Consider the following 94,288-nt stretch of genomic DNA (forward strand, 5'->3'; position numbering starts at 1 on the left):
CGGTGATTGTCAACAAAGTTGTCGCGTCGAGTTATGCGGCTTGCCGAAAATTCTCAATGCCTGATCGCTCAGGGTTCAGCCATACTTCTTTTACTGCTTCCCAGTTCCGCGTCGCACCTGACCAGCGCTCTGGTCTTCGCGCCTTAGCCTCCGCGTAGACACGTTCGCGTTGGCGCAGAACTGCGTCTTCGGCGCCACTGTGGCGCTGTGCCGGTGTGACGAATCTAAGCCCGCTGTGCTTACCGTCGTCCGCACGTTGTAGCGGGAAGTCCTCGTTACCGGACTTCCACGCCTAAGCCATTGATGCCCAAAAGGTATGGGCTCTCACGTAAAACGATGACCATGGACTTCTTTGGTGGACGCTTTCCGTTGCCAGTTAAACCGCTTTCAGGAAATTCGCGAAGTCGTAGCTAATCACAGAACCATTCTCGGTTTCTTTCCAAGCGCGTTCTTCGTGAGATAACTCAGAGATTTTTGTTGCAGAGAGCTTCTTAAACGTATTCTTAGTTGAAAGCAGCACAGCAAGCTCTTGTTCTGTGAAGACGTTCTTATCCCAGGCAGTAACGGAGGTCGCTCGGTATCCGACGAACTTATCGAAAACCTCCTCTTCGAACGTGATGAGCTCTCGTTTTTCTAGCAACGAGTACAGGAGTCTGTAATTTGAGGGTACTGGACCATAGTGGTGCCTTACATACGACAACCCCGTCATTGTCTTGCCGAAGTCCCTGAAGAATTTAAAGTCTGCGTAGAACAGCAGTTTGTTCAACTTGGTCTCAAATTCACCCATGCCGTCGCAAAACGCCATCACGATGTTAGCGATCTTCTCGATCTGAATCGTCTCATGAGGAGCTGGAACCACATCTTGCAGGAACGCTTTTTCAACGGTCTCAATCCCAGCTTTATGCCTTAAGCGTTCGATGAGATGATTGCGAGTTGAGTCTGCAAGCCCCTCTGCTTTGTTGACCATTTCCAACAAGGCATCAGCACTATTCATGGCGAGTGAGAGCGCCTGGTCATGACTTGGTTCGGCGAGCTTCCCGTTCTCATACCGGCTTACAGTCGCTGTGCCCCACTTCATCACAAGTGCCAACTCCGCTTGTGTCAGGCCAAGCGACTCACGCCACGCTTTAAGCGCTTCAGGAGCGACCATTCGATGCTTGGCACGATAAAGGTCTTTTGCTTTCTCAAATCCTTCGTCGCCGGAAAGAGGTAAGAACTCTTCCTTGCACCTTCCGCAAATCGAAATTGCAACAGTAATAGCGAATTCCTCGCCCTTAACGGTGCGAGTGTCATTTCGCTCTTCGACGGTGAATGAATTTTCAGCGCCGCAGACAGGGCAAATTTCTTCATGCATGCTTGACAACCTCCCATTGCTTGTACGGCTTTGCTAACGGAAACACCATCGACTCTTCTGTTGGATGGAATGACATGTTGGCGAACCAATTTTCCTGCTTCGACTTGGTGAGCGACAACTTAATATAGATACGGTACTTATCCGTCAAATTGACGGTGATTTCGGAGCCGAAAATCCATACCGAACTGTTGCCACCCCAGTCATTCGTTAGCGGTCCGCGATGATAGTCATCTGGCGTCAACCTCATCAGCGTTTCCAGTACTTCAGCCTTTCCCCAGTCGATTGATGATAAGAATTTAATTGTTTTTGATTGGTTGGACATTCTGAACTTGTTCACGTCCATGCCTCGCAAGGTCTTCAGAAAGACTTGCACGGCTGCTTGGCTTGCTGCCATTCCCACCCCTCATAGTCTATATCTTTTGATTCGCAAGCGTCGCGAACATATCAATTGATCTGATTGTAGCACCGGATCGCGACCACTTCTTACAACAGAAGGTGATCAATTCAACAAAAGGATGAAAGTTTCGCCACAAATCGGCCCAATCAAACGCCCAATTTCTCGTAAGCAAGTGATAATGCTGCCTCAATTAAACGTGCCACATGGCAATATCCAAGGGTAAGCAATGAAAATGACGATGGCGCTTCCAGCAGCGCGAATTCTGGTGGCAGCCTTGGCTGCAGTGTTGGCGGGATGTGGCGGAAGCAGTTCTGATTCATCCAAACCTTCTGGCCAAGCGCAGGCTACCCAGGGCACCACGCCGACCACACCCACGACGCCGGGTACGCCAACCACGCCGTCTACAGGCGGAGCGGCAGCGATCAACACTAGCAATAAGGCGGAAGTGCTTGCCTTTTACAAGACCACCATGCTGCCGGCCTTTTCAGTTCCAATGCAGTGGAGCGGCTCGACCCAGGGTTGTGTCGCAGGAACCACTTCGGCTGAATACAAGGCGGCTGTCGTTAATACCGTGAACAGCTTCCGGGTACTGGCCGGCTTGCCTGGTAATGTCACCCTGAATCTCACGCATTCGGCCATGGCGCAGCAAGCAGCCTTGATGATGGAAGCGAATTCCCAGTTAAGCCACTCGCCGCCATCTTCGTGGAATTGCTACACGGCCGATGGCGCGACGGCAGCCGGCAGCTCCAACCTGGCGCTCGGCAACGCAGGACCAAATGCAGTGCACGCGTATATTGCCGACAGCGGTACCGCCAGCCTGGGCCATCGCCGCTGGGTACTTTATTCGCGCCTGGGCGAAGTGGGCACCGGCGACACAACGCGTGCTAATACTTTGTGGGTATTTGGCGGCACTGTCGCCGCACCGGCTGCTGTGGCGGACACGGGCGTCGCCTGGCCTGCACGCGGGTATGTACCGTGGACTCCCAATGTGGCTGACCCAAACCACCCGTGGAGTTTTTCTTTGCCGGGCGCTGACTTCAGCGGCGCGAGCGTGGCGATGAGCAATGACCAGGGTCAAGTGCTCTCGGTCAGCAACGTTGGTCCATTGCCGGATGGTTATGGCGACAACACCATGAGCTGGAAACTGTCCGCCGCCGAAAGCGAATGGAAGCGCTCTCCGGCCGACACCAAGTTCAATGTGCAAATCAGGAATGTGAAAGTCGGTGGGCAGGTCAAGTCCTTCGACTATAGCGTTACTTTCTTTGTCCCTTAATTTGAAGGCACGCTGTTACGGTGCAAGAGGGCGGTGGCTGGGCTACATCCGTGAACCGAAGGGTAAACATCGGACGTAGCGCCATACAGTCAAAGATCGGGTAGGGATGTCGAGCTTGGCAACCGAGGTAGCCAAGGCAGCATGTCATCGATGATCAGCTATGGCGCCGTTTCTCTTGCTTCTCTTGCGCCGCTTTGTTCGCTTATCTGTTTCCTGAGATGAGCGAACGGCTTTTTTACCTCGCCCCAGGCTCGTGGCATTGACAGCCAATGGTAGCCGCCGTCCTGTCCGTTACGCGGGAGCTACTGGTCTCTTTTGCTGGGCAAAGGCAAAGGGTAGACGTTGCCTGATGGCGAAGCACCCGTCTGCATTACGTCTTGCAACAGCATGTCGAGGGCTGTCGAGTTTGCCGGCAGCATTAGAAAGGTCTGCAATTCCCCGCAGTGGCCGCAGGTATTACATGAACACATGGACGAATCACCGTAGGAAAGGTCGGAGATGTCGGTCGTGTGGAGTTCTGGAAGGCAGTCGAGGCCAGCTACGGTCACTTTGACTTCGGCCTGAATGATAAACAGGCCACTGCACCGGCAGTGCGGACACATAAGCTTCATAATTGTCCTCCTCTTGAAGGAAGCACCTATGCATGCAATATACCGCACTTCTCGAAAGGGGCGGAGCGGCACTTGTCGCAGTAACCCTTTTTGCCTTCACCGTCGCGGAGGGAAGACTTTTTGCACGGCATTCAACTGCGCGCTCTAAGGCGGATCACCCTGCGGCGTTTCCCGCTTGGTAAAGTCAACGCCAAAGCGCAGTCGGAATACAGTCTGAGTGCCTTGTGGGAAGCGCGCAGTTTCGCGAATGGCTTTCTCAACGGCCGCGTCGTAGCCTTTGTTGCCGGAGGCCTGGACTTTATTCATTCCCAGCACGGTGCCATCAGCGTCAATGAAAACTTTGTAGACCACGTTGTACACGCCGGAAGCAGTGTGCGCCGGCCACTTATAGTCGATGCGTGAGCGGATTTCTTCGATCCGTTCCTGGCTTGGCGGCATGTCCGCATCCTCTTGCGTAGACCTCATCTCATGCTTATCCGCCGGCGGGTAGAAGCCTTTGGGGCGGCGGGCATCGATGATCAGATTGAGGAAGCCGATCATCAGCACGATCGCCATAAGGGCGATCGTGCTGATGATCGGGCGGCGCCAGATAGATTCGCTGGCCGGATCCAGCCATGCAGTTTCTTCTGGCTCCGGTGCCTGGTGGCGCTTTTGTGCATCCGGGCGCGCTGCTTCAAGCCAGTTGTCAAGGGTCTCACGCTCGAGGATCAATGAGAACCAGGTGTGGAAGCGGCTTGCCAACTGCTGGAACAGCTCCAGGTCATCGCGGCTTACGCCGGCTCCCGGTTGCGGAGTGGCGCGCACAATTCGCAGCAACTGCTTATACGTGCCGATTCCATAGCCGGGCATCGATTGGAACAGCTGTCGTTCATCAACGGCACGGCTGATCATTGCGCCGGCTTGGCCGAATTGCTGGATGCGGCGACGATCCCGTTCCCATTCGAAGACCTCGTTCGCCACCGCAAACAAGGCTTCGTGGCCCGGCTTCGCTCCGGCTGCAAACAAGCCGACAATGCGTCCTTCAAACAATATGCGGGCTGTCAAGTTGAGCAGGAGCTCGCTGTTCAGGGATGACAGCAGGGCGGCCTTGAACACGGCAAGGCGGCGGGCCGCCGAATACTCATTTTTCCGGGCGATGTCTGCGATGAATTTTTCAAAGGCCTGGTCGGCCAGTTGCGCAGGATCTTCAGGGGACGGCGATTCGGCGCCCGGTTGGTGCAGTGGAATCGGCTCCAGGTCCGTCGGCATCGCCTGCTCGCGTAAGTCCAGCGGAGGGATTTCTGCCACTGGCTCAGGCGCGGGATTGGCCGGGACCTCATCCTGCGCCGGCTCGGGCGCCTGATCAGTCGCCGCGACGTCTTGCCCGCCATCCTGTGGGCTCTGGCGGTACGCATGCCACTCCAACGCTGCTTCGTACGCTGCCCGCAGTTCCTGGAATCCGCCTGGATCGGCTGCCTGGTCAATCTGTTTCAACTCGCGCGCGTAGGCGCGGCGGATGTCTTTGGCATCCGCATCAGGCCGCAGCCCAAGCCGGGTCAGGAAAGGAAAACTGTCACGCATCGCTATGAGAATTGAAAAAGTGTATCGGTAATCGAATAGATGGCGAAAATCACCAAAATGATGATGCGGAAAATTTCGTTTGCGGATGCCGGGGCACTTGCCTCGTAAGATGGCACGGTACGTACTGCAGGCATCTTGCTCAGGACAATGGCAGGTGTGCCAAGCGGTGCGGCGAGTTCGCGCCAGCGCTCCAACATCCTGGCGTCGACGATCATTGACGCCAGGTTTGCGTAGTGCGTCGCGAGATGCTCGAGATATCGATGATCGCGCCGCAAGCGGGACAGGTCAGGTTCATATGTCTGGCGTAAGTCGCGGATCACCCTTACCAGCGGTCCGCGCACCGTCTCATTCTGGCGGTGCAGCATGAATCGCTCAAACCATGCTTCCGCCACCTGGTCGTTTGGCCAGGTGCCTTCTTCGGCCCAGCGGAAATATTGGGTGGCGCCAATCAGTAGCGCTTCATGGCCCGGTTTCCAGCCCTGAAGCAGCAACGTCCCGATGGCAGCCTGGAAGCGCCAGTCGTCATCGATGCCGGCCGGCCGTCGTTCGGCAAGCTGCTCGACCAGTTCAACGACCCAGATCGATTCGTCGGCAATTCGCCGGCCGCCTGAGATGACAGCGACTGCCGCCACGATCCAGTCAAGCGCCTCTTGCGCCTCGTCTTCAGCGGCAGGGGATGGCGCTGGCTTGGCCCTTTGTCCGCTCATGGCCAGTTCGTAGGCGGCGCGCAGCGACTGGAAGCTGTCGATATCGGTTTCCTGGTCGATCAGTTTCAGTTCGCGCGCATAGGCGGCCCGGATTGATTTTTCGTCGGCGGCCCCGGCGATGCCGAGACGTGTCAACGCGTTGGAAAGCTGGTCCACGTACGGCTTATGAATCGAGGTTCAGGAAACTTTGGTGCTCGAAATATTCGAGTGCTTCAGTAAAGTTGTTGGCTGCCTGGCGCAGGATGCGCGGCTCTTGCGCCTCCAGCGCTTGTTCGAACTGCATGATCATCCGCCCCATCTGCTCACGGGCTTCGCCACGCAGTTGCTGATAAAGGCGTTCACCGCGCGCCAACTTGGTACGGTTCTCGATGCGGTCACGGGGATGGATCTTCAATTCGGACAGCGCGGCGAAACGTTCCCTGATTTCGTCTTGGGTCAACAGACCTGGATTGCCTTCGATGACCAGCGTATGTTTCTGCTTGGTCAGCAGCACCTCGGCTTCCACCTGCAGCAAACCATTCGCGTCGTAGGTGAACCGGACATTCACGCCGTTGTTCTGTCCCGCGACCTGGGACATTGGTACCTCAATCGTCCCCAGTGCGATATTGTCGCGCGCCATGCGCGCCTCGCCCTGGAAAATATCAATACTGAGTGCGGTCTGGCGTTCCGAGGTCGGGTAGTAGGTTTTGACCTTGCTGACCGGTACGACGGTATTCCGTTCGATCACCGGATCGAAGTGGCCGTGCGAGTATTGCTGGCCACCCAGGTGCATCGATACGGCGATTCCCAGCGAATATGGCGCGACGTCGGTCATCACGACTTCATCGAGCGCAGAATCATTCATTTTGAGGCCAGCCTGGACTGCGGCGCCCAATGCCACTACTTCGTCCGGATTGATATCGCATGAAGGGAAACGGCCGAACATGCGGGCCACCATACGCCGGACGATTGGCATGCGCGTGGCGCCGCCGGCCAGGACGATATTGTCCAGGCTGGCGGTATTCAGGTTCGCGTCGCGCAGGGCGCGCTCGACCGGGGAGCGAAGGCGGGCCAGCAAGGGTGCCGTAATGCGTTCAAGGGCGGCTTCATCCAGGGGCATTGAATAAGTGGTGCCGGCATGGTTGGTCTGCAGTACCACTTCCGGCGCTTCGCTGAGCTTGCGCTTGGCCTGTTCGGCCTGTGCGATCAGGCTTTGCATGAAGCGGCCATCCTGCCGCAGGGAGGCCGGAATGGCGGCCTGTTTGAAGAACTCTTCAATCAGCAGGTTGACGAAGTCTTCGCCGCCGAGGAAGTTATCGCCTGCGGACGCCCGCACTTCCATCACGCCCTCGAACAGGTCCAGGACGGAAACGTCGAAGGTGCCGCCGCCAAGGTCGAAGACCAGAAATTGCGTTTCCTTGCCGCGCTGGTGGATGCCATAGGCGAGGGCGGCGGCCGTCGGTTCATTCAGGAGGCGCTCGACCTTCAAGCCTGCCAGTTGGCCGGCGGCGCGGGTGGCCTTGCGCTGCGCATCGGAGAAGTAGGCTGGAACGGTGATGATCGCCTCGGTGATCGGTTCGCCCAAGGCCGCTTCCGCATCTTCCTTCAGGGCGCGCAGGATCAGCGCCGACAATTCTTCAGCGCGGAAATTGCGCCCGCCAAGGGTGAACTGCTTGTTGCTGCCCATATGGCGCTTGAATACCGCCGCGCTGTGCGTCGGGTGCGTCTGCAGCCGTTCGCGTGCCGCCTTGCCGACCAGGATCGTGCCGTCGTCGTCCACGCTGACACAGGATGGGGTCAGGAAGTCCCCGAGGCTGTTGGGGATGAGCTTGGCCTCGCCGTTGTGCCAAATTGCAATAAGGCTATTGGTGGTGCCGAGGTCGATGCCGACGATCATGTTGCTGCTCCGATGTAATTTTGGCAAAGGATCAGTTTATCATTTATTGCCTATGGAGAAAAGTTATTGGCAGCTTGGAAAACGTACTGATGACCGATAGCTTGAACCTGAAAGTCGCCCGGCGTCCGATTGGCAGTTTCGGTGGCGGGCCGTGCTGAAGGCGCCTAAGATGTTGTCTCACCAAGAGAAAGGAGGAAACCATGGCTAACTTAAGGCGTTACGACCCATTTGCGGACCTTGCCCGTTTCGATCCCTTCCGTAATTTCGACGACCTGTTCCGCGACTTCCGAATGGGCAACATTACGCGCGAGGGAGAAGGTCAGCAGCCGATCCGGATCGACGTGCATGAAAACGAGGCGGCCTACACTGTCCGTGCCGATCTACCTGGTGTCAGCAAGGACGACATCAAGGTGGATATTTCAGGCAACCGCATCACGATTGCGGCCGAGATCAAGCGGGTCGACGAGGAAAAGCAGGGCGGCAACCTGGTGCGGAGCGAACGGTATTTTGGCGAGCAGTATCGCAGCTTCACGCTGGAACACGATATTGACGACAGCAAGGCAACGGCGAAATGCGATGGCGGAGTGCTGGTGCTGACGCTGCCGAAAAAAGCACCGCAAGGCAGCCGCAAGCTGCAGATTCACTAAGCCCTGACCGGTAGGGTCAGGATGAAACTGGTGCCCTCTCCGAGGGCACTTTTTACATCGATACGTCCACCCAGCAGGCCGTAAACGATGTTGTAGACGATGTTCAATCCCAGCCCGGAGCCGCCGCGCCCCAGCTTGGTGGTGAAAAACGGGTCGTAGATCTTGCCCATGTTTTCCGGCGCAATGCCGATGCCGTTGTCGTGCACCGCAATGGCGACCGCCTGATTTTCCAGGATTTGGGCGCTGATCCGGATTTCGCCGTCCTCCCGGCCTTCGAAGGCGTGGATCAGTCCATTGTTCACCAGGTTGATCAGGACCTGGCCGAGCGGGCCGGGGTAACTTTCCATCAGAATACCGGGCGGAATGTCATGCGACACGCGGATTCCCGACTTTTTAAACGTTGGCATCAACACCAGCAGGATTTCGCAGACCAGTTCATCCAACTGGAACTGGCGGCATTGGGAGGTGGCCCGGTCCACCGCCACCTGCTTGAAGCTGGCGACCAGGTCGACCGCGCGGTGCAGGTTGCGCAGCACGATCTGGCTGCCGTTGTGAACGTCCCCGACAAAGGCCTGCAGGGCCGAGCGCTTGACGCCGCTGTCGATCGCTGCGGCGAAAGCCGTGCTTTGCTCCAGCATGGTGCTGATGGCAAGCAGGCTGTTGCCGATCGGCGTATTCAGTTCGTGCGCCACGCCGGCCACGAGCGAGCCCAGCGCCGCCAGTTTTTCGCTGCGCACCAATTCATCCTGGGCCCGCTGCAAAGTGCCGAGAGAGTCGGCCAATTCTCGATTGGTGTCAGCGATCTGGCGCGTCCGGACGTTGACCAGGTTTTCGAGCTCCATTTCGCCGTGTTTGCGGTCTGTGATGTCGGTGGAGACGCCGCCAATGGCCCAGATATGCCCGAATTCGTCCATCAGCGGGAACTTCTCGGAGATATACGTACGTGTAGCGCCGATCGCATCGAGCGCGGTTTCCTCATGGCTGCTGGCGCGGCCGCTGGCCAGGACGGCGCGGTCGGCCTGGCGGATCAGTTGAACCATCTCGGGGCTGAACAAGACATCGTCGGTGCTGCCCAGCGGCTCCGGTGTGCCGGGCGGCAGCAGCATGCGGAAGCTGTGGTTGACCATCAGGTAGCGGCCGTCCAGGTCTTTTACATAGATGACGGCGGATGACTTTTCGACGATGTTATTGAGCAGCGCCTGGCTGCGCCGCAGGGCGGCTTCGCGCGCGGCGATGGTGGCGAGCATGGCGTTGAAGGCGCCCGCCAGGCGGCCGACTTCATCCTGGCTGGTGACTGGCGAGCGCAAGTCGTAGCGCTGTTCACGCGTCACGCGGTCGGCCACTCCGGACAATGCCAATAGCGGTTGCGTTACCAGGCGGCGCGAGCCAAGCGCATACAGGAGCCCACCGAAGAACAGGGCCAGGAACACAACTCCCAGCACAAGTCCATAGTGGCGCAGGCGCTCCAGTACGGACGGGAGCTGGTAGTCGATGGCGAGATGCCCGACCACCTCGCGTTCATAGCGGATTGGGGAGAGCATGGATAGGGCCTCGCCGTCGAAACGGTGGCCGATCCGCTGCAGCTCTTGGGGCCACAAGCATGGAGTCCCCGGCGTTCGGTTGAAGTGGGCGAACAGGCGCTTATCAGCGGTGTAGAGGCAGGCCTGGGAAATCTCCGGGCTGTTGCGCAGGGCGTCGAGCTTACGGGTTGCGCCAAGACTGTCGCCGGAATTCAGGTCGGCGTCCAGGGTCAGTGCCAGCAATTCGCTGCGCACTGCCAGCTCCCTTACCATGCGCGGCCGCGCTACCAGGAAGTCATAGCTGGCCAGGGCGACCAGTGCCGCCAGCAGCGCCGCGAATGTCGTCAGGACGGACACCAGCAAGAGCTTGCGCTGCAGTCCAAGATCGCGGAAGAAGCCCTGGAAGCTTTTCATGCCGGGAAAGTCCCCATTTGCATAACAGTAACTATCTTAGCCCAATTGCTAAGGACGCCACAAGCACGCGACATTCCCATGCAATAGTTGCTATGTTTTGTCTATGACTGAAGAACAAGCGAGCAAGAAGGCGCCTGCATCGGCTCCACCTCCTCAGGCAGGTGCGGAATCGCGCGCCCGTGGGCCGCTGGCCCGATGGGGCGCGCCGGCTTTCTGGATGTCCTGTGGCGCGCTGCTTGCCGGCTTGGTTGCCGGCGCGGTCATCCTGGTGCAGCGCGTTGGCGTGGAGCGCGACATGATGGCGGTTGCCGCAACCATGCCTATGAGCCCGCCGCCAGTTGCCCCGATTCCCGCCGTCGCGGCAGCGGTTCCTGTCCCGCAGGTGCAGCCCGTCCCGCGGGCGCCAGCGGCGCAGGCAGTGAAGGCGCTGGCACAGCAGTCCGCAGCGCGTAAGCACAAGGCAAAGCCGAGGCCCCGCGTTTATCGAGTGCGCATGGCTATCGAGAAGAAATACCCTGAAGTCTTCAGGCGCTGCCGGCCGCTGGGCGAGTCCGGCGCAGTTGAATGCCGCCATCACATCTGCAATGGTGCGGAAAGGGATGGGCCGGCCTGCAAGCCGTACAGGTCTAAGCCGCGTTAGGCGACGGGTAAGTTCGTAAAAACGCGCTGGTGTTCCTGCAGCTGCTGACAGGCCAGACAGGTGGCCGCACTGGGGTTTGCCTGCATGCGTCCTGCGGAGATGGCGGCGCCGCAGCGCAGACATCGGCCAAACGCACCCGATTGCAGGCGTTCCATGGCTGCGTCGATTGCCGCGACTTCAGCCGCGTCGCGCCCGGCGAGCAGCGCTCGACGCTGGTGCAGGACGGCGGTCCAACGGTCGATTTCTTCAGATAGCATGGCCGGTCTCCATTTTTTTGAGCCACTTTAACGGGCATCTTGAGCTGCGTCACCGTGGCCGTTTGACCTGTATCAAGTTTGATTTACTTTTTCTACAGGAGGTCCGGTTGGCTCCTTGCTACGGGGGGCGCTACAATCATGGGATGACAGGATTTGACCATCGATAGGATCAGGCTTTGACACATTCAATGATTGCGGAACGCAGCCTGCAATGGCTGCTGGCATCGGCCACAGACGCGATGCTGATCATCGACAAGGATGGCCAACTGCTTCTGGTCAATCCCGCCCTCGAAGCACTGTTCGGATACGATTCCGGCGAGCTGCGGGGAAAATCGCTGGAGTCCCTGATTCCCGAGCGCTACCGCCACGGCCATGTGGGCCTGCGCGGCGGCTATTTCGAGCGGCCGCACCCGCGTGCAATGGGCGCCGGATTCGAATTGTTCGCCACCCGCAGGGACGGCACTGAATTCCCGGTCGAAGTGAGTCTCTCCCCACTGCATGACAACGATATGCAGCCGATGGTGATGGCCACCATCCACGATATCAGCGCCCGCAAACGGGCCGAACACGCATTGCAGGAAAGCGAAGCGCGCATGCGGGCCATCTTCGAGACCGCGGTGGACGCCATCATCACGATCGACGAGCATGGGATTATCGAACGCGTGAATCCGGCCGCCGAGCGTATGTTCGGCTATCCGGAAGCGGAGGTCTTGGGCCGCAACGTTAAGATCCTGATGCCGGCGCCGCACCGCGAAGCGCACGACGGTTACCTGCACCACTACATGACCACCGGCGAGAAGCGCATCATCGGCAAGGGCCGCGAAGTGCAGGGACTGCGCCGCGACGGCAGCGTGTTCCCGATGGACCTGGCCGTCACGGAAATGCAGCTGGGCGGCCGCCGCATGTTCACCGGCCTGGTGCGCGACATCACGGAGCGCAAGCATGCCGAGGAAAAGGCGCAGCAACTGCTGCAGGAGCTGACCAGCGCCAATGAGGAACTGACCAATTTCGCCTACGTCGTATCGCACGACCTGAAAGCCCCCTTGCGCGGCATCGGTTCGCTGGCCGACTGGCTGGCCCATGACTACGCCGACAAGTTCAACGACGAAGGCAAGGAGCATATGCGCCTGCTGATCAACCGCGTCCATCGTATGGGCGGGCTGATCGACGGCATCCTGCAATATTCGCGCGTTGGGCGCATCAAGGAAGCCGTGGTGCCGGTCAAGCTGGACCAGCTGGTGGCCGAAGTGGTGGATCTGCTGGCGGTGCCGGCCTATATCACGGTCGCGATTCTGCCTGGGATGCCGACCGTGACCGGCGAACCGACCCGCATCCAGCAGCTGTTCCACAACCTGGTGTCGAATGCGGTCAAGTATATGGACAAGCCGCAGGGCGAGATCGAAGTGGGCTGGGCCGACGACGGCGAGCAGTGGCGCTTCCACGTGCGCGACAACGGCCCTGGCATCGCCGAGCGCCATTTTGAGCGCATTTTCCAGCTGTTCCAGACCCTGGCCCCGCGCGACCGCGTTGAGAGCACCGGGGTCGGTCTGGCGCTGGTGAAAAAGATTGTAGAAATGTACCAGGGCAGGGTGTGGCTGGAGTCCGAGCTAGGCAAGGGCACCATCTTCTATTTCACCTTGCCGAAGAAAAGGAAGAACAACGGATGAATAATACGAGCAAGCCGATCTTGCTGGTCGAGGACGACCAGGTCGATGTCATGACCATTTTGCGCGCCCTGAAGGAAGTCCATGTAGGTAACCGCGTAGTGGCGATGGAGAACGGCGAGGCCGCGCTGGAATACCTGCGCGAGCCAGGCAGCGAGCCGCCCTGCATCATCCTGCTGGACCTGAACATGCCGATCATGAACGGCATCGAGTTCCTGCAGAATATCAAACAGGACCCGCTGCTGCGCCGCATCCCGGTCATTGTGCTCACCACGTCGGAAGAGCAGCAGGACAAGATGCGCAGCTTCGACCTGGGTGTGGCTGGTTATATGACCAAGCCGGTGGACTACCGCCAGTTCGTGGAAGTGGTGCGCTCGATTAACCTGTACTGGACCATCAGCGAGCTGCCATGAGCACTGTGCGCGTCCTGATCGTTGAAGACGATATCGTTGACCGCATGGCCTGCCGCCGGGCTTTTGCCCAAGCGCCAGGCTTCAGCTGCGAGCTTCTGGAAGCGGAAAGCGGCCAGGAGGGTCTTGATATCGCCTTGCGCGAAAAACCGGACTGCATCCTGCTGGACTACCACCTGCCGGACCTGACCGGCCTGGAATTCCTGGCGCGGCTGGCGGCCGATCAAAGTGAACCGCAGCCCAACATTCCGGTGATGATGCTGACAGGCGCCGACAGCGCCACCGTTGCGGCGGAAGCCATGCGCCGCGGCGCACGCGATTACCTGGTCAAGGACAGCGACGGGCGCTACCTCGATTTCCTGGCTGGGGCGATCGACCGCCTGCTGCGCGAGCAGCGCCTGATCGAGGAAAAGCACCAGACCGAGCGCATCCTGCGCCAGTCGCAAAAGGAACTGCGCGAGCTGGCCGCCTACCAGGAAAAACTGAAGGAGCACGAACGCACGCGTATCGCGCAGGAGATCCACGACGAACTGGGCGGCCTGCTGACCGGCATCAAGGCCTATATCCAGGTTGCCATCGAGCGCGGCGGCGAGCAATCCGACCCGCTATTGAACGATGCGGCCACGCTGGCACAGGACGCCATCGAAACCGTGCGCCGTGTGATCACCGACCTGCGCCCCAGCGTACTTGACCAGCTGGGCATCTGGCCGGCCCTGGAATGGTATGCCGAACAGGTGGCGCAGCGCAGTGGCCTGCTGTGCAACTGCCATATCACGCCCGACGCCCAGGCGCTGGAACTGGATCCCGAGCGCAGCACCATGCTGTTTCGTGTAGCGCAGGAAGCGCTGACCAATGTGGTGCGCCATGCGGAAGCGAGCGAGGCGCGCGTTGTCGTTGATACCGACGGCGAAAACGTGGTCCTGCGCGTGGAGGATAACGGCAAAGGTATCGAGAGCACCGGCCTGTCCGACCGCGAGTCGTGGGGCTTGTTCGGCATGCGTGAACGGACCCGCCGCTTTGCCGGCGATTTGCATATCAGCGGCAAGGCCGGGCAGGGCACAACCCTGCTGCTGCGCCTGCCTTTGGAGAACGAGAATGGGTGACAAGATCACCGTACTGCTTGTCGACGACCATGCAATCGCACGCAATGGCGTGCGCCTGATGCTGGGCACGGCTGCGGACATCAGCGTGGAAGGCGAAGCCGGCAATGCCGTCGAGGCCATGGCGCGCGTGGCCGAGCGCAGTTTCGACGTGGCGCTGGTCGATATCAAAATGCCGGGCAAGAACGGCTTGGATTTGCTGAAGTCCTTGCGCAGCGACTATCCGCGCATGGCGGTGCTGGTGCTGAGCACCTATTCCGAGGAAATCTATGCCGTCCGGGCGCTCAAATCCGGTGCTGCCGGCTACCTGACCAAGGATGCGCCGACCTCCACCCTGATCGAGGCAGTGCGCAAGGCGGCGTCGGGTGGAAAACATGTCAGTCCGGCATTGCTTGAAAAGCTGGCAACCCTGGTTGGCGGCGGTCCAAGCGGCGACCATGAGGAACTTTCCAACCGCGAGCTGGAAGTTTTCAAGCTGATCGCCCAGGGTGAGTCGCTGGTGCGCATCGGGGAAAAACTGCATCTCAGTCCCAATACCGTGACAACCTATCGCAGCCGTATCCTCGAGAAAATGGGCATGTCGAGCAATGCCGAGCTGACCCGCTACGCTTTGGAGCATGGCTTGATTTGAATCTCTGTAGGGGAACCACTACAGCAACTACACTGGATGCTTGATACCGGGAAATGATCCCGGGCGAGATACTGCTTCCATCGAAAACAAGGAGCAGCAAAATGAGCCCGGTCATCCCAATCACCCCTGCAAACACCACCAAAAACTGCGCACCTGTCGCAGCGAAATGCTCGCTGTGCAGTTTCAACCGACTGTGCCTGCCGCAGGGCCTGGCGGACGACGATGTCGCCCGCCTGGACCAGATCATCGCCCGCCGCCGCCGCGTAAGCCGCGACGAGTCGCTGTACCAGACCGGGGACAGCTTCCACAGCCTGTATGCCGTGCGCTTTGGCCACTTCAAGACCGTGCAGGTGAACCAGCGCGGCGAGCAGACCATCGGCGGTTTCCATATGGCCGGCGACCTGCTGGGCATGGAAGCCATCGGCAACGGCCAGCATTCCTGCAACGCCGTGGCGCTGGAAGACAGCGAAGTCTGTGAAATCCCGTTCAACCGCCTGCAGGAGCTGGTGATGCAGATCCCCGGTCTGCTGCAACAATTCCACCGCACTATGAGCCGCGAAATCCAGCGCGAACAGTCGGTGATGCTGTTCCTGAGCCATATGCGGGCCGAACAGCGCCTGGCCATGTTTCTTCTGAATCTGGCCGGCCGCTATGCCCAGCGCGGCTACTCGTCCACCAGCTTCCAGCTGCGCATGTCGCGCGAAGACATCGGCGGCTACCTGGGGCTGACAGTGGAAAGCGTCAGCCGCCAGCTGGCGCGTCTGCGCCAGGATGGCTCGATTGTCCTGAGCAACCGCGACCTGCGCATCACCGACCGCGCCAGGCTGGAAAACATCTCGTCCGGAGGGATGGCGCAGGAACTCGCGGTCGCCTGACCGGCAAACCAGTTTCTCACCTGTAGGGGGTGTCTGGGGCGGCTCTTGCTGCCCCTTTTTTCATTGCGCGAATACTTCTTTGGCCGCCGTTAAGCCGTTCAGGGCGGCGGGGAAGCCGGCGTAGACCGCCATCTGCATGATGGTCTCCACGATTTCCTCCCGCGTGACGCCGACATTCAGCGCTGCCTGGATGTGCACCTTGAGCTGGGGCGCTGCATTGCCCATGGCCGTCAGCGCCGCCACCACCGCGATTTCGCGGCTTCGCAGGTCGAGGCCAGGGCGGGAATAGATGTCGCCGAACGGGAATTCAACCAGGTAGCGGGCAAAGTCCGGGGCAATATCCGCCAGGCTTTGCACAACGCGATCGCCGACCTCGCCGTCAATCTCACGCAGTTTTGCGAGGCCTCGTTCGTAGCGGTTTTCGGTATTCATCAGCATGTCCTTTATCAGTGATTGAGCCTGACGCCAAGGACAGCTCCAGCGCGCGGTAATACTCGATCTTCGCCTGCAACGATGCGGCGGACTGCTGCATCGTTTCGATTTCCGCAAGAACTTCGGTCAAATGTTCTTCCAGCATCCGGCGACGATCAGGCACCGTCGAGTCCCCAGCGCCACGTAGTTTTGCGAACGCCTGCATCTTCCCGATGGGCATATGCGTGGTTCGCATCCGTAGCAGGAATTCGATCCAGGCCAGATCCGCCGCCGCGTAACGCCGCTGCCCACCGCTGGCCCTGCCAATCGGGGCAATCAGTCCGATGCGCTCGTAATAGCGCAGGGTGTGGGCGGTGAGGCCGGTGCGTTTCGCGACTTCGTCTATGCTCAGAAATGAATCCATGGGGTGATCTTAGAAGTTGGAGCGCGCTCTAAGTCAACCACTTTATTACGCAACACGCGAGACTGCAACCGCCAGCGCCAGGTCCATGGTGTTGATGTGGGCTTCGATCCAGTCGGGCAGGGAGCGCACGATCTGGCGGGCGGCCGCTTCCTTTCCATCGCGTAGCAATGGCAGGATGTGCGCCACGGATGCGAGCAGCTTGCCGTGGGCGCAGCGGTGGGCCTCCGCTGCGGGATAGCCAATGCGCTCCATCAGGTTGTTTTCTTCCCGCAGGTCTTCCATGATTTCCACCGCCAGCGTGCGGCACGCCTGGTCGAAGGCTGGCCGGGGCATGGCCGCCATCGATTCAAGAAGATCGAAGATGACGCGGTGCGACTGGTCCAGGACCGGGATGCCAAGCGCGAGATCGGGACCGAAGACAATGGAATCCATGGGCACTCTCCTGAGGTGGAGTGATTATTGTGCCGCACGGAAACATTCGAGCCCTTGATCCAGGTCAATTTTCTAGCGGTGCCGCGCATGCGGCGCCCGCTGACAATTTAGAGGAAGCGGTCGAGGATCTTCTTGCTGTGCTGATCGAGCGCGAACTGGTCGCGGATCAGGAAATGGATGCCATGACTGTCCGACACCAGCAGCGACACGCTGCCGATGCGGCGGATGTCCTCTTCGCCGCGCAGCACGAAGCTGGTGTCGCCCCGGTCGGTTTTCACGGTCCAGGTGGAAGGGCAGGCATAGCTGCCCACCTCCACGATGCGTTTGATCTCCGGCATGAATTCGCGGCCAGCGAGCTCTTCGCGCACCACATCCGCCGCCTCCTGCGGCAGGTCGGCGATACGATCGAGCCAGGCGACTTCCTTGCCGTCGGTGTTCACCAGCGACAGGCCTTCTTCCGGGGCCTGGATGGGAAAGGCGCGCACCGGGGACACGTTTTCATGCAGCACGCCGTTGGCGTCGACCAGGTTCAGTTTGCCGAAACTGTCGCGGCTCAAATTGAAATTAATTGTCATCTTCACGGCTCTTTGCTTTGTCATCCAGGTCGGTATCGACGTTACGTGCCTGCGCCTGGTAGAGGCGGTAATAGGCGCCTTCCCTGGCCATCAGTTCTTCATGCGGGCCTTCTTCGACCACCTTGCCGCGGTCCATCACCACCAGGCGGTTGGCGCGCTGCAGCGTGGACAGGCGGTGCGCAATCGCAATCGTGGTGCGGCCGGCCACCAGGTTGTCCAGCGCTTTCTGGATTTCTTTTTCGGTTTCCGAATCGACCGAGGCGGTCGCCTCGTCCAGGATCAGGATGCGCGGATCGATCAGCAGGGCGCGTGCAATCGAGATGCGCTGGCGCTCGCCGCCGGACAGGCCCTGGCCGCGTTCGCCCACCATCGAGTCGTAGCCTTGCGGCAGGCGCAGGATGAAGTCGTGGGCGTGCGCGGCGCGGGCTGCCTTCATGATTTCTTCGCGGGTCGCTTCCGGCTTGCCGTAGGCGATGTTCTCGGCGATGGTGCCGAAGAACAGGAAGGGCTCCTGCAGCACCAGGCCGATATTGCGGCGGTAGTCGGAGACGGCGAAATTGCGGATGTCCTGGCCATCGAGCAGGATCGCGCCTTCGGCCACGTCGTAGAAGCGGCAGATCAGGTTTACCAGGGTGGATTTGCCGGAGCCGGAATGGCCCACCAGGCCGATCATTTCACCGGCCTTGATTTCCAGGTTCACGCCCCGGTTGACGGCGCGGTTACCGTAGCGGAAACCGACTTCGCGCAGGGTGATGTCGCCTTTGACCTTGTCCACCTTCACCGGCTGCACCGGATCGGGCACGCTGGAAACGTGGTCCAGGATGTCGAAAATACGCTTGGCCGCGGAGGCCGACTTCTGCGTCACCGACACGATGCGGCTCATGGAGTCCAGCTTGCCGTAGAAGCGGTTGGCGTACAGGACGAAGGAGCTCAAGACGCCGACGGTGATGTTGTGCTTGGAAATCATCCAGATACCGAACACGTAGATCACCAGGATGCCCAGTTCGGTCAGGAAGGAAACGGTCGGCGAGAACAGCGACCAGACCTTGTTCAACTTGTCGTTGACGGCCAGATTGTGCTTGTTGGCGGTGCGGAAGCGGGTCGCTTCGCGGGTTTCCTGGGCGAAGGCCTTCACCACGCGGATGCCTGGAATGGTATCGGCCAGCACGTTGGTCACCTCGCCCCAGACGCGGTCGATTTTTTCAAAGCCGGTGCGCAGGCGGTCGCGCACCAGGTGGATCATCCAGGCGATGAACGGCAGCGGCAGCAGGGTGGCGATGGCCAGCCATGGATCGATCGTGAACAGGATCAGGCCCGTCATGATGATCATCAGCACGTCGGACGCGAAGTCGAGCAGGTGCAGGGACAGGAAGACGCAGATACGGTCCGATTCGGAGCCGATACGGGACATCAGATCGCCGGTGCGCTTGCCGCCGAAGTATTCCAGGGACATGCGCAGCAGGTGTTCATAGGTCGTGGTGCGCAGGTCGGCGCCGATGCGTTCCGATACCAGGGCCAGCACATAGGTCTTGGCCCAGCCAAAGATCCAGGCCAGCACGGCGGCCCCGGTCAGGGCGGCCATATACTGCACCACCAGCATATGCTCCACCGGCTTGCCGTTCTGGTAAGGAATCAGCACATTGTCCGTCAACGGCATGATGATGTAGGGCGGAATCAGGTGCGCGCCGGTCGACAGCAGCATCATGGCAAAGCCGAGCAGCAGCTGCCACTGGTAGGGCCGGGCGAAACGCCACAGGCGGAACAGGGTCCAGGTGGACGGCGGCGTGTGGACCACCTTGGTGCAGACCGGGCATTCTTCCTGGTCCGCCTCCAGCGGCGCTTTGCAGGTAGGGCAGGAATTCTGCTCAACCTGCTGCAGCGGCTTGCCGTGGACCGCGGCTTCCAGCAGGCGCGGGAAGTTCTCGGACAGGCGGATCGCCAGCAGGTTCTGGCCCAAGGTGAAACGCCAGGCGGCCAGGCGCTGCGTCTCGTCCACCAGTTCCAGGTGGCCGACGCCGGCGTGGTCGTGCAGTTTTAGAGACATGCCACGACGATAAGTCCAATCACGCCATACCGTTTCACCGGGTGCGCGTGCCATAATGCGGCGCTCCGTGAGGAGCACCAGGCCTTTGTTGAAGTGAAGCTTGGAATCCAAGTCAACCTCCAGCGCGCTGAGTACGTTTTCTTCGGGTGCAAGCGCCGGTAACTCTGCGCGCCACCTGTCGGGAAGTTCTGTCAGGCTCAGCTCAGAGGAAAGTTGGTTTGTTATCATTGCAGGTCGGACTCCGGGCACTCTTTGCCAAGTGGCAAGAATTGCGAAACAGTGGGAAAATAGAAGGACGGGCGGAGTATACCGCAAGAGGTACAAGAGCTAAAACATGACAAAAAAGAAAGACATTGAGTTTCTCCGTGTAACACATCTGCGCGGACCGAACATCTGGACCTATCGCCCAGTGATCGAAGCGTGGCTGGATATCGGCGAGCTCGAAAACTACCCCTCCAATAAACTCCCCGGTTTTTATGAGCGCCTGATCGCCTTCCTGCCAGGCCTGGTCGAGCATCGCTGCGGCGTCGGTGAGCGCGGTGGCTTCCTGGAGCGCCTGCGCGACGGTACCTACGCCGGGCATATCCTGGAGCACGTGGTCCTGGAGCTGCAGAACCTGGCCGGCATGCGTACCGGTTTTGGCAAGACGCGCCAGACCGCCGAGGGTAGCGGTATTTACAAAATGGCATTCCGCACCCGCCAGGAGCAGGTTGGCCGCGCCGCACTGGCCGCCGGCAAGGACTTGCTGATGGCCGCCATCGACGACCAGCCTTACGACCTGGCCGCCACGGTGCAGGAACTGACCTCGATGGTCGAGTCGCTGTGCCTGGGTCCATCGACCGGTTCCATCGTGGACGCCGCGACCGACCGCAAAATCCCGCATATCCGCCTGACCGACGGCAACCTGGTGCAACTGGGCCACGGCGCGCGCCAGCGCCGCATCTGGACCGCCGAAACCGACAACACGTCCGCCATCGCCGAAGGCATCGCCTCCGACAAGGACATGACCAAGGACATGCTGAAGTCCGTTGGCGTGCCGGTACCGGAGGGCACCCTGGTCAAGAGCGCCGACGCGGCGTGGGAAGAAGCGCAGGACATCGGCCTGCCGGTGGCGATCAAGCCATACGACGGCAACCATGGCCGCGGCGTTTCCCTCAACCTGATGACTGAAGCCGATGTGCGCGCAGCCTACGATATCGCCGTGGCACGCGGCGGCAGCAAGAGCGTCATCGTCGAGAAATTCATCGTCGGCAATGAGCACCGCCTGCTGGTGGTGGGCCGCCGCATGGTGGCCGCCTCCATGGGCGAATCGCTGTGGGTGACCGGCGACGGCAAGTCCTCCGTGCAGGAACTGGTGGATTCGCAGATCAATACCGACCCGCGCCGTGGCACCACCGAAGAATTCCCCCTGAATATCGTGCAGCCGCGCGATTCGGAAGAAGTGCTGCTGGACCTGAAGCGCCAGGGCCTGACCCCGGACTCCGTGGTCGATGCCGGCCGCAAGGTGCTGATCCAGCTGAACGGCAACGTGGCCAACGACGTGACCGATCTGGTGCACCCGGCCGTGGCCGAAATGGCGGCGCTCGCTGCGCGCACCATCGGCCTGGACATCGCCGGCATCGACCTGGTCGCCGCCGACATCTCCAAACCGCTGGAAGAGCAGGGCGGCGCGATCATCGAAGTGAACGCGAGCCCGGGCCTGCTGGCCCACCTGAAGCCCGCCTCCGGCGGCGTTGCGCGGCCGGTCGGGCATGCGATTGCCGACCAGCTGTTCGCGGAAGAAGACGATGGCCGTATCCCGCTGGTCGGCGTGGCCGGCAGCCGCCAGAATGCGCTGATCGCGCGCCTGATTGGCTGGCTGCTGCAAATGAGCGGCCGCTATGTCGGCACCGCAACCGAACAGGGCGTCTACCTGAACGGGCGTATGGTGGCGCGCGGCCCGCTGACCGAATGGGAATCCGGCGAGCGCCTGCTGCTGAACAAGAATGTGGAAGCGGCGGTGTTCGCCAACTCCAGCCGCATGATCCTGAGCGAAGGCCTGTCCTACGACAAGTGCATGGTGGGCGTGGTCACCGACGCCGCCGGGCATGAAGCGCTGGGTGAGTTCTACATCCATTCCCCGGAACAGATGTACGGCGTGCTGCGCACCCAGGTCGACGTGGTGTTGCCGGAAGGCGCCGCCGTGCTGAATGCCTCCGATGCGCAAGTGGTCGAAATGGCCGAGCTGTGCGACGGCGACGTGATTTTCTACGGCTCCGACGAACATGTACCTGCGATCGACTCGCACCGCCAGGACGGCGGCCGCGCCGTCTTCCTGCGCGATGGCGGTTTTGTGATGGCGGCCGGCCGCGACGAACTGGCGGTTCTGCCGCCATCCTGCCTGCCGGCCAGCGGAGAAGACCGCAAGGAAGCGGTGTTGGCCGCGATCGGTGCCGGCTGGGCCATGGGCCTGTCGCCGGACCTGATCGGCGCTGCGCTGCGCACCTTCGAGTGGAACACCAAGAAAAACTAAGGATTACCAGGAATGGAAGTTATTCGCCTCCGCGCACTGCGCGGCCCAAATCTGTGGAGCCACCATACGGCTGTTGAAGCCATCGTCTCCTGCACGCCGGAAGAACGCTCCGTCGACAAGATCCCTGGTTTCGAAGTGCGCCTGCGCACCCGCTTCCCGCGCCTGGCGCAGCTGCAGCCGGACGGCCACGCGGACACCATCCCGATGGCGCACGTGCTGGAACTGGCGGCCCTGGGCCTGCAGGCCGAAGCCGGCTGTCCGGTGACCTTCAGCCGCACCACCCAGACGCTGGAAGACGGTATTTACCAGACCGTGGTCGAGTACACGGAAGAAGCGGTGGGCCGCCTGGCCATGGAGTGGGCCGAGAAACTGTGCAAAGCCGCCATGGAAGATGCGCCATTTGACCTGGCTGCCGCGCTGCATGAACTGCGCGAACTGGACGAGGACGTGCGCCTTGGCCCGTCGACCGGCTCCATCGTGTATGCCGCCGTGGCGCGCAAGATTCCTTTCCGCCGCATGACCGAAGGCTCGATGGTGAGTTTTGGCTGGGGCTCCAAGCAGCGCCGCATCCAGGCCGCTGAGATGGACACCACCAGCGCGATCGCCGAAACCATCGCGCAGGACAAGGAACTGACCAAGAAGCTGCTGGACGCCGCCGGCGTGCCGGTGCCGGTCGGCCGCACCGCCGTCGACGCGGAAGACGCGTGGAAAGCCGCGCTGGAAATCGGCCTGCCGGTCGTGGTCAAGCCGAAGGACGGCAATCAGGGCAAGGGCGTGACGGTCAACATCACCACCCGCGAGCAGACCATCGCCGCCTACAACGCCGCCAAGGAATTCCGCGACGACATCATGGTCGAGCGCTTCCTGGCCGGCCACGACTTCCGCCTGCTGGTGATCGGCAACAAGCTGATCGCCGCGGCGCGCCGCGATCCTCCGCACGTGGTGGGCGACGGCGTGCACTCGGTGCGCGAGCTGGTCGACATCGTCAATGCCGACCCGCGCCGCGGCACCGGCCACGGTACCGCCCTGACCAAGATCCGTTTCGACGATATCGCCCTGGCGCGCCTGGCGCTGCAAGGCCTGGCGGCCGACTCCGTGCCGCCAATCGGCCAGCGCGTGGTGCTGCGAAATAACGCCAACCTGTCGACCGGGGGCTCCGCCACCGACGTGACCGATGACGTGCACCCTGAAGTGGCGGCACGCGCGGTGGAAGCGGCGCAAATGATCGGCCTGGATATCTGCGGCGTCGACGTGGTGTGCGATTCCGTGCTGCGTCCTATCGAAGAACAGAATGGCGGCGTGGTGGAAGTGAATGCCGCGCCTGGCCTGCGCATGCACCTGTCGCCGTCCTACGGCAAGCCGCGCCCGATCGGCGAGGCGATCGTCAACGCCATGTTCCCGGAAGGCGAAGATGGCCGTATCCCGGTGGTGGCCGTGACCGGCACCAACGGCAAGACCACCACCGTGCGCCTGGCTGCCCACCTTATCGCGGCTTCCGGCCTGCGCGTGGGCATGACCAACACCGACGGCGTGTACGTCAACGGCCGCCAGATCGATTCCGGCGACTGTTCCGGCCCGCGCTCGGCGCGCAATGTGCTGCAGCATCCTGACGTCGATGCTGCCGTGTTCGAAACCGCCCGCGGCGGCATCCTGCGCGAAGGCCTGGCCTACGACCGCTGCAAGGTGGCGGTGGTGACCAATATCGGCGCCGGCGACCACCTGGGCCTGAATTACATCACCACCGTGGAAGACCTGGCGGTGCTGAAACGCGTGATCGTCATGAACGTCGACGAGCATGGCTATGCCGTGCTGAATGCGACCGACCCGATCGTGGCTGCCATGGCCGCCAAGTGCAAGGGCAAGGTGATCTTCTTCGGCGCCGACCGCTACCATCCGGTGGTGGCGACCCATCTGGCGCAGGGCAAGCGTACCGTGTACGTGGAAAACAACCAGCTGGTGGCGGTGGAAGGCAAGAACGAGCAGCGTATTTCGCTGTCGGACGTGCCGATCACCTTCAACGGCACCATCGGCTTCCAGGTGGAAAACACCATGGCCGCCGTGGCCGCAGCCTGGGCAGCCGGCATCGATTGGGATTCGATCCGCCGCGGCCTGCTGACCTTCACCACCGACAGCCACAATGCGCCGGGCCGTTTCAATCTCTTCAAATACCGCGGTGCGACCGTGATTGCCGACTACGGCCATAACCCGGATGCGATGCTGGCACTGGTGAAGGCGGTGGATGCCATGCCGGCGAAACGCCGCTCGGTGGTGATCTCCGGCGCCGGCGACCGCCGCGACCAGGATATCCGCGAGCAGACCGAGATTCTCGGCAAGGCGTTTGACGACGTTGTGCTGTACCAGGATGCCTGCCAGCGTGGCCGTGCCGACGGTGAAGTGGTGCGGCTGCTGCGCGAAGGCCTGCAAGGCGCGACCCGTACCACCAAGGTCGATGAAATCACCGGTGAATTCATCGCGATCGATGCCGCCATGGACCGCCTGCAGGATGGCGACCTGTGCCTGATCCTGGTGGACCAAGTGGAAGAGTCGCTGGCGCATATCGCCAAGCGGATTGCTGCCGGCTGAAACCGGCATGAATCCGCTCGGCGCCCCCTGAGCAGACGGGGTCAGACCCTCGGGTCTGACCCTGGTTTACCGGTTTTCAGGCCGCCAGCGTCGCCCGCGGCGCCGTCAGCCGCGCCGTTTCTCCCTCCACAAACTGCGCCGCGAACACGCGTTTCTCCGGCTCCATAAAGCCTTCGGCCTCAATCAGTTTGCAGATCAAATCGGCCGTGGCCACCGCCATCCTGTGCAGCGGCTGGCGCAGCGTGGTCAGTTCATAGCTCAGCCAGTTCGACCCTTCCACCGCGTCGCAGCCGACCACCGACATCTGCGACGGCACATCGATATGCAAATGCTGGCGCGCCGCATCGACGCAGCCCATCGCCATCGGGTCATTTCCGCAGATCACTGCATCTGGCACCGCGCCGATCCTTGCGATCAGCTCATGCAGTCCGGCCACGCCGCTGTTGTAGTCGAAGCGGCCATGGAAGACCGGCGCCGGCGGCAAGCCCAGTTCCTCGATCCGGTCCAGCGCGCCGCGCAGGCGTTCGATCGCCACCGAGTTCTGCTCCGGCCCGCCAATCAGGGCGAACTGGCGATGGCCGGCAGCGGCCAGCCGGGTGACCAGGGCGCGGCTGGCCTCATACTGGTCGCACAGGACCGTATTCACCTCGATGTCGCGCAGATGGCGGTTGAACACCACCAGCGGCACCTTGCGGCGTTTGAATTCCGCCACATGCGCCTCGCTCAGCCTGGATGCGGCAATCACGCCATCGACCTGGAATTGCCAGACGTCGGTCAGGATGCTCTCGATCTCGCCCTCATGCTGCATGGTGAAGAGCAGGGCGCGTTTGCCGCGCCGGTTCAGCTGCTGGCTGAGCTCCGACAGTGCCGCTGGGTCGTACAGCAGGCTGGAATGGGAAACCACGATCGCGATGACGTTGGTGCGGCGCGTGATCAGGCTGCGCGCCGCCGCATTCGGGATGTATTCCAAGCTTTCGGCCGCCTTCATGACGCGCGCGTAGGTGGCCTTGGAAAAGCTGGCGCCCGGCTTGAAACAACGCGACACGGCCGACTGCGAGACGCCCGCCACGAGTGCGACATCATAGGACGTGACGCGGCGTCCTTCCCGGAGGATGATGGCCTTTTGCTCGGCGAGGGGAACGGCGGGTTGTTGCTTGGTCGGGGGCATTGATGCGGTGCGGCGGCTGAATAGCTTGCGTTTTTGAAAATAATCTATCATCTTACCACATGGCAATTGTTTGCCTCGACTTCCCACTCTCGGATGTGGTGCGCCAGCCGCGCCGGGCTCTGGTAAAATACCGCCCCTTTTGGTTTTCGGATGATTAAGATGGCTCAGGCTTGCGGCATCGACTTTGGCACTTCCAACTCCACCGTAGGATGGGTGCGCCCAGGCCAATCGATCATGCTGGAACTTGAAGATGGCAAAATGACATTGCCGTCGGTGGTGTTCTTCAATGCGGAAGACGAACAAACCAGCTATGGCCGCGCCGCGCTGGCCGAATACCTGGCCGGCTGCGAAGGCCGCCTGATGCGTTCCCTGAAAAGCCTGCTGGGCACCAGCCTGATCGACGGCCAGACCGAGGTGGGCGGGCGTGCACTGCCTTTCCGCCTGCTGCTGTCGCAGTTCATCGGCGAAGTGAAACGCCGCGCCGAAAGCGCCGCAGGGCGCCGTTTCGAGCACGTGGTCATGGGGCGTCCGGTGCATTTCATCGACGACGACAAGGCCGCCGACCAGTTGGCGGAGGATACCCTGGCCGAGATCGCACGCAGTGTTGGTTTCCGCGAGGTGGCCTTCCAGTTCGAACCGATTGCGGCGGCATTTGAATACGAGTCCCAGATCGACCGCGAAGAGCTGGTCCTGATCGCCGACATTGGCGGCGGGACGTCCGACTTCACCCTGGTGCGCCTGGGTCCCGACCGCGTCGCCCGCACCGAGCGCGCCGGCGATATTCTCGCCACCGGCGGCGTGCACATCGGCGGTACCGATTTCGATAAATACCTGAGCCTGGCAAGCGTCATGCCGCTGCTGGGGTATGGCAGCCAGTTCCGCAGCGGCGCCGAAGTGCCGTCCAGCTACTTCTTCAATCTGGCGACCTGGCACACCATCAACCAGGCCTACACCCGCAAAATGCAGTCCCAGTTGACGGAAATGATCCGCGACGTGCGCGAACCGGCCAGGCTGGAGCGCTTGCAGCACCTGATCGAGGAGCGCTCCGGCCACTGGCTGGCACTCAAGGTGGAAGAGGCGAAGATCGGCCTGTCCGGCGCGGACAGCGTGCAACTGGACCTGGAGCGTTTTGCGCCGCCGGTAATGCTCGACGTGACGCGCGCGGGCTTCGACGTCGCGGTGGATCACCTGGTCGCCAGCGTCGGCGCCACCGTGACCCAGCTGCTGGCCGATGCCGGCGTGCAGCCGGACCAGGTCGACACCATTTTCTTCACCGGTGGTTCCAGCGGCGTGCGCTTGCTGCGCGAGCGCATCGCGGCGCTGGTGCCGGGTGCGCGCAAGGTCGAGGGCGATCTTTTCGGCAGTATCGGCGCCGGCCTTGCACGTGATGCATTGCGCAAGTTTGCTTAAAATGCTTAAATAGCCGTCGTGAAAAAAGCGAACCGCCAAATCCTGCACTTGCTGCTTGCCGTGCTGCTGGTCATGTCCCAGCAGCTGGGGATTTTGCACGCCCTGTCGCATTGGACCGATGTCCGCCAGACCAGCGAGCAGCAGCTTGTTGCCGAGGCGGACGATGGCCTAAGCGCCGGCCTGAGTGCCGGTCTGGCACTGGACCACAATTGCAGCCAGTGCGCTGCCTTCGCCTCGCTGGCAACGGCGATCCATACGCCGAACTTCAGTTTCCTTCCGCTCGACTACAGCGCGCCGCAAGCCGGCGTCGCCTTGCCGCAGCTGCTTGGCGCGCGTACTGCTCGCGCCTACGACTCCCGCGCTCCGCCCCTGGTCTGACACAACGTAGTGCTCCATGCAGCCGCTGCGGCCGTGCGCCGCGGCCGCTTAACGTTTGTCGTATCCAGAGGTAGTCCTATGAACTTCAAGTATTCCTTGCTGGCAGGCGCAGTCCTGTCCGCCGTATCCGCCATTGCCTGCGCCGAAGAAGGCGAGGTGACCAAGGTCGTTGTCACCGCCAATCCTTTCCACAAGGGCGAAACCGAACAAATCCTGCTGCCGGCCAAAGTGCTTTCCGGCGATGAATTGCGCGACAAGGTCGCGAACTCCCTTGGCGAGACGCTGTCGTCCGAACTGGGCGTGTCCTCGTCGGCCTTTGGCGCCGGCTCGTCGCGCCCGATCATCCGCGGGCTGGAAGGCGCCCGGGTGAAAATGCTGGAAAACGGCATGGCAGTTTCCGACGTTTCCGGCCTGTCGAACGACCACGCGGTGTCGGCCGAAGGCGCCGTGGCGCACCAGATCGAAATCCTGCGCGGCCCGGCCTCGCTGATGTATGGTTCGGGCGCGATCGGTGGCCTGGTCAATGTGGTCAACGAGCGCATTCCGCCTGCGCTGGAGCCGAAGCTGACCGGCCAGGCCGAAGCGCGCTACAGCACGGTCGACAATGGCAACGCCACCTCCGGCACCATCGACGGCGCCATCGGCAAGCTGGCCTTGCACCTCGATGCCAACAGCCGCCGCTCGGGCGACTACAAGATTCCCGGCAACCGCGTTGAGGGCGACCCGGATTCGGCGTCCGGCCGCCTGCCGCATTCGGGCACCAGGGAAAAGGGCGCCGGCTTTGGCGGTTCCTACATCGACAGCTGGGGCTATGTCGGCGCTTCCGTCTCGGGACTGGACAACAAGTACAGCGTGCCGAGCGAGGAAGGTTCGACCATCGACCAGCATCAGACCCGCTACGACTTCGACAGCCTGTTCAAGAATCCTTTGCCAGGCCTGGAATCGGCCAAGTTCAAGGCCGGCTATACCGACTACCACCATGCGGAGCTGGGCGAAGACGGCGAGCCGGAAGTGAAGTTCAAGAACCGCGCGCTGGAAACCCGCGCCGAGGCGGTGCACCAGGCGATCAGCGGCTGGCACGGCACCTTTGGCGTGCAGACCGAGCTGACGCACTTCTCCGCCACCAGCGCCCGGGGCGGGCCGGATACCGTGCCGGCCACGCGGTCCGACTCCACGGCCGGCTTCCTGGTCGAGGAAAAAGAATGGGGACCGGTGCGTGTCAACGCCGGCCTGCGCCTGGAGCGTGTGAAGCGTGAGCCGGTGACCGGCATCGACCGCTCCTTCGGCCTGCAAAGCGGCGCCCTGGGCGGACTGTGGTCGTTCATGCCCGGCTATGCGACCGGCGTGACGCTGTCGCGCGCCCAGCGTGCGCCGTCGACCGAAGAGCTGTATTCCGGCGGCCCGCACGATGCCACCATCACCTTCGACCTCGGCGATGCCAACCTGCGCAAGGAGACCTCGCGCAATATCGAGTTCTCGCTGCAGAAGACTGCCGGCCTGGTACGCTGGAAAGCCAATTTGTTCCACAACAGCATTTCCGACTTCATCTACGGCCATGTCACCGGCCGCATGGTCGATGAGGCGGGCAATGACGGCAGCCAGTTCCGCGAGCGCATCTTCAGCCAGGGCGACGCTACCGTACGCGGCGCCGAAGCGGAGATCGAATACAACCCGCTGGCCATGGGCCTGAACGGGCGCCTGTTCGCCGACACCTCGCATGGCGACTTGAAGCATGCGGGAAGCCTGCCGTTGCAGCCGGCTGCGCGCGTTGGCGCCACCATCGGCTACCGCACGCCGAACTGGCGCGCCGGCGCAACCTGGATCCATGCCCGGGCCCAGGACCGCCTGGCTTCGTTCGAGACCAGCCCGACCGGCTCCTACAATCAGCTGAACGCAAATCTCTCGTACACGCAGAAGCTGCACGACATGGACCTGACATGGTTCATGCTGGCGAAAAACCTGCTGAACGACGAGGTGCGCGTCTCGACCTCGATCCTGAAGGATGTCTCGCCTTTGCCAGGCCGCAGCTTCGTCTTCGGCGTGCGCGCCAAGTTCTGAGTTTGCGCAAAATCAAAGGTGGCCTGGAGTCGCTTCTTATACTTTAGCTAACAAACTAAGGTGTGGGAGGCGGCGATGGGCAAACGCGTTGCAGACCGGGAGCGCATCTTCCGGTGGTTCCTTGGCCCCGCCCAGCGGGGCGATCCCTACGCCCAGTTCAACCTGGCGCTTCTCTACAAAAATGGACAGGGCGTCGATCCCGACCAGCGCCAGGCGTTCAGCTGGATGCGCATGGCGGCCCTACAAGGCCTGGCGTTCGCCCAGAACCAGCTGGGCGCCATGTACTACAGAGGCGACGGTACGGGCGGCAACGATGCCGAAGCGGCTTACTGGTTCCGGCGCGCCGCCCGCCAGGGCGACCCGGCGGCACAGCAAAACATGGGGCAACTGTACCGTCGTGGGCGCGGCGTCCCCGTTGACGAAGAGACGGCGGCGCGCTGGTTCAGCCGTGCCGCGGAGCAGGGCGTCTCCAGCGCCCAGGCCTTGCTCGGCGAAGCCTATCTGAACGGGCGCGGCGTGGCGGCCAATTGCGAGCTGGCGCAAGCCTGGCTGCGCAAGGCAGCCGTGCGCGGCGAAATCCACGCCCAGTGCCTGCTCGGCAGCATGTATGCCCACGGCACGGGCGTCGTGCGCGATACGGCGCAGGCCCTGATGTGGTACAGCCTGGCCGCCGAAGGGGGCTCGGCCCAGGCCCAGTTCAGCGTCGGCGTCCTGTATTCGATCGGCGACGGCGTGCAGCGCGACCTGGTGCGCGCGGTGCGCTGGTATCGCAGCGCGGCTGAAAAAGGCGATGCCGCGGCCCAGAACAATCTGGGCGTGCTGTATGCGACCGGGCAAGGCGTGCAACAGGACGATAACGAGGCGCTGCGCTGGTATCGCCGGGCCGCGGCCCAGGGACACGCGCTGGCCCGGCATAATCTGGCAGGCTTGCGCGACGGCGCAGCCGAGGTGGCATTGCCTGACGAGCAGTTCCACGGCAGCATTGATTTTGATGAAACGGTCCGTCCCTATTTTCGTGTGCCGGATGCTCGCCACAGTCCGCGCTGAAGCCGTGCCGGCGCAAGCTGCGCGAGGCCTTTGTGATCGAAGGCGACACGCTGCAGGCCGTGCATGAATACGGCACGTTCAGCGTTGCGCGGTGAGCGGGCGTTCGATTGCCGGCATCAAGGCCAGGTTGGCGCTCAGGTTTTCAAGCCCTGCCTGCGCCGCGACGTTCTCGATACGGATGCTATAGCTTCCGCGTGTCAGGGCGATATTTCCCAGGTTGCGCGAACGCTGGTTGGCCCATTTGCTGGCCACGCACAAGGTGTTGACCAGGCGTGAATGCACCAGCGCATTGTCAGGTTTGTGCCGGACTTCGACCTTGAAGGCCATTGGCCGGCCATAGCTGGCGCGGTCCTTCTTCGGTACTTTGTCGAGGTCGGACGTGTCGCCGCAATCTTCAAGGCGGCGCTCGCCGAGGATTGCCACTTCCTGCTTGTTCAGCGAATCGCCTGCGGGATTGCTCATTTCCAGCAGCAGGAAATAGCTGAGGTCTACCGGCACCTCCACTTCCGTGGTGACGACCGTGCCGGCTTCGTCCAGCTTGACGTGCACATCCTTGATGAGCGACGGGAAATCGCACAGCGCGGCCGATGCCATCGCCAAGCCGACGATGGGTTTCTGGCACATGCTGAAGATGAAGGGGCCCATGGATTCAATATAGACCAGGGAAGCGAGGAATGCATCCTGCAAGGATGTTGCCTTGTATCTTTTTTGTTTGTTTCTTCGCATCGACGCGCAGGCGATGGCGGGCGCAAAACATGGCAGACTCGGGAGTCAGGACCGTCGTTGCGACAACGTGATGAATGCCGGAAACACTGTTTGGCGTTACAATAAGCTTCCACGTCCTTGACCGAGAACGATGCCGAGCCAGCTCATTAGCCGTTCCGCCGCATTGGCGGCCTTCCTCTGCGCAGGCGCCGCCGCCGCGGCTGCGGGCGGAATTACCGTGCAGGTGACCGATAACGGCGGCAAGCCGGTGGCGGACGCCGTGGTCTACCTGGAGGCCGATGGCGGCCAGCAGTTGCCCAAAGCGCAAAAGGCCGGCGAAATCAGCCAGAAAGGCTTGAAGTTCGTGCCCTTGGTGACCGTGGTCCAGACTGGCAGCAAGATCTACTTCCCGAATAACGACCGGGTGCGCCACCATATCTATTCCTTCTCCGCGCCGCATAAATTCGACCAGAAACTGTATAGCGGCACGACGGCGGAACCGCAGAGCTTCGACAAACCGGGTACCGTGGTCCTGGGCTGCAATATCCACGACAAGATGATCGCCTATGTGCGGGTGGTCGATACCCCGTACTTCGGCAAGACGGACGCCAGCGGTGCGGTGGTGGTGGAAGCGCCGGCCGGCAAATATGTGCTGAAGGCCTGGCACCCCGATATCGTGGGCGGCAATGCCCAGGAGCAGGCGCTGCGCCTGGGCGATGCGGCGGCCAGCGCCAGTTTCAAGATGACGCTGAAGCCGCCCTCAACCGACCCGGACACTCCCGCGTACTGACGCCATGCGATTCCGTAGCCTCGAAAGCCGTATCGTCACCTTGTTCCTGGTGCTGCTGATCGTGGTGCAGCTGGTGGGACTGGTGGTGATCCAGCGCGGCATCAACAGCAATGCCCGTACGGCGATCGCGTCCGAGCTTGTCAATGGCGCCAAGGTCTTTGCCCGCCTGATGGAGCAGAATGCGCAAAACCTGCGCAATGGCGCCAGGCTGCTGTCGCGCGATGCCGGTTTCCTCGCGGCCATCGGCAACACCGATGAGGGCGACCGCGCCACCATCGAATCGGCATTGGCCAACCACGGCCGGCGCATCAATGCATCCATGACCATGCTGGTCAGTCCGGGCCGCAAGGTGGTCGCGTCGACCAGCGATGCGCAGGCGGCGGGCCTCGAACATATGGTCATGAACATGCTGGAGAAGGCTTCGCAGTTGGACGGCGCCAACGGCATCGCCATCGTTGAACGCCTGCCTTACCAGATCGTCGTGGTGCCGGTGAAGGCGCCGGTGACGATAGGCTTTGTTGTGATGGCATTTCCTCTGGACGAGCGCTTGGCGCGCGACATGCAGGAAACCACGGCGCTGCAAACCTTGCTGTTGACGCGCGACCCGCACGGGCATTGGCTGCCGGTCGCATCCAGCCTGGCGCCGGCCGCCGTTAACAGGGTCATGGCGCAGTTGCAAAACATGGGCGCTACGCCGTCCGATGCTTTCGATGTCGATATCGGCGGCGACAGGCTCAGCGTTCGCATGACGGCGATCGGGATCGACGACGGTCATGCAGCCGTCGCCATGCTGGGGCGCTCGATCGACGAGGCGACGGCTGAATATGCGCGCCTGGAGCGCTGGCTGATCGGGTTGACAGTGGCCGGCATGTTTGTCTGCGCCGTGGCCAGCGTGATCACCGCGAAGCGGATCGCGCAGCCTTTGCGGCAGCTGGCCGACACGGCCAAAAAGCTGGAGCAGGGCGACTACAAGGTGAACATCGCCACTTCCCGCGCCGACGAAATCGGCGAACTGGCGCAAGCGTTCGGCAGCATGCGCGACGGTATCGCCAAACGCGAGCAGGAAATCCGCCGCCTGGCGTATTGGGATCCCCTGACGAACCTGCCGAATCGGGCACAGTTCCTGCTCATGCTGAATGATGCGATCGCCGAGGCGCGCAAGCGCGCCGGCTCGGTGTACGTGCTGATGATGGACCTCGACCGGTTTAAACACGTCAATGACGTCATGGGGCACAGCTTCGGCGACGCCTTGCTGAAGCAGGTGGCCGGGCGGCTGTTGCAAAAGCTGGCCAACCGCCGCCATCCGGCTCAGGTGGCGCGGCTGGGGGGCGACGAATTCGCCGTGCTGCTGCCGGGCTCCGACCTGGGGCAGGCGGTGGTGGTGGCGTCGGAAGTACTGCAGGCGCTGGAATCGCCGCTGTCGCTCGACGAGCAGATGGTCGATATCGGCGCCGGCATCGGCATTGCCGGTTTCCCCGACCATGGCTTGGATGGCGAAGAGCTGCTGGGCAAATCCGAGATCGCCATGTACACCGCCAAGCAGCGTAACGAAGGGGCGGTGGTCTACGAGGAATCGATCGACAAGGGAAGCCAGCAAAGCCTGTCGCTCCTGACGGAACTGCGCCGGGCGGTGGAAGACAATGAGTTGCGCCTATTCGTGCAGCCGAAAGTGACGCTGTCGACCGGCCGCGTGGTCGGCATGGAAGCGCTGGTGCGCTGGCAGCACCCGGTGCGCGGCAACGTCTTCCCCGACCAGTTCATCCCCTTCGCGGAGCAGACCGGCTTTATCCGCGTGATGACGCAGTGGGTGCTGGAACGTTCGGCCGAGCTGTGCCATTCGCTGGCGCAGAAGGGCATCCACCTGAAGGTCTCGGTGAACCTCTCGACGCGCGACCTGCTGGACCAGGACTTGCCGTTCAAGGTCGGCGAGATCTTCATGCGCCACCAGGTTTCGCCGGGCGCGTTTTGCCTGGAGATCACCGAAAGCGCCATCATGGACGACCCCGTGCGCGCCCAGCAGACGCTGGAACGCCTGCACGGCATGGGCTGCGACTTGTCGATTGACGATTTCGGCACAGGCTATTCTTCGCTGGCCTACTTGAAACGTTTGCCGGTCGACGAACTGAAAATTGATAAATCGTTTGTACTGAATATGGTGAACGACGTGGGCGACGCCAAAATCGTGCGCTCGACCATCGACCTTGGCCACAATATGGGCTTGCGCGTGGTGGCCGAAGGCATCGAGAGCGAAGCCGCCTGGAATATCCTGGCCGAGATGGGATGCGACCAGGGCCAGGGCTATTTCATGAGCCGACCGATGCCGGCCGGCGAGATGGCGGCGTGGTTCGAAAACTGGAAAGCGCCTGCCCTGGCCGAATAATCAGCGGCACAAAGTCTTTTTGAGAATTACTTATTTGTCAAAGTTCAAGTTATGATCCTTGCCGCATTCATAACTACTCCATGGACGACAAATGCCCTTCAAGCGCGCTACCCTTGCTCTTTCCCTGATCGCCGCATTCTCCGCACAAGCTTTGGCCCAGACCTGCCCGGCGGGCGCGCCGGCAGTCGCTTATCCCGTGACGAAGAAAGTCGAGCAGCAGGATAATTATCACGGCACCATGGTGGCCGATCCTTACCGCTGGCTGGAAGACGCCAATAGCGATGAGACGAAGGCCTGGGTGGTCGAGCAGAATAAAGTCACGCAAGCCTGGCTGGCCCAGATCCCTCAGCGCGAAGCGATCAAGGCACGCCTGACCAAGTTGTGGAACTATGAGCGTTACGGCGTGCCCTACAAGAAGGGCGGCCGCTATTTCTACAGCCGCAATGACGGCTTGCAGAACCAGGCAGTCCTGTACACCGCCAAAAATCTCTCCGAGACCCCGCGTGTGCTGCTGGACCCGAACACGCTGGCAGCTGACGGCACCGTGGCGCTGGCCGGCATGGCGGTAAGCCCGAACGGCAAATTCATGGCGTATAGCACCGCCGCATCCGGCTCCGACTGGAATGAAATCAAGGTGCGCAACATCGAAACCGGCAAGGATATGGCCGACCACATCAAATGGGTCAAGTTCTCCAACACCGCCTGGGCAGCCGACGGTTCCGGCTTCTACTACAGCCGCTACGACGAGCCGACCGAGGAAAGCAAGCTGGCCGGGGTGAACTACTTCCAGAAAGTGTATTTCCACAAACTGGGCACTGCGCAGGGCGCCGACGTCCTCGCCTATGATCGTCCGGACCAGAAGGAGTGGGGCTTCGGCGCGGAAGTGACCGATGACGGCCGCTACCTGCTGATCAATGGCTCGCACGGCACGGAACATAAAAACCGCGTCTTCTTCAAGGACCTGAAGGCGAAGGATGCGCAAGTGGTGGGCCTGCTGGAGGCATTCGACGCGGCGTACGATTTCATCGACAACGACGGCCCGGTGTTCTACTTCCTGACCGACAAGGACGCACCGCGCTCGCGCATCATCGCCATTGACATCCGCAAGCCAGGCCGCGAGAACTGGGAGGAAATCGTGCCCGAAGCCGCGCAAACCCTGACCGCGGCCAGCATCGTCAACAAGCAGCTGGTATTGAACTACCTGAGCGATGCGCACAGCGCCGTCAAGGTATTCGACCTGAAAGGCAAGCCGCTGCGCGAGATCGCGCTGCCGGGCCTGGGCGCGGCCAGCGGCTTTGCGGGCAAGAAGAGCGATACGGAAACCTTCTACTCCTACACCAGCTTCACTACGCCGACCACTATCTACCGCCTGGATATGAAGACCGGCAAGTCGAGTATCTACCGACAGCCTAAGGTCGACTTCGACCCGAATGCCTTCGATACGCGCCAGGTCTTCTACACCAGCAAGGACGGCACCAAAGTGCCGATGTTCATCGTTTCGAAGAAGGGCATGAAGCTGGATGGCAGCAACCCGACCTATCTTTACGGCTACGGCGGCTTCAATATCTCGATGACCCCGAGCTTCTCCGTGGCCAATCTGGCCTGGGTTGAAATGGGCGGCGTGTATGTGGTGGCCAATCTGCGCGGCGGCGGCGAATACGGCGAAGCATGGCATAAGGCCGGCACCAAGCTGCAGAAGCAGAATGTATTCGATGATTTTATCGGCGCCGCCGAATGGCTTGTGGCAAACAAGGTCACGTCTCCGGCCAAACTGTCGATCGGCGGCGGTTCCAATGGCGGCCTGCTGGTCGGCGCCTCGATGACCCAGCGCCCGGACCTGTTTGCCGCTGCGCTGCCTGCTGTCGGCGTGATGGATATGCTGCGCTTCCAGAAATTCACCATCGGCTGGGCATGGACTTCGGACTTCGGCTCGTCCGACAATCCGGATGAATTCAAGGCGCTGGTCAAGTATTCGCCGCTGCACAACCTGAAGCAGGGCGGCTGCTACCCGGCCACCATGATCATGACCGCCGACCATGATGACCGCGTGGTACCGGCCCACAGCTTCAAGTTTGCCGCCGCCGCCCAGGCCGCGCAGGCCGGCGCTGCGCCTATCCTGATCCGCATCGATTCCAAGGCCGGTCATGGTGCGGGCAAGCCGACCACCAAGCTGATCGAGGAAGTGGCCGACCGCTGGGGCTTCCTGACCCGCGTCCTGGACATGTCGCCAGCCGCACCGGCAAGCACCGCCGGCGGACAGTAAGCCGTGCGCGCGCTTCTGCTGCTATGGGCCGTCCTGCTTGCGCCGGCCACGGCGGCGGAAGCTCCCCAGACTTTCGCGGAGCAGACCCGGTCGCTTACGCTGCAGCCCGGCTTCATCGAGTTGTGGCGCGACGCGGACAAGGGTCGGGTGCTGCTCTCCGTGCGGGAGCTGGACCAGCCTTTCCTGCTGGCGACCTCGCTTCCGGACGGACTGGGATCGAACGATGTAGGTCTGGACCGAGCGCAAGCCGGTAGCGCCAGGCTTGTCCGCTTCCAGAAATTCGGCAGCCGCCTGTTCCTGGTGCAGGAAAATACCCGTTTCGTCGCGCGTTCGTCCGATCGCGATGAGCGCAATGCGGTAGCGGAATCGTTTGCAGGCGCCGTACTGTGGTCGGGTGAAATCCTGGCCAGCGACGGCGCGCGCCAACTGGTCGACTTCTCCAGTTTCCTGCTGGCGGACCAGCACGGCGTCGTGCAGCGCTTGGGCGAGACCAAGCAAGGCGGCTACCATGTGGATCCGGGCCGCAGTGCCGTCCTCGCCGCCCAGGCGAAGGCTTTCCCGGACAATATTGAACTGGAGGCCTTGCTGACGTTTGCAGGCCCCGGCACTGGAGAGTATGTGCGCCAGGTGGCGGCCGATCCGAGCAGCCTGACCATGCGCCAGCATATTTCCATGGTGCGGCTGCCGGGCGGCGGCTACCACCCGCGCCGCTACCACCCCTTCTCCGGCGGTATCGATACCGGCTACTACGACTTCGCGACGCCTCTGTCGAGCAGCCTCGATGTACGTTGGCAGCTGCGTCACAGGCTGGAGAAGGGCGGCAAGCCGATCGTCTATTATCTCGATCGCGGCGCGCCGGAGCCAGTTCGCTCGGCGCTGCTGGAGGGCGCGCACTGGTGGGCTTCGGCCTTTGAAAAGGCGGGCTTCAAGGATGCCTTCCGCGTTGAACTGATGCCGGAAGGCGCCGATCCGGCCGATATCCGCTACAACGTGATCACCTGGGTGCACCGCGCCACGCGCGGCTGGTCGTATGGGAATGCCGTCACGGACCCGCGCACGGGGGAGATCATTCGCGGCGCTGTTACCCTCGGCTCCCAGCGCGTGCGGCAGGACATCCTGATCGCTGAAGCCCTGCTGGCGCCATACGGAAAATCCGTCCCGGCGGAGCGTCGCAGGCTCGCCGAGCAGATGGCGCTGGCGCGCCTGCGCCAGCTTGCCGCCCACGAAGTCGGGCATACGCTCGGCTTCTCCCACAACTTTGCCGCAAGCCGGCAGGGTAATGGCTCCGTCATGGACTATCCGCACCCGGTACTGAAGCTGGGCGCCGACGGCGGCATCGACCTGCAGGATGCGTACGGCGTTGGCGTCGGCCCGTGGGACGAGTACATGGTGAAGTACATTTACGGTGATTTTGGCAGCGGAGAAGCCGAAGCGGCAGCGCTGGCACAGCTGCGCAGCGAGGCGCGGGCCGCCGGGCTGCAATATGTTTCGGACGACGACTCGCGCGCTGCGGGCGCTTCCCATCCCAACGGGCTGCTGTGGGATTTCGGCCCCGACACCTTGAAGACATGGGACCAACTGGGCGCAATCCGTAGCCGTGCCTTGAGCAATTTCTCGCTCGATGTGCTGCCGGATGAACGCCAGTCCGGCGAGCTGGAAGCGCGCCTGGTTCCGGTCTATTTGCTGCAGCGCTATCAGGGTGAGGCCCTTGCCCGCCTGCTGGCCGGGGGCGAATATGAATCGTCGACCAGCGCGGACATACGCGCCGGCCGCGCTGCCTCGGGCGTGAAGATCATATCGGCCGCCACGCAGCGCGCAGGGCTCGCGCGTCTGGCAGACACCTTGCGTGCGGAATATCTGGCTTTGCCGGCGGGCGTGCTCGACCAGCTCACGCCGCCTGCGACTGGTTTCGAGCGTAGCAAGGAATACTTCGGGACCAGTATGAACGCTGTTTTCGATGCGCTGTCCGCTGCGGAATCCGGTGCGGCGCAGACAGTCGGCTTCCTATTCGATGCGGGAAGGCTGAATCGCCTGTACTGGCAGCACGCGCGGGACGCGGCCATGCCCGGGGTAGATGAAGTCATTGAGGCAGCCCTGGCGCGCAGCTGGAAGCGCGGCGCCGTCCCTGCCAGCGTCGCTGGCGGCGAAGCGGTGCAACTGGCCGCCAACTGGGTGGTCCTCGACGCTTTGCTGCAGGCGCTGGACTGCGGCAAGCTGCACGCAAATGTGGACGCCGACCTGCGCCAGCAATTGCGTACGTTTGTGTCTTGGCTGAAAGCAAACCCGGGGAAAGGCACTACTGCCGCCAGCCGTGCCCAGGCTGCCGAACATGTGCTGCATTACTTGGCCGATCCGCGTAGCCTCAAGCTGCGGGCCTTGCCGGTGGTCCCACCGGGAGCGCCAATTTAGTAGTGCCTTGTGTTAATATTTGCAAAAATATTAACAGCTGGTCGAATTGAATGAATAAAAAAGAAATTTGCTGGCTTCTGGTTCGGGCTACCGGCGTTGCACTCCTTCTCAACGGCTTGAGGTACGCGCTGTTGGTGATTGAAAATATCCTGGCGGTTCCGACCGGGTCCGCCGGACAAATGCTGATGTCGAACAGCGCGGGGCTCTTCGCGAGCTGGTGCCTGGAGGCTGTGCTGTTTGTCGGGGTAGGCGTCTATCTTATCAAGCGTGGCGGGTTCCTTTTCAATTGGCTGAACTCCGAGTCGAACCAGGTTTAGCCGGCATCGCATTGAATAGCTCATTCCTGATCTTCTTTCGCGACGGTGCCTCATCGCTGCAACGCGCCGGAGAAGATCGCGAGGCTTTTGAGCGAAGCTTGATCGTCTGGATGATTTTCTCGCAGGCTAAGAAAACTTCTTTAGATCGCATGGAGTTTGGACAATGATCCAGTTCTTCGCAAGGCCCAATGAGCTGGCGGATTCTTTTTCCAGGTCCGTTACCATCGGCCTGATCGCGATTATTCTGATGGGCGCAGTTGTCTTGCTCGCCGCCTGGAGCCGGCGCAGGAAATGGTATCTAAAGCCAGCGATGGCGATGGGCTTCATCGGTCTGTTTCTTGTCGCCTGGGGCGCCTATTCCGCAACCTACGCCCGGTTCATCGAGGCCGAGGTAAGGAGTTCCGGACTGCGGCTGAGGTTTGCGGGGCCGTTTGCAAAAGACCTTACGGTTGCGCCGGACGCAGTTGCGGACGTGCTGTTTGGCACGCCAGGAAAATCCCACAGGCAGTGCTATATTCGGATTTCGCTGAAGTCAGGCGCGAGTTATAGCAGCCCACCGCTTGCTATGGAGCTGGAGCAGTGCAAGGCGCTCAGGCGCAAGTTGGCACAGGCATTGGAAGAGGCGGTCGGCCCCAAAAATTGAGGTGCGCTTGCAGGCACATTGAGAGTGGGCCGACAGGGCCGCGCACGGTGCCGCGCGGATCCCTTGGCACTCTATCCAAACCGATAGATAAACAGCGACAGAAGCAAGGCCCAAGGCAGAACGAATAATGTGACTTCAATCTTCCGCCCTATGCTTCTCGGCGATGACTGCTTGAAGAACGCTATCACATTCAGCAGGGCGGAGGCCATAAGGAACGCAATCGCCGTAATCAGCCAGAGTATGGCGTCCCCGATTCCTGAACCAACACATCCCGCATTCTGACAAGAGTGCCCGGTAGTGCGCGAATCGCTCCACGCGAGCCAGCCGATCCCCGTGACTAACACCGCGTAGGACAGGGCGCGTAGCACTTTCGATAAATTCTTCCCCATTTGTCAGCGGTGAATCACAACCAGTAAAGCCTTGGCTTCAGACTTGCCGGGGTTGCGGATCGCGTGGTGCACGTCGGCTGCATAGCGAGCCGTGCCGCCCAGCTTGATCTTCTTCTTGTTCGATCCCACTTCCAGTTCCATTGAGCCGTGCAGGATCGTCAGATGCTCCATGGTGCCAGGATCGTGTGGCTGCGACACCAGTTCGCCGCCTGCCGCAAGGGTCAGTTCGTACCATTCATATTTGCCGGCCAGTTCCATGGGGCCGAGGATGCGCAATATATATCCGGCATGGGCCCCAGGCAGGGTAGGGGTTTCGTGCGCATCCACCAATTTTATCGCTTCGACATCCTTTTCCCCGTCCGCCAGCAGCTCGCCGATCTGCACGCCGAGCGCATTGGCCAGGCGCCACGTGATGGCGATGGTTGGATTGGCTTTTTCGCGCTCAATCTGGGATAGCATGGACTTGGAAACACCGGCGATGCGGGACAGGTCTTCCAGGGTCAGACCGCGCGCCAGGCGCAGTCGCTGCAGGGCGGCGCCGACTTCCGGCGGGGCGTTGGTGGGAACGGTGGACTTCACGCTTGCAATGTTCAATATAGTAAAGTAGGATCCCATATATCGAATTTACGTTCAATATAGTGAATTCCAGTCGGATTAGTGAAATAAGAGTAAACTTTACATCAGAGGACGACCATGAGCCAAGCGACGAATGCGTTTTACACCGGCCTGCAACAGAACCTGGAGAAGCTGCGCGGTGATGGCCTGTATAAGCCAGAACGCGTCATCGCATCGCGCCAGGGCAGCGAGGTGCAATCCGAAGACGGTCGTACCCTGATCAATATGTGCGCCAATAACTACCTGGGCCTGTCCGGCCAGGAATGGGTGGCGCAGGCTTCCATCGAGGCTACCGAAAAGTACGGCTACGGCCTGTCCTCGGTGCGTTTCATCTGCGGCACCCAGACCGTGCACAAGCAGCTGGAAAAGGCCATCTCCGAATTCCTGGGCACGGAAGACACGATCCTGTATGCGGCGGCGTTCGACGCCAACGGCGGTGTATTCGAGCCCCTGTTCGACGAAAACGACGCCATCATCTCCGATGCGCTGAACCACGCTTCCATCATCGACGGCATCCGCCTGTGCAAGGCTGCGCGCTTCCGCTACGCCCACAACGACATGGCCGACCTGGAAAAGCAGCTGCAGGCGGCCGCCGACAAGCGCCACAAGGTCATCGTGACCGACGGCGTGTTCTCGATGGACGGCACCATTGCCCAATTGGACAAGGTGGTCGAACTGGCTGAGAAATACGGCGCCCTGGTCATGATCGACGAATGCCACGCGTCGGGCTTCATGGGCAAGACCGGCCGCGGCACGCACGAACACCACAATGTGCTGGGCAAGATCGACATCATTACCGGCACCCTGGGCAAGGCCCTGGGCGGCGCGATGGGCGGTTTCACTTCCGGCCGCAAGGAAGTGATCGACACCCTGCGCCAGAAATCGCGTCCTTATCTGTTCTCTAATACGCTGGCGCCAGCCATCGCCGGCGCCTCGCTGGAAGTGCTGAAGCGCCTGTCCGCTTCGACCGAACTGCGCGACCGCCTGCACGAAAACACCGCTTACTTCCGCAAGGAGATCGAGCGCATCGGCTTCACCATCAAGCCGGGCACCCATCCCGTCGTCCCTGTGATGCTGTTTGAAGCGCCGGTGGCGCAGAAGTTCGCGGCCCGCATGTATGAGCTGGGCGTGCTGCTGTCGGGCTTCTTCTATCCGGTGGTGCCGATGGGCCAGGCGCGCGTGCGCGTGCAGCTGTCCGCAGCCCACACCCGCGAACAGCTGGACAAGGTCCTCGCGGCATTCGAACAAGCCGGCAAAGAGCTGGGCATCATCAAGAACTAATCAGGAATAGGCAAGAATCATGGAACGAATCCTCGTCATCGGCGCAAACGGCCAAATCGGTAGTGAACTGGTGGAAGCGCTGGCCAATCAGCATGGCGCACAGAACGTCATCGCGACGGACATCAGCCCGGTCAACAAGTACAACGCGGCCCGCTACCAGGTGCTGAACGTGATGGACAAGGCGGCGCTGCAGGCGCTGGTGGCCGCCGAAGGCATCACCCAGGTGTACCAGCTGGCTGCCATGCTGTCCGCCACCGGCGAGGCTGCGCCGCTGAAGGCCTGGGACCTGAACATGGACGGCCTGCTGAATATCCTGGAAGTGGCACGCGAGCGCGGCGAGCAGGGCAAGCCGCTGCGCATCTTCTGGCCGTCGTCGATCGCCGCGTTCGGCCCGAACACACCGGCCGAGAACACGCCGCAATACACGGTCATGGACCCGACCACGATCTACGGCATCTCCAAGCTGGCAGGCGAACGACTGTGCGAATATTACTTCCTGAAGTACGGCGTGGACGTGCGTTCGATCCGCTACCCGGGCATCATCAGCTTCAAATCGCCTCCAGGCGGCGGCACCACCGACTACGCCATTGCGATCTTCCACGCGGCGCTGCGCGGTGAACGCTACGATTGCTTCCTCGGTCCGAAGACCACGCTGCCGATGATCTACATGCCCGACGCGATTCGCGCAACCATTGAATTGATGGACGCGCCGGCTGCACAAATTAAGATTCGTTCGTCGTACAATGTCGCCGGCGTTTCCTTCAATCCGGAAGAACTGGCCGCCGCGATTACCCGCGCAGTGCCTGACTTCAAGATCGCCTACACGCCGGACAGCCGCCAGGCGATCGCCGACAGCTGGCCGCGCAGCCTGGACGACTCCAAGGCAAGCGAGGACTGGAGCTGGAAAGCGCGCATCGGCGTGGAAGAGATGGTGAAGGACATGCTGGCGAATATTGACGTGAGCCTCAGCGAGGCCGCATAACCAGAGAGAGACAAGCAACAATGGACATGAGTGTTTTCGACTTATTCAAGATTGGCATTGGCCCATCGAGCTCGCATACGGTGGGACCAATGGTGGCGGCGCGCCGCTTCCTGGTCGAAAACGGTCCATTGGACGATGTCGTTTCGGTGACGGCTGAGCTGTTCGGCTCGCTGGCCCTGACCGGCATCGGGCACGGTACCGACAAGGCCGTCCTGCTTGGCCTGATGGGTGAGACGCCGCAGGGCGTTGATCCCGACGCGGTCGACGATATGCTGGCCGCTGCCGACGTGGACGGTGAACTGAGCCTGCTGGGCCAGAAGACGATTCCGTTCGCGCGCAAGCAGCACCTGGTGTTCCATATGTCCGAGAACCTGCCGGAACACCCGAACGGCATGCGTTTCACCCTGAAGCGTGCCGATGGCAGCGCGATGACCAAGGTGTATTACTCCATCGGCGGCGGTTTCATTCACGCCGAAGGCGAGGTGGCGAATACGGACGGCAAGCCTGCCGTGCGCCTGCCTTATCCATTCAACACCATGGCGGAGCTGCTGGGCCATGGCGTCAGCAGCGGCAAATCGATCCCGCAGATGCTGCGTGAAAATGAGCTGAAACGCATTTCCGAAGCGGAGCTGGATGCCGGCATGGACCGCATCTGGCACGTCATGCGCGACTGCATCCAGCACGGCCTGGAGACCAAAGGCCAACTGCCGGGCGGACTGAATGTGAAGCGCCGCGCGGCCGATCTGTGGCGCCAGGCGCAGGCCGGCGATGTCGCCAACCAGCTGCCGCATGATGCGCTGAATGGCGTCAGTTTGTACGCGATGGCGGTCAATGAAGAGAACGCCGCAGGCGGACGTGTTGTAACGGCGCCTACAAATGGGGCTGCCGGCATCATTCCCGCTGTGCTGAAATATTATGCGGAAGACTGTAAACCGGTCGACCCGGTTTCCGGCGTGCGCGCTTTCCTGCTGACCGCCGCTGCGATCGGCATGCTGTGCAAGCGCAACGCTTCGATTTCGGGTGCGGAAGTAGGCTGCCAGGGTGAAGTCGGCGTGGCATGCGCGATGGCAGCTGCCGGGTTGGTGGCCGCGTTGGGCGGCTCGAATGCGCAGATCGAGAATGCGGCCGAGATCGGGATCGAGCATCACCTGGGCATGACTTGCGACCCGATCGGCGGCCTGGTGCAGATTCCTTGCATTGAACGCAATGGCATGGGAGCGGTGAAAGCGATTACCGCCGCTTCGCTGGCCTTGAAGGGCGATGGGACGCACTTCGTCACGCTCGACAATGTGATCGAGACGATGCGCCAGACCGGCGCCGACATGCAGGCGAAGTATAAAGAAACTTCGCTGGGCGGCCTGGCCATCCATGTGGTGACCGTGAACCACGCTGCTTGCTGAAGCTGCAAAGCCAGCAAGCTGGGATCCTGCCTTCAGGGGCAGATCCCGCCTCCCCAGCCTGACGGTTTTCAGTAGAAAATTTCTAAAACTGGCTCAATTCACAAAGAAACTCCGGCCGGACTATAATAGGTGTCCGTTTCACCCGCCACCGGACTTTCTATTCTATGCAATACGTGTCTACCCGGGCCGACGCGTCGGCTGCATCACACTCCCTCCAGCAATTTTCCGACATCCTCCTGGGTGGCCTGGCGCCTGACGGCGGCCTGTACCTGCCGGTGGAATACCCGCAAGTCAGCGGCGAAGAGCTGAACAAGTGGCGCCATCTGCCGTATGCAAGCCTGGCGGTGGAAATCCTGAAAAAATTCGCCGGCGACATCCCAGAAGCGGATCTGCGTGCACTGGCCGAAAAGACCTACGCCGCCGACGTGTACCGCAACGTGCGCGAAGGCGAACATGCTGGCGACATCACCCCGCTGCGCGTGCTGGAAGAAACCGATGGCAAGAAGCTGTTGCTGCACTCCCTGTCGAACGGGCCTACCTTGGCCTTCAAGGACATGGCGATGCAATTGCTCGGCAATCTGTTCGAATATGCACTGGCCAAGCAGGATGCCCAGCTGAACATTTTCGGCGCGACCTCCGGCGACACCGGCAGCGCGGCCGAATATGCCATGCGCGGCAAGAAGGGCATCAAGGTGTTCATGCTGTCGCCGCACAAGAAGATGAGCGCCTTCCAGACCGCCCAGATGTTCAGCCTGCAGGATCCGAATATCTTCAACATCGCGGTGGAAGGCGTCTTCGACGATTGCCAGGACATGGTCAAGGCAGTCTCGAACGACCTGGAGTTCAAGGCCCGTCAGAAGATCGGCACCGTGAATTCGATCAATTGGGCGCGCGTGGTGGCCCAGGTGGTGTACTACTTCCGCGGCTATCTTGCCGCCACGAAGAGCAACGAGCAGAAGGTTTCCTTCACCGTCCCATCGGGCAATTTCGGCAATGTCTGCGCCGGTCATATCGCCCGCCAAATGGGCCTGCCCATCGATAAGCTGGTCGTGGCGACCAATGAAAACGATGTGCTGGATGAGTTCTTCCGTACCGGTATCTACCGCGTACGCAAATCGGCGGAAACGTACCACACCTCCAGCCCTTCGATGGACATTTCGAAGGCCTCGAACTTCGAGCGCTTTGTGTTCGACCTGGTGAAGGGCGATGGCAAGCGTGTCCGCGAGCTGTTCAAAAAAGTTGAAACCGAAGGCGGGTTTGACCTGTCCGGTGGTCCTGGCAGCGACGGCGATGAGTTCCAGCAGGTGGCCAAGTACGGCTTCAAGTCCGGCAAATCCACCCACGACGACCGCGTGCAGACCATTCGCGATGTGGCAGACGATTACGGCATCGTCATCGATACCCATACGGCAGACGGCATCAAGGTCGCCAAGGAAAACCTGGAACCGGGCGTGCCGATGATCGTGCTGGAAACCGCGCAGGCTGCCAAATTCAACGAAACCATCCTGGAGGCGCTGGGCGAAGATGCCGAGCGCCCGGCAGGTTTTGAAAACATTGAAGCGCTGCCGCAGCGTTTTGAAGTCATGCCAGCCGATGTAAGCAAGATGAAGGCCTACATCGCCGCCAATACGGGACTGTAAAATATGGCAATGCTTGCCGTGCGCGAAGCGCTTGATTTCCTGCTCTCCGCCGCCCGTCCGGTGGCGGAAGTGGAAGATATTCCCACCCTGGAAGCCAATGGCCGTGTGCTGGCGCGTGCTGTCGTATCGGACATGAATGTGCCCGGCCATGACAACACGCAGATGGACGGCTATGCTGTGCGTGCCGCCGATTGTGCCAGCGGCGAGGCGACCCTGACCGTCACGCAGCGCATTCCGGCAGGGCATGTCGGCCAGCCGCTGCTGCCAGGTTGCGCCGCGCGCATCTTCACAGGCGCAATGATTCCCGAAGGTGCCGACGCGGTGGTCATGCAGGAGCAGTGCGAGGCAGGCGACGGGCTGGTGACGGTCCGCCACGTGCCGAAAGCAGGCGAATGGATACGACGCACAGGCGAAGATATCGGCGTAGGCAGCGTGATCCTGGCCGCCGGCACGCGCCTGCGCAGCCAGGAGCTGGGCCTTGCCGCATCGATCGGGATGGCGCAGCTGACGGTGCGGCGCAAGCTGCGTGTTGCGGTGTTCTTTACCGGCGACGAACTGGCGATGCCGGGCGAGCCGCTGGCGCCAGGCGCCATCTACAATTCCAACCGTTTCACGCTGCGTGCACTGCTGGAAAACCTGGGTTGCGAAGTGCGCGACTTCGGCATCGTGCCGGATTCGCTGGATGCGACCCGCAGTGTGCTGCGCCAGGCTGCCGACGGCAATGACCTGATCATCACTTCCGGCGGCGTATCGGTCGGCGAGGAAGACCATATCAAGCCGGCCGTCGAAGCGGAAGGCAAGCTGAATATGTGGCAGATCGCCGTCAAGCCGGGCAAGCCGCTGGCATTCGGCGAAGTAGCGCAGGCCTTTTTCCTTGGCCTGCCGGGCAATCCGGTGTCGAGCTTCGTCACCTTCCTGTTGTTCGTGCGCCCGTTCCTGCTGCGGCTGCAGGGCGCCGACGTCCCCGCTCAGCCACGCGGCATGCAGTTGCGCGCCGATTTCAACTGGTTGAAAGCCGACCGCCGCAACGAATTCCTGCGCGTGAAGCTGAATGCGCAGGGTGGCCTGGACCTGTTCCCGAACCAGGGTTCGGGGGTCTTGACGTCCACGGTCTGGGGCGACGGTCTGGTGGATAATCCGCCGGGAACTCCGATCGCGCTGGGCGATCTGGTGCGCTTCATTCCCTTCAGTGAATTGATGTACTGATATGTTGATCAACCTTAAATACTTTGCCAGCGTGCGCGAGGCGCTGGGCGGCGGCGAACAGGTCGTCATGCCCGATGGCGTGGAAACGGTGGGCGACGTGCGCGCCTGGCTACGCCATCGGGGCGAACCCTGGGCGAGCGCCCTGGCCGAAGGCCGTGCGCTGCGCATGGCCTGCAACCAGCGCATGTGCGATGCGGCGGCGGCAGTGGCCCCGGGTGATGAAATTGCCTTTTTCCCACCAGTGACAGGCGGTTAAGACTTGTTGCTGTGTGTATGCAACATACAGCTGTTGTAGTTGACCAGGTTCATCGCCAAGCTATACTTGTTCCCAAGCGGCCCCAAACCTGTGCCGCGCCAGCTCCCCCTAATTCCCCGTCGCCTCCTCCCTGCGGCTTATTCCCTTCCACGCAAGGAGAGTCGCAATGGGATTCGTTTTTGCCGCCCTTGGCCTGAACAGCACCTCGCCCGGTGCCATCGCCGTACCGCCACGCGTACGTGCATCGAAGCTGCATATCGCCGGTTCCTGCACGATGGGGCCGCTGCTCAGCAAAATCGCCGCCAAATACCACCTGCTGCATCCGGAAGTGGCCATCGACGCGGAGCTTGGCGGCTCGGCGCGCGGGCTCGATGATGTGCGCGCCGGCTATGCCCACATTGCCATGCTATCAAGGTCGCTGGATCCGTCCGAACGCGATTTGTACGGCATTCCCATTGCACGCGACGGCGTCGGCGTGGCGGTGCACGCGAATAACCCGCTGCGCCAGCTCAGCGTCGAGCAACTGCGGGCCATCTTCACGGGGCACGCGCGGGACTGGGCCTTCGCCGGCGGCGAGCCTGATTCCATCTATGCGCTGGGCGGCGCGCGCGCGGATGCATCGAGTGCGCTGTTCGCGCGCTTCCTTAGGCAGCCGCTGGAAGCCTTCAATCTCAATTCCGTGGTGGAGTCCAATATTGAGAGACTGGCTGTCATTGCCGCCTGCGAGAACGCCATCGGCTATGTATCCGTCGGTTCGGTGGAGCGCGCAATTTCGCAAGGGGTGTCGGTGCGCCTGCTCCCAATTGATGGCGTGGCGGCTAGCAGCGCGAATATCCGCAATGGCAGCTATCCGGTCTGCCGCGCCCTGACATTGGCCAGCCGGGATGCGCCGACCGGCGTAGCCCGCAGCTTCTTTGCCTTCTGTCTTTCGGCGCAAGTGAACGGCATCCTGTCGGCATTCGACTTCGTCCCTTACCTGGATTGAAAGCATGGGCAGCTCTAGTTTCTCTGGGCCGCTCGCCGATGGCGCAGCGGCGGCAATCAGGCCACAAGACTGCGCGGAACTCCTGGCAGCCAATCGCCCGAGATCGAATACAATGCTGCCCCTATGGAAAGCAAACAATTACAAGGGGTAGCGGTGATCGGCGGCGGCCCCGCCGGACTGATGGCGGCCGAAGCGCTGGCCGCCGCCGGGGTGCGCGTCGACCTGTACGATGCCATGCCTTCCGTCGGCCGCAAATTCCTGCTGGCCGGGCGCGGCGGCATGAATATCACCCATTCGGAGCCGTATGCCGCCTTCGTGGCGCGCTATGGCAGCCGTGCCGGCTGTTTGCAGCCCATGCTGGACAAGTTCACGCCGGACGACTTGCGGGCATGGGTGCACGGCCTGGGCATCGACACCTTTGTCGGCACCTCGGGCCGTGTCTTCCCCACCGAAATGAAGGCGGCCCCCATGCTGCGCGCCTGGTTGCACCGCTTGCGCGAAAGCGGGGTGCATTTCCACCAGCGCCACCGCTGGCTGGGCTGGTCGGATGGCGGCGCACTGCGATTCGAGACGCCGGACGGCGAACATGAAGTACGCCGCAGCGCTGTGATACTGGCCCTGGGCGGCGCGAGCTGGGCGCGGCTTGGCTCTGACGGCGCCTGGCAAGCCTTGCTGGCAGGGCGCGGCGTGGACGTGGCGCCCCTGGTGCCCGCCAATTGCGGCTTCAATGCAAGCTGGAGTTCCCACTTCGCCGAAAAATACGCCGGCCAGCCGCTCACCACCGTGGCCATCGGCGGCAGGAAGGGCCAGCTGGTTATCACGGCGACCGGTATCGAGGGCAGCCTGGTTTATGCGCTATCGGCCGGCATCCGCGACCGCATCGCGGCCCACGGCAGCGCCACCATCGAGCTGGATTTGCTGCCCGACTGGCCACTGCAACGCGTGCAGCAGGAGTTGTCGCACCCGCGCGGCTCGCGCTCGATGTCGAGCTTCCTGAAAAGCCGCCTGCAGATCAAAGGCGTCAAGACCGGCTTGCTGCACGAAGCGCTGGACAAGGAGGCCTTCCACGATCCCATGCGCGTGGCAGCGGCCCTAAAGGCCTTGCCGGTCACACTGCACGCAGCGCGCCCGATCGACGAGGCGATCAGCAGCGCGGGCGGGGTACGTTTCGAAGCGCTGGATGGGACGATGCTGAAGGCCGTGCCCGGCGTGTTCGTGGCCGGCGAAATGCTGGACTGGGAAGCGCCCACCGGCGGCTACCTGCTCACCGCCTGTTTCGCCAGCGGGCTGGCCGCCGGACGGGACGTTTTACGCTACCTTAGTGAACCCAGCTGACGCCACCTGAACCGCTGCGGCTTACATTGCGGTCGGAGGGATTGCCCAGGACATGGATATCGCCGTTGCCCTTGACGGTGAGATCGGCTGAATGGCGTGCAAAGACGATGCTGGTGCCGGAACCCTGCAGGGTGACCGCGACTTTATCGGACGCCAGGTGTTCGGCATCCAGTTTGCCTGAGCCGGTCAGTTCGGCCGACAGTTCCTTGCAGCTGCCGCTGGACGAGATCGAACCCGAACCCACCATTTCCAGCATCACCTTCTCGCCCTGGCCGGTATTCAGCTTCAGGTCGCCGCTGCCGTGCAGGCCCGCTTCGACGTTCTTGTAGCGGCCGTCGAAATTCAGGTTGCCCGATCCTTGCAGCTGCAGGCTGAGGGTCTCGCCGCTGAAGCCATCGGCCGTGCTGTCGCCGCTGCCGTTGATCACCAGCTCATGCAGCGACGGTAGCACCAGGTCCACTTCAATCGGGCGGCGCGGGTGCAACAACAAGCCTTTGGAGCCGATGCGCAGGGTGGTGCCGTCCTGTTCGGTGGCGATATTGGCCAGCAAACGCTGTTCGCCGCGTACTTTCAGGGCCGCCACGTCGCCTTGTTTCAGGTGCAGGTTGATCGGCCCCACCAGCTCAACGGTCGTAACCGTGGCGCTGACTTCGCGCAGTTCGGTGCGGGCGGTGCGCCCGGCAACGCTGGTCGGGTTGGCGGCACCCTGGGCGCGCAGCATGCTGTAGGTGACGGCGGTCAGGAGCGCGGCCAGCAAGGCCATCCCGAGGCCGATCTTGAGCAGGGAGCGGAGGTTCATGGCGATTCCTTTTAGCGACTGCGCAGCAGTGCCGCGTTCATCTGGATATAGCGCTTCAGGCCGATCAGCGAGTAGCGCGTCGCGACCAGGCTCAGGAGGCTGAGCGCGATGCCGAGCAACACCAGGCCGATGCCGACCGCGGTCTGGGTGGCGCGCGATTCGTTATCCAGGTCGGACGTGATGTGGACGCCGCTTTCCGCCATGGCTTCCGCACCGTCCAGCCATTTTTCCGAGTGGCTATCGGCTTGCTCGAGTTCCTGGCGCAGTGCGGGCGACGCTTCCTGCAGCACATCGACGCCCTGGTCGCTGATGGAAATCCGAGTGTGCAGGCGGGCTTCGTCGTCCGTTTTATTGTCGATGAAGGCGACGGCGTGGCGCAGCGGACCGCCCAGTCCCGTCAGCACCAGATCGTTGGCGCCCGCCAGTCCGCTTGCCGTAACGGCAATTCCGCTGACGTACAGGGCGAAAGCCGCGGCATAGAGCGAAACCAGGAGAGCGGAGAAGACGGCGGCCGGCACCACCATGAACAGGTTGAAGATGCCCAGGCCGAACAGCGACACCACGGTGCGGGCCAGGTCGGCCGGATGGCGGGTCTGCTCGAACGCGCTGCGGTGGGTATTGGCGCGCAGGGTCATGGCGATCTTGCGCGGCTGCTCCAGTTCGGCGGCGATTTCATCTTCGGTTTTGCCTGCGGTCAGGCCGTCGATGAAACACTGTTCGTAATAAGCCATGGTCTTGGCCGCCGTGTCGGGCGGCAAGCCGGTAAGGGCCTTCTTCAGTGCGTCGAGGTATTCTGTCTTGCTCATTGGAAACTTTTGCCTCCTATTGTTCCATGCTTGCACTGTATCGGCGGCACGGGAGACGCTCCAGTTGTTTACGACAGAATGCAGAAACGGGGGAGCAGGCGACTAAAACGGGGGACAGGCCGACCGTCCTGCTCATGGCCGGGCAAGGTCTCGGGCCGCCTGCAAGCCGCTGCGGACCGCCATTTCGAGCGTGGCCGGGTAGTCGCCGGCAGTGTAGTCGCCGGCCAGGACCAGGCCGGGGAGCGCGGTCTTGTTGGCGGGGCGCAGCAGGCCCGGCGTGCAGGCGTAGGTCGCCCGCTTCTCGGTAATGACCTTGAACCATGACGGATTGGCAAGCTCCGGGCGGCCAAGATCGGCGGCCAGTTGGGCTGCGATGGCCGCTGCCAGCGCGTCCTGCGGCAGGTTGGCGGCCTCGCCCGAGGCGCTGATCACGACGGCAAACAAGCCGTCCTGTTTGGCGTCCAGCTGGCCCCGGTCAAAGACGAATTGGCCCCAGCGCGCGCTTGCCGGCTCATCAAGCAGGGCGTAGAACGGGATCGCAAGCCGCGTCCCCGCCGCGTATTGCAGATAGCAGGTGGTGATCGGTTCCGGCGCAAAGCCCCCCAGCTGCGCCGCCAGCGCGGCGGTGTCAGGCAATGTGGCAAGCAAGGCGGCACTTGCAGACGGCGACGCCGCCAGCACCACGCCGTCAAAGCGGCTTGCGGGAAGACCGCTTGCCTCGACATGCCAGGCGCCTGCCGCGTCGTCTGGACGAAGGGCGTTGACCTTGGCGCCGAGGTGGACGGCGTGGCCTTGTGCCTTGAGCCAGGCGGCGGCGGCATCCGGGAATAGGGCGGACAGGTCGGTGCGCGGTACCAGCATGTCCGATGCGGCCCGGTTCGCGCCCAGGCTGTCGCGCAATACGGCCAGGAACACTTGCGCCGAGGCCCGTTCCGGCGGCGTATTCAGCGCTGCCAGGCACAAGGGACGCCACATCAGCGCCACCATGCGCGGCGTCTGGTCGAAGCGCTCCAGCAATTCGCTTACGCTGCAGTCGTTGTTGAGTGTCCAGCCCATCCAGCGCGCCGTCGTGCTGAAGCGCGCCAGCGCCATCTTGTCCGCGCGGGCCAGGCCGCGCGCACGCAGCAGGGCGATGCCGACATGCAGGGGCGCGGGCAGGCGCGGAGCGACAAAATCCATGCCGCCGCTGGCGGGCGGATAGCGCATTTGCAAGGGCAGGGTGAGCACGGCGGCGCGCAAGTCGACGCCCACGGTGCGCATGAGGCGCAGGGTTGCGGCATAGGCGCCCAGCATGATGTGCTGGCCGTTGTCCAGTTCGCGGCCATCGAAGGACACGCGGCGCGCGCGTCCGCCCAAGGTGCGGGCGGCCTCGAAAACGCTTACCTGGTGACCGGCGCGCGCCAGCTCAACGGCCGCGGCAAAGCCGGCCCAGCCGCCGCCGGCGACGGCAAAATGCTTAGCCACGGACCCAGGTCTTCCAGGCCAGCCACAGTTTGCGGATCGGGGTCAGCGAAATGCGCTGCTTGAGGACGTGGTAGCCGTCTTCTTCGATTTCATTGAGCAGGGTGCGGTAGATCGCGGCCATGATCAGGCCCGGGCGCTGGGCGCGGCGGTCTTCCTTCGGCAGCAGGGCAAACGCCTCGTCGTAGGCTTGCTGGGCGCGCGCCGCCTGGAATTTCATCAGCTTGGAGAAATTCTCGCTTTCGCGCGCGTTCAGCAGGTCGGCGGCGGTCACATTGAACTGCTGCAGTTCGTTGACGGGCAGGTAGATGCGGCCTTTGCGCGCGTCTTCGCCCACATCGCGGATGATATTGGTGAGCTGGAAGGCATGGCCCAGCTTTTCGGCGTATTGCAGCGTTTCCGGGCGGGTGGCGCCGAAAATGGAGGCCGACAGGATGCCGACCACGCTGGCCACGTGCCAGCAGTACTTGGTGAGGCCCGCATAATCGAGATAGCGGGTCTGGTTCAGGTCCATCTCCATGCCGTCGATGATGGCCTGCATATGCTCCTGCTTCAGCTGATAGGGGGCGATATGCGGCTGCAACGCCTGGGTCACGGGGTGGCTCTGCTTGCCCTCGTACATCTGGGCGATCTCGTTGCGCCACCACGCCAGCTTGATACGCGCCAGCGATTCATCGCTGCATTCGTCGACGGTGTCGTCGACTTCGCGGCAAAACGCGTACAGGGCCGTGATCGCCCTGCGGCGCTCAGGCGGCAGGAACAGGAAGCTGTAGTAGAAACTGGAACCGCTGGCGGCGGCCTTCTGCTGGCAGTATTCGTCGGGGGACATGTTCTTATGGCTTGGGTAATGCTGTCAAAGGCGCTATTTTATAGTGAAGAGGGCTTCATCCGAAGCGCGCGCCAGAAAACCTTGTACCAATCGCGCTTTTTAAGCTTCGGGCGGCGCAGGAAAACGTCGTAATCGACTTCCTCGATCGCCTCCAGGATGCGCAGCCCGCCCTGGACCACCATGCGCAGCTCCAGGCCGATGCGGCCCTTCAGGCGGCAGGCCAGCGGCGCGCCTTCCAGCATCAGGGCGCGGGCGCGGTCGACCTGGAATTTCATCATGGCGCGCCATTTTGCCTTGTTATCGGGGCGTGCCAGGTGGGCCGGCGACAGCGCATAGCGCAGCAGGTCCTCCATCGGGAGGTAAATGCGTTCCTTGTGCTCGTCGATGGCGACGTCCTGCAGGAAGTTGATGATCTGCAGGGCGGAGCAGATGGCGTCCGAGTCCCGCACATTGTCCGCGCTGGCGGCGCCGTAGAGGTGCAGCATCAGTCGGCCGACCGGGTTGGCGGAGCGGGCGCAGTAATCGAGCAGGGTTTCGTAATCCTGGTAGCGGGTCACGGTGACATCCTGCTTGAAGGCGGACAGCAGGTCGTAAAAAGGGCGCAGCGGCAGCTTGTGATGCGCGATGGCGGCGGCCAGGCGTTCGAACATCGGTTCGTGGCCGCTTTCGGCGCGTTCGATGCGGCCCAGGGCCTCTTCGTAGGCGGCCAAGCCCGCCAGGCGCTGTGCCGGCGTGGCGTCGCCTTCGTCGGCGATGTCGTCGGCGCTGCGGGCAAATGCGTAAATCGCTTCGACCGCGGGGCGCAGGCGGCGCGGCATGAGGATGGACGCGACAGGGAAATTCTCGTAATGGTCAACGGGCATAGAGGTGCTGTTCTAAATTAATGACGCGAAAGTCATTTGCAAGTGCGGTTGACCCGGCTATAATTTTTTACTAAACGGAAAGTCATTTAATTCCGGACGGGAAATAATAATGGCAAACATGCACTCCCGGCAATTGCCAGAGACACTAAAAAGGAATTCCATCGTGTTCGTAGCGAAAAAACTACCCCTGGTTGCGGCCTGCGCCTTGCTGCTCGCGGCCTGTTCGAAAGAGGCCCCCAAGACGGAAGATATCCGGCCAGTGCGGGTCATGGTGCTGCAAAACTCGGACATCGACGTGAATGCCGAATTCTCCGGCGAAGTGCGTTCGCGCGTCGAATCGCGTCTCGGCTTCCGGGTTGGCGGCAAGATCATATCCCGCAAAGTGGACGTTGGCAGCGTGGTTAAGCGCGGGCAGGCCCTGATGGACCTGGATCCGCAGGATCTCAAGCTGTCGCAGGCGCAGTCCATGGCGGCGCTGCGTGCGGCGGAAACCACGCGCGACCTGGCCAGCGCCGAATTGAAGCGCTACCAGGAGCTGCGCGACAAGAATTTCGTCAGCCAGGCCATCCTCGATGCCAAAGTGTCAGCCTTCAAGTCGGCGCAGGCGCAGGTCGATTCAGCGCAGGCGGCCTACCGCGGCATGTCCAATCAGGCCGGCTACGCCAGTCTGGAGTCGGACATCGACGGCGTGGTCACGGCGGTGGATGCCGAAGTGGGGCAGGTGGTGGCGCCGGGGACTCCCGTGGTGCGCGTCGCCAAGACCGATGAAAAGGAAATCGTCTTCGGCGTGCCGGAAGATAAGGTCGACACCTTGCGTGCGATTTCGGACGTGCATGTGCGACTGTGGGCCAGCCCGGACAAGACCGTGCAGGGCAAGATCCGCGAAATCTCGCCGGTGGCCGATCCCTTCACCCGCACCTATGCGTTCCGCGTGTCGATCCCTGCCAGCCTGCAGGAAGCCAAGCTTGGCATGACCGCCCTGGTGGCATTCGCTTCGCGCACGCCGGAACCGCAGATCAAGGTGCCGCTCACGGCCCTGTTCCATGAAAAGGCCGCGACGTCGGTCTGGGTGGTCGAGAATGGCGCGGTGCGCCTGGTGCCGGTCACCGTGGCCGGCGTCTCCAGCAACGACCTGGTGCTGGGCAGCGGCGTCAAGCCGGGCCAGACTGTCGTGACTGCCGGCGTCAACCTGCTCAAGCCTGGCCAGAAAGTGACCATCCTTGGAGCCGCCAAATGAAGGGTTTCAATCTCTCGCGCTGGGCACTCGAGCACATTCCGCTCACGCGCTACCTGATCGCGGTGCTGCTGCTCGGCGGCATGCTGGCGTACAAGAACCTGGGACAGGACGAAGACCCGCCGTTTACCTTCCGCGCCATGGTGGTCCAGGCTTTCTGGCCGGGCGCCACGTCGCTGCAGATGGCGGAGCAGGTGACCGACAAGCTTGAGAAAAAGCTGCAGGAAACCCCTTACGTCCACGAAATCACCAGCTATTCCAAGCCTGGCCAGACCGTCATCATCGTCAACCTGCGCGAATCGGCGCCGCCGAAAGAAGTGGCGCAGGCCTGGTACCAGGTGCGCAAGAAGATCGGCGATATCCGCTCCACGCTGCCGCCTGGCGTGCAGGGCCCGGTCTTCAACGATGAATTCGGCGACACCTACGGCTCGATTTTCGCGCTGTCCGGTGATGGTTTCACCTATGCGGAGCTGAAGGACTACGCCGACCTGGTGCGCCAGGAGCTATTGGGCGTTAAAAAGGTCTCCAAGGTTGAACTGTTCGGCGTGCAGGACGAGAAGATCAATATCGAGTTCTCGCACAAGAAATTCGCCCAACTGGGCCTGACGATCGAGCAGATCGCCAACCAGATCGCCACCCAGAACGTGGTGGAGGCCACCGGCGTGGTCGTGACGCCGACCGATAACCTGCAGGTACGCGTCTCCGGTGCACTGCGCACCGTGAAGGACCTGGCGGAGCTTGAGCTGCGCGCCAACAACACCACCTTCCGCCTGGGCGACTTCGCGACCATCAAGCGCGAATACCAGGACCCGCCGCGCGACAAGATGCGCTTCAATGGCAAGGAAGTGATCGGCCTGGGCGTGTCGATGGAAAAGGGCGGCAACATCATCCTGATGGGCAAGGAGCTGGAGAAAACCGTCGATGCGATGAAGTCCAAGCTGCCGGTCGGCGTGGAGCTGGAGCGCGTGTCGAACCAGCCTGCCGCCGTTACCGCCTCCGTTGGCGAGTTCGTGCACACGCTGATCGAAGCGGTGCTGATCGTGCTGGCGGTGAGCTTTGTCGCCCTTGGTCTGCATACCAAGCCGAAGCTGCGCCTGGACGCCCGTCCCGGCCTGGTGGTGGCGCTTACCATTCCGCTGGTGCTGGCGGTGACTTTCCTGCTGATGCGCATCCTGGACATCGACCTGCACAAGATTTCGCTTGGCGCCCTGATTATCGCGCTTGGCCTGCTGGTGGACGATGCCATCATCGCGGTCGAAATGATGGTGCGCAAAATGGAAGAGGGCCATTCGCGCCTGGAGGCGGCGACCTTCGCCTATACCTCGACCGCGATGCCGATGCTGACCGGCACCCTGATCACCGTGGCGGGCTTCCTGCCGATCGGCCTGGCCGCTTCGGCTGCCGGCGAATACACCTTCTCGCTGTTCTCGGTGAACGCGATTGCACTGGTGACGTCGTGGATCGTGGCGGTGGTGTTCACGCCGTACATCGGCTACATCCTGTTGCAGGTCAAGCCGCATTCGGAAGGCGGCGGCCACCATGAACTATTCGATACGCCGGGCTACCGCAAATTCCGCGCGGCCGTGAACTGGTGTGTGGAATACCGCAAGACGACCATCGTGGCGACCCTGGTGGTGTTCTTCCTCGGCGTGTACGGCTTCAAATTCATCGAAAAGCAGTTCTTCCCGGATTCAAGCCGCCCTGAACTGATGGTGGAAATGTGGTCGCCGGAAGGCACGGCCTTTGCCCAGACCGAGCGCCAGGCCAAGAAGTTCGAGGAATTCATCCGCAAGGAAGCCGGCGTAGCCAGCGTGACGACCTATGTCGGCACCGGCAGCCCGCGCTACTACCTGCCGCTCAACCAGATCTTCCCGCAGACGAACGTGTCGCAGACCGTGGTGCTGGCCAAGGACCTGAAGTCGCGTGAAGAACTGCGCAAGAAGATCAGCGGCATCTTCAAGACCGATTTCCCGGAAGTGCGCGGCCGCGTGCAGTTGCTGCCGAACGGCCCTCCGGTACCGTATCCGGTGCAGTTCCGCGTGACCGGCACGGAAGTGGAGCGCGTGCGCGCCATCGCCGACCAGGTGAAGGACATCGTGCGCAGCAACCCGAATGCGGTGGGCGTGAACGACAACTGGAACGAATCGATCAAGGTGCTGCGCCTTGACCTGGACCAGGACAAGATGCGTGCACTGGGCGTGACCTCGCAAACCGTGATGCGGGCGGCGAACACCATCCTGTCCGGTACCCCGATCGGCCAGTTCCGCGAAGGGATCCGCCTGATCGATATCCAGGTGCGCCAGCCGCTGGACGAGCGCAACACGATTTCAGTCCTGAACGATACCTATATCCCGACCAATAGCGGCCGTTCGGTGCCGATCTCGCAGCTGGCGCGCGTGCACTTCGTGTGGGAGCCGGGCGTCGTCTGGCGCGAGGGCAGGGAATGGGCCATCACTGTGCAGTCGGACGTGGTGGAAGGCGTGCAGGGGCCGACCGTGTCGGACCAGATTAATCCGAAGCTGGACGAGCTGCGCGCCAAGCTGCCGCCGGGCTATGAAATCCGCGTGAAGGGTGCGGCGTCCGACAGCAGCGCGGCGGAGGAATCGATTTCCGCCAATCTGCCGTTGGCCGTGTTCATCATCTTTACCTTGCTGATGCTGCAGCTGCACAGCTTCTCGCGGGCCTTGCTGGTGTTCCTGACCGGGCCGCTGGGCGTGGCGGGCGCGGCAATGGCACTGCTGATCATGGGGCGTCCGCTGGGATTCGTGGCGAACCTGGGGATTATCGCGCTGTTCGGCATGATCATCCGAAATTCGGTGATCCTGGTCGACCAGATCGAGCAGGATATCAATGCCGGCGTGCCGGCCTGGGATGCGATCGTGGAGTCGGCTGTGCGCCGCTGCCGTCCGATCATCCTGACCGCCGCCGCCGCTGCACTGGCGATGATTCCGCTGTCGCGCTCCGTGTTCTGGGGGCCGATGGCGGTGGCGATCATGGGCGGGCTGATCCTGGCGACTGCACTGACGCTGTTGTTCCTGCCGGCGCTGTACGCGGCGTGGTTCCGTGTCCGAAAACCAAGCCGATAGGCCGGTAAACTGCTGCTTGGCCTACCTGGCCAAGCAGCTTCACGGGGCCGCGCTTGGCGCTGAATTGCCGGTTTTGCCTAAATGTTGCGCATAACGCAAAAAAACCACTTCCGCACTCCAGAAACACCGTATAGAATGCCGGGTTGAAGTTGAAAGCCCCGGGCGACCCGTTTTCACTGTAAGGTCGCCCTTTGCTTTTGTGCAAATATGCCGCGAGGATGGCGAAATTGGTAGACGCACCAGGTTTAGGTCCTGACGCCAGCAATGGTGTGGGGGTTCGAGTCCCCCTCCTCGCACCATAAGTACACTTATTTTTATTGGACGATTTTTACAATGGCCACTGCAGTTGAAACCCTGGGCAAACTCGAACGCCGCATGACGATTTCCTTCCCACTGTCGGACGTGCGTTCCGAAGTGGAAAAGCGCCTGAAAGTTCAGGCTCGCTCCGCACGTGCTCCTGGCTTCCGTCCAGGCAAAGTGCCAATGAAGATGGTTGCAGCACAATACGGCTACCAGATCGAAACTGAAGTGCTGAACGACAAAGTCGGCCGCGCTTTCAACGATGCTGCCAATGAAAACCAGCTGCGCGTCGCCGGCTTCCCACGCATCGAACCAAAGAACGACGCGCCAGAAGGCCAGCTGTCCTTCGACGCGACCTTTGAAGTTTATCCAGAAGTCGCCGTCGGCGACCTGACCAATGTTGAAGTCGAAACCGTCAAGTCCACCGTGACCGACGCTGAAATCGACAAGACCATCGACATCCTGCGCAAGCAGCGCGTGCACTTCCACGTGAAGGGCGAGAAGGGCGAACACGGCGACGGCGGCGAAGCTATCGCTGCCAACGGCGACCGCGTGACCGTGGACTTCGTCGGCTCCATCGATGGCGTTGAATTCCCAGGCGGCAAAGCCGAAGGCTACCCGTTCGTGCTGGGCGAAGGCCGCATGCTGCCGGAATTCGAAGCTGCCACCGTCGGCCTGAAAGTGGGCGAATCCAAGACCTTCCCGCTGTCCTTCCCTGAGGACTACCATGGCAAGGACGTCGCTGGCAAGACCGCTTCGTTCACCATCACCCTGCAGAACCTGGAATGGGCGCACCTGCCGGAAGTCGACGCTGAATTCGCCAAGTCCCTGGGCGTGGCTGACGGCGACCTGGCCAAAATGCGCGAAGACATCAAGGTCAACCTGGAGCGCGAAGTCGCTGGCCGCGTCAAGGCACGCAACAAAGAAGCCGTGATGGACACCCTGGTGAAAACCGCCGAACTGGACGTGCCACAGTCGCTGATCGCACAAGACACCGAGCGTCTGGCCGAAATGACCCGCCAGGACATGGCGCAGCGCGGCATGAACGTAAAAGATGTACCATTCCCTCCAGAGCTGTTCAAGGATAAAGCCGAGCGTCGCGTACGCCTGGGCCTGATCCTGTCCAAGCTGGTGGCTGACCAGAACCTGCAGGCAACCCCTGAGCAGGTGAAGGCGCAGATCGAAGACTTCGCACAAAGCTACGAAGACCCGCGCGAAGTGCTGAAGTACTACTACTCCGACCGCCGCCGCCTGGCCGAAGTGGAAGCACTTGTATTGGAAGAAAACGTCGTTACTTACGTCCTGGGCCTGTGCAAGAACGTCTCGAAAGAAATTCCTTTCGACGAACTCATGGGAAGCGTACAAGCTTAATAGCTTGACATTATTCGACGCCGGCCCCGAGCCGGCGTTGTTTTCACAAGGAATTGGAATGAATCGTAATCCCGCACTCGATACGGAAATGCTCGGCCTGGTGCCGATGGTGATCGAACAAAGCGGCCGCGGCGAGCGCTCGTACGATATCTACTCGCGCCTGCTGAAGGAGCGCGTGATCTTCATGGTCGGCCCGGTCAATGACCAGATGGCCAACCTGATCGTAGCGCAGCTGCTGTTCCTGGAAAGCGAAAATCCGGACAAGGACATCTCGCTGTACATCAATTCCCCTGGTGGTTCCGTTTCCGCCGGCCTGGCCATCTACGACACCATGCAGTTCATCAAGCCGGATGTGTCGACCCTGTGCACCGGCATGGCCGCCTCCATGGGCGCCTTCCTGCTGGCCGCGGGCGCCAAGGGCAAGCGTTTCTCGCTGCCTAACAGCCGCATCATGATCCACCAGCCGTCCGGTGGCTCGCAAGGCATGGCCTCGGACATCGAAATCCAGGCGAAAGAGATCCTCTACCTGCGCCACCGCTTGAACAGCATCATGGCAGAACGCACCGGCCAGTCGATCGAGCAGATCGCCAAGGACACCGACCGCGATCGCTTCATGTCTTCGGATGAAGCCGCGGAATATGGACTGATCGACAAAGTCTTGACCAGCCGCGCATAAGCGTCCTTGCAAGTCGACGCCCGGACGCTACAACGTTCGGGCGTTTTGCATTTATTTCGGGTAGCATGTGGTTGTGCGCAGGATTTCTTGCTTGTGCGCACGGCAAATTTGCACCAAAACTAAAGATTAGTCCCATGTCAGAGAAAAAATCCTCCAGCGGTGAAAAACTTCTTTACTGCTCGTTCTGCGGCAAAAGCCAGCACGAGGTGAAGAAGCTGATTGCCGGTCCGTCCGTGTTTATCTGCGACGAATGCATTGACTTGTGCAATGACATTATCCGCGACGAGACGTCCAGCATCGAGTCTGTCACGGGAGCCAAGTCGGACCTGCCAACGCCGCAGGAAATCACCGACCTGCTGAACCAGTACGTGATCGGCCAGTCGACCGCCAAGCGCATCTTGTCGGTGGCTGTGTACAACCATTACAAGCGCCTGAAGCACCTGGGTAAGAAGGACGACGTCGAACTGGCCAAGTCCAACATCCTGCTGGTGGGGCCGACCGGCTCCGGTAAAACCCTGCTGGCCCAGACCCTGGCGCGCATGCTGAATGTGCCGTTCGTGATCGCCGACGCCACCACCCTGACCGAAGCCGGTTATGTGGGCGAGGACGTGGAAAACATCATCCAGAAGCTGCTGCAGAGCTGCAACTACGATGTGGAAAAGGCGCAGCGCGGCATCGTCTATATTGACGAAATTGATAAGATTTCCCGCAAGTCCGACAACCCGTCGATCACCCGCGACGTATCGGGCGAAGGCGTGCAGCAGGCGCTGTTGAAGCTGATCGAAGGCACCATGGCTTCCGTGCCGCCGCAGGGCGGCCGCAAGCACCCGAACCAGGACTTCGTGCAGATCGACACGACCAACATCATGTTCATCTGCGGCGGCGCCTTCGACGGCCTGGCAAAGATCATTTCCAACCGTTCCGAAAAGTCCGGCATCGGCTTCTCGGCGGAAGTGAAGAGCAAGGAACAGCGCTCGAATAGCGACCTGATGATGGACGCCGAGCCGGAAGACTTGATCAAGTTCGGCCTGATCCCGGAACTGGTGGGTCGCTTGCCGGTGGTGGCGACCCTGGCCGAGCTGACCGAGGAAGCGCTGATCGAAATCCTGGTCGAGCCGAAGAATGCGCTGGTCAAACAGTATTCCAAGCTGCTGGAAATGGAAGGCGCCGAACTGGAAATCCGTCCTGCCGCCTTGCACGCCATCGCCCGCAAGGCGCTGGCCCGCAAGACCGGCGCCCGCGGCCTGCGTTCTATTTTGGAACACGCGTTGCTGGATATTATGTTCGACCTGCCAAACCAGCAGAACGTCACCAAAGTCGTCATCGATGAAAATACCATCACCAGTGGCGCAAAACCCCTCCTGATTTACCAGGAATCCCCAAAGGCAGCAGGGGAAAACTAAATAGGGTTTTGAATCCCTGAGGCAAGGCGTTACAATCGGACTCAATAACGATAACGCCGGCTTCAGTCGAAAAGCCACTCGCGATGCCTTGTCGCGCGTGGCTTTTTTTGTTCCGATTCCGTATTTTAGTTAGAATAAAACTGCATTTTCTCAAAGCAAATATAATTGCAGCATAGGGCTTGTGAATTGGCCGCTGGGGCCTATATCAGAATCAAGCTTTTAAAATAAGGTACGCCATGACAACTACCAAATTAACTGAGCAAACTCAACTGCCTCTGTTGCCACTGCGTGATGTTGTAGTGTTCCCGCACATGGTAATCCCGTTGTTCGTTGGCCGACCAAAGTCCATCAAGGCGCTCGAAGCTGCCATGGAGCAGGGTAAGAGCATCATGCTGGCAGCGCAGAAAGCCGCTGCCAAGGACGAACCTTCGCCTTCGGATATCTATGAAATCGGCTGCGTGGCCAACATCCTGCAGATGTTGAAGCTGCCTGACGGCACCGTGAAGGTGCTGGTCGAAGGCGCCCAGCGTGCGCGTATCAAGAAGATCACCGACAGCCCGACCCATTTCATCGCCGACCTGATGCCGCTCGATTCCGAGCAGGGCGACGAGTCGGAAATCGAGGCGATGCGCCGCGCGATCGTGCAGCAGTTCGACCAGTACGTCAAACTGAACAAAAAGATCCCGCCTGAGATCCTGGCGTCGCTGTCGGGGATTGACGATGCCGGCCGCCTGGCCGACACCGTGGCGGCCCACCTGCCGCTCAAGCTTGAGCAAAAGCAGGTGATCCTGGAAATCATCGAAGTTTCCAAGCGCCTGGAGCATCTGCTCGGCCAGCTGGAAGGCGAACTCGATATCCTGCAGGTGGAAAAGCGTATCCGCGGCCGCGTCAAGCGCCAGATGGAGAAATCGCAGCGCGAGTACTACCTGAACGAACAGGTCAAGGCCATCCAGAAGGAACTGGGCGAGGGCGAAGAGGGCGCCGATATCGACGAACTCGAGAAGAAAGTCGTCGCCGCCAAGATGCCGAAGGAGGCGCTGGAAAAGGCGCAGGCCGAGCTGAAGAAGCTGAAATTGATGTCGCCGATGTCGGCCGAAGCGACCGTGGTGCGCAATTACATCGACACCCTGGTCTCGCTGCCATGGAAGAAGAAATCCAAGGTCAATAACGACCTGGCCAACGCCGAGAAAGTGCTCGACCACGACCACTATGGTCTGGAAAAGATCAAGGAACGCATCGTCGAATACCTGGCGGTCCAGCAGCGCGTGGACAAGCTGAAGGCGCCGATTCTGTGCTTCGTCGGCCCTCCAGGCGTGGGTAAGACCTCGCTGGGCCAGTCGATCGCCAAAGCCACCAACCGTAAATACGTGCGCATGGCGCTGGGCGGCGTGCGCGACGAAGCCGAGATCCGCGGCCACCGCCGCACCTATATCGGTTCCATGCCGGGCAAGGTGCTGCAGTCGCTGTCGAAAGTCGGCGTGCGCAACCCGCTGTTCCTGCTGGACGAAATCGACAAGATGGGCGCGGACTTCCGTGGCGACCCGTCGTCGGCCCTGCTGGAGGTGCTCGATCCCGAACAGAACCACACCTTCTCGGACCATTACATCGAAGTCGATTTCGACCTGTCCGATGTGATGTTCGTCGCCACCTCGAACTCGTACAACATCCCGCCGGCGCTGCTGGACCGGATGGAGGTGATCCGCCTGTCCGGCTATACGGAAGACGAGAAGACCAACATCTCGCTGCGCTACCTGCTGCCGAAACAGGTCAAGAACAATGGCCTGAAGGAAGAGGAAATCTCCATCAGCGAAAGCGCGGTGCGCGACATTATCCGCTACTACACCCGTGAAGCGGGCGTGCGTTCCCTGGAACGTGAAATCTCCAAGATCTGCCGCAAGGTCGTGAAGATGCTGCTGCTGAAGAAGTCGGACAAGAAGGTCGCCGTTACGCCGAAAAACCTCGACAAGTTCCTGGGCGTGCGCCGCTACGACTTCGGTGTGGCCGAGAAGACCAACCAGATCGGTCAGGTGGTCGGCCTGGCATGGACCGAGGTGGGCGGCGACCTACTGACCATCGAATCGGTCAGCATGCCCGGCAAGGGCAATGTCATCCGCACCGGTACGCTGGGCGATGTGATGAAGGAGTCGATCGAAGCCGCCCGCACCGTGGTGCGCAGCCGCGCCGCGCGCTTGGGCATCAAGAACGAAGCCTTTGAAAAGCAGGACATTCACATCCACGTACCGGAAGGCGCGACGCCGAAAGACGGTCCATCGGCAGGTATTGCGATGACCACGGCGATGGTCTCGACCTTCACCGGCATCCCGGTCCGTGCCGATGTGGCGATGACCGGCGAGATCACGCTGCGCGGTGAAGTGCTGCCGATCGGCGGCTTGAAAGAGAAGCTGCTGGCAGCGCATCGCGGCGGCATCAAGACTGTGCTGATTCCTGAGCAGAATGTGAAGGATCTGGCCGAAATTCCGGACAATGTGAAGAACAAGCTGGAAATCGTGCCGGTGCGCTGGATCGACAAGGTGCTGGAAGTCGCACTGGAACGTCAGCCGGAGCCGGTCACGGAGCCCGTCGCTGCAGTGGAAGTGCCGGCCGTAGCGGCAGCGGACGGTAGCACGGAAGTCGTCAAACACTAAACCGGAAAGAAGGTGTCCGACCCTGAGGGTCAGACACCGGCTTACAGGTTTAAGCGGTTGAAAAGTTAAGAAAAGGGCGCCCTAAACGGCGCCCTTTTTACATTTGCCCTTGACACAGTGCAACCCCCACCTGTTTAATACGGCCCTGAGATTTTTGAGCGCAACAAGATGCTGCATCAAAAAACGGTATAAACGATATAAACCTTTGTGACGGGGATTGCTTTGAACAAGACTGAACTGATCGACCACATCGCGACTTCCGCTGACATCTCCAAGGCTGCCGCTGCACGCGCCCTGGACGCGATGATCGACGGTGTTACCACCACCCTGGCCAAGAACGACAGCGTCACCCTGGTCGGCTTTGGCACCTTCTCCGTGAGCGAGCGCGCTGCCCGTACCGGCCGCAATCCGCGCACCAAAGAAGAGATCAAAATTGATGCAGCAAAAGTTCCTAAATTTAAAGCTGGTAAAGCTTTGAAAGACGCTGTACAATAATGGCCTTCGGTAAGCAGTGATGCTTACCGGGTAGTTTAAGCGGGCGTTTAGCTCAGTTGGTAGAGCGGATCCCTTACAAGGATTAGGTCGGGAGTTCGAGCCTCTCAACGCCCACCACTTAAACAAAATGTAGTACCTGTGTTGTGAATGCTGGAGCGGTAGTTCAGTTGGTTAGAATACCGGCCTGTCACGCCGGGGGTCGCGGGTTCGAGCCCCGTCCGCTCCGCCAGCAAACGCACACACACTACCTGGAGCGGTAGTTCAGTTGGTTAGAATACCGGCCTGTCACGCCGGGGGTCGCGGGTTCGAGCCCCGTCCGCTCCGCCAGAATCCCGAGAAAGCCCCACATGTCCCAAAAGACTGTGGGGCTTTTTCATTTGCTATGTGAGCAACTGCCCTGTAAAATCGCGCGAGCAGTTTTAAAGCATCCACTCTAGGAAAACACGCTGACATGTTTGATTTCGTACGTACGCATCAAAAGCTGATGCAGATTATCCTCGCGCTCCTGATTGTGCCGTCCTTTGTGCTGGTCGGCGTCGGCGGCGTCCAGCTGTTCGGCGAAAACGCGAATACGATCGCCAAGGTCGGCGACCATCCGGTTTCCCAGCAAGAATGGGAAGGCGCCATGCGCAACCAGTTGGACAATATGCGCCAACAACTTGGCAAGCAGTTCGACCAGAAGCAGATCGACACGCCGGAGTTCAGGCAGCGTGTTCTGGACCAGCTGATTGCACAGCGCGCGCTGAACGCTGAAGTGCGCAATGCGCACCTGACCGTCGGCGGCGACAAGGTGCAGAAGGCAGTGGCGGAACGATTCCCAACACTGTTCAAGGCTGATGGATCGTTTGACAAAGAGGCGTACGTGCAGATGCTGACTGCGCAAGGCATGAATGCAAACATGCACCAGCAGCAGATCCATGATCAGCTGATCCTGGAGCAGGTGGCGATCGGCGTCGAAGGCAGCGGTTTTGTTCCGCGCACCGTGTCGAAGTCCATTTCCGATTTCGGCGCGCAAGAGCGCGAAGTGCAGGAACTGGCTTTCCCAATTTCGCAATTCCTGCCTAACGTGAAGGTCACCGATGAAATGGTGAAGGCCTTCTATGAAAAGAACGGTAAGTTGTTCGAGATCCCTGAATCGGCCAAGATTGAATATGTCGTCTTGAACGCCGATGCCGCCACGGCACAAGCCAATGCGAGCGACGAGGAAATCGCGGCCTATTACAAGGGCAACGACAAGCGCTTTACCGAACAGGAGGCCCGCCGCTCCTCGCACATCCTGGTCCTGGGGGATAAGGACAAGGCTGCTGCCAAGGTAAAAGCTGAAGCCATCCTGGCTGAAGTGCGCAAGAACCCCGCCGATTTTGCCAAGATTGCCAAGGCCAAGTCGGAAGATCCAGGTTCCGCTGAAAAGGGCGGCGACCTGGGCATCCTCGAAAAGGGTGCGTTCGTCAAACCGGTGGAAAACGCGATCCTGAAACTGAAGCAGGGCGAAATCAGCGACCTGGTCGAATCCGATTACGGCTACCACATCATCACCCTGACCGAACTGAAGCCGGCTCGCCTGAAGCCGCTGGACGAAGTGAAGGACGAGATTGCCGCAGAAATCAAGAAAGCCAAGGCAGGCAAGCTGTATTCGGAAATGTCCGAGCAATTTAGCGACATCGTATATTCGCAATTCGAAAGCCTGAAGCCGGCGGCCGACAAGCTGAAGCTGAAGGTGGAAACCGTGGAAGGCGTTTCCCGCCAACCGAACCCTATTCTGGGCGCTGCACCGTTCAACAACGCCAAGTTCCTGACCGCGCTGTTCTCCGACGAAGCGCTGAAGAACAAGCGCAACACCGAAGCTGTTGAAGTGGCGCCGCAGACCTTGGTGGCGGGCCGCATCGTGGAGTTCAAGCCAGCCTCGAAGAAGCCATTGGCTGAAGTGGAAGCGGCGATCAAGCAGCGCGTGGCGGTTGAAGAGGCAATGAAGGAAGCCAAAAAAGCCGGCGAAGAAAAGCTTGCCGCAGCCAAGAAGTCCGGCGACGCAACTGGTTTTGGCGAAGCGAAGACCGTTTCTCGCGGCAAGCCTGAGGGGATGAGCCGTGATGTCCTGACCGCTGTAATGAAGGCCGATGTTTCGAAGCTGCCGGCCTACGTAGGCGTGGAAGTTCCGGGTGGCGGCTACGGTGTGTACCGGATTGGCAAGGTAGGCCAGCCGGCGGAGCAGGACAAGGACCGCCGCGAACAGGAAGCCCTGCAGATCAACCAGATCGTCGCGCAGCAGGAAATGAACGGTTACATCGACGCCCTGAAGCAAAAGGCGAAGGTCAAGATCATCCGTTCGGTCGACTCGATCAAGAAGCAAGCGGAATAAGGAATAGTTTCCTTGAGAGGGCCGGTGTCCGTGCAAACGGGCACCGGCTTTTTTCTTATGTGCGAAGCGCTGTTCGCGATGGGAGTGGGACGCTTTACGCCTCGTGCAGCTTGCGCGCAGCGGCGAGGAAGGAGGCCGGTGAGATATCGGGCAGTGCGATTTCGATGGCTTTGTCGTACTGGACGAAATTGCGGTGGATGGATTTGAGATAGGCCGGATCGTAGTGATCGACCAGCAGTTCGTCGACAAGGGCGGGCATTTCCCCGGCAGTCGACATGGACTGCCAGCGTTCGATGCGCTCGCGGCCATGCAGCTGCACCAGGAATTCCAGTTGTGCGTTGAGGGCGGGAGCGTTGCAGGCGAAGTGCTGGTAATCCTCGATCAGCAGCTTGACGCGGTCCTCGCGCGACACCTGCATCGCGATGCACGGCGAGGCGCGCATGCGCTCCATCAAGGCGCCGGGTACGCGCAGGCTGCCGACCTTGCGGCTTTCCGCCTCGACAAAGACCGGCAGGCGCGGATCATAGCGGCGCAGGCGGTCCCAGATCGAGGTCTCGAAGGCCTTCTGCGAAGGCTGCGGCTGGCAGGGGATATTGCCAAGCACAGAGCCGCGATGGGCCGCCAGCTGTTCCAGGTCCAGCACCTGGGCTCCGATCGCTTCCAGCGTATCGAGCAGGCGCGTCTTGCCGCTGCCCGTGGTGCCGCAGATGACGCGGAAGTCCAGCTCGGGCGTCTTTTCAAGGTCGGTATTGATGGCGCCGCGGAAGGCCTTGTAGCCGCCATCGAGCTGCACCACTGGCCAGCCGATCTTGGCCAGCACGGTCGCCATGGACCCGCTGCGGTTGCCGCCGCGCCAGCAGTAGACCAGCGGCTTCCATTCGCGCGGCTTGTCTAGCCAAAGCGTTTCGATGTGGTGGCCGATATTCTTCGACACCATCGCCGCGCCGACCTTTTTCGCTTCGAAAGAGCCGACCTGTTTATACATGGTGCCAACGGTGATGCGCTGCTCGTCGTCCAGCACCGGGCAATTGATCGCATTGGGCAGGTGGTCGAGCGCATATTCGGCCGGGCTGCGCGCGTCGATAATGGTGTCGAATTCGTCCAGGCGGGACAGGACGTCTTCGATCGGGAGGATGGCTGGATACTTCATTTCGTTTTCAGGATTGGCTGGAGATGGGGCCAGATATTGCCCAGGATAATAGGGTGGGCCGCGGCGAGCGGATGGATACGGTCTGCCTGGAAAAGTTCCGGTTTCTGTGCGAAGCCTTCGAACATGAAGGGGGCAAGCGGTATCTTTTCATCCTTGCTCACGGCGCTGTACATGGCGAAGAACTTGTCCGCGTAATCGCGGCCGTAGTTGGGCGGCATGCGGATGCCGACCAGCAGCACCCGGGCGCCGGCTTCGCGCGAGGCGCCGACCATGGCGCGCAGGTTCGCTTGCGCTGCGGCGACGGGCAGGCCGCGCAAGCCGTCGTTCGCACCCAGTTCAATGATCACGATATCTGGTTTGTGCTTGCTCAGCAGGGCAGGCAGGCGGGTGCGGCCGCCGCTGGTGGTTTCGCCGCTGACGCTGGCGTTCACGATGCTCGCTGAAATCTTCTGCTCCTTCAGGCGCTGGTCAAGCAGCGCGACCCAGCCGTCACCGCGCGCCAGGCCGTATTCCGCGGACAGGCTGTCGCCCACCACAAGAACGGTTTTTGATGCAGAATAGGCGTTCGTGGCGGCGCTGAACAACAGGATCAGCACCGCGAAGCAGCGGACTATATTCTTGAACATGATCATGCGTGATATTCCTCAAACCACCAGCCAATTGACGCAGGCGGCCATTTCCGTTTCTGGCCTGGGCAAGCGGGTGGCCGACGCCAGCGGCGAACTGACCATCCTGCATGGGGTGGATTTTACCGTGCAAAAGGCTGAAACGCTTGCCATTGTGGGGGCTTCCGGTTCGGGCAAGTCGACGCTGCTTGGCCTGCTGGCGGGCCTCGATACGCCGTCCGACGGCCAGGTAATTCTGGACGGAGTCGATATTTTCGCTCTGGACGAGGATGGCCGCGCCGCCTTGCGCAAGGAAAAGCTGGGTTTTGTGTTCCAGTCCTTCCAGTTGCTGCCGCACCTGACGGCCGTGGAAAACGTGATGCTGCCGCTGGAACTGGCCGGCGACGGCGCGGCGCGCGAAAAGGCCGAGGCGATGCTGGGGCGGGTGGGTTTGTCCAGCCGCCTGAAGCACTATCCGAAGTTTCTTTCCGGCGGCGAGCAGCAGCGCGTGGCTTTGGCGCGGGCATTCGTGACGCAGCCGCCTTTGCTGCTGGCCGATGAACCGACCGGCAGCCTGGATGCCGCCACCGGCGAAGCGGTAATCCAATTGATGTTCGAATTGAACCGGGAGCATGGTTCGACCCTGGTACTGGTGACGCACGATACCCATATCGCCGCCCGCTGCGGGCGTGTCATCACAATCGCGGCAGGGCGAATCGTCTAGGCGCCATGCTGCGCCGCCAGCCGGTTGACCGCAGTGCGGATGGCGGGAATCAGCTCGCTGGCGGTGATCCCGATGGGCCCGGAGCCTTCCGTGACCAGCACATCGGCTGCGATGCCATGCAGCCAGACTGCCGCCAGTGCCGCTTCCCATTCCGGCCAGCCCTGGGCCAGGAGGCTGCCGCATAAGCCGGACAGCACGTCGCCGGTCCCGGCGGTGGCCAGGGCTGGATTGCCGGTCGTGTTGACGACGATTCTGCCGTCCCGTGCTGCGACGACGGTGCCCGATCCTTTGAGTACGACGGTCGCCCCCAGGCGTTCGGCGAGCGCCCGCGCGGCGGCGGGCCGGTCCTGTTGTACCTTGATCGCTGACATCCCCAGCAAGCGCGCCGCTTCCAAAGGGTGGGGGGTGAGGATGCATGGGGCGCCCCGCTGGGCAAGGTGCGCCTGCAGCGTCTCCGAACCCGCGACCAGGTTCAGGGCGTCCGCATCGAGGACGGCGGGGCTATGGCTGTACAAGGCGCTTGCCAGCAGTTCCGCGCTCCCAGCCGAGGTTCCCATGCCGGGGCCGAGCACCATGACGGCGCTGTTGAAGTCATATTGCTGCGCGCTGCGGCACATCAGTTCGGGCTGCGCCGGATCAAATGCGGCCGGCTCGCCGATAAAGCAGGCATAGACCCGGCCCGCGCCGCTTGCCAGCGCAGTGCGCGAGGCGAGGATGGGGGCGCCGGCCATACCGCGCGCACCGCCGACCACGGCGACGCTGCCGTTGCTGCCCTTGTGCGAGCTATGCCGGCGGCGCCGGGCGCAATGGGCGAACAGGGCCACGTCATTCAGTTGCGCCCGGGCGGCCGGAAACAACTCGCGTTCAATTTCCAGGTTGCTGACGATGACGATGCCCGCATGGTCGCGTCCTTCCGCTGTATGCAGACCCGGTTTGTCGCCAATGAAAGTGACGGTATGCGTTGCGCGCAGCACTGTCCCGGTCTCTCCTCCCACCACGGCGCCGGTATCGGCATCCAACCCGCTCGGTACGTCGAGGGCGATGACGGGGCACGCGAGGGCATTGACGGCGCCGATGAGTGCGCCGAGTTCGCCGTCGATAGGGCGCTTCAGGCCAATGCCGAACAGGCCATCGACCACCAGCGTCCATTCCGTGCCAGACGCCACCTTGATGGCCTCGGCGGGGTCGGCAAACGCGGCGGGCGAGCTGCGTGCGCGCTGTAACGCGGACGCGCGTTCGGCGGCAGGCGTGCCGGCCGGGCTGAAATGGAGGATGGTGACTTGCGCCCCCGCATGCCCGAGATGGGCGGCGGCTTCGAGGGCGTCACCGCCATTATTGCCGGGACCAGCGAGGACCAGCACGCGCGCGCGCTGGATGGTAAAAGGAAGAAGATCGAGCGCCTCGTTGGCGCCGGCCTGGCCTGCCCGCTGCATAAGGGCGCCAGCGGGCAGGCGCTGGGCGGCAGCGTGCTCGATCGCTCGGATTTCTGCAATCGTGAAGAGGGGCGTCATGCGGGTCATTCTAGCACTACAATATTGTCTTCACGACTAGTGCGAGGCAGCGCAATGGACTGGCAATTCTGGATCGACCGTGGCGGTACTTTCACCGATATCGTGGCGCGCCGTCCGGACGGCAGCCTGGCCACGCACAAGCTGCTGTCCGAAAGTCCCGGGCAGTATCGCGATGCGGCCATTGCCGGCATCCGGCACCTGCTGGGTGTAGCTGGCGGCGCTCCAATTCCCGTTGCAGATGTCGAAGCTGTCAAAATGGGCACGACAGTCGCCACCAATGCGCTGCTCGAGCGCAAGGGCGAACCGACTGTGCTGGCCATTACGCGCGGCTTCCGCGATGCGCTGCGCATCGCCTACCAGAACCGGCCACGCTTGTTCGACCGCCACATCGTGCTGCCTGAATTACTGTACCGGGACGTGCTGGAAATCGACGAACGCGTTGGCGCCCGCGGCGAAGTCGTGCTGCCGCTGGATACGGTGGCGGCCCGGGCGGCACTGCAAGCCCGATACGAGCAGGGATTGCGCTCGATCGCGATCGTCCTGATGCACGGCTATCGCTACACGGCGCATGAAGCCGCGCTGGCGCAGCTTGCCCGTGAAATCGGCTATACCCAGGTTTCGGTCTCGCACCAGGTCAGTCCCATGATGAAGCTGGTGGCGCGCGGCGACACGACCGTGGTCGATGCCTACCTGTCGCCCATCCTGCGCCGCTATGTCGACCAGGTGGCCGGTGAACTGCCGGGCGTTAGCCTGCAGTTCATGCAGTCCAACGGCGGTCTGACCGACGCGCGCACTTTCCAGGGCAAGGATTCCATCCTGAGCGGTCCGGCCGGCGGCATCGTCGGTATGGTGCGGGCCAGCCGCGCGGCAGGCTTCGAAAAGGTCATCGGCTTCGATATGGGTGGCACATCGACCGACGTGTCGCATTTTTCCGGCGAGTTCGAGCGCGTGTTTGAAACGCAGGTTGCCGGGGTGCGCATGCGGGCGCCGATGATGAGTATCCATACCGTCGCTGCGGGCGGCGGCTCCATCCTGCATTTTGACGGCAGCCGATTCCGTGTGGGGCCCGATAGCGCGGGCGCCGATCCCGGCCCGGCGAGCTACCGGCGCGGCGGCCCGCTGGCCGTCACGGACTGCAATGTCATGCTCGGCAAGATCCAGCCCGACTTCTTCCCGCGCCTGTTCGGCAGCGATGGAGTGCAGGCGCTCGATGCCGCTACGGTGCACGGCAAGTTCAGCGCGCTGGCTGCCGAGATCGAGGCAGCCACCGGTGCGGCGTCTTCGCCCGAGCAGGTGGCCGAAGGCTTTATCCAGATCGCAGTGGGCAATATGGCGAATGCGATCAAGCAGATCTCCGTGCAGCGCGGGCACGACGTAACAGAATATGCCCTGACGAGTTTCGGCGGCGCCGGTGGCCAGCACGCCTGCCTGGTTGCCGATGCACTGGGCATGAAGACCGTCTTCATTCACTCGCTGGCCGGCGTGCTGTCGGCGTACGGCATGGGCCTGGCGGATCAGACCGCGATGCGGGAAAGCGCGGTTGAATTGCGGCTGGCGCCTGCAGCGCTGCCCGTGTTGGAGGGGCGGCTGCAGGAGCTCAGCGACGAAGCTGTGGCAGCCCTGCGCGCCCAGGGCGTCTGCGACGGCCGCATCAGCGTGTTGCGGCGCGCGCATTTGCGCTACGAAGGCACGGATTCGGCGCTGATCGTTTTGTTCGACACGATCGACAGCATGAAAGAGCAGTTCGAGGCCGCCTACCGCAAGCGATTCTCCTTCCTGATGCCGGCCAAGGCCCTGACTGTGGAAGCGGTCTCGGTCGAGGCCATAGGAAAGTCGGATGCCCCGCCCGAAGCGCTGCCGCAACAGGCGCCGCGCCATGCGCCGCTGGCGCCGGGCAGGATCGTCAAAATGTACAGTGCCGGCCAATGGCACGACGCCGGCTTGTTCCAGCGCGACGCGACGCGTATCGGCGACAAGATTCGGGGGCCGGCGATCATTGCCGAAGCCAACGCCACCACCGTTGTGGAACCGGGCTGGCAGGCCGAAGTGACGCCACAGGATCACCTGGTCTTGACGCGCATTGAAGCCTTGCCAGCCCGCCGGGCGATCGGCACCACCGCGGACCCGGTGATGCTGGAGATCTTCAATAACCTGTTCATGTCGATCGCCGAGCAAATGGGCCTGCGTCTGCAGAACACCGCTTACTCGGTGAATATCAAGGAACGCCTGGACTTCAGTTGCGCGATCTTCGATGCGGAAGGCAATCTGATCGCCAACGCGCCGCACATGCCGGTGCATCTGGGTTCGATGGGCGAAAGCATCAAGACCGTGATGCGGGAGAACGCCGGCCACATGCAGCCCGGCGATGTGTACATGCTCAACGATCCGTATAACGGCGGCACCCATCTACCCGACGTCACGGTGATCACCCCGGTGTTCGACGAAGTGGGCCGCGATATCCTGTTTTATGTCGGCTCGCGCGGCCACCACGCCGATATCGGCGGCAGCACGCCCGGCTCCATGCCGCCGGATTCTAGGAACATTGAGGAAGAGGGCGTCCTGATCAACAACTTCAAGCTGGTCGATGGCGCGGCTGGCGGTCAGTTGCGCGACGCCGAAGCCAGGGCCCTGCTGGCTGGCGCACCTTATCCGGCCCGCAATCCCGACCAGAATATGGCCGACCTGCGCGCCCAGGTGGCCGCCAACCAGAAGGGTGTCGAAGAATTGCGCAGGATGGTGGCGCACTTCGGCCTCGACGTGGTGCGGGCCTATATGGACCACGTGCAGGATAACGCGGAGGAGGCGGTACGCCGTGTCATCAGCGCCCTGCGCAACGGCAGCTATGAACTGCCGCTCGATAATGGGGCGGTCATTAATGTCGCGGTACGCGTGAATGCCGCGGAACGCAGTGCGGAGATCGATTTCAGCGGCACGTCGGCGCAACTGGATAACAACTTCAACGCGCCGTCCGCCGTCTGCATGGCTGCCGTGCTGTATGTGTTCCGCACCCTGGTCAATGACGATATTCCGCTGAACGCAGGCTGTTTGAAGCCGCTCCATGTGATCATCCCTCCGGGCTCCATGCTGAACCCGCGCTATCCCGCATCGGTTGTCTCAGGCAATGTGGAGACGTCGACCTGCATCACCAACGCCCTGTACGGCGCCCTGGGCGTACAAGGCGCTTCGCAGGGAACCATGAACAACTTCACTTTCGGGAACGCGCAATACCAGTATTACGAAACCATCAGCGGCGGTTCGGGTGCCGGCGAGGGCTTTGACGGGACCGACGTGGTGCAAACCAATATGACCAATTCGCGCCTGACCGATCCCGAAATCCTGGAATTCCGCTTCCCGGTACGGCTGGAGAGCTATGAAATCCGGCAGGGCTCGGGCGGTTCCGGCCGCTGGCAGGGTGGCAATGGCGGCGTGCGCAAGGTGCGCTTCCTCGAGCCGATGACGGCGGCAATCCTGTCGAACAACCGCATCCATGCGCCGTTCGGCATGGCTGGCGGCGCGCCGGGAGCGCTGGGGCGCAACACGGTGCTGCGCGCTGACGGCAGGACCGAGCAACTGGGGCACATTGGCAAGACCGAAATGCAGCCCGGCGACGTCTTCGTCGTGGAGACCCCGGGCGGCGGCGGTTACGGCGCGGCTTAAGCGGTTGTGGAAATACCGTATTTGCGCTGGGTGCCCGAATACTGCATCAGCAGGGCTTCCAGTGCAGGGCTGCCGGCATCGAGGCGGCGAATGCGGTCGATCAAGGTGCCGGCCTGGTCGCCCAGCGGGGCCTCCCAGCCCAGTTCATCCAGTTGGCGCAGGATCGCCTGCACGGCCGCATACAGCACCTTGAGGTTGCCCGGCGTGCGGCGCAAGGCCTGGTGCAGGGTCGCCACGGCGGCACGGTGATCGCCCTGGCGCGCCATCGATTCGGCTTCGGTGACCAGTTCCTGCATGACGCCGTCGATCTTCTGGCCGACACCGAGCGCCAGGTCATGCCTGCCGGCTTTTTCGAAGACGCCCACCGCCTCTTCCATGGTGATGGGCTTGTCGTTATCGTTCATCATATGCATGACGACATCGGCCGCATCCTTGTCCAGCTTGTGCTTGAGGCAGGAGTTCACCAGGCCAATGCGCAGCTGGTTCGACAGGCCGCGCGCCATGCCGACCGCCGTGACGGCATTGGAGAGTTCCGACGCCGCTTCGGTCGCATGTCCGGTCACGTCAAGCAGCATGGCCGAGGAGATATGTTTGCACACTTCGGTATTGGCGCTCGAGCGCAGCGTGCGCTCCATGTCGCGGATGACGCCGGAGGCCTGGTTGACATCGCCCTTGCGTACCAGGGCGCGCACCAGGTTGACATGGTCTTCCGGGTCGCGGAATTCGGAATAGCGGGCCTTGCTCACAACCTGGCGGAACGCCTTTTCAGCGGCCGAAATATCGCCGGTGCCATAGGCGACTTCGCCGAGGTGGCGCAGGCGGCTCACCATATTCGGCGAAATCGAGACCGCGTCTTCCAGGATTTTTTTCGCCTGCTGCGACTGTCCCATCGCTTCATATGAGCGGGCCAGCATGTCGTAGGCGCCCATCATGTTGGGATTGCCTTCCAGCAGGCGCTCCAGCGTCCCGATCGCATCGTCGTAGCGTTCCAGCCCGAACTGGCAGCGCGCCAGCCCCAGTTGCGCCCAGCCCAGGGGCCGTCCGGCCAGCGTGGTCTGGTAGATCAGCGCCGCCTGGGCCAGGTCGCCGGTTTCATAGTGGAGCTCGGCGCGCAGGCGGGCGAACTCGGTGGCATAACGCGGGTTGCTGTTTTCCGCATCCTGGCAAGCGGCGATGGCCTGGTGCTGCTGGCCCAGTGCGATTTGCTGGTAGATGGGCATGAAGACCGCGCGGCGGTCGACGGCGCGGCCGATACGCTGCATCAGCCCATCGACAGTGAATGGTTTCAGCACATAATCGGTCGGCGTCAATTCGGCCGCGCCGATCACTTTGGTCTGCACGGCCTCCGACGTCAGCATGATGAAGATAGCGGAACGATCGATCAGCTTGTGGTGGCGCAGGTCTTCCAGCAGTTGCTGGCCATCCTGGCCGCTGTCTTCATTGCCGCTGCCAAGGTCGTATTCGCACAGGATCACGTCGAAGCGCTTGTTGGTGAGCTGGCGGATCGCCGTACCCGAGCTGACGGCGTACTCGATGCGCGTGATCGAGGCCTGGTTCAGCATATTGTGCAGGTTGCCCCGCATGGCCGGGTTGGGGTCGATGATCAGCACCGACAGGTCGCTATACGATTGCATTGGCGTCGTCTCTTATTGTTTGCCCCGCAGGGTCACATACTGGGATGATAGCGCAGCCAGCATCGGATGTTGGGGATCGGCCTTGCGCATGCGCACCAGCAGGGCCGCGCATTGTTCGCCCAGCGCGGTTTCCCAGCCACTATCGCCCATCAGGCGCAGCATGGCGGAGGCGAGGGCGGAGATCAGGCCGGCGTTCTCCGGGCGCCGGCGGACGGCCGCCTGCAGCACCTGGATGGCGCCGCGCTGGTCGCCTTGGCCGCTGCGCGCGGCCGCCTGGCGCACCAGGCCGTCGAGGTAGCGCTCCACGCTGTCGCCTTCATTCTGGGCCAGTTCGGCCCGCCCGGCGCGTACATAGACCGCCGCCGTATCGGCCTCGGTGACGCCGCTGGCGGGGTCGCTGGCCAGGGCGTCGAGCAGCTGCATGCCTTGCTCGTCCATGCCAAGCTGCAGGCAGTTTTGTGCCAGCCCCAATTTCATGCCGCTCGACAAAGTGCTGGTTTCGCTGGCGGCGCGCACCGCGTTGGTCAGTTGAGCATGCGCCGCCTCGGTGTTGCCGTTCAGTTCCTGCAAGAGGGCGGCGGAATAGGCCTTGCAGGCATCGGTGGCAGCGCCGCTCCGGGCCGAGCGTTCAAGATCGCGCAGGACGTTGGCGGCGCCGGCGGCATCGCCTTTGCTGACCAGCGTCCGCACCAGGTTCACATGGTCTTCCGGGTCGCGAAATTCCGAATATTTGGACTTGGCGACCACTTGCTTGAAGGTCTTCTCGGCCGCCTCGACGTCGCCGGCCTCCAGCGCGACCTGGCCCAGATGGCGCAGGCGCCGCACCACATGGGGCGAGATGGAAACGGCCGCCTCCAGCGCCGCGCGCGCCTCGCCGGGCAGGCCAAGCGCCTGCTGGGTACGCGCCATCAGGTCATAGGCGGCCATGTATTTCGGGTTGTCGTCGATCAGGCGCTGCAGGGTTTCCAGCGCTTCCGCGAACTGGCCCTGCTGGTACTGGCAGCGCGCCAGGCCGAGCTGGGCCCAGCCCAGCGGGCGGATTTCCAGTATTTCCCGGTAAATCGTTTCCGCCTGGGCCAGTTCGCCCAGCGCCGAATGGGATTCAGCGCGCAGCCGCGCGCATTCCGTCGCATAGCGGGGATTGGCGGCCGCCGAGACTTCACTGGCCAGTATCGCCTCGCGCAAGCGGCCCCCGTCGAGCATCTGGTGCACCTGCAGCAGGGCGCCGCGCCGGTCGACCGCCCGTGCAATACGCTGCGCCAGCACGTCCACGGTGAATGGCTTGAGGATGTAGTCGGTCGGCGTCAATTCGGCGGCACTGACGACTTTGCTGTAGACCCCTTCGGTGGTCAGCATGATGAAGATGGCGGAGGGCGCGATCAGCTTGTGGTGGCGCAGGTCTTCCAGCAATTGCTGGCCATCCTGTCCCTGTTCGGTCCCCAGGTCGTACTCGCACAAGACCAGGTCGAACGTCTTCTTTTCGAGGTGGCGGATGGCAGTTCCTGCGCTGACGCCGTGCTCGATGCGGGTGATCCCGAGCAATCCCAGCATATTGTGCAGCCCGCTGCGCATATGCTGGTTGGGATCGATAATCAAGACTGACAGGTCGCTATATTCTTGCATTTTGGTGGCTATTGACTGTCATAGGAGGGAGAATACCTCCTGGGCGGGACAAAAAACAGGCGCAATGCCACAAATGTTGCTTTCGGACCAATCACGGGAGGGTGGGAAGTGGTGCCTGAAACCAGTATAATGTCGGCAAATCGAAATACAGCAAGACCAGTCAGCTCGTGCACAGTATTCCTTTAATCCGCAGCTCCGCTGCATTCTTCCCGCCCCCACTATGTTGATTCTGCCGGGTTCCAACGCCCTGTCCTCCTTCCGTAGCCAACGCCTCCTCAACCAGCTTCAAGCAGTTTTGCCGGCCATTACGTCGGTCCAAGCCCGCTTCATCCACTTTGTCGACTCCGCGTCGCCCCTGTCGGAAGACGACCTGAACCGCATGAACGGCCTGCTGACCTATGGCGAGCCAGCCCTGCCGGAGCATGCCGAAGGCGTGGTCGAAGAGTTCGTTGTCATTCCGCGATTCGGCACCATCTCGCCGTGGGCCTCCAAAGCCACCGACATCGTGCATAACTGCGGCATGGCGCATATCCACCGTGTGGAGCGCGGCGTGGCCTATCGCGTCAACCTGAAAGGCGGCCTGCTGGGCACCGGCCTGGGCGCGGCTAAAAAGCTCGATGCAGAGCAGGCGCAAGCCGTGGCGGCACTGCTGCACGACCGCATGACCGAATCGGTGCTGCGTCATCCGGAACAGGCTGCCGGCCTGTTCTCGAGCCTGGAAGCCAAGGCGCTGGAATTCATCGATGTGATGGGCGCCGGACGTACCGCGCTGGAAAAGGCGAATACCGACCTGGGCCTGGCGATGTCGGACGATGAGATCGACTACCTGCTGGAAGCGTTCACCAACGCCAAGCGCAACCCGACCGACGTGGAACTGATGATGTTCGCGCAGGCGAACTCCGAGCATTGCCGCCACAAGATCTTCAACGCCGACTGGACCATTGACGGCGTGGCGCAGGAAATGTCGCTGTTCAAGATGATCAAGAACACGCACCAGAAAAACCCGCGCGGCACCATCGTGGCCTATTCGGACAACTCTTCCATCATCGAAGGCGCCGAAGTCAGCCGTTTCTACCCGCGTGAAGGCCAGGAATACGCACCGTCGACCGAGCTGGTGCACACCCTGATGAAGGTGGAAACCCATAACCACCCGACCGCGATTTCCCCGTTCCCGGGCGCCTCCACCGGCGCCGGCGGTGAAATCCGCGACGAAGGCGCGACCGGCCGTGGTTCCAAGCCGAAAGCCGGCCTGACCGGTTTCACCGTGTCCAACCTGATGATCCCGGGCGCCGTGCAAGCCTGGGAAAACGCCGCCAGCGTGACGGCCCCGGTCGGCAAGCGCGATGAAAGCCAGGTGTATGGCAAGCCGGAGCGTATCGCTTCGCCGCTGCAGATCATGATCGACGGCCCGCTGGGCGGTGCCGCGTTCTCGAACGAATTCGGCCGTCCTGTGCTGGGCGGCTACTTCCGTACCTACGAACAGAATATCGGCCAGCAGTTCGCCGGCGGCAAAGACACCGTGTTCGGCTACCACAAGCCGATCATGATCGCCGGCGGTATCGGCAATATTTCCGCCTCGCATACCCACAAGAACGACATCCCGGTCGGCAGCCTGCTGATCCAGCTGGGCGGCCCGGGCATGCGCATCGGCATGGGCGGTTCCGCCGCGTCGTCGATGGCAACCGGCACCAATACCGCCGACCTGGACTTTGATTCCGTCCAGCGCGGCAATCCGGAAATGGAGCGCCGTGCCCAGGAAGTCATCAATGGCTGCTGGCAGCTGGCTGACAAGAACCCGATCATTTCGATCCACGATGTCGGCGCGGGCGGCCTGTCGAATGCTTTCCCGGAGATCACCAACGACGCCAAACGCGGCGCGATCTTTGACCTGCGCAAGGTGCCGCTGGAAGAATCCGGCATGGCGCCGAAGGAAATCTGGTCCAACGAATCGCAGGAACGCTATGTGCTGGCTATCGCTCCAGCGGACTTGGCCCAGTTCCAGGCTCTGTGCGAGCGCGAGCGCTGCCCGTTCGCCGTTGTCGGCGTGGCAACTGAAGAGCGCCAGCTGAAGGTGATCGACCAGGAAATGGGCAATAACCCGGTCGATATGCCGATGGAAGTCCTGCTGGGCAAACCGCCGAAGATGCACCGCGACGTCAAGCATGTACAGACCACGCTGCCGGCGATCGACCTGACCGGCATCCAGCTGGAAGAAGCCGCCAAGCGCGTGCTGCTGCTGCCAACCGTGGCCGACAAGAGCTTCCTGATCACCATTGGCGACCGTACCGTAGGCGGCATGTCCGTGCGCGACCAGATGGTCGGCCCATGGCAGGTGCCGGTGGCCGACTGCGCCGTGACCACCCTGAGCTATGAGGGCTATGTGGGCGAGGCGATGGCGATGGGCGAGCGCACGCCGCTGGCCGTGATCGATGCGCCGGCTTCCGGCCGCATGGCCGTGGGCGAGACCGTCACCAACCTGGCGGCGGCGCCGATCAATGATATTTCCGACATCAAGCTGTCGGCCAACTGGATGGCCGCTTGCGGCCAGCCGGGCCAGGACGCGGCCCTGTTCGATACCGTGAAAGCGGTCGGCATGGACCTGTGCCCGGCACTGGGCCTGTCGATTCCGGTCGGCAAGGATTCCCTGTCGATGCGCACCACCTGGAAGGACGAGGGCGCGGACAAGGCCGTGATTTCGCCGGTGTCGCTGATTGTTTCCGGCTTCTCGCCAGTGTACGACGTGCGCAAGTCGCTGACGCCGCAGATCCGCACCGATCTGGGCGAAACTTCGCTGATCGTCATCGACCTGGGCCGCGGCAAGAACCGTATGGGCGCCTCGGCGCTGGCGCAGGTGATGGGCCAGCTGGGCAATGTCGCGCCGGACGTGGATTCGCCGGAAGACCTGAAGGGCTTCTTCAACGCCATCCAGCAGTTGAACAAGGAAGGCAAGATCCTGGCTTACCATGACCGTTCCGACGGTGGCCTGTACACCACTCTGGTGGAAATGGCCTTCGCCGGCCGCGCCGGCCTGTCCGTCAACCTGGACATGCTGACCCTGGGCGACGAAGGCACGATGGACCATGGCGACGCCAAGAACTGGGCTGGCCAAGTGGCGGAACGCCGCAATGAGCTGACCCTGTCGGCGTTGTTCAACGAGGAGCTGGGCGCCGTGATCCAGGTGCGTGCAGACGAGAAATCGGCCGTCATGGATGTGCTGCGCAGCTTCAACCTGGGCGCCTGCAGCCATATCATCGGCAAGCTGAATGACCGCGGCGTGATCGAATTCACCCGCGACGCCAAGATCATCTACTCGCAGCCGCGTGTCGATCTGCACCGCCTGTGGAGCGAAACCAGCTGGCGTATTTCCCGTGTACGCGAAAATCCCGCCACGGCGGATGCCGAGTACGAACGCCTGCTGGACGAAACCGATCCCGGCATGCAGCCGAAGGTCACTTTCGACATGGCGGAAAATGTCGCGGCGCCGTTCCTGGCCAGCGGCGTGCGTCCGCGCGTCGCAATCCTGCGCGAACAGGGCGTGAACTCGCATATCGAAACCGCCTGGGCTATGCACCGCGCCGGCTTTACCGCCGTCGACGTGCACATGAGCGACCTGATTGCGCGCCGCGTTTCGCTGGCCGACTTCCAGGGCATTATCGCGGTGGGCGGCTTCTCCTATGGCGACGTGCTGGGGGCGGGCGAAGGCTGGGCCAAGTCCATCCTGTTCAACCCGGAAATGGCGGAGCAGTTCTCGACCTTCTTCCATCGCAAGGACACCTTTGGCCTGGGTATCTGCAATGGCTGCCAGATGATGTCCAACCTGAAAGCCCTGATCCCTGGCGCGCACGCCTGGCCAAAGTTCACCACCAACAAGTCGGAGAAGTTCGAAGCACGCTTCTCCATGGTGGAGGTGATGGATTCGCCGTCGATCTTCCTGCAGGGCATGGCCGGCACCCAGGCACCGATCGCCATTGCGCATGGCGAAGGTTTTGCCGACTTCAGCCAAACCGGAAATATTGATGAGGCAATCGCTGCCTTGCGCTTCATCGACAACAAGGGCAATGCGACCGAAACCTATCCTTACAACCCGAACAGCGCGCCACGCGGCCTGACGTCGGTCACCACCCCGGACGGTCGATTCACCGTGATGATGCCGCACCCGGAGCGCGTTTCGCGTACTGTGCAGAACTCCTGGCACCCCGATGGCTGGGGCGAGGATTCGCCTTGGGCGCGCATGTGGGGCAACGCGCGCAAGTTTATCGGCTAAGCGCGCCGGCGGCGGGCCGCCAGCAAGGCGGCCATGCCTCCAAGCATTAATACGGCCCCGCCCGGGGCCGGCACCTGGGTTGGATCGGCGAAGCTGAAGTCGTCGGCCACCCAGTTGCCGCTTTGCTGGCCCAGTTCGCGCCGGTCGATGCGATAGCCAGTAATCGGGCCCAGCGCGGCAAACAGGCTGGTATCGATGAAGGACAAGGGTTCCGGCAAGCCCGGATGACTTTCCGGCAAATCAAACACCACCGAAGCAAGTTCAATCGCGCCATTCAGGGCGACGATTGTCACCTGGTCCGCGCCGCCCTCGCCAAAGCCGTAGTACTGGTTGCGGCCGAACCAGGCGCCGGTCAATACCTTGCTGGTATTGATAGTCATGCCTGTCGCGCCGTCCTGGTTGGACGCGAAATAGTGGCCTGAATGAGGGATGCCGAACAATGGACTGCCGGCTCCCCCGACGCGGTATTGATCGCCAATGACGCCGAAGCGGCTATCCCAGGTGACGCCTTGATAGAGCAGTCCGTTGGCGCCATTGGTCCACTGCAGGCCCGCGCCGCTATCGAGTGCTGGCGGGGCTGGGAGGTCGTCAAAAGTGGCAACGACGCCTGCCGTGGCTGGGGCCGAGATAATAATTGCGGCACAGAGCATTAACTGCCGTAATGCGAGTTTATTCATTTGCCAGCCTCCTTTTAGTTGCCACGATTTTAACGTGACATTAAAACGAGCGGCAATTGCGCGCATTATTCTGTTGTTTTGAAGTGCAGCGGCGGCTATTAATCTGCACGCTAGGATATAGCATGTACACGCCAATTCCAGGCTTGCCCCTCAGAGTGAGAGATGTTTGCCAGCTTCGCGGACACTCAGCTTCGACAAATGCCGCATATTTTCATTAATAAAATGTGCTACATTATCTGGCGCATGCCGGGCATAATCCCGAAGCGCCCAGCCAATTGCTTTTTGAATGAAAAATTCATTTTCATGGCCGAGTGAAAGCGAATATTGGAATAGGCGCTTCTCATCGGTTTTGCCGCGCCAGCCCAATTGGTGGAGCAGGGCAATCCGCCGCATCCAGAAATTGTCGTGTCGCAAAGCCTGGTCCATGCCGTGATGGTCAAATCGCAACACATCCCCAACCACCCCCGCCAAGCCGTCGACCGTATCCCACCACGATTTGCGCAGGACGAGCGCCTGTAGCGCCGGCAAATCATGCATGCTGAGTTGCTGCCAGTGCATAGCCATCAAATCAATGGCGACATATTGGAATTCCCTCTCAGCAAGCTCCCAGAGCTCGCCGGCAATGCCGAGCAGCTCTTCGGAAGCAGCCCCTTTCATGCTCCGCAGCACTGGTTTGACGGCTTCCCGCCGGGCTGGTGTGGCAATGCCGAGGAAGGGAAACTGGTCGCGCATATAGGCTTGCATGAGCGGGGCACGTGCGGGGTCGGCGAGCGGGGCGAGGGCAGTGATGAGCAGTTTGGTCGTCGTCATAATGAAAAAAGCGCCCCGCGGGGCGCTTGGCAGTCCGGGTCCGGAAGCATTTGCCGCCGGACTGGGACGATAATTATTGTACTTTTGCCTTGGCCATCAGTTGTTCGCGGTATGCGCCAACTTTACGCTGGATCAGTGACTCGGAAATCTGTGGTTTCAGTTCGTCGAGGGTCGCAACCTTGGCCGCGCGGCTGCCTTCCAGGCGGATGACGTGGTAGCCATATTCAGACTGCACTGGCTTCTCGGTGACTTGACCGTCTTTCAATGCAACCAGGGCGTCACCGAAAGGCTTCACGTAGGTCGCCGGGTTGGCCCAGCCCAGATCGCCGCCGTTTGCAGCCGAACCTGGATCGAGGGAAGCCTTGGCCAGGTCCTCAAACTTGGCGCCGCCTTTCAGCTTGGCGATGATGTCGGTGGCTTCTTTTTCGGTTTTCACCAGGATGTGGCGGCCGTGGTATTCCTTGTCGGACTTGCTGGCTTTGTATTGTTCATAAGCAGCCTTGATTTCGGCATCGCTCACTGGATTCTTCTTGACGTAGTTCACCAGCAGGGCACGCACCAGGATGTCCTGGCGTGCCTGTTCCAGCGCTTCCTTGACGTCTTTGTTCGCGGCAACACCTTGCTTGGTGGCTTCCTGCACCAGCACTTCACGGCCGATCAGCGACTTCTTGATCATATCGCGCAGCTCAGGCGAGTCAGGCTGGCCTTGGGCGGCAGCTTGCTTGAGCATGGCGTCCATCTGGGCGGATGGAATTGCTTTGCCGTTCACGGTGGCGACGGTTTGGGCGAACGCAGGGGCCGCAGTTACGGCGACCAGGGCCAACAGCAGGGTGGCTGGTTTGAATTTCATTGAGTATTTCCTTAGTTGAAATAAATCCGGCGCCACGTGGGCGCCGGATCAGGTCCGTGACGGATTAGTTTACCTTGGCTTTTTTCACCAGGGCTTCCTGGTAGTTTTGCAGCTTGGCGCGCATCAGCTTTTCAGCGACTTGCTGCTTGGCTTCATCCAGGCTAGGCAGCTTGGCATCGCGAACGTCGTCAACCTTGATCACGTGGAAACCGCTTGGGGTCTGCACTGGCTTCTCGGTGACCTGGCCTTTTTGCAGGGCGGTGAAGGCATCGGCGAAGACTTTAGGGAAGTTGCTTGGCATACCCCAATCCAGGTCGCCGCCGTTGGCTGCGGAGCCAGTGTCCTTGGAGTTCTTGGCCAGGTCTTCAAATTTCGCGCCGGCTTTCAGCTTGGCGATGATGTCGGTGGCTTCTTTTTCGGAGTCCACCAGGATGTGGCGCACGTGGTATTCCTTGCCGCCTTCGGCAGCGACAGCACGGTCGTATTCCGCTTTGATTTCGGCGTCGCTAACCGGGTTCTTCTTGACGAAGTCGGCGGCCAGCGCTTGCAGCAGGATGTCCTGGCGAGCCTGTTCCAGTGCGGTCTTCACGTCGTTGTTCTTGGCGAAACCTTGCTTCTCGGCTTCCTGGATCATTACTTCGCGGCCGATCAGGGATTTCTTGATCATTTCGCGCAGTTGCGGCGAGTCTTGCTGCTGGCCTTGGGCGACGACTTGCTTGACCACAGCTTCAACTTTGGCGGTCGGGATGGCTTTGCCATTGACGACGGCGGCGTTCTGGGCGAAAGCTGGTGCGGCAGCAACGGCGATAAGTGCGAGCAGCAAGCGGGCTGGCTTGAAAGTCATTTAGTTTTATTCCTAACGGGAAAGTTTACTGAATTGCGGGGATTCTGGGGAAGCTCGCCGAGACGTCTCTACTATTCAATTGTTTGAGGTTCTTTTTGATGATTCCCAAAAACTCCGCGCATATCATACTTCGGACGGTGCCAATGCGGTAATGGCCAATGCATGAATTTCTTTATGCATCATATCGTGCACGGAATCATACACGAGACGATGGCGCATGACGAGTTTCACACCCTCGAATTTAGTAGAGACTATTTTCAGGCGGTAATGGCCTCCGCCCGAGGCGGCGCCGGCATGGCCGGCATGCAGTGCGGACTCATCATCGAGCACGATTTCCTGTGGTGCCAACGCCGCTTCCAGACGCTCACGAATCTTGGCCAGGCGCGGATCGGTCATGCTTCATCCTTAATATGTTTGGACAGGTAAAAAGCCTGGGCGATGAAAAACACCAGCATCAGGCCGGTAACACCAAAGAGCTTGAAGTTCACCCAAGCCTCATCCTGGGATTTGAACAGGACGAATGCGACGAACAGGTTAACAAAACCCAACACCAGCCAGAAGGTCACCCACATGAAATGCAGCCGGACCCAGACAGGCTCGGGCAATTGGACCTGCTTTTCCATGGCAACCCGAATCATATTTTTATCAAAGAAGCGGTAGGCCACTAGCATTGCGGTCGCCAACGCCCAATAGATAACCGTGGGTTTCCACTTGATAAAGTCCCCATCGTGGAAATAGATGGTCATGCTGCCGAACACGACAAAGACGACCAGTGAGATCCACAGGGCACCATCGACTTTTTTGCGGCGCGCCAGGAGATAAAGGACCTGGGCGGTCGTTGCGATAATGCCGACGATGGTGGCCGCGATCAGAGGGGCCTGCGAGGCCGGAATAGCCCCGCCGGAAACAAATTTGCCAACGTGTTCGTTCAGGACTGAATGGATTGCATCCTGATGGCCGCCAGCCAACTTATAGCTGACAAAGAATAGGAGCAGCGGAAACAAATCGAAAAGAATCTTCATATTAATCAAGGCTTGGGTTCGAAGCGCAGCGAAGCCGAATTGATGCAATAGCGCAATCCGGTCGGCGGAGGACCATCCGGGAACACATGGCCCAGGTGGGCATCGCAGACTGCACAGATGATTTCGGTGCGCAGCATACCATGCGAGCGGTCGGTTTTCTCTATGATATTGGCCGGATCCAGTGCTTTGAAATAGCTTGGCCAGCCGCAGCCTGAATCGAACTTCGCATCGGATTCAAACAAGGGCGTATTGCAGCACACGCAGGTGTAAATGCCGTGCTCGTGGTGGTCCCAGAACTTGCCGGTAAAGGCGCGTTCAGTCGCCGCGTGGCGGGTGACCTGGTATTCCATCGGGTCGAGTTCGGCGCGCCATTCGGCGTCGGTCTTGACTACTTTGTCCATGTTTTTCTCTCACGATGAGCAGCTGACCGACAGCTGGCTGGACCAGTCCGGCGGGAAGCCTGCATATTCTTCATTTTCCGGCTGTTCGTCGAATGGGCGTTCGAGCAGTGCCCGCAGGCGTTCGACTTCGGAGAAGTCCTTATTCTGCGCCTTTTCGATGGCGAGCTGGGCCATATAGTTTCTCAGCACATACTTCGGGTTGACCTGATCCATCGCAAGCTTGCGCGCCGCATCGTCGCTGTTTTCCGCGCGCAGGCGCGCACGGTAGGATTCCGCCCATTGATCGAAGGCTGGGCGGTCGATGAAAAGATCGCGCAGCGGTTCGTCGCCCTCCGGGCCGCCGGATTGCAGGGTGCTGAGCCGGCGGAAGAAGATCGTGAAGTCGGTATGGTTGGCTTGCATCAGCGCGAACAGGGCGTCGAGCAGTTCCCGGTCGCCTTCCTGGCTGGTGTTCAGGCCGAGCTTGGCATGCAGCAGTTGGTCGATATGGCGTGCGAATTCCGGCTGGTAGACGTCCAGCGCTTCCTGCGTGAGTTCGACCTCCCCAATCAGCGGCAATAGCGCCTGCGCCAGGGCATAGCAGTTCCAATGCCCGATCTGAGGCTGGTTGGCGTACGAATAGCGGCCGCGATCGTCGCTATGGTTACAGATGTGGTTAGCGTCAAAGCCTTCCATAAAACCGAATGGCCCGTAGTCCAGGGTCTGGCCCAGGATGGACATATTGTCGGTATTCATCACGCCATGCATGAAGCCGACAGCTTGCCAGTGGGCAATCATACGCGCTGTGCGGCGGGTGACTTCTTCCAGCAATGCCGCGTAAGGGCTTTCCTCATCGCGCAGGGCGGGATAAAAACGGTCTATGACGTAATCGGCAAGCTGCTTGAGCTCGTCGTGCTTGCGGTTGTAATACCAATGTTCGAAGGAGCCGAAGCGGATGAAGGTCGGCGCCATGCGCACGACGACAGCGGCAGTTTCAATCAACTCGCGCACCACCCCCTGATCCGAGCCGACCACGGATAGGGCGCGGGTGGTTGGAATACCGAGGCCGTGCATCGCTTCCGAGCACAGGAATTCGCGGATCGACGAGCGCAGCACGGCGCGCCCATCGCCCATTCTGGAATAAGGCGTCATGCCGGCGCCTTTCAGCTGGAGCTCAATGGCCCCTTCGGCTCCCGCAAGGTCGCCGAGCAGGATGGCGCGGCCATCCCCCAATTGTCCGGCCCAGACGCCGAACTGGTGCCCCGAATATACCGTCGCCAGGGGCTGGGAGCGTTCCGCGACCCGGTTGCCCGTCAGGATGGCGACCGCGTCCTCATGCGCCAGCGCCGCCGGATCCAGTCCGGCAAGACGTGCCGCAGAGGGGCTCGCCGCCACCAGATAAGGCGCCGGCAAGGGCGTTGGCATTAGGCGGGTATAGAACGCAGCCGGCAGGCTTGCGAAGGAATTTTCAAATGGGAAGGTGGCGGCAGTCATAGCACCCGCATTGTAGCGCAGCGCACCCCAAATAGAGGGGAGGCAGGGTGTGGCTAAGTATCCTTTAAGAATCTTTTGATTTCCGGATTTAACTAAGTTTGCCGTCGAAAAATTTTACAGTGGATGAGGTAACAGCCGTAAGGCCGAGCTCAACTGTTTGATTCTATTCAAATGTAACAGCTGGGCACGCTTAATGGATCGACTTGCGTACAACAACCAGATAGGGGGTGCCATGAAAACCTTGAAACAACTGTTGGGTGCAGCATTGGGGATCGCCGTCTTAGCCGCTCCGGTCGCGCAAGCTGATGTGCTGGTCTACAGCTTCAGTAATTCCGGAGCTTACAGCGGGACCGTGCCGGGCGCGCCGGCCGATCCTTCTACCGTCTACGCGACGGCAACGATCACATGGAGCGTGGGATTGAAAACAGCGGACATTGTCATGGCCGTCAACAATAACCTGCTGGCTGGCGCCTACGTCAATGACTGGTATTTCAACCTTGACCCGAACAATACCTTCACTTCCTACCAGTTCATCAGCGGGACGCAGGCGAAATCGGGCGGTGTCTACTACACATCGCCGAACAGCTATAAAGCCGATGGCGGCGGGCTATTCGATTTGCGGTTCCAATTTAACCAGGCCTTCCCGGGCCAGCTCGGTATCGGCCATACCTCGGAGTACACGGTGACGACCAGCGACTTCCTGTCCGCCACGTCGTTCAACTACTTCTCTGTCAACAAAAATGGCGATGTCAACGATAAGAACATTCAAGGCGCAGTGCATGTCCAGGGCTATGCGAGCAGCGTTTGGTTGTCGGCTTGCGTAAGCGGTACGGACTGCCAGCCTCCCGGCAATCCTTGCGACGATAATCCGAGCCTTCCGGAATGCGGTGGCGGCTCCAACGAGACTCCTGAGCCTGCATCGCTGGCACTGATCGGTACAGGGCTGATGGGCTTGGCACTTGCCCGCAGGCGCCGTAGCCGCTGAGTTTGTTCAATGAAAACCGGGTCGGCGGCCCGGTTTTCAATTGCGGATCCCGCGTCGTTTATCGGGTGACTTGGACAGTCTTGCTGGAGGTGTTACCCGCTGCATCGCGCGCCACGCCTTGCACAGTGTGGGTGCCGCGCGCAAGCTTACGTGTACTCCAGCGATAAACCAGGCTCGAGCCACTGCCGCTGCCAGCCAGGCTGTCATCAATATAGATGGAAAGCTTGATGCCGGCGGCGCCGCTATTGTCGGATGCGTTGACGACCACATCCACATTGCCCGAGACGGCGCCGGAGACGGGATTTGCAATCGTCAGTACAGGTGGGATGCTGTCTTGCACTGGAGTCGCGGCCGCATTGGTCACGTTGACCGAGACTGCGTTCGAAGAGGCCACGTTGCCGGCAGCATCATACGCCACAGCCACCAGGCTGTTCATGCCATTCGCTACGCCTTTCGAATCCCAGGCGAAAGAGAACGGGCCGGACGAGTCTGTCGCGACAACCGTGCCATTCACTTTCAGGTCCACCCGCGAGACGCCCACATTGTCGGATGCGTTGACATTGACGGTCACAGTACCGCTGACGGTACTGCCGGCTAGAGGGCTGGCGATTGAAACAAGCGGGGCGGCAGCATCGGCCGGAGCGGTCGTGCTCGCGCCTGCGGCCTGAACCGCTGCAGCGGCATTCACGCGGCCATAGCCGAATTTGCTGTCGCGGCCAGGAGTACCGAGGTCGACTGCGGTGCTGAACAGGATGTTCTGCACCTGGTCGGCGCTCAGGGAAGGGTTGGCCGACATCACCAGGGCGGCCACGGCAGCGGCGATCGGGCTGGCGAAGGACGTGCCGTTGACGGAGCCGTAGGTGCCGCCTTGTACAGTGGTGTAGATGCCCGAGCCTGGCGCCGACAGGGCGGTGTAGGCACCATAGCTGGAGAAGCTCGACAGGTTGTCGGCTGAATCGGTCGAGGACACGGGAATCATGGTGCTGGTCGGGACGAAGCCTTCATCCTTGGCGTTGTTGCCGGTGGAGACGAACAGCAGGCCGCCTTTGCTGCGCAGGTAATTGGCTGCGCTTTGCACCGCCGCGCTGCTTGGGGCATTGCCGTAGCTGATGTTGACGACGCGGGCGCCGTGGTCGGCGGCCCAGGTCACGCCGCTGGCCATGGTCGAGAAAAGGGCATAGCAGGAGCCGGAATTATTGTAAGCGATACGCACCGGCATGATCTTGGCTTTGCCGGCCACGCCGGTCACGCCGGCCGCGTTGTTGCCGATCGCTGCCGCAGCGCCGGCGACCTTGGTGCCGTGACCGCAAACGTCGGCGGTGTTGCTGTTGTTGTCATAGATATTGTAGCCAGGGACGGTGTTGCCAATCAGGTCAGGGTGGGTGGCGTCCTGGCCGGAGTCCAGGATGGCAATAATGATGCCGCTGCCTTGCGTCTTGTCCCAGGCAGTATTTGCGCCGATTTTATTGATATGCCATTCGCTGCCCAGATAAGGGTCGTTCGTGGTGGCGGCGACTTCAACGCGCTGGTCCAGTTCGGCGAACTTGAAGTGCGGGTTGTTCTTGAGCTTGTTGGCGATGGCTTTTTCCGAGCCGTGCGGCACGTCGATGAGGTGAATATTGCTCTGGCCCAGCTTATGCGCTTTGCCGGCGCCATGGATCTTGAGATCTCTGGCGAATTCGTCGGCAGTCAAGCCTGCCCTTGGTTCGACCAGGATGCGCCCGCCTGCGAAAGCGGGTTCTGCGTTGGCTGGGGCTGCGAATACGATCGGGGTGGCGCCAGCAAGGATGAGGGTGGCGATATGGGTGCGAATCTTCATTAAGAGCGAGTCCTGTTTTCGAGGTTGCGGAAAAAGGGACTGCCCGCCGCCCAGCGAAGGGCGGTTGAAGAGCACACCGGGGACTTCAGTGTCACCTGTGTTTCTGGCAGTCCAGCCGTCATGGACGCTTTGGCGTCGTTAGACCGTTGACTTTGCGTCCCGTGCTTTCGCGCGGTTTGCCTTTGTCAGACTTCAGGGGCGATAGTAGGTGAAGATTTACCGTCAGGCAATTGGATTTGCCCGACATTTACGTCCTGATACAAATCAATCTGAGCATTTGTGCAAAGTTGGCTTGCATGATTGTAGCTATTAATAATATTCAGTCAAATCAATGAGTTAACTAATGGTGCGCGGAAATTGATATTAAATAATTTTCATTTGGCGTGACATTAACTGGTCTTTCTATTTGCCAATAAAAAAACCCGGCCGAAGCCGGGTTGAACAGGGGATGTTTATTAATTAGCGAGTCACTTGCACGCTGGTGGTGGAAGTGTTGCCAGCAGCATCCTTGGCTACAGCCTGGATGGTGTGGCTGCCGGCAGCGAGCTTGCGAGTGTTCCAGCTGTAGGCCAGGGAGGAGCCGGCGCCGGAAGCTTTCAGTTGACCGTCGATGTACACGCTCATGTTGATGCCGGCTGCGCCGCTGTTGTCGGAGGCATTCACGGTCACGTTCACGGTGCCGGACACAGCGCCAACAGTCGGGTTGGCGATGGCGACCACGGGAGCGACCGTGTCGGCAGCTGGAGGCTGGACGGCGTTGGCGACGTTCACGGCCACGACGCTGGACGTAGCGACATTCCCGGCTGCGTCGTAAGCGATGGCGACCAGGTTGTTGGTGCCGTTTACCGCACCGGTCGAATCCCAGCTGAAGCTGTATGGGCCGGTGGCAGCGGAAGCGACTACTGTGCCGTTGACTTTCAGGTCTACCTGGGCCACGCCCACATTATCGGAGGCATTCACGCCGATCGACACCAGGCCGGAGACGGTGTTGCCGCCCGCCGGGTTGGCGATGGCAACGCTTGGTGCCGTGGTATCAGGCGCTGGCTGGGCCTTGGCGGCGGCCACGGCTGCAGCGGCATTGACACGGCCGTAGCCGAAATAGCTGTCGCGGCCAGGCGTACCGAGGTCGACAGCGGTGCTGAACAGGATGTTCTGCACCTGGTCGGCGCTCAGGGAAGGATTGGCCGACATCACCAGGGCTGCCACGGCAGCGGCGATCGGGCTGGCGAAGGACGTACCGTTGACGGAGCCGTAGGTGCCGCCTTGCACGGTGGTGTAGATGCCCGAGCCTGGCGCCGACAGGGCGGTGAAGGCGCCGTAGCTGGAGAAGCTCGACAGGTT

At 61.4% G+C, this 94,288-nt stretch carries 75 protein-coding genes, 4 tRNA genes, 1 pseudogene and 1 riboswitch; of the genes and pseudogenes, 44 read left to right on the forward strand and 36 right to left on the reverse strand.

The genetic code is table 11. The annotated features are described in order from the left end of the window. Positions 1-31 precede the first annotated feature (31 nt). The 3 genes and pseudogenes from H597_RS36115 to H597_RS0114160 form a co-directional block, all read right to left on the reverse strand. A pseudogene (locus H597_RS36115) lies at positions 32-241 on the reverse strand (hypothetical protein); the annotation flags it as partial. Positions 242-376: 135 nt separating this feature from the next. Continuing rightward, positions 377-1,354 carry a type II TA system antitoxin MqsA family protein gene (locus H597_RS0114155; protein WP_035374241.1) on the reverse strand — a complete coding sequence of 326 codons (978 nt, stop codon included), beginning with the start codon at positions 1,352-1,354 and terminating at the stop codon, positions 377-379. Continuing rightward, entirely contained in the window at positions 1,347-1,748 is a 402-nt protein-coding gene (locus tag H597_RS0114160; protein ID WP_028102731.1) for a hypothetical protein, read from the reverse strand. Before H597_RS0114160 ends, H597_RS0114155 begins: the two co-directional genes overlap by 8 nt. Positions 1,749-1,977: 229 nt before the next feature. Between H597_RS0114160 and H597_RS0114165 the strand changes: the two genes are divergently transcribed. Continuing rightward, complete coding sequence (locus H597_RS0114165) at positions 1,978-3,024, forward strand: CAP domain-containing protein (protein ID WP_154668107.1); 1,047 nt, start codon at positions 1,978-1,980, stop codon at positions 3,022-3,024. Positions 3,025-3,779: 755 nt separating this feature from the next. On the opposite strand, the gene H597_RS0114175 is transcribed toward H597_RS0114165, so the two are convergent. The 3 genes from H597_RS0114175 to H597_RS0114185 are packed head-to-tail and all read right to left on the reverse strand — an operon-like array spanning position 3,780 to position 7,778. Continuing rightward, entirely contained in the window at positions 3,780-5,195 is a 1,416-nt protein-coding gene (locus H597_RS0114175; protein WP_028102734.1) for a TonB C-terminal domain-containing protein, read from the reverse strand. A 2-nt stretch (positions 5,196-5,197) separates the two neighbouring features. Beyond that, on the reverse strand, positions 5,198-6,058 hold the full coding sequence (locus tag H597_RS0114180; protein ID WP_028102735.1) for a hypothetical protein: 861 nt from the start codon (positions 6,056-6,058) through the stop codon (positions 5,198-5,200). Between the two features lie 7 nt (positions 6,059-6,065). Beyond that, a complete protein-coding gene (locus tag H597_RS0114185; RefSeq protein ID WP_028102736.1) occupies positions 6,066-7,778 on the reverse strand; it encodes a molecular chaperone HscC in 1,713 nt (570 codons plus the stop codon). A 200-nt stretch (positions 7,779-7,978) separates the two neighbouring features. On the opposite strand from H597_RS0114185, the gene H597_RS0114190 reads away from it, so the two are divergent. Next, positions 7,979-8,425, forward strand: a complete 447-nt coding sequence (locus H597_RS0114190; protein ID WP_028102737.1) for an Hsp20/alpha crystallin family protein — start codon at positions 7,979-7,981, stop codon at positions 8,423-8,425. Here the strand turns inward: H597_RS0114190 and H597_RS0114195 are convergent. Further along, positions 8,422-10,359: an ATP-binding protein gene (locus H597_RS0114195; RefSeq protein ID WP_028102738.1), complete on the reverse strand. Its 1,938-nt coding sequence runs from the start codon at positions 10,357-10,359 to the stop codon at positions 8,422-8,424. The genes H597_RS0114190 and H597_RS0114195 overlap by 4 nt on opposite strands. Positions 10,360-10,462: 103 nt before the next feature. Between H597_RS0114195 and H597_RS0114200 the strand changes: the two genes are divergently transcribed. Next, positions 10,463-10,999, forward strand: a complete 537-nt coding sequence (locus H597_RS0114200) for a hypothetical protein (protein WP_028102739.1) — start codon at positions 10,463-10,465, stop codon at positions 10,997-10,999. Here H597_RS0114200 and H597_RS30890 read toward each other — a convergent pair. Next, the gene (locus H597_RS30890) at positions 10,996-11,256 is read right to left on the reverse strand and encodes a TraR/DksA family transcriptional regulator (RefSeq protein WP_051293789.1); all 261 of its coding nucleotides are present in this window, start codon (positions 11,254-11,256) and stop codon (positions 10,996-10,998) included. The two genes, H597_RS0114200 and H597_RS30890, sit on opposite strands and share 4 nt — an antisense overlap. 188 nt (positions 11,257-11,444) lie before the next feature. Here H597_RS30890 and H597_RS0114210 point away from each other — a divergent pair, with 188 nt between their 5' ends. From H597_RS0114210 to fnr, 5 genes are all read left to right on the forward strand, one after another. Further along, positions 11,445-12,923 carry a sensor histidine kinase gene (locus tag H597_RS0114210; protein ID WP_028102740.1) on the forward strand — a complete coding sequence of 493 codons (1,479 nt, stop codon included), beginning with the start codon at positions 11,445-11,447 and terminating at the stop codon, positions 12,921-12,923. Further along, a complete protein-coding gene (locus H597_RS0114215; RefSeq protein WP_028102741.1) occupies positions 12,920-13,333 on the forward strand; it encodes a response regulator in 414 nt (137 codons plus the stop codon). The genes H597_RS0114210 and H597_RS0114215 overlap by 4 nt, the downstream gene beginning before the upstream one ends. Then, positions 13,330-14,433: an ATP-binding response regulator gene (locus H597_RS0114220; protein ID WP_035374242.1), complete on the forward strand. Its 1,104-nt coding sequence runs from the start codon at positions 13,330-13,332 to the stop codon at positions 14,431-14,433. Before H597_RS0114215 ends, H597_RS0114220 begins: the two co-directional genes overlap by 4 nt. After that, on the forward strand, positions 14,426-15,061 hold the full coding sequence (locus H597_RS0114225; protein ID WP_028102743.1) for a response regulator: 636 nt from the start codon (positions 14,426-14,428) through the stop codon (positions 15,059-15,061). Before H597_RS0114220 ends, H597_RS0114225 begins: the two co-directional genes overlap by 8 nt. A 101-nt stretch (positions 15,062-15,162) precedes the next feature. Continuing rightward, complete coding sequence (fnr, locus tag H597_RS0114230) at positions 15,163-15,936, forward strand: fumarate/nitrate reduction transcriptional regulator Fnr (protein ID WP_028102744.1); 774 nt, start codon at positions 15,163-15,165, stop codon at positions 15,934-15,936. Between the two features lie 60 nt (positions 15,937-15,996). Here the strand turns inward: fnr and H597_RS0114235 are convergent, their stop codons facing one another. The 5 genes from H597_RS0114235 to H597_RS0114255 form a co-directional block, all read right to left on the reverse strand. Further along, entirely contained in the window at positions 15,997-16,368 is a 372-nt protein-coding gene (locus H597_RS0114235; protein WP_028102745.1) for a carboxymuconolactone decarboxylase family protein, read from the reverse strand. Beyond that, a complete protein-coding gene (locus H597_RS0114240) occupies positions 16,322-16,771 on the reverse strand; it encodes a MerR family transcriptional regulator (RefSeq protein ID WP_028102746.1) in 450 nt (149 codons plus the stop codon). Before H597_RS0114240 ends, H597_RS0114235 begins: the two co-directional genes overlap by 47 nt. 45 nt (positions 16,772-16,816) lie before the next feature. Beyond that, entirely contained in the window at positions 16,817-17,203 is a 387-nt protein-coding gene (locus H597_RS0114245; protein ID WP_028102747.1) for a bacteriohemerythrin, read from the reverse strand. A gap of 107 nt (positions 17,204-17,310) precedes the next feature. Then, complete coding sequence (locus H597_RS0114250) at positions 17,311-17,778, reverse strand: cyanophycin metabolism-associated DUF1854 family protein (RefSeq protein ID WP_028102748.1); 468 nt, start codon at positions 17,776-17,778, stop codon at positions 17,311-17,313. Beyond that, positions 17,768-20,050: a cyanophycin metabolism-associated ABC transporter gene (locus H597_RS0114255; RefSeq protein ID WP_083941100.1), complete on the reverse strand. Its 2,283-nt coding sequence runs from the start codon at positions 20,048-20,050 to the stop codon at positions 17,768-17,770. Before H597_RS0114255 ends, H597_RS0114250 begins: the two co-directional genes overlap by 11 nt. A gap of 106 nt (positions 20,051-20,156) precedes the next feature. Here H597_RS0114255 and H597_RS0114260 point away from each other — a divergent pair, with 106 nt between their 5' ends. Together H597_RS0114260 and cphA are read left to right on the forward strand one after the other, a co-directional pair. Further along, on the forward strand, positions 20,157-22,334 hold the full coding sequence (locus tag H597_RS0114260; RefSeq protein WP_028102750.1) for a cyanophycin synthetase: 2,178 nt from the start codon (positions 20,157-20,159) through the stop codon (positions 22,332-22,334). A gap of 12 nt (positions 22,335-22,346) precedes the next feature. After that, complete coding sequence (gene cphA, locus H597_RS0114265; protein WP_028102751.1) at positions 22,347-24,917, forward strand: cyanophycin synthetase; 2,571 nt, start codon at positions 22,347-22,349, stop codon at positions 24,915-24,917. A 76-nt stretch (positions 24,918-24,993) separates the two neighbouring features. On the opposite strand, the gene H597_RS0114270 is transcribed toward cphA, so the two are convergent. After that, complete coding sequence (locus tag H597_RS0114270; RefSeq protein ID WP_028102752.1) at positions 24,994-26,085, reverse strand: LacI family DNA-binding transcriptional regulator; 1,092 nt, start codon at positions 26,083-26,085, stop codon at positions 24,994-24,996. A gap of 159 nt (positions 26,086-26,244) precedes the next feature. Between H597_RS0114270 and H597_RS0114275 the strand changes: the two genes are divergently transcribed. From H597_RS0114275 to H597_RS30895, 4 genes are all read left to right on the forward strand, one after another. Next, the gene (locus tag H597_RS0114275) at positions 26,245-27,495 is read left to right on the forward strand and encodes an Hsp70 family protein (RefSeq protein WP_028102753.1); all 1,251 of its coding nucleotides are present in this window, start codon (positions 26,245-26,247) and stop codon (positions 27,493-27,495) included. A gap of 18 nt (positions 27,496-27,513) precedes the next feature. Further along, positions 27,514-27,873: a hypothetical protein gene (locus H597_RS0114280; protein WP_028102754.1), complete on the forward strand. Its 360-nt coding sequence runs from the start codon at positions 27,514-27,516 to the stop codon at positions 27,871-27,873. 78 nt (positions 27,874-27,951) lie between these two features. After that, positions 27,952-29,931 carry a TonB-dependent receptor gene (locus tag H597_RS0114285; RefSeq protein WP_028102755.1) on the forward strand — a complete coding sequence of 660 codons (1,980 nt, stop codon included), beginning with the start codon at positions 27,952-27,954 and terminating at the stop codon, positions 29,929-29,931. Between the two features lie 75 nt (positions 29,932-30,006). Continuing rightward, positions 30,007-30,978, forward strand: a complete 972-nt coding sequence (locus H597_RS30895) for a tetratricopeptide repeat protein (protein WP_051293790.1) — start codon at positions 30,007-30,009, stop codon at positions 30,976-30,978. Positions 30,979-31,056: 78 nt separating this feature from the next. Here H597_RS30895 and H597_RS0114295 read toward each other — a convergent pair whose 3' ends face one another. Continuing rightward, on the reverse strand, positions 31,057-31,665 hold the full coding sequence (locus tag H597_RS0114295; RefSeq protein ID WP_028102756.1) for a DUF5625 family protein: 609 nt from the start codon (positions 31,663-31,665) through the stop codon (positions 31,057-31,059). A gap of 169 nt (positions 31,666-31,834) precedes the next feature. On the opposite strand from H597_RS0114295, the gene H597_RS30900 reads away from it, so the two are divergent. The 6 genes from H597_RS30900 (at position 31,835) to H597_RS0114325 (ending at position 40,485) form a co-directional block, all read left to right on the forward strand. Further along, positions 31,835-32,473 (forward strand): methylamine utilization protein, encoded by a 639-nt coding sequence (locus H597_RS30900; RefSeq protein ID WP_051293791.1) that lies wholly within the window; start codon positions 31,835-31,837, stop codon positions 32,471-32,473. A 4-nt stretch (positions 32,474-32,477) separates the two neighbouring features. Beyond that, a complete protein-coding gene (locus H597_RS0114305; protein WP_028102757.1) occupies positions 32,478-34,853 on the forward strand; it encodes a putative bifunctional diguanylate cyclase/phosphodiesterase in 2,376 nt (791 codons plus the stop codon). A gap of 91 nt (positions 34,854-34,944) precedes the next feature. Next, the gene (locus H597_RS30905) at positions 34,945-37,116 is read left to right on the forward strand and encodes a prolyl oligopeptidase family serine peptidase (RefSeq protein WP_083941101.1); all 2,172 of its coding nucleotides are present in this window, start codon (positions 34,945-34,947) and stop codon (positions 37,114-37,116) included. A gap of 3 nt (positions 37,117-37,119) precedes the next feature. Then, a complete protein-coding gene (locus H597_RS0114315) occupies positions 37,120-39,525 on the forward strand; it encodes a zinc-dependent metalloprotease (protein WP_028102758.1) in 2,406 nt (801 codons plus the stop codon). A gap of 50 nt (positions 39,526-39,575) precedes the next feature. Beyond that, positions 39,576-39,842, forward strand: coding sequence for a hypothetical protein (locus H597_RS0114320; RefSeq protein ID WP_028102759.1), 267 nt, complete (start codon positions 39,576-39,578; stop codon positions 39,840-39,842). Between the two features lie 163 nt (positions 39,843-40,005). Then, the gene (locus H597_RS0114325) at positions 40,006-40,485 is read left to right on the forward strand and encodes a hypothetical protein (protein WP_028102760.1); all 480 of its coding nucleotides are present in this window, start codon (positions 40,006-40,008) and stop codon (positions 40,483-40,485) included. 392 nt (positions 40,486-40,877) lie between these two features. On the opposite strand, the gene H597_RS0114335 is transcribed toward H597_RS0114325, so the two are convergent. Then, positions 40,878-41,489, reverse strand: coding sequence for a helix-turn-helix domain-containing protein (locus H597_RS0114335; protein WP_211232048.1), 612 nt, complete (start codon positions 41,487-41,489; stop codon positions 40,878-40,880). Positions 41,490-41,567: 78 nt separating this feature from the next. Between H597_RS0114335 and kbl the strand changes: the two genes are divergently transcribed. The 8 genes from kbl to H597_RS0114375 all read left to right on the forward strand — a co-directional run bounded on the left by kbl (position 41,568) and on the right by H597_RS0114375 (position 50,574). Then, the gene (gene kbl, locus H597_RS0114340; protein ID WP_028102763.1) at positions 41,568-42,770 is read left to right on the forward strand and encodes a glycine C-acetyltransferase; all 1,203 of its coding nucleotides are present in this window, start codon (positions 41,568-41,570) and stop codon (positions 42,768-42,770) included. Between the two features lie 19 nt (positions 42,771-42,789). After that, a complete protein-coding gene (locus H597_RS0114345) occupies positions 42,790-43,752 on the forward strand; it encodes an NAD-dependent epimerase/dehydratase family protein (RefSeq protein ID WP_028102764.1) in 963 nt (320 codons plus the stop codon). A 20-nt stretch (positions 43,753-43,772) separates the two neighbouring features. Then, a complete protein-coding gene (locus H597_RS0114350; protein ID WP_028102765.1) occupies positions 43,773-45,152 on the forward strand; it encodes an L-serine ammonia-lyase in 1,380 nt (459 codons plus the stop codon). 164 nt (positions 45,153-45,316) lie between these two features. Continuing rightward, positions 45,317-46,792 (forward strand): threonine synthase, encoded by a 1,476-nt coding sequence (thrC, locus tag H597_RS0114355; RefSeq protein WP_028102766.1) that lies wholly within the window; start codon positions 45,317-45,319, stop codon positions 46,790-46,792. A 9-nt stretch (positions 46,793-46,801) separates the two neighbouring features. After that, positions 46,802-47,998: a molybdopterin molybdotransferase MoeA gene (locus H597_RS0114360; protein ID WP_154668111.1), complete on the forward strand. Its 1,197-nt coding sequence runs from the start codon at positions 46,802-46,804 to the stop codon at positions 47,996-47,998. Between the two features lies 1 nt (position 47,999). Beyond that, on the forward strand, positions 48,000-48,254 hold the full coding sequence (gene moaD / locus H597_RS0114365; protein WP_028102768.1) for a molybdopterin converting factor subunit 1: 255 nt from the start codon (positions 48,000-48,002) through the stop codon (positions 48,252-48,254). 166 nt (positions 48,255-48,420) lie between these two features. Further along, positions 48,421-49,239, forward strand: a complete 819-nt coding sequence (locus tag H597_RS0114370; RefSeq protein ID WP_028102769.1) for a substrate-binding domain-containing protein — start codon at positions 48,421-48,423, stop codon at positions 49,237-49,239. Positions 49,240-49,362: 123 nt separating this feature from the next. Next, positions 49,363-50,574, forward strand: coding sequence for a TIGR03862 family flavoprotein (locus tag H597_RS0114375; RefSeq protein ID WP_028102770.1), 1,212 nt, complete (start codon positions 49,363-49,365; stop codon positions 50,572-50,574). Here the strand turns inward: H597_RS0114375 and H597_RS0114380 are convergent. The 5 genes from H597_RS0114380 to hpnC all read right to left on the reverse strand — a co-directional run bounded on the left by H597_RS0114380 (position 50,558) and on the right by hpnC (position 55,332). Then, complete coding sequence (locus H597_RS0114380) at positions 50,558-51,373, reverse strand: head GIN domain-containing protein (protein WP_035374246.1); 816 nt, start codon at positions 51,371-51,373, stop codon at positions 50,558-50,560. The genes H597_RS0114375 and H597_RS0114380 overlap by 17 nt on opposite strands. 11 nt (positions 51,374-51,384) lie before the next feature. Next, complete coding sequence (locus H597_RS0114385) at positions 51,385-52,179, reverse strand: DUF1700 domain-containing protein (RefSeq protein ID WP_028102772.1); 795 nt, start codon at positions 52,177-52,179, stop codon at positions 51,385-51,387. Positions 52,180-52,311: 132 nt separating this feature from the next. After that, positions 52,312-53,643, reverse strand: coding sequence for a hydroxysqualene dehydroxylase HpnE (gene hpnE, locus H597_RS0114390; RefSeq protein ID WP_028102773.1), 1,332 nt, complete (start codon positions 53,641-53,643; stop codon positions 52,312-52,314). Continuing rightward, positions 53,636-54,469: a presqualene diphosphate synthase HpnD gene (gene hpnD, locus H597_RS0114395; RefSeq protein ID WP_028102774.1), complete on the reverse strand. Its 834-nt coding sequence runs from the start codon at positions 54,467-54,469 to the stop codon at positions 53,636-53,638. The genes hpnE and hpnD overlap by 8 nt, the downstream gene beginning before the upstream one ends. A gap of 38 nt (positions 54,470-54,507) precedes the next feature. Beyond that, the gene (hpnC, locus tag H597_RS0114400) at positions 54,508-55,332 is read right to left on the reverse strand and encodes a squalene synthase HpnC (RefSeq protein WP_028102775.1); all 825 of its coding nucleotides are present in this window, start codon (positions 55,330-55,332) and stop codon (positions 54,508-54,510) included. Positions 55,333-55,495: 163 nt separating this feature from the next. Here hpnC and H597_RS30910 point away from each other — a divergent pair, with 163 nt between their 5' ends. The 12 genes from H597_RS30910 (at position 55,496) to H597_RS0114460 (ending at position 68,898) form a co-directional block, all read left to right on the forward strand. Further along, the gene (locus H597_RS30910) at positions 55,496-56,569 is read left to right on the forward strand and encodes an efflux RND transporter periplasmic adaptor subunit (protein WP_229632172.1); all 1,074 of its coding nucleotides are present in this window, start codon (positions 55,496-55,498) and stop codon (positions 56,567-56,569) included. Continuing rightward, positions 56,566-59,652: an efflux RND transporter permease subunit gene (locus tag H597_RS0114410; protein WP_028102776.1), complete on the forward strand. Its 3,087-nt coding sequence runs from the start codon at positions 56,566-56,568 to the stop codon at positions 59,650-59,652. Before H597_RS30910 ends, H597_RS0114410 begins: the two co-directional genes overlap by 4 nt. A 212-nt stretch (positions 59,653-59,864) precedes the next feature. Then, positions 59,865-59,951: transfer RNA gene (locus H597_RS0114415), tRNA-Leu, on the forward strand. A 34-nt stretch (positions 59,952-59,985) separates the two neighbouring features. Continuing rightward, entirely contained in the window at positions 59,986-61,323 is a 1,338-nt protein-coding gene (gene tig, locus H597_RS0114420; RefSeq protein WP_028102777.1) for a trigger factor, read from the forward strand. A gap of 58 nt (positions 61,324-61,381) precedes the next feature. Then, entirely contained in the window at positions 61,382-61,999 is a 618-nt protein-coding gene (clpP, locus tag H597_RS0114425; protein ID WP_028102778.1) for an ATP-dependent Clp endopeptidase proteolytic subunit ClpP, read from the forward strand. A gap of 134 nt (positions 62,000-62,133) precedes the next feature. Next, positions 62,134-63,402 (forward strand): ATP-dependent Clp protease ATP-binding subunit ClpX, encoded by a 1,269-nt coding sequence (gene clpX / locus H597_RS0114430; RefSeq protein WP_028102779.1) that lies wholly within the window; start codon positions 62,134-62,136, stop codon positions 63,400-63,402. A gap of 236 nt (positions 63,403-63,638) precedes the next feature. Continuing rightward, positions 63,639-66,047: an endopeptidase La gene (gene lon, locus H597_RS0114435; protein ID WP_028102780.1), complete on the forward strand. Its 2,409-nt coding sequence runs from the start codon at positions 63,639-63,641 to the stop codon at positions 66,045-66,047. 222 nt (positions 66,048-66,269) lie between these two features. Continuing rightward, complete coding sequence (gene hbs, locus H597_RS0114440) at positions 66,270-66,542, forward strand: non-specific DNA-binding protein Hbs (RefSeq protein ID WP_028102781.1); 273 nt, start codon at positions 66,270-66,272, stop codon at positions 66,540-66,542. Positions 66,543-66,583: 41 nt separating this feature from the next. Next, positions 66,584-66,659: transfer RNA gene (locus H597_RS0114445), tRNA-Val, on the forward strand. A 35-nt stretch (positions 66,660-66,694) separates the two neighbouring features. Then, positions 66,695-66,771: transfer RNA gene (locus H597_RS0114450), tRNA-Asp, on the forward strand. Positions 66,772-66,792: 21 nt separating this feature from the next. Beyond that, a tRNA-Asp gene (locus H597_RS0114455) sits at positions 66,793-66,869 on the forward strand. A gap of 124 nt (positions 66,870-66,993) precedes the next feature. Continuing rightward, positions 66,994-68,898, forward strand: a complete 1,905-nt coding sequence (locus H597_RS0114460) for a SurA N-terminal domain-containing protein (RefSeq protein ID WP_028102782.1) — start codon at positions 66,994-66,996, stop codon at positions 68,896-68,898. A 94-nt stretch (positions 68,899-68,992) separates the two neighbouring features. Here the strand turns inward: H597_RS0114460 and mnmH are convergent, their stop codons facing one another. Then, positions 68,993-70,048, reverse strand: a complete 1,056-nt coding sequence (mnmH, locus tag H597_RS0114465; protein ID WP_028102783.1) for a tRNA 2-selenouridine(34) synthase MnmH — start codon at positions 70,046-70,048, stop codon at positions 68,993-68,995. After that, entirely contained in the window at positions 70,045-70,680 is a 636-nt protein-coding gene (locus H597_RS0114470) for an arylesterase (RefSeq protein WP_028102784.1), read from the reverse strand. Before H597_RS0114470 ends, mnmH begins: the two co-directional genes overlap by 4 nt. Here H597_RS0114470 and H597_RS0114475 point away from each other — a divergent pair. Further along, positions 70,679-71,377, forward strand: a complete 699-nt coding sequence (locus H597_RS0114475; RefSeq protein WP_035374248.1) for an ABC transporter ATP-binding protein — start codon at positions 70,679-70,681, stop codon at positions 71,375-71,377. The two genes, H597_RS0114470 and H597_RS0114475, sit on opposite strands and share 2 nt — an antisense overlap. Here the strand turns inward: H597_RS0114475 and H597_RS0114480 are convergent. Then, positions 71,374-72,888 (reverse strand): bifunctional ADP-dependent NAD(P)H-hydrate dehydratase/NAD(P)H-hydrate epimerase, encoded by a 1,515-nt coding sequence (locus H597_RS0114480; RefSeq protein ID WP_028102786.1) that lies wholly within the window; start codon positions 72,886-72,888, stop codon positions 71,374-71,376. The two genes, H597_RS0114475 and H597_RS0114480, sit on opposite strands and share 4 nt — an antisense overlap. 54 nt (positions 72,889-72,942) lie before the next feature. On the opposite strand from H597_RS0114480, the gene H597_RS0114485 reads away from it, so the two are divergent. Further along, positions 72,943-76,545 (forward strand): hydantoinase B/oxoprolinase family protein, encoded by a 3,603-nt coding sequence (locus H597_RS0114485; protein WP_028102787.1) that lies wholly within the window; start codon positions 72,943-72,945, stop codon positions 76,543-76,545. On the opposite strand, the gene H597_RS0114490 is transcribed toward H597_RS0114485, so the two are convergent. Together H597_RS0114490 and H597_RS0114495 are read right to left on the reverse strand one after the other, a co-directional pair. After that, the gene (locus H597_RS0114490) at positions 76,542-78,179 is read right to left on the reverse strand and encodes a tetratricopeptide repeat protein (RefSeq protein WP_028102788.1); all 1,638 of its coding nucleotides are present in this window, start codon (positions 78,177-78,179) and stop codon (positions 76,542-76,544) included. The two genes, H597_RS0114485 and H597_RS0114490, sit on opposite strands and share 4 nt — an antisense overlap. A gap of 12 nt (positions 78,180-78,191) precedes the next feature. Continuing rightward, positions 78,192-79,802, reverse strand: coding sequence for a tetratricopeptide repeat-containing response regulator (locus tag H597_RS0114495; RefSeq protein WP_028102789.1), 1,611 nt, complete (start codon positions 79,800-79,802; stop codon positions 78,192-78,194). Positions 79,803-80,022: 220 nt separating this feature from the next. On the opposite strand from H597_RS0114495, the gene purL reads away from it, so the two are divergent. Further along, entirely contained in the window at positions 80,023-84,066 is a 4,044-nt protein-coding gene (gene purL, locus H597_RS0114500; RefSeq protein WP_028102790.1) for a phosphoribosylformylglycinamidine synthase, read from the forward strand. On the opposite strand, the gene H597_RS0114505 is transcribed toward purL, so the two are convergent. The 8 genes from H597_RS0114505 to H597_RS0114540 form a co-directional block, all read right to left on the reverse strand. Beyond that, on the reverse strand, positions 84,063-84,743 hold the full coding sequence (locus H597_RS0114505) for a hypothetical protein (RefSeq protein ID WP_154668109.1): 681 nt from the start codon (positions 84,741-84,743) through the stop codon (positions 84,063-84,065). The two genes, purL and H597_RS0114505, sit on opposite strands and share 4 nt — an antisense overlap. A gap of 150 nt (positions 84,744-84,893) precedes the next feature. Beyond that, complete coding sequence (locus H597_RS0114510) at positions 84,894-85,553, reverse strand: DNA alkylation repair protein (protein ID WP_028102792.1); 660 nt, start codon at positions 85,551-85,553, stop codon at positions 84,894-84,896. Positions 85,554-85,626: 73 nt separating this feature from the next. Then, positions 85,627-86,403: a peptidylprolyl isomerase gene (locus H597_RS0114515; protein ID WP_028102793.1), complete on the reverse strand. Its 777-nt coding sequence runs from the start codon at positions 86,401-86,403 to the stop codon at positions 85,627-85,629. 64 nt (positions 86,404-86,467) lie between these two features. Beyond that, positions 86,468-87,247 carry a peptidylprolyl isomerase gene (locus tag H597_RS0114520; RefSeq protein ID WP_028102794.1) on the reverse strand — a complete coding sequence of 260 codons (780 nt, stop codon included), beginning with the start codon at positions 87,245-87,247 and terminating at the stop codon, positions 86,468-86,470. Between the two features lie 123 nt (positions 87,248-87,370). Beyond that, positions 87,371-87,643 carry a BolA family protein gene (locus tag H597_RS0114525; protein WP_028102795.1) on the reverse strand — a complete coding sequence of 91 codons (273 nt, stop codon included), beginning with the start codon at positions 87,641-87,643 and terminating at the stop codon, positions 87,371-87,373. Further along, complete coding sequence (locus tag H597_RS0114530) at positions 87,640-88,269, reverse strand: septation protein A (RefSeq protein ID WP_028102796.1); 630 nt, start codon at positions 88,267-88,269, stop codon at positions 87,640-87,642. The genes H597_RS0114525 and H597_RS0114530 overlap by 4 nt, the downstream gene beginning before the upstream one ends. Positions 88,270-88,274: 5 nt before the next feature. After that, positions 88,275-88,670 (reverse strand): peptide-methionine (R)-S-oxide reductase MsrB, encoded by a 396-nt coding sequence (gene msrB / locus H597_RS0114535; RefSeq protein WP_028102797.1) that lies wholly within the window; start codon positions 88,668-88,670, stop codon positions 88,275-88,277. A 9-nt stretch (positions 88,671-88,679) separates the two neighbouring features. Further along, positions 88,680-90,143 (reverse strand): protein adenylyltransferase SelO, encoded by a 1,464-nt coding sequence (locus H597_RS0114540; RefSeq protein WP_083941102.1) that lies wholly within the window; start codon positions 90,141-90,143, stop codon positions 88,680-88,682. Positions 90,144-90,375: 232 nt separating this feature from the next. Here H597_RS0114540 and H597_RS0114545 point away from each other — a divergent pair, with 232 nt between their 5' ends. After that, complete coding sequence (locus tag H597_RS0114545) at positions 90,376-91,128, forward strand: PEP-CTERM sorting domain-containing protein (RefSeq protein WP_154668110.1); 753 nt, start codon at positions 90,376-90,378, stop codon at positions 91,126-91,128. A 58-nt stretch (positions 91,129-91,186) separates the two neighbouring features. Here the strand turns inward: H597_RS0114545 and H597_RS0114550 are convergent, their stop codons facing one another. Both H597_RS0114550 and H597_RS30915 read right to left on the reverse strand, forming a co-directional pair. Continuing rightward, positions 91,187-92,947: a S8 family serine peptidase gene (locus H597_RS0114550; protein ID WP_035374251.1), complete on the reverse strand. Its 1,761-nt coding sequence runs from the start codon at positions 92,945-92,947 to the stop codon at positions 91,187-91,189. A 102-nt stretch (positions 92,948-93,049) separates the two neighbouring features. Next, positions 93,050-93,138, reverse strand: a riboswitch (cyclic di-GMP riboswitch). Positions 93,139-93,406: 268 nt separating this feature from the next. Next, positions 93,407-94,288 (reverse strand): Ig-like domain-containing protein (locus tag H597_RS30915; protein WP_035374253.1); only part of this gene is annotated, 882 nt, incomplete at its 5' end.

This window comes from Pseudoduganella violaceinigra DSM 15887 (assembly GCF_000425385.1).
In the GTDB taxonomy this organism is placed as follows: Bacteria; Pseudomonadota; Gammaproteobacteria; order Burkholderiales; family Burkholderiaceae_D; genus Rugamonas; species Rugamonas violaceinigra.

What these genes read in the sequence shown, in the direction of transcription:
- H597_RS0114155 (WP_035374241.1), bottom strand. Translation starts at nt 1,354, where the DNA reads ATGCATGAAGAAATTTGCCCTGTCTGCGGCGCTGAAAATTCATTCACC.
- H597_RS0114160 (WP_028102731.1), bottom strand. Translation starts at nt 1,748, where the DNA reads ATGGCAGCAAGCCAAGCAGCCGTGCAAGTCTTTCTGAAGACCTTGCGA.
- H597_RS0114165 (WP_154668107.1), top strand. Translation starts at nt 1,978, where the DNA reads ATGAAAATGACGATGGCGCTTCCAGCAGCGCGAATTCTGGTGGCAGCC.
- H597_RS0114175 (WP_028102734.1), bottom strand. Translation starts at nt 5,195, where the DNA reads ATGCGTGACAGTTTTCCTTTCCTGACCCGGCTTGGGCTGCGGCCTGAT.
- H597_RS0114185 (WP_028102736.1), bottom strand. Translation starts at nt 7,778, where the DNA reads ATGATCGTCGGCATCGACCTCGGCACCACCAATAGCCTTATTGCAATT.
- H597_RS0114190 (WP_028102737.1), top strand. Translation starts at nt 7,979, where the DNA reads ATGGCTAACTTAAGGCGTTACGACCCATTTGCGGACCTTGCCCGTTTC.
- H597_RS0114195 (WP_028102738.1), bottom strand. Translation starts at nt 10,359, where the DNA reads ATGAAAAGCTTCCAGGGCTTCTTCCGCGATCTTGGACTGCAGCGCAAG.
- H597_RS0114200 (WP_028102739.1), top strand. Translation starts at nt 10,463, where the DNA reads ATGACTGAAGAACAAGCGAGCAAGAAGGCGCCTGCATCGGCTCCACCT.
- H597_RS30890 (WP_051293789.1), bottom strand. Translation starts at nt 11,256, where the DNA reads ATGCTATCTGAAGAAATCGACCGTTGGACCGCCGTCCTGCACCAGCGT.
- H597_RS0114210 (WP_028102740.1), top strand. Translation starts at nt 11,445, where the DNA reads ATGATTGCGGAACGCAGCCTGCAATGGCTGCTGGCATCGGCCACAGAC.
- H597_RS0114215 (WP_028102741.1), top strand. Translation starts at nt 12,920, where the DNA reads ATGAATAATACGAGCAAGCCGATCTTGCTGGTCGAGGACGACCAGGTC.
- H597_RS0114220 (WP_035374242.1), top strand. Translation starts at nt 13,330, where the DNA reads ATGAGCACTGTGCGCGTCCTGATCGTTGAAGACGATATCGTTGACCGC.
- H597_RS0114225 (WP_028102743.1), top strand. Translation starts at nt 14,426, where the DNA reads ATGGGTGACAAGATCACCGTACTGCTTGTCGACGACCATGCAATCGCA.
- fnr (WP_028102744.1), top strand. Translation starts at nt 15,163, where the DNA reads ATGAGCCCGGTCATCCCAATCACCCCTGCAAACACCACCAAAAACTGC.
- H597_RS0114235 (WP_028102745.1), bottom strand. Translation starts at nt 16,368, where the DNA reads ATGAATACCGAAAACCGCTACGAACGAGGCCTCGCAAAACTGCGTGAG.
- H597_RS0114240 (WP_028102746.1), bottom strand. Translation starts at nt 16,771, where the DNA reads ATGGATTCATTTCTGAGCATAGACGAAGTCGCGAAACGCACCGGCCTC.
- H597_RS0114245 (WP_028102747.1), bottom strand. Translation starts at nt 17,203, where the DNA reads ATGGATTCCATTGTCTTCGGTCCCGATCTCGCGCTTGGCATCCCGGTC.
- H597_RS0114250 (WP_028102748.1), bottom strand. Translation starts at nt 17,778, where the DNA reads ATGACAATTAATTTCAATTTGAGCCGCGACAGTTTCGGCAAACTGAAC.
- H597_RS0114255 (WP_083941100.1), bottom strand. Translation starts at nt 20,050, where the DNA reads ATGATAACAAACCAACTTTCCTCTGAGCTGAGCCTGACAGAACTTCCC.
- H597_RS0114260 (WP_028102750.1), top strand. Translation starts at nt 20,157, where the DNA reads ATGACAAAAAAGAAAGACATTGAGTTTCTCCGTGTAACACATCTGCGC.
- cphA (WP_028102751.1), top strand. Translation starts at nt 22,347, where the DNA reads ATGGAAGTTATTCGCCTCCGCGCACTGCGCGGCCCAAATCTGTGGAGC.
- H597_RS0114270 (WP_028102752.1), bottom strand. Translation starts at nt 26,085, where the DNA reads ATGCCCCCGACCAAGCAACAACCCGCCGTTCCCCTCGCCGAGCAAAAG.
- H597_RS0114275 (WP_028102753.1), top strand. Translation starts at nt 26,245, where the DNA reads ATGGCTCAGGCTTGCGGCATCGACTTTGGCACTTCCAACTCCACCGTA.
- H597_RS0114285 (WP_028102755.1), top strand. Translation starts at nt 27,952, where the DNA reads ATGAACTTCAAGTATTCCTTGCTGGCAGGCGCAGTCCTGTCCGCCGTA.
- H597_RS30895 (WP_051293790.1), top strand. Translation starts at nt 30,007, where the DNA reads ATGGGCAAACGCGTTGCAGACCGGGAGCGCATCTTCCGGTGGTTCCTT.
- H597_RS30900 (WP_051293791.1), top strand. Translation starts at nt 31,835, where the DNA reads ATGCCGAGCCAGCTCATTAGCCGTTCCGCCGCATTGGCGGCCTTCCTC.
- H597_RS0114305 (WP_028102757.1), top strand. Translation starts at nt 32,478, where the DNA reads ATGCGATTCCGTAGCCTCGAAAGCCGTATCGTCACCTTGTTCCTGGTG.
- H597_RS30905 (WP_083941101.1), top strand. Translation starts at nt 34,945, where the DNA reads ATGCCCTTCAAGCGCGCTACCCTTGCTCTTTCCCTGATCGCCGCATTC.
- H597_RS0114320 (WP_028102759.1), top strand. Translation starts at nt 39,576, where the DNA reads ATGAATAAAAAAGAAATTTGCTGGCTTCTGGTTCGGGCTACCGGCGTT.
- H597_RS0114325 (WP_028102760.1), top strand. Translation starts at nt 40,006, where the DNA reads ATGATCCAGTTCTTCGCAAGGCCCAATGAGCTGGCGGATTCTTTTTCC.
- H597_RS0114335 (WP_211232048.1), bottom strand. Translation starts at nt 41,489, where the DNA reads ATGGGATCCTACTTTACTATATTGAACATTGCAAGCGTGAAGTCCACC.
- kbl (WP_028102763.1), top strand. Translation starts at nt 41,568, where the DNA reads ATGAGCCAAGCGACGAATGCGTTTTACACCGGCCTGCAACAGAACCTG.
- H597_RS0114345 (WP_028102764.1), top strand. Translation starts at nt 42,790, where the DNA reads ATGGAACGAATCCTCGTCATCGGCGCAAACGGCCAAATCGGTAGTGAA.
- H597_RS0114350 (WP_028102765.1), top strand. Translation starts at nt 43,773, where the DNA reads ATGGACATGAGTGTTTTCGACTTATTCAAGATTGGCATTGGCCCATCG.
- thrC (WP_028102766.1), top strand. Translation starts at nt 45,317, where the DNA reads ATGCAATACGTGTCTACCCGGGCCGACGCGTCGGCTGCATCACACTCC.
- H597_RS0114360 (WP_154668111.1), top strand. Translation starts at nt 46,802, where the DNA reads ATGCTTGCCGTGCGCGAAGCGCTTGATTTCCTGCTCTCCGCCGCCCGT.
- moaD (WP_028102768.1), top strand. Translation starts at nt 48,000, where the DNA reads ATGTTGATCAACCTTAAATACTTTGCCAGCGTGCGCGAGGCGCTGGGC.
- H597_RS0114370 (WP_028102769.1), top strand. Translation starts at nt 48,421, where the DNA reads ATGGGATTCGTTTTTGCCGCCCTTGGCCTGAACAGCACCTCGCCCGGT.
- H597_RS0114375 (WP_028102770.1), top strand. Translation starts at nt 49,363, where the DNA reads ATGGAAAGCAAACAATTACAAGGGGTAGCGGTGATCGGCGGCGGCCCC.
- H597_RS0114380 (WP_035374246.1), bottom strand. Translation starts at nt 51,373, where the DNA reads ATGAACCTCCGCTCCCTGCTCAAGATCGGCCTCGGGATGGCCTTGCTG.
- H597_RS0114385 (WP_028102772.1), bottom strand. Translation starts at nt 52,179, where the DNA reads ATGAGCAAGACAGAATACCTCGACGCACTGAAGAAGGCCCTTACCGGC.
- hpnD (WP_028102774.1), bottom strand. Translation starts at nt 54,469, where the DNA reads ATGTCCCCCGACGAATACTGCCAGCAGAAGGCCGCCGCCAGCGGTTCC.
- hpnC (WP_028102775.1), bottom strand. Translation starts at nt 55,332, where the DNA reads ATGCCCGTTGACCATTACGAGAATTTCCCTGTCGCGTCCATCCTCATG.
- H597_RS0114410 (WP_028102776.1), top strand. Translation starts at nt 56,566, where the DNA reads ATGAAGGGTTTCAATCTCTCGCGCTGGGCACTCGAGCACATTCCGCTC.
- tig (WP_028102777.1), top strand. Translation starts at nt 59,986, where the DNA reads ATGGCCACTGCAGTTGAAACCCTGGGCAAACTCGAACGCCGCATGACG.
- clpP (WP_028102778.1), top strand. Translation starts at nt 61,382, where the DNA reads ATGAATCGTAATCCCGCACTCGATACGGAAATGCTCGGCCTGGTGCCG.
- clpX (WP_028102779.1), top strand. Translation starts at nt 62,134, where the DNA reads ATGTCAGAGAAAAAATCCTCCAGCGGTGAAAAACTTCTTTACTGCTCG.
- lon (WP_028102780.1), top strand. Translation starts at nt 63,639, where the DNA reads ATGACAACTACCAAATTAACTGAGCAAACTCAACTGCCTCTGTTGCCA.
- H597_RS0114460 (WP_028102782.1), top strand. Translation starts at nt 66,994, where the DNA reads ATGTTTGATTTCGTACGTACGCATCAAAAGCTGATGCAGATTATCCTC.
- mnmH (WP_028102783.1), bottom strand. Translation starts at nt 70,048, where the DNA reads ATGAAGTATCCAGCCATCCTCCCGATCGAAGACGTCCTGTCCCGCCTG.
- H597_RS0114475 (WP_035374248.1), top strand. Translation starts at nt 70,679, where the DNA reads ATGCGTGATATTCCTCAAACCACCAGCCAATTGACGCAGGCGGCCATT.
- H597_RS0114470 (WP_028102784.1), bottom strand. Translation starts at nt 70,680, where the DNA reads ATGATCATGTTCAAGAATATAGTCCGCTGCTTCGCGGTGCTGATCCTG.
- H597_RS0114480 (WP_028102786.1), bottom strand. Translation starts at nt 72,888, where the DNA reads ATGACGCCCCTCTTCACGATTGCAGAAATCCGAGCGATCGAGCACGCT.
- H597_RS0114485 (WP_028102787.1), top strand. Translation starts at nt 72,943, where the DNA reads ATGGACTGGCAATTCTGGATCGACCGTGGCGGTACTTTCACCGATATC.
- H597_RS0114490 (WP_028102788.1), bottom strand. Translation starts at nt 78,179, where the DNA reads ATGCAATCGTATAGCGACCTGTCGGTGCTGATCATCGACCCCAACCCG.
- H597_RS0114495 (WP_028102789.1), bottom strand. Translation starts at nt 79,802, where the DNA reads ATGCAAGAATATAGCGACCTGTCAGTCTTGATTATCGATCCCAACCAG.
- purL (WP_028102790.1), top strand. Translation starts at nt 80,023, where the DNA reads ATGTTGATTCTGCCGGGTTCCAACGCCCTGTCCTCCTTCCGTAGCCAA.
- H597_RS0114505 (WP_154668109.1), bottom strand. Translation starts at nt 84,743, where the DNA reads ATGAATAAACTCGCATTACGGCAGTTAATGCTCTGTGCCGCAATTATT.
- H597_RS0114510 (WP_028102792.1), bottom strand. Translation starts at nt 85,553, where the DNA reads ATGACGACGACCAAACTGCTCATCACTGCCCTCGCCCCGCTCGCCGAC.
- H597_RS0114515 (WP_028102793.1), bottom strand. Translation starts at nt 86,403, where the DNA reads ATGAAATTCAAACCAGCCACCCTGCTGTTGGCCCTGGTCGCCGTAACT.
- H597_RS0114520 (WP_028102794.1), bottom strand. Translation starts at nt 87,247, where the DNA reads ATGACTTTCAAGCCAGCCCGCTTGCTGCTCGCACTTATCGCCGTTGCT.
- H597_RS0114525 (WP_028102795.1), bottom strand. Translation starts at nt 87,643, where the DNA reads ATGACCGATCCGCGCCTGGCCAAGATTCGTGAGCGTCTGGAAGCGGCG.
- H597_RS0114530 (WP_028102796.1), bottom strand. Translation starts at nt 88,269, where the DNA reads ATGAAGATTCTTTTCGATTTGTTTCCGCTGCTCCTATTCTTTGTCAGC.
- msrB (WP_028102797.1), bottom strand. Translation starts at nt 88,670, where the DNA reads ATGGACAAAGTAGTCAAGACCGACGCCGAATGGCGCGCCGAACTCGAC.
- H597_RS0114540 (WP_083941102.1), bottom strand. Translation starts at nt 90,143, where the DNA reads ATGACTGCCGCCACCTTCCCATTTGAAAATTCCTTCGCAAGCCTGCCG.
- H597_RS0114545 (WP_154668110.1), top strand. Translation starts at nt 90,376, where the DNA reads ATGAAAACCTTGAAACAACTGTTGGGTGCAGCATTGGGGATCGCCGTC.
- H597_RS0114550 (WP_035374251.1), bottom strand. Translation starts at nt 92,947, where the DNA reads ATGAAGATTCGCACCCATATCGCCACCCTCATCCTTGCTGGCGCCACC.